The sequence below is a fragment of the Brevundimonas sp. Leaf168 genome (genome assembly GCF_001423685.1).
GTDB classification, from domain to species: domain Bacteria; phylum Pseudomonadota; class Alphaproteobacteria; order Caulobacterales; family Caulobacteraceae; genus Brevundimonas; species Brevundimonas vesicularis_C.
This window is the reverse complement of sequence record NZ_LMOY01000007.1, coordinates 166,130-275,407: the sequence shown is the minus strand read 5'-3', so window position 1 is coordinate 275,407 and position 109,278 is coordinate 166,130. Positions and strand designations below refer to the sequence as shown.

121 protein-coding genes, 1 riboswitch and 1 other annotated feature (2 of these 123 only partly in view) are annotated in these 109,278 nt (G+C 66.5%); of the genes, 57 read left to right on the top strand and 64 right to left on the bottom strand.

Going from position 1 to position 109,278, the window contains the following annotated elements; translation table 11 throughout:
- Both metB and ASF81_RS06220 read right to left on the bottom strand, forming a co-directional pair.
- Positions 1-775, bottom strand: partial view of a cystathionine gamma-synthase gene (metB, locus tag ASF81_RS06225; protein WP_055806356.1) — the 5' portion only. It extends 407 nt beyond the left edge of the window; the window shows 775 of its 1,182 coding nt (coding positions 1-775); it begins with the start codon at positions 773-775; its stop codon lies beyond the left edge, outside the window.
- Complete coding sequence (locus ASF81_RS06220) at positions 772-1,824, bottom strand: homoserine O-succinyltransferase (RefSeq protein WP_055806354.1); 1,053 nt, start codon at positions 1,822-1,824, stop codon at positions 772-774. The genes metB and ASF81_RS06220 overlap by 4 nt, the downstream gene beginning before the upstream one ends.
- A 75-nt stretch (positions 1,825-1,899) precedes the next feature.
- A riboswitch (SAM riboswitch) is annotated at positions 1,900-2,016 on the bottom strand.
- Between the two features lie 188 nt (positions 2,017-2,204).
- Here ASF81_RS06220 and ASF81_RS15245 point away from each other — a divergent pair.
- From ASF81_RS15245 to ASF81_RS06205, 4 genes are all read left to right on the top strand, one after another.
- Complete coding sequence (locus tag ASF81_RS15245) at positions 2,205-2,345, top strand: hypothetical protein (RefSeq protein ID WP_168189957.1); 141 nt, start codon at positions 2,205-2,207, stop codon at positions 2,343-2,345.
- A gap of 101 nt (positions 2,346-2,446) precedes the next feature.
- Positions 2,447-4,183, top strand: coding sequence for a homoserine dehydrogenase (locus ASF81_RS06215; protein WP_055806352.1), 1,737 nt, complete (start codon positions 2,447-2,449; stop codon positions 4,181-4,183).
- A gap of 4 nt (positions 4,184-4,187) precedes the next feature.
- A complete protein-coding gene (gene thrB / locus ASF81_RS06210; RefSeq protein ID WP_055806349.1) occupies positions 4,188-5,141 on the top strand; it encodes a homoserine kinase in 954 nt (317 codons plus the stop codon).
- Between the two features lie 93 nt (positions 5,142-5,234).
- Positions 5,235-5,549 carry a CsbD family protein gene (locus tag ASF81_RS06205; RefSeq protein ID WP_055806344.1) on the top strand — a complete coding sequence of 105 codons (315 nt, stop codon included), beginning with the start codon at positions 5,235-5,237 and terminating at the stop codon, positions 5,547-5,549.
- Positions 5,550-5,555: 6 nt separating this feature from the next.
- Here ASF81_RS06205 and thrC read toward each other — a convergent pair whose 3' ends face one another.
- On the bottom strand, positions 5,556-6,989 hold the full coding sequence (gene thrC / locus ASF81_RS06200; RefSeq protein ID WP_235559252.1) for a threonine synthase: 1,434 nt from the start codon (positions 6,987-6,989) through the stop codon (positions 5,556-5,558).
- 183 nt (positions 6,990-7,172) lie between these two features.
- Between thrC and ASF81_RS06195 the strand changes: the two genes are divergently transcribed.
- Entirely contained in the window at positions 7,173-8,117 is a 945-nt protein-coding gene (locus tag ASF81_RS06195) for a retropepsin-like aspartic protease (protein WP_055806342.1), read from the top strand.
- Between the two features lie 4 nt (positions 8,118-8,121).
- Here ASF81_RS06195 and pgm read toward each other — a convergent pair whose 3' ends face one another.
- The 3 genes from pgm to ASF81_RS06180 all read right to left on the bottom strand — a co-directional run bounded on the left by pgm (position 8,122) and on the right by ASF81_RS06180 (position 11,118).
- The gene (pgm, locus tag ASF81_RS06190) at positions 8,122-9,759 is read right to left on the bottom strand and encodes a phosphoglucomutase (alpha-D-glucose-1,6-bisphosphate-dependent) (RefSeq protein WP_055806339.1); all 1,638 of its coding nucleotides are present in this window, start codon (positions 9,757-9,759) and stop codon (positions 8,122-8,124) included.
- 36 nt (positions 9,760-9,795) lie between these two features.
- The gene (locus ASF81_RS06185; RefSeq protein WP_055806336.1) at positions 9,796-10,650 is read right to left on the bottom strand and encodes a neutral zinc metallopeptidase; all 855 of its coding nucleotides are present in this window, start codon (positions 10,648-10,650) and stop codon (positions 9,796-9,798) included.
- Between the two features lie 78 nt (positions 10,651-10,728).
- Complete coding sequence (locus ASF81_RS06180) at positions 10,729-11,118, bottom strand: hypothetical protein (protein ID WP_055806332.1); 390 nt, start codon at positions 11,116-11,118, stop codon at positions 10,729-10,731.
- Positions 11,119-11,224: 106 nt separating this feature from the next.
- On the opposite strand from ASF81_RS06180, the gene ASF81_RS06175 reads away from it, so the two are divergent.
- Positions 11,225-11,791, top strand: a complete 567-nt coding sequence (locus ASF81_RS06175) for a type 1 glutamine amidotransferase domain-containing protein (protein ID WP_055806328.1) — start codon at positions 11,225-11,227, stop codon at positions 11,789-11,791.
- Here ASF81_RS06175 and ASF81_RS06170 read toward each other — a convergent pair.
- Together ASF81_RS06170 and ASF81_RS06165 are read right to left on the bottom strand one after the other, a co-directional pair.
- Complete coding sequence (locus tag ASF81_RS06170) at positions 11,788-12,438, bottom strand: methyltransferase (RefSeq protein ID WP_055806324.1); 651 nt, start codon at positions 12,436-12,438, stop codon at positions 11,788-11,790. The genes ASF81_RS06175 and ASF81_RS06170 overlap by 4 nt on opposite strands.
- On the bottom strand, positions 12,435-13,409 hold the full coding sequence (locus tag ASF81_RS06165) for a fatty acid desaturase family protein (RefSeq protein ID WP_055806321.1): 975 nt from the start codon (positions 13,407-13,409) through the stop codon (positions 12,435-12,437). The genes ASF81_RS06170 and ASF81_RS06165 overlap by 4 nt, the downstream gene beginning before the upstream one ends.
- Before the next feature lie 127 nt (positions 13,410-13,536).
- Between ASF81_RS06165 and ASF81_RS06160 the strand changes: the two genes are divergently transcribed.
- From ASF81_RS06160 to ASF81_RS06150, 3 genes are read left to right on the top strand one after another with little or no spacing between them, the layout of a single operon-like run.
- The gene (locus tag ASF81_RS06160; protein ID WP_055806318.1) at positions 13,537-13,944 is read left to right on the top strand and encodes a hypothetical protein; all 408 of its coding nucleotides are present in this window, start codon (positions 13,537-13,539) and stop codon (positions 13,942-13,944) included.
- Positions 13,941-14,141: a helix-turn-helix transcriptional regulator gene (locus ASF81_RS06155; RefSeq protein WP_055806315.1), complete on the top strand. Its 201-nt coding sequence runs from the start codon at positions 13,941-13,943 to the stop codon at positions 14,139-14,141. Before ASF81_RS06160 ends, ASF81_RS06155 begins: the two co-directional genes overlap by 4 nt.
- 38 nt (positions 14,142-14,179) lie before the next feature.
- Positions 14,180-15,127, top strand: a complete 948-nt coding sequence (locus tag ASF81_RS06150; protein ID WP_055806311.1) for an alpha/beta fold hydrolase — start codon at positions 14,180-14,182, stop codon at positions 15,125-15,127.
- 39 nt (positions 15,128-15,166) lie between these two features.
- Here ASF81_RS06150 and ASF81_RS06145 read toward each other — a convergent pair whose 3' ends face one another.
- The 5 genes from ASF81_RS06145 to ASF81_RS06125 all read right to left on the bottom strand — a co-directional run bounded on the left by ASF81_RS06145 (position 15,167) and on the right by ASF81_RS06125 (position 18,898).
- Positions 15,167-16,003: a DUF3298 and DUF4163 domain-containing protein gene (locus ASF81_RS06145; RefSeq protein WP_055806970.1), complete on the bottom strand. Its 837-nt coding sequence runs from the start codon at positions 16,001-16,003 to the stop codon at positions 15,167-15,169.
- A 23-nt stretch (positions 16,004-16,026) separates the two neighbouring features.
- A complete protein-coding gene (locus tag ASF81_RS06140) occupies positions 16,027-17,058 on the bottom strand; it encodes a UbiA family prenyltransferase (RefSeq protein WP_055806308.1) in 1,032 nt (343 codons plus the stop codon).
- 120 nt (positions 17,059-17,178) lie between these two features.
- Entirely contained in the window at positions 17,179-17,961 is a 783-nt protein-coding gene (locus tag ASF81_RS06135; RefSeq protein WP_055806305.1) for a GIN domain-containing protein, read from the bottom strand.
- On the bottom strand, positions 17,958-18,557 hold the full coding sequence (locus ASF81_RS06130) for a DUF1700 domain-containing protein (RefSeq protein WP_055806302.1): 600 nt from the start codon (positions 18,555-18,557) through the stop codon (positions 17,958-17,960). The genes ASF81_RS06135 and ASF81_RS06130 overlap by 4 nt, the downstream gene beginning before the upstream one ends.
- Entirely contained in the window at positions 18,554-18,898 is a 345-nt protein-coding gene (locus ASF81_RS06125) for a PadR family transcriptional regulator (RefSeq protein WP_039244893.1), read from the bottom strand. The genes ASF81_RS06130 and ASF81_RS06125 overlap by 4 nt, the downstream gene beginning before the upstream one ends.
- Before the next feature lie 254 nt (positions 18,899-19,152).
- On the opposite strand from ASF81_RS06125, the gene coxB reads away from it, so the two are divergent.
- The 12 genes from coxB (at position 19,153) to ASF81_RS06070 (ending at position 28,805) form a co-directional block, all read left to right on the top strand.
- Positions 19,153-20,139, top strand: a complete 987-nt coding sequence (gene coxB, locus ASF81_RS06120) for a cytochrome c oxidase subunit II (RefSeq protein WP_369814903.1) — start codon at positions 19,153-19,155, stop codon at positions 20,137-20,139.
- Positions 20,140-20,156: 17 nt separating this feature from the next.
- Complete coding sequence (gene ctaD / locus ASF81_RS06115; protein ID WP_055753981.1) at positions 20,157-21,839, top strand: cytochrome c oxidase subunit I; 1,683 nt, start codon at positions 20,157-20,159, stop codon at positions 21,837-21,839.
- 88 nt (positions 21,840-21,927) lie between these two features.
- The gene (cyoE, locus tag ASF81_RS06110; RefSeq protein WP_055806296.1) at positions 21,928-22,893 is read left to right on the top strand and encodes a heme o synthase; all 966 of its coding nucleotides are present in this window, start codon (positions 21,928-21,930) and stop codon (positions 22,891-22,893) included.
- Between the two features lie 4 nt (positions 22,894-22,897).
- On the top strand, positions 22,898-23,068 hold the full coding sequence (locus ASF81_RS15240; RefSeq protein ID WP_017505721.1) for a hypothetical protein: 171 nt from the start codon (positions 22,898-22,900) through the stop codon (positions 23,066-23,068).
- Positions 23,065-23,601: a cytochrome c oxidase assembly protein gene (locus ASF81_RS06105; RefSeq protein WP_017505722.1), complete on the top strand. Its 537-nt coding sequence runs from the start codon at positions 23,065-23,067 to the stop codon at positions 23,599-23,601. Before ASF81_RS15240 ends, ASF81_RS06105 begins: the two co-directional genes overlap by 4 nt.
- On the top strand, positions 23,598-24,014 hold the full coding sequence (locus ASF81_RS06100; protein WP_055806293.1) for an NUDIX domain-containing protein: 417 nt from the start codon (positions 23,598-23,600) through the stop codon (positions 24,012-24,014). Before ASF81_RS06105 ends, ASF81_RS06100 begins: the two co-directional genes overlap by 4 nt.
- Positions 24,015-24,087: 73 nt before the next feature.
- Entirely contained in the window at positions 24,088-24,789 is a 702-nt protein-coding gene (locus tag ASF81_RS06095) for a hypothetical protein (protein ID WP_055806290.1), read from the top strand.
- A gap of 114 nt (positions 24,790-24,903) precedes the next feature.
- Positions 24,904-25,812: a cytochrome c oxidase subunit 3 gene (locus tag ASF81_RS06090; protein ID WP_055806286.1), complete on the top strand. Its 909-nt coding sequence runs from the start codon at positions 24,904-24,906 to the stop codon at positions 25,810-25,812.
- The gene (locus ASF81_RS06085; RefSeq protein ID WP_055806283.1) at positions 25,809-26,210 is read left to right on the top strand and encodes a DUF983 domain-containing protein; all 402 of its coding nucleotides are present in this window, start codon (positions 25,809-25,811) and stop codon (positions 26,208-26,210) included. The genes ASF81_RS06090 and ASF81_RS06085 overlap by 4 nt, the downstream gene beginning before the upstream one ends.
- Positions 26,207-26,920 carry an SURF1 family protein gene (locus ASF81_RS06080; RefSeq protein ID WP_055806280.1) on the top strand — a complete coding sequence of 238 codons (714 nt, stop codon included), beginning with the start codon at positions 26,207-26,209 and terminating at the stop codon, positions 26,918-26,920. Before ASF81_RS06085 ends, ASF81_RS06080 begins: the two co-directional genes overlap by 4 nt.
- Before the next feature lie 50 nt (positions 26,921-26,970).
- On the top strand, positions 26,971-28,185 hold the full coding sequence (locus tag ASF81_RS06075; protein ID WP_156363164.1) for a pitrilysin family protein: 1,215 nt from the start codon (positions 26,971-26,973) through the stop codon (positions 28,183-28,185).
- A 65-nt stretch (positions 28,186-28,250) separates the two neighbouring features.
- Entirely contained in the window at positions 28,251-28,805 is a 555-nt protein-coding gene (locus tag ASF81_RS06070; RefSeq protein WP_055806277.1) for an NADPH-dependent FMN reductase, read from the top strand.
- A 36-nt stretch (positions 28,806-28,841) separates the two neighbouring features.
- Here the strand turns inward: ASF81_RS06070 and ASF81_RS06065 are convergent, their stop codons facing one another.
- Entirely contained in the window at positions 28,842-29,846 is a 1,005-nt protein-coding gene (locus tag ASF81_RS06065) for an NADP-dependent oxidoreductase (RefSeq protein ID WP_055806274.1), read from the bottom strand.
- A complete protein-coding gene (locus ASF81_RS06060; protein WP_055806270.1) occupies positions 29,846-30,634 on the bottom strand; it encodes an SDR family oxidoreductase in 789 nt (262 codons plus the stop codon). The genes ASF81_RS06065 and ASF81_RS06060 overlap by 1 nt, the downstream gene beginning before the upstream one ends.
- 103 nt (positions 30,635-30,737) lie before the next feature.
- Between ASF81_RS06060 and ASF81_RS06055 the strand changes: the two genes are divergently transcribed.
- Positions 30,738-31,307, top strand: coding sequence for a TetR/AcrR family transcriptional regulator (locus ASF81_RS06055; RefSeq protein ID WP_055806268.1), 570 nt, complete (start codon positions 30,738-30,740; stop codon positions 31,305-31,307).
- A gap of 100 nt (positions 31,308-31,407) precedes the next feature.
- Here ASF81_RS06055 and ASF81_RS06050 read toward each other — a convergent pair whose 3' ends face one another.
- Positions 31,408-31,620 carry a cold-shock protein gene (locus tag ASF81_RS06050; RefSeq protein ID WP_008260410.1) on the bottom strand — a complete coding sequence of 71 codons (213 nt, stop codon included), beginning with the start codon at positions 31,618-31,620 and terminating at the stop codon, positions 31,408-31,410.
- Between the two features lie 239 nt (positions 31,621-31,859).
- Here ASF81_RS06050 and ASF81_RS06045 point away from each other — a divergent pair, with 239 nt between their 5' ends.
- Entirely contained in the window at positions 31,860-32,069 is a 210-nt protein-coding gene (locus ASF81_RS06045; protein WP_055806265.1) for a hypothetical protein, read from the top strand.
- A 4-nt stretch (positions 32,070-32,073) separates the two neighbouring features.
- On the opposite strand, the gene ASF81_RS06040 is transcribed toward ASF81_RS06045, so the two are convergent.
- From ASF81_RS06040 to ASF81_RS06025, 4 genes are all read right to left on the bottom strand, one after another.
- Positions 32,074-33,552 (bottom strand): SulP family inorganic anion transporter, encoded by a 1,479-nt coding sequence (locus ASF81_RS06040; protein ID WP_369814905.1) that lies wholly within the window; start codon positions 33,550-33,552, stop codon positions 32,074-32,076.
- A 58-nt stretch (positions 33,553-33,610) separates the two neighbouring features.
- Positions 33,611-33,674: a sequence feature (sul1 is cis-regulatory element that is thought to sense ions involved in sulfur or methionine metabolism; They are found in Alphaproteobacteria), on the bottom strand.
- A 49-nt stretch (positions 33,675-33,723) separates the two neighbouring features.
- The gene (locus ASF81_RS06035; RefSeq protein WP_055806263.1) at positions 33,724-34,917 is read right to left on the bottom strand and encodes a DUF1501 domain-containing protein; all 1,194 of its coding nucleotides are present in this window, start codon (positions 34,915-34,917) and stop codon (positions 33,724-33,726) included.
- Complete coding sequence (locus ASF81_RS06030) at positions 34,914-36,410, bottom strand: DUF1800 family protein (RefSeq protein WP_055806962.1); 1,497 nt, start codon at positions 36,408-36,410, stop codon at positions 34,914-34,916. Before ASF81_RS06030 ends, ASF81_RS06035 begins: the two co-directional genes overlap by 4 nt.
- Positions 36,411-36,486: 76 nt before the next feature.
- Complete coding sequence (locus ASF81_RS06025) at positions 36,487-37,323, bottom strand: metal-dependent hydrolase (RefSeq protein WP_055806258.1); 837 nt, start codon at positions 37,321-37,323, stop codon at positions 36,487-36,489.
- A gap of 86 nt (positions 37,324-37,409) precedes the next feature.
- Here ASF81_RS06025 and ASF81_RS06020 point away from each other — a divergent pair, with 86 nt between their 5' ends.
- The 3 genes from ASF81_RS06020 to ASF81_RS06010 are packed head-to-tail and all read left to right on the top strand — an operon-like array spanning position 37,410 to position 40,291.
- Complete coding sequence (locus ASF81_RS06020) at positions 37,410-37,976, top strand: TetR/AcrR family transcriptional regulator (RefSeq protein WP_055806255.1); 567 nt, start codon at positions 37,410-37,412, stop codon at positions 37,974-37,976.
- Positions 37,977-38,013: 37 nt separating this feature from the next.
- Complete coding sequence (locus ASF81_RS06015) at positions 38,014-38,592, top strand: GNAT family N-acetyltransferase (RefSeq protein WP_055806252.1); 579 nt, start codon at positions 38,014-38,016, stop codon at positions 38,590-38,592.
- A 31-nt stretch (positions 38,593-38,623) separates the two neighbouring features.
- Positions 38,624-40,291 carry a bifunctional diguanylate cyclase/phosphodiesterase gene (locus ASF81_RS06010; protein ID WP_045809768.1) on the top strand — a complete coding sequence of 556 codons (1,668 nt, stop codon included), beginning with the start codon at positions 38,624-38,626 and terminating at the stop codon, positions 40,289-40,291.
- A gap of 3 nt (positions 40,292-40,294) precedes the next feature.
- Here ASF81_RS06010 and ASF81_RS06005 read toward each other — a convergent pair whose 3' ends face one another.
- Positions 40,295-41,161, bottom strand: coding sequence for an MBL fold metallo-hydrolase (locus tag ASF81_RS06005; RefSeq protein WP_055806249.1), 867 nt, complete (start codon positions 41,159-41,161; stop codon positions 40,295-40,297).
- 71 nt (positions 41,162-41,232) lie between these two features.
- On the opposite strand from ASF81_RS06005, the gene ASF81_RS06000 reads away from it, so the two are divergent.
- The 5 genes from ASF81_RS06000 to ASF81_RS05980 all read left to right on the top strand — a co-directional run bounded on the left by ASF81_RS06000 (position 41,233) and on the right by ASF81_RS05980 (position 45,642).
- Positions 41,233-41,565 (top strand): helix-turn-helix transcriptional regulator, encoded by a 333-nt coding sequence (locus tag ASF81_RS06000; RefSeq protein ID WP_055806246.1) that lies wholly within the window; start codon positions 41,233-41,235, stop codon positions 41,563-41,565.
- A gap of 5 nt (positions 41,566-41,570) precedes the next feature.
- On the top strand, positions 41,571-42,119 hold the full coding sequence (locus tag ASF81_RS05995) for a rhodanese family protein (protein WP_200932892.1): 549 nt from the start codon (positions 41,571-41,573) through the stop codon (positions 42,117-42,119).
- Between the two features lie 4 nt (positions 42,120-42,123).
- Positions 42,124-42,906, top strand: a complete 783-nt coding sequence (locus tag ASF81_RS05990) for a sulfite exporter TauE/SafE family protein (RefSeq protein WP_055806240.1) — start codon at positions 42,124-42,126, stop codon at positions 42,904-42,906.
- Positions 42,907-42,948: 42 nt separating this feature from the next.
- A complete protein-coding gene (locus tag ASF81_RS05985; protein ID WP_055806237.1) occupies positions 42,949-44,649 on the top strand; it encodes a bifunctional protein-serine/threonine kinase/phosphatase in 1,701 nt (566 codons plus the stop codon).
- Between the two features lie 141 nt (positions 44,650-44,790).
- Entirely contained in the window at positions 44,791-45,642 is an 852-nt protein-coding gene (locus ASF81_RS05980) for an outer membrane protein (RefSeq protein WP_055806234.1), read from the top strand.
- Positions 45,643-45,665: 23 nt separating this feature from the next.
- Here the strand turns inward: ASF81_RS05980 and ASF81_RS05975 are convergent, their stop codons facing one another.
- Positions 45,666-46,235: a YqgE/AlgH family protein gene (locus tag ASF81_RS05975; protein ID WP_055806231.1), complete on the bottom strand. Its 570-nt coding sequence runs from the start codon at positions 46,233-46,235 to the stop codon at positions 45,666-45,668.
- A gap of 129 nt (positions 46,236-46,364) precedes the next feature.
- Here ASF81_RS05975 and ASF81_RS05970 point away from each other — a divergent pair, with 129 nt between their 5' ends.
- The gene (locus ASF81_RS05970; RefSeq protein WP_055806228.1) at positions 46,365-46,850 is read left to right on the top strand and encodes a peroxiredoxin; all 486 of its coding nucleotides are present in this window, start codon (positions 46,365-46,367) and stop codon (positions 46,848-46,850) included.
- A 65-nt stretch (positions 46,851-46,915) separates the two neighbouring features.
- Entirely contained in the window at positions 46,916-47,344 is a 429-nt protein-coding gene (locus ASF81_RS05965) for a very short patch repair endonuclease (protein WP_055806957.1), read from the top strand.
- Here the strand turns inward: ASF81_RS05965 and ASF81_RS05960 are convergent.
- The 5 genes from ASF81_RS05960 to ASF81_RS05940 form a co-directional block, all read right to left on the bottom strand.
- Positions 47,320-49,206: an ATP-binding protein gene (locus tag ASF81_RS05960; RefSeq protein WP_055806225.1), complete on the bottom strand. Its 1,887-nt coding sequence runs from the start codon at positions 49,204-49,206 to the stop codon at positions 47,320-47,322. The two genes, ASF81_RS05965 and ASF81_RS05960, sit on opposite strands and share 25 nt — an antisense overlap.
- 70 nt (positions 49,207-49,276) lie before the next feature.
- Positions 49,277-50,323, bottom strand: a complete 1,047-nt coding sequence (locus ASF81_RS05955) for a quinone-dependent dihydroorotate dehydrogenase (protein WP_055806222.1) — start codon at positions 50,321-50,323, stop codon at positions 49,277-49,279.
- Positions 50,320-50,664, bottom strand: coding sequence for a DUF952 domain-containing protein (locus ASF81_RS05950; RefSeq protein ID WP_055806217.1), 345 nt, complete (start codon positions 50,662-50,664; stop codon positions 50,320-50,322). Before ASF81_RS05950 ends, ASF81_RS05955 begins: the two co-directional genes overlap by 4 nt.
- Positions 50,661-51,170: a histidine phosphatase family protein gene (locus tag ASF81_RS05945; protein ID WP_055806953.1), complete on the bottom strand. Its 510-nt coding sequence runs from the start codon at positions 51,168-51,170 to the stop codon at positions 50,661-50,663. The genes ASF81_RS05950 and ASF81_RS05945 overlap by 4 nt, the downstream gene beginning before the upstream one ends.
- A 60-nt stretch (positions 51,171-51,230) precedes the next feature.
- Positions 51,231-51,974, bottom strand: a complete 744-nt coding sequence (locus tag ASF81_RS05940) for a class I SAM-dependent methyltransferase (RefSeq protein ID WP_055806214.1) — start codon at positions 51,972-51,974, stop codon at positions 51,231-51,233.
- 46 nt (positions 51,975-52,020) lie between these two features.
- On the opposite strand from ASF81_RS05940, the gene gloB reads away from it, so the two are divergent.
- Positions 52,021-52,749, top strand: a complete 729-nt coding sequence (gene gloB, locus ASF81_RS05935) for a hydroxyacylglutathione hydrolase (RefSeq protein ID WP_055806211.1) — start codon at positions 52,021-52,023, stop codon at positions 52,747-52,749.
- Here gloB and ASF81_RS05930 read toward each other — a convergent pair.
- From ASF81_RS05930 to ASF81_RS05900, 7 genes are all read right to left on the bottom strand, one after another.
- Entirely contained in the window at positions 52,746-53,462 is a 717-nt protein-coding gene (locus ASF81_RS05930; RefSeq protein ID WP_235559262.1) for a DUF4908 domain-containing protein, read from the bottom strand. The genes gloB and ASF81_RS05930 overlap by 4 nt on opposite strands.
- A 100-nt stretch (positions 53,463-53,562) precedes the next feature.
- Positions 53,563-54,288 (bottom strand): acetoacetyl-CoA reductase, encoded by a 726-nt coding sequence (gene phbB, locus ASF81_RS05925; protein WP_055806205.1) that lies wholly within the window; start codon positions 54,286-54,288, stop codon positions 53,563-53,565.
- Positions 54,289-54,432: 144 nt separating this feature from the next.
- The gene (locus ASF81_RS05920) at positions 54,433-55,494 is read right to left on the bottom strand and encodes an NAD(P)-dependent alcohol dehydrogenase (RefSeq protein WP_055806202.1); all 1,062 of its coding nucleotides are present in this window, start codon (positions 55,492-55,494) and stop codon (positions 54,433-54,435) included.
- Between the two features lie 77 nt (positions 55,495-55,571).
- Positions 55,572-56,321, bottom strand: coding sequence for a DUF72 domain-containing protein (locus tag ASF81_RS05915; protein WP_055806199.1), 750 nt, complete (start codon positions 56,319-56,321; stop codon positions 55,572-55,574).
- Positions 56,318-56,635, bottom strand: coding sequence for a type II toxin-antitoxin system RelE/ParE family toxin (locus ASF81_RS05910; protein WP_055806195.1), 318 nt, complete (start codon positions 56,633-56,635; stop codon positions 56,318-56,320). The genes ASF81_RS05915 and ASF81_RS05910 overlap by 4 nt, the downstream gene beginning before the upstream one ends.
- Entirely contained in the window at positions 56,632-56,886 is a 255-nt protein-coding gene (locus ASF81_RS05905; RefSeq protein WP_055806191.1) for a type II toxin-antitoxin system ParD family antitoxin, read from the bottom strand. The genes ASF81_RS05910 and ASF81_RS05905 overlap by 4 nt, the downstream gene beginning before the upstream one ends.
- A 54-nt stretch (positions 56,887-56,940) precedes the next feature.
- A complete protein-coding gene (locus ASF81_RS05900) occupies positions 56,941-58,512 on the bottom strand; it encodes an ATP-binding protein (RefSeq protein WP_055806188.1) in 1,572 nt (523 codons plus the stop codon).
- A 112-nt stretch (positions 58,513-58,624) separates the two neighbouring features.
- Here ASF81_RS05900 and ASF81_RS05895 point away from each other — a divergent pair, with 112 nt between their 5' ends.
- On the top strand, positions 58,625-59,362 hold the full coding sequence (locus ASF81_RS05895) for a hypothetical protein (protein WP_055806185.1): 738 nt from the start codon (positions 58,625-58,627) through the stop codon (positions 59,360-59,362).
- Here the strand turns inward: ASF81_RS05895 and ASF81_RS05890 are convergent.
- The 12 genes from ASF81_RS05890 to ASF81_RS05835 form a co-directional block, all read right to left on the bottom strand.
- Complete coding sequence (locus tag ASF81_RS05890) at positions 59,359-60,720, bottom strand: glutamate--cysteine ligase (protein WP_055806183.1); 1,362 nt, start codon at positions 60,718-60,720, stop codon at positions 59,359-59,361. The two genes, ASF81_RS05895 and ASF81_RS05890, sit on opposite strands and share 4 nt — an antisense overlap.
- A gap of 134 nt (positions 60,721-60,854) precedes the next feature.
- Positions 60,855-61,586 carry a 16S rRNA (uracil(1498)-N(3))-methyltransferase gene (locus tag ASF81_RS05885; protein WP_055806179.1) on the bottom strand — a complete coding sequence of 244 codons (732 nt, stop codon included), beginning with the start codon at positions 61,584-61,586 and terminating at the stop codon, positions 60,855-60,857.
- Positions 61,583-61,843, bottom strand: coding sequence for a Txe/YoeB family addiction module toxin (locus ASF81_RS05880; RefSeq protein WP_039244790.1), 261 nt, complete (start codon positions 61,841-61,843; stop codon positions 61,583-61,585). Before ASF81_RS05880 ends, ASF81_RS05885 begins: the two co-directional genes overlap by 4 nt.
- Positions 61,840-62,088: a type II toxin-antitoxin system Phd/YefM family antitoxin gene (locus ASF81_RS05875; RefSeq protein ID WP_235559251.1), complete on the bottom strand. Its 249-nt coding sequence runs from the start codon at positions 62,086-62,088 to the stop codon at positions 61,840-61,842. Before ASF81_RS05875 ends, ASF81_RS05880 begins: the two co-directional genes overlap by 4 nt.
- 52 nt (positions 62,089-62,140) lie before the next feature.
- On the bottom strand, positions 62,141-63,304 hold the full coding sequence (locus ASF81_RS05870; protein WP_055806174.1) for an acyl-CoA dehydrogenase family protein: 1,164 nt from the start codon (positions 63,302-63,304) through the stop codon (positions 62,141-62,143).
- Positions 63,305-63,400: 96 nt separating this feature from the next.
- The gene (locus tag ASF81_RS05865; RefSeq protein WP_055806171.1) at positions 63,401-65,185 is read right to left on the bottom strand and encodes an acyl-CoA dehydrogenase C-terminal domain-containing protein; all 1,785 of its coding nucleotides are present in this window, start codon (positions 65,183-65,185) and stop codon (positions 63,401-63,403) included.
- Positions 65,186-65,188: 3 nt separating this feature from the next.
- Positions 65,189-65,671 (bottom strand): MerR family DNA-binding transcriptional regulator, encoded by a 483-nt coding sequence (locus ASF81_RS05860; RefSeq protein ID WP_055806167.1) that lies wholly within the window; start codon positions 65,669-65,671, stop codon positions 65,189-65,191.
- 175 nt (positions 65,672-65,846) lie between these two features.
- Entirely contained in the window at positions 65,847-66,263 is a 417-nt protein-coding gene (locus tag ASF81_RS05855; RefSeq protein ID WP_055806164.1) for a DoxX family protein, read from the bottom strand.
- Between the two features lie 209 nt (positions 66,264-66,472).
- Positions 66,473-66,691 carry a helix-turn-helix transcriptional regulator gene (locus ASF81_RS05850; RefSeq protein ID WP_039244779.1) on the bottom strand — a complete coding sequence of 73 codons (219 nt, stop codon included), beginning with the start codon at positions 66,689-66,691 and terminating at the stop codon, positions 66,473-66,475.
- A gap of 12 nt (positions 66,692-66,703) precedes the next feature.
- Positions 66,704-67,231 carry a DUF2975 domain-containing protein gene (locus ASF81_RS05845; protein ID WP_055754022.1) on the bottom strand — a complete coding sequence of 176 codons (528 nt, stop codon included), beginning with the start codon at positions 67,229-67,231 and terminating at the stop codon, positions 66,704-66,706.
- 123 nt (positions 67,232-67,354) lie between these two features.
- Entirely contained in the window at positions 67,355-68,767 is a 1,413-nt protein-coding gene (locus ASF81_RS05840; protein ID WP_055806161.1) for a protein adenylyltransferase SelO, read from the bottom strand.
- 317 nt (positions 68,768-69,084) lie between these two features.
- The gene (locus ASF81_RS05835) at positions 69,085-69,918 is read right to left on the bottom strand and encodes a hypothetical protein (protein ID WP_082503469.1); all 834 of its coding nucleotides are present in this window, start codon (positions 69,916-69,918) and stop codon (positions 69,085-69,087) included.
- Between the two features lie 375 nt (positions 69,919-70,293).
- On the opposite strand from ASF81_RS05835, the gene ASF81_RS05830 reads away from it, so the two are divergent.
- A complete protein-coding gene (locus tag ASF81_RS05830; RefSeq protein ID WP_039244254.1) occupies positions 70,294-70,845 on the top strand; it encodes an OmpA family protein in 552 nt (183 codons plus the stop codon).
- A gap of 62 nt (positions 70,846-70,907) precedes the next feature.
- Here ASF81_RS05830 and ASF81_RS05825 read toward each other — a convergent pair whose 3' ends face one another.
- Positions 70,908-71,618, bottom strand: a complete 711-nt coding sequence (locus ASF81_RS05825) for an NAD-dependent deacylase (protein ID WP_055806158.1) — start codon at positions 71,616-71,618, stop codon at positions 70,908-70,910.
- Between the two features lie 63 nt (positions 71,619-71,681).
- On the opposite strand from ASF81_RS05825, the gene ASF81_RS05820 reads away from it, so the two are divergent.
- Positions 71,682-72,788 carry an S-(hydroxymethyl)glutathione dehydrogenase/class III alcohol dehydrogenase gene (locus ASF81_RS05820; RefSeq protein ID WP_055806155.1) on the top strand — a complete coding sequence of 369 codons (1,107 nt, stop codon included), beginning with the start codon at positions 71,682-71,684 and terminating at the stop codon, positions 72,786-72,788.
- Between the two features lie 61 nt (positions 72,789-72,849).
- Positions 72,850-73,233, top strand: a complete 384-nt coding sequence (locus ASF81_RS05815; protein ID WP_039244257.1) for a VOC family protein — start codon at positions 72,850-72,852, stop codon at positions 73,231-73,233.
- Positions 73,234-73,239: 6 nt separating this feature from the next.
- Here ASF81_RS05815 and ASF81_RS05810 read toward each other — a convergent pair whose 3' ends face one another.
- Entirely contained in the window at positions 73,240-73,926 is a 687-nt protein-coding gene (locus tag ASF81_RS05810; RefSeq protein ID WP_055806152.1) for a glutathione S-transferase family protein, read from the bottom strand.
- Positions 73,927-74,013: 87 nt separating this feature from the next.
- On the opposite strand from ASF81_RS05810, the gene fghA reads away from it, so the two are divergent.
- From fghA to ASF81_RS05790, 4 genes are all read left to right on the top strand, one after another.
- On the top strand, positions 74,014-74,853 hold the full coding sequence (gene fghA / locus ASF81_RS05805; protein WP_055806149.1) for an S-formylglutathione hydrolase: 840 nt from the start codon (positions 74,014-74,016) through the stop codon (positions 74,851-74,853).
- 41 nt (positions 74,854-74,894) lie between these two features.
- A complete protein-coding gene (locus ASF81_RS05800) occupies positions 74,895-75,119 on the top strand; it encodes a hypothetical protein (protein WP_039244260.1) in 225 nt (74 codons plus the stop codon).
- 107 nt (positions 75,120-75,226) lie between these two features.
- Positions 75,227-75,838 carry a superoxide dismutase gene (locus ASF81_RS05795; protein ID WP_017504687.1) on the top strand — a complete coding sequence of 204 codons (612 nt, stop codon included), beginning with the start codon at positions 75,227-75,229 and terminating at the stop codon, positions 75,836-75,838.
- Between the two features lie 106 nt (positions 75,839-75,944).
- Positions 75,945-76,871 (top strand): MBL fold metallo-hydrolase, encoded by a 927-nt coding sequence (locus tag ASF81_RS05790; protein WP_235559250.1) that lies wholly within the window; start codon positions 75,945-75,947, stop codon positions 76,869-76,871.
- Positions 76,872-76,882: 11 nt separating this feature from the next.
- On the opposite strand, the gene ASF81_RS05785 is transcribed toward ASF81_RS05790, so the two are convergent.
- Complete coding sequence (locus ASF81_RS05785) at positions 76,883-77,104, bottom strand: hypothetical protein (RefSeq protein WP_055806144.1); 222 nt, start codon at positions 77,102-77,104, stop codon at positions 76,883-76,885.
- 250 nt (positions 77,105-77,354) lie between these two features.
- Here ASF81_RS05785 and rpsD point away from each other — a divergent pair, with 250 nt between their 5' ends.
- From rpsD to ASF81_RS05770, 3 genes are all read left to right on the top strand, one after another.
- On the top strand, positions 77,355-77,972 hold the full coding sequence (rpsD, locus tag ASF81_RS05780) for a 30S ribosomal protein S4 (RefSeq protein ID WP_055806141.1): 618 nt from the start codon (positions 77,355-77,357) through the stop codon (positions 77,970-77,972).
- Positions 77,973-78,160: 188 nt separating this feature from the next.
- Complete coding sequence (locus ASF81_RS05775) at positions 78,161-78,526, top strand: hypothetical protein (protein ID WP_055753328.1); 366 nt, start codon at positions 78,161-78,163, stop codon at positions 78,524-78,526.
- Between the two features lie 95 nt (positions 78,527-78,621).
- A complete protein-coding gene (locus tag ASF81_RS05770; protein WP_055806139.1) occupies positions 78,622-80,973 on the top strand; it encodes an EAL domain-containing protein in 2,352 nt (783 codons plus the stop codon).
- On the opposite strand, the gene ASF81_RS05765 is transcribed toward ASF81_RS05770, so the two are convergent.
- On the bottom strand, positions 80,974-82,086 hold the full coding sequence (locus ASF81_RS05765; RefSeq protein ID WP_055806135.1) for an NADH:flavin oxidoreductase/NADH oxidase: 1,113 nt from the start codon (positions 82,084-82,086) through the stop codon (positions 80,974-80,976). It lies immediately after the preceding gene.
- A 282-nt stretch (positions 82,087-82,368) separates the two neighbouring features.
- On the opposite strand from ASF81_RS05765, the gene ASF81_RS05760 reads away from it, so the two are divergent.
- The gene (locus ASF81_RS05760) at positions 82,369-82,764 is read left to right on the top strand and encodes a hypothetical protein (protein ID WP_055806133.1); all 396 of its coding nucleotides are present in this window, start codon (positions 82,369-82,371) and stop codon (positions 82,762-82,764) included.
- Here ASF81_RS05760 and ASF81_RS05755 read toward each other — a convergent pair.
- The 7 genes from ASF81_RS05755 to map form a co-directional block, all read right to left on the bottom strand.
- Positions 82,748-83,188, bottom strand: coding sequence for a thioesterase family protein (locus ASF81_RS05755; RefSeq protein ID WP_017504695.1), 441 nt, complete (start codon positions 83,186-83,188; stop codon positions 82,748-82,750). The genes ASF81_RS05760 and ASF81_RS05755 overlap by 17 nt on opposite strands.
- On the bottom strand, positions 83,188-83,541 hold the full coding sequence (grxD, locus tag ASF81_RS05750; RefSeq protein ID WP_017504696.1) for a Grx4 family monothiol glutaredoxin: 354 nt from the start codon (positions 83,539-83,541) through the stop codon (positions 83,188-83,190). Before grxD ends, ASF81_RS05755 begins: the two co-directional genes overlap by 1 nt.
- Before the next feature lie 89 nt (positions 83,542-83,630).
- Complete coding sequence (locus ASF81_RS05745; RefSeq protein WP_055806130.1) at positions 83,631-84,533, bottom strand: aldo/keto reductase; 903 nt, start codon at positions 84,531-84,533, stop codon at positions 83,631-83,633.
- Positions 84,534-84,538: 5 nt separating this feature from the next.
- Complete coding sequence (locus ASF81_RS05740; RefSeq protein WP_055806947.1) at positions 84,539-84,781, bottom strand: BolA/IbaG family iron-sulfur metabolism protein; 243 nt, start codon at positions 84,779-84,781, stop codon at positions 84,539-84,541.
- A gap of 56 nt (positions 84,782-84,837) precedes the next feature.
- A complete protein-coding gene (locus ASF81_RS05735; RefSeq protein WP_055806127.1) occupies positions 84,838-85,362 on the bottom strand; it encodes a GNAT family N-acetyltransferase in 525 nt (174 codons plus the stop codon).
- Positions 85,359-86,090 (bottom strand): DNA repair protein RadC, encoded by a 732-nt coding sequence (gene radC, locus ASF81_RS05730; RefSeq protein WP_055806124.1) that lies wholly within the window; start codon positions 86,088-86,090, stop codon positions 85,359-85,361. The genes ASF81_RS05735 and radC overlap by 4 nt, the downstream gene beginning before the upstream one ends.
- A gap of 575 nt (positions 86,091-86,665) precedes the next feature.
- On the bottom strand, positions 86,666-87,484 hold the full coding sequence (gene map / locus ASF81_RS05725; RefSeq protein ID WP_017504701.1) for a type I methionyl aminopeptidase: 819 nt from the start codon (positions 87,482-87,484) through the stop codon (positions 86,666-86,668).
- A gap of 97 nt (positions 87,485-87,581) precedes the next feature.
- Here map and ASF81_RS05720 point away from each other — a divergent pair, with 97 nt between their 5' ends.
- Positions 87,582-88,349 carry a competence/damage-inducible protein A gene (locus ASF81_RS05720; RefSeq protein ID WP_055806119.1) on the top strand — a complete coding sequence of 256 codons (768 nt, stop codon included), beginning with the start codon at positions 87,582-87,584 and terminating at the stop codon, positions 88,347-88,349.
- A gap of 162 nt (positions 88,350-88,511) precedes the next feature.
- Entirely contained in the window at positions 88,512-89,861 is a 1,350-nt protein-coding gene (locus ASF81_RS05715) for an OmpP1/FadL family transporter (RefSeq protein WP_055806944.1), read from the top strand.
- Positions 89,862-89,973: 112 nt separating this feature from the next.
- On the opposite strand, the gene ASF81_RS05710 is transcribed toward ASF81_RS05715, so the two are convergent.
- The gene (locus ASF81_RS05710) at positions 89,974-91,470 is read right to left on the bottom strand and encodes a DEAD/DEAH box helicase (protein WP_369814902.1); all 1,497 of its coding nucleotides are present in this window, start codon (positions 91,468-91,470) and stop codon (positions 89,974-89,976) included.
- A 276-nt stretch (positions 91,471-91,746) separates the two neighbouring features.
- Complete coding sequence (locus ASF81_RS05705; protein ID WP_055806114.1) at positions 91,747-92,310, bottom strand: hypothetical protein; 564 nt, start codon at positions 92,308-92,310, stop codon at positions 91,747-91,749.
- A gap of 164 nt (positions 92,311-92,474) precedes the next feature.
- On the opposite strand from ASF81_RS05705, the gene ASF81_RS05700 reads away from it, so the two are divergent.
- Complete coding sequence (locus ASF81_RS05700) at positions 92,475-93,227, top strand: hypothetical protein (protein ID WP_055806112.1); 753 nt, start codon at positions 92,475-92,477, stop codon at positions 93,225-93,227.
- 260 nt (positions 93,228-93,487) lie between these two features.
- Here the strand turns inward: ASF81_RS05700 and ASF81_RS14785 are convergent, their stop codons facing one another.
- Together ASF81_RS14785 and uvrB are read right to left on the bottom strand one after the other, a co-directional pair.
- Positions 93,488-95,407, bottom strand: a complete 1,920-nt coding sequence (locus tag ASF81_RS14785; protein ID WP_082503468.1) for an ATP-dependent endonuclease — start codon at positions 95,405-95,407, stop codon at positions 93,488-93,490.
- A 121-nt stretch (positions 95,408-95,528) separates the two neighbouring features.
- Complete coding sequence (gene uvrB / locus ASF81_RS05690; RefSeq protein ID WP_235559261.1) at positions 95,529-97,757, bottom strand: excinuclease ABC subunit UvrB; 2,229 nt, start codon at positions 97,755-97,757, stop codon at positions 95,529-95,531.
- A 381-nt stretch (positions 97,758-98,138) separates the two neighbouring features.
- On the opposite strand from uvrB, the gene ASF81_RS05685 reads away from it, so the two are divergent.
- The 7 genes from ASF81_RS05685 (at position 98,139) to ASF81_RS05655 (ending at position 105,423) form a co-directional block, all read left to right on the top strand.
- Complete coding sequence (locus tag ASF81_RS05685; RefSeq protein ID WP_255353865.1) at positions 98,139-101,144, top strand: TonB-dependent receptor domain-containing protein; 3,006 nt, start codon at positions 98,139-98,141, stop codon at positions 101,142-101,144.
- Between the two features lie 161 nt (positions 101,145-101,305).
- Positions 101,306-101,641: a PadR family transcriptional regulator gene (locus ASF81_RS05680; RefSeq protein WP_091749647.1), complete on the top strand. Its 336-nt coding sequence runs from the start codon at positions 101,306-101,308 to the stop codon at positions 101,639-101,641.
- Positions 101,642-101,667: 26 nt separating this feature from the next.
- Positions 101,668-102,786: a hypothetical protein gene (locus ASF81_RS05675; RefSeq protein ID WP_055806937.1), complete on the top strand. Its 1,119-nt coding sequence runs from the start codon at positions 101,668-101,670 to the stop codon at positions 102,784-102,786.
- 72 nt (positions 102,787-102,858) lie between these two features.
- The gene (locus tag ASF81_RS05670) at positions 102,859-103,560 is read left to right on the top strand and encodes a hypothetical protein (protein ID WP_055806097.1); all 702 of its coding nucleotides are present in this window, start codon (positions 102,859-102,861) and stop codon (positions 103,558-103,560) included.
- Complete coding sequence (locus ASF81_RS05665; RefSeq protein ID WP_017504712.1) at positions 103,553-103,762, top strand: helix-turn-helix transcriptional regulator; 210 nt, start codon at positions 103,553-103,555, stop codon at positions 103,760-103,762. The genes ASF81_RS05670 and ASF81_RS05665 overlap by 8 nt, the downstream gene beginning before the upstream one ends.
- A 70-nt stretch (positions 103,763-103,832) precedes the next feature.
- Positions 103,833-104,912, top strand: a complete 1,080-nt coding sequence (locus tag ASF81_RS05660; RefSeq protein ID WP_235559248.1) for a bifunctional transcriptional activator/DNA repair enzyme AdaA — start codon at positions 103,833-103,835, stop codon at positions 104,910-104,912.
- Complete coding sequence (locus ASF81_RS05655) at positions 104,896-105,423, top strand: methylated-DNA--[protein]-cysteine S-methyltransferase (RefSeq protein WP_055806091.1); 528 nt, start codon at positions 104,896-104,898, stop codon at positions 105,421-105,423. The genes ASF81_RS05660 and ASF81_RS05655 overlap by 17 nt, the downstream gene beginning before the upstream one ends.
- On the opposite strand, the gene ASF81_RS05650 is transcribed toward ASF81_RS05655, so the two are convergent.
- Positions 105,420-106,130 (bottom strand): LamG-like jellyroll fold domain-containing protein, encoded by a 711-nt coding sequence (locus tag ASF81_RS05650; RefSeq protein ID WP_055806087.1) that lies wholly within the window; start codon positions 106,128-106,130, stop codon positions 105,420-105,422. The two genes, ASF81_RS05655 and ASF81_RS05650, sit on opposite strands and share 4 nt — an antisense overlap.
- 109 nt (positions 106,131-106,239) lie before the next feature.
- On the opposite strand from ASF81_RS05650, the gene ASF81_RS05645 reads away from it, so the two are divergent.
- A complete protein-coding gene (locus ASF81_RS05645) occupies positions 106,240-106,638 on the top strand; it encodes a host attachment protein (RefSeq protein ID WP_055806084.1) in 399 nt (132 codons plus the stop codon).
- Between the two features lie 37 nt (positions 106,639-106,675).
- On the opposite strand, the gene ASF81_RS05640 is transcribed toward ASF81_RS05645, so the two are convergent.
- Together ASF81_RS05640 and ilvA are read right to left on the bottom strand one after the other, a co-directional pair.
- Complete coding sequence (locus ASF81_RS05640) at positions 106,676-108,883, bottom strand: methyl-accepting chemotaxis protein (protein ID WP_055806082.1); 2,208 nt, start codon at positions 108,881-108,883, stop codon at positions 106,676-106,678.
- 69 nt (positions 108,884-108,952) lie between these two features.
- Positions 108,953-109,278 carry the final stretch of a threonine ammonia-lyase, biosynthetic gene (gene ilvA / locus ASF81_RS05635; protein ID WP_055806078.1) on the bottom strand. The gene runs 1,189 nt beyond the window's last position, so 326 of the gene's 1,515 nt are visible here — the last part of the coding sequence; the start codon falls outside the window, past its right edge; its stop codon occupies positions 108,953-108,955.

The following is a 109,278-nucleotide window of genomic DNA, read 5'->3' as shown; positions in this document are numbered from 1 at the left end:
CCTGCTGCCGCTCGATGCGCGCGAACAGGGTGCGCACGCCGCGCAGGGTCAGATAGGCGTCGAAGGGCGAGCCGGTCACGCCGGTGCAGTTGGCCCACCAGGCCAGGGTCTGGTGGTCCTCGGCGTCGGCCGAGATGACGGCGCCGCCGACCACGTCCGAATGGCCGTTGATGAACTTGGTCGTCGAGTGGACGACGAAGTCTGCGCCCAGCTTGATCGGGTTCTGCAAGGCCGGCGACAGGAAGGTGTTGTCGCACACGACCTTGGCGCCCGCCGCATGGGCGCGGGTGCAGATGTCGGCGACATCGACCAGACGCAGCAGCGGGTTGGACGGGGTCTCGACCAGCACCAGCTTGGGCTTCAGGGCCAGGGCGGCATCGAAGGCGACGGGATCGCCCTGATCGACCAGAAGCAGTTCGAAATGCCCCTTCTTCGCGCGGGCGTTCAGCAGGCGACAGGTGCCGCCGTAACAGTCGTGCGGCGCGATCAGCAGGTCGCCCGGCTCCAGCAGGGTCAGCGGCAGGTCAACCGCCGCCATGCCGGTGGCGGTGATGACGCAGCCGGCGCCGCCCTCCAGCTCGGTCAGGGTTTCGGCCAGCACGTCGCGGGTCGGATTGCCCGAACGGCTGTAGTCGTATTTCCGCTTCTGATCGAAGCCGGCGAAGGAATAGTTGGACGACAGATACAGCGGCGGCATGACCGCGCCATGGGCCGTGTCCGTATCCACGCCCGTGCGGGCGGCAATGGTGTGCGGATTGGCGGGACGGGCGGTCATGCTTTGATATCCTTCAAGGCGGCGCGGAGGATGTCGCCGACGAAGGCGTCCTCCTTCAGAAAAGCGTCGTGGCCATACAGGGAGGGCGCCTCGACGAAGCGCCACAGGGTCGGCAACCGCGCGGCCAGTTCGCGGATGTCGTCGATCGGCACCAAACGGTCGGAGGTGAAGCCGATCAGGGTGACGGGCGTGGTGATGGCTTCCGGGGTCACGCTATGGCGATCCAGAGAATCGGACATCGACAGCCAGCGGGCCGGGGTGGTGTGGGTGCGGTAGGCTTGGCCCCGCGCCGTCAGATAGTCGCAGACGGGATAGGCGCCGCCGACAGCCGCCGGCGCGGTGGTGTCGAAGCGGTCGTCGAACTCCTCGGCCGTGCGATAGGTGGTCATGGCCAGTTCGCGGGCCAGGGCGACGCCCTCCTCGGGACGGCCGGCGGCGACGGCGAACTGCAGGATGCGGCGCTGGATGCCGCGCCAGGCGGTGGCCTGGGGATGGGCGCGGTGGGCGGCCGACACGATGATCAGCTGCTCGGCCCAGTCGGGGAACAGTTCGGCGAAGGCCAGCCCGACCATGCCGCCGTACGAGCAGCCGACGAAGGCGGCGACGCGCTCGATCTTCAGATGGTTCAGCACCAGGGCCAGCAGGCGCGCCTGGTCTTGAGTGGTGATGGTGACGGGCTTGTCCAGGAACTCGGCGCCGGGGGCGAAATCGACGGCAAGAACTTGCAGGCGGCTCAGATCGATGGGCCCGCGCACCGAAACGGCGCCAGACCACCAGCCCAAGCCGTTGGTCTCCGTCCGGTGGACGAAGCGTCCGGCCGAGATGCCGCCGGCGACCACGACGACGGGGGCGCCGATCCGGCCGTGCAGGCGTCCGACGATATTGGGCTGGTTCAGCTTTTCGCCCGAGGCGAGGCGGAAGTCGGCGGGAATGGGAACGATGACGTCGCGGGCGCCGCCGCGCTCACGCGTCGGTTCGCGGACAGGGGTGATGGCTGTCGCGCGGCGACAGTCGGGGTCTTCGAGCAGGGTGGTTTCGGCCAGTGTCATCGTCGTTCCGCATCGTTCTCGCTCAGCAAGTCTCGATGCGGTGACAGAGCGTGGAGCGTCGTCTCGTCGATGCTCCACTCATCTCTCGCGACCCCGAAGGACCCCGCAGGAGTTGGCACCGTTTCGAGCTGTGAGACCCGATGGTTGCCCCAGCGTCAAAGGGCCTAATCCCTCGGCTGGTCTTGATGAGTGACTTTACGTTGATGATCCGGGCGGCACCGGTCAAGCGAAAAATTCAACCTCATTAGTGGCATCGGTCGACTCGATGGGGGTGAAAACGCACCGTAAGCGCCTTGTCGTGAAAAAATCATCCAATGCGACTTGACAAGGTCAGGGTCGTCCGATCACCCTAGGCCCAGATTTCAACCGGACCCTGCCCTGTGCAACAGCGCTCGCTCATCGCCGAAGTTTCGACCGTCGCCGGCCTCGCCGCGACGCGTTTCGGCATGATCCTCGGCGGCGCGATTATCGGCGGCACCACCGGCACCACCACCATGCCCGAACGGGCGGGACGAGTTTAGCGCGCCGAACCCCGGCAACCGCAGAACCCGAACCCCGCCCGGTCCGCCAGGCGGGGTTTTTCTTTTCACCCCACCCCATCCCGACCTTTCCCGAGAACCCGATGTCCGCCCAACTCGCCGTCGTAGAAAAATCCGAAAGCCTCGATCCCAGCAGTCAGCCTGCGCCAGAGGTCGTGGTGCTGAAGTTCGGCTCGTCCATCCTGCGCAGCCCGGCGGAGGCGCCGCTGGTCGCCTCGGCCGTCTATGGCCATGTGCGGGCTGGCCGAAAGGTGGTGGCGGTGGTCTCGGCCTTCGGCGGGGCGACGGACCGGTTGCTGGGCGAGGCGCGGGCGCTGGGCCTGGCCCATTCCAACGACCTGCTGCCGGGCTATGTGGCCCTGGGCGAGGAAAAGTCGGCGGCCCTGGTGGCCATCGCCTGCGACCGGATCGGCCTGGACGCCTGCGTCCTGTCGGTCCGCGAACTGGGCATCGTGGCGGAGGGCGAGCCGGAGCATTCGCGCCCCTGCGGTCTGCGACCCGACCATCTGAAACAGGCGCTGGCCCGGCACGAGGTGGTGGTTGTGCCCGGGTTCGGCGCGGTGCGGCCGGACGGCAAGGTGGCCCTGCTGGGACGGGGCGGATCGGATCTGACGGCGGTTTTCCTGGCCGCTGAGCTGGGGCTGAAGAAGGTGCGGCTAGTCAAGGATGTGGACGGCCTCTACGACCACGACCCCAACGACAAGACGGCCCCGGCCCTGCGCTATCGCCGCGCGTCGTGGGACGTGGCGCGCAAGCTGGGCGGGGCGCTGGTCCAGCATGACGCCATCGACCTCGGCGAAAGCCGCGGGGTCGAGATCGAGGTGGCGGCCCTGGACCGCGCCGACGGCACGGTCATCGGCGACAAGTCGGCGCCGCCCGGCCCGGCGCCCGCCCTGCCGCCGCTGAAGGTCGCGGTCGCCGGATGCGGCGTCGTCGGCGGCGGCGTGCTGGGCAAGCTGCTCGATGATCCCCGCTACGAAGTCGTGGGCGTGCTCGTGCGCAACCCGAAAAAGGCCCGCGACGTCGACTGTCCGGCTTCGTTGTTCACCTCCAACCCGGCGGACCTGTGGGCCAAGAAGCCCGACATCGTGCTGGAGGCCCTTTCGGAAGGCGAGGCGGGCCATGCGGTGATCCGCGCCGCGCTCGAGGTCGGCTGCGATGTCGCCAGCGCCAACAAGCAGGCGGTCAGCCGCGATCCGGGCGGCCTTCAGGCGCTGGCCGATGCGAAGGGCCGGCGCATCTTCTGGTCGGCTTCGGTCGGAGGCGGATCGCCGATGATCGAGACGGTGCGCGCCGCCCGCGCGGCAGGCGAGGTGGTCGGCTTCGAGGCGGTGCTGAACGGCACGGTCAACTTCATGCTGGAGCGGTTGGGCGACGGGGCGGCGTTCAACGAAGCCCTGGCGGACGCCCGCGCGGCGGGCTTTGCGGAGGAGGACCCGTCTTCGGATCTGGAAGGTCTGGATGCGGCGGCCAAGGTGCGGCTGCTGTGCCACGAGGCTTTCGGCCGTTCGCCCGACGGCGACGTGCCCCGCGACCACCTGACCGAGACGACCTCAGCCGCAGGCGGCGTGCGCCAGATCGGCGCCGCCCATCTGAAGGACGGGGTGATCCGCCCGTCGGTGTCGCTGAACGCCGACCATGGCGATCCGCTGTTCTTGACCCTGCGCGGCGAGGGCAATGCGCTGAAGGTCTACGGCGCCGACGGCCGCGTGTGGCGCTGCCGGGGGCGGGGCGCCGGGCGTTGGGCCACGACCGAGAGCATCATGGCGGACCTGGCCGAGATCGTGCGTGCACGGCGCGCCGATGCGGGCCTAAACTAAGCCCATGGCCGTTTTCACCCCCGTCTCTATCGCCGACGCCAAGGCGTTCCTGGCCGGCTACGACATCGGCGAGGTGGTCGAACTGACGGCCATCGCCGAGGGGGTGGAGAATACCAACTATCGGCTGGACACGACGCAGGGCCGGTTTGTGCTGACCCTGTTCGAGGGGCGGACGGACGAGGCCTCGTTGCCCTTCTGCCTGGGGCTGACGGCGCATCTGGCGGCGCGCGGTTTTCCTTGCCCGACGCCGATCGAGGACCGGACGGGCGGCTGGCTTGCACGGCTTAACGGCCGGGCGGCGGCGGTGATCGAATGGAAGACCGGGGCCTGGCTGCGCACGCCGTCATCGGCCGATCAGGCGGCGGCGGGCGCGGTGCTGGCGCGGCTTCACCTGACGGCGGCTGATTTTGATCTGAAACGGGTCAATCCGGTCGGGCCGGCCATGTGGCGTCGGCTGGCCGATCGTTGCGTCGAGGGAGAAGAGCGGGCGTCCGACGCGGATCGCGCGCTGCTGAGACAGGTCCAGGCGACGCTGGCGCGTTTGGGCGATCCCTTTGCGGACGACCTGCCGGGCGGGGCGATCCATGCGGACTATTTCCCCGACAATGTGCTGTTCGAGGACGACGCCGTTTCGGCGGTGATCGACTTCTATTTCGGCTGCGCCGGCGCCTTCGCCTATGACCTCGCCATCGCCCTGTCGGCCTGGGGTTTCGATGCCGAAGGGCGAGCCATGCCGGACGCGCTGGCGGCGTTCCAGCGCGGCTATGAGTCCGTGCGGACGCTTAACGCCGCCGAGCGGGAGGCCTTGCCGCGTCTGGGCGAAGCGGCGGCCCTGCGGTTCACCGTGACCCGGCTGCACGACCGCATTTTCCATGATCCCGCCAATTTGGTGACGCCCAAGGATCCGGCGGTCTTCCTGCGTCGGATGGACCACTGGCGCGCGACCGAACCGGCGTGAGGCGTCTGCGCGGCTTCGTCGCTGGAACCGAAAGCTTGGCCGGGATTTTGATGGTGCAACGGCGACGTGCGCCGCTCCCCGAGGACGAAGATCATGACTGACGAAACCATCAACGGCGCCGCCTCGCAGGCGCAAGGCAAGTTCCAAAAAGGCGTCGGCAAGCTGGTCGGAGACCAGAAGCTGCAGGTCGAAGGCGCCTATAACGACGCCAAGGGCCGCTCGCTGGAAACCTTCGGCAAGGCGATGGATTCGGTCGATCGCCTGGTCGAGAAGGTTCCCGTCGACTACCGCGACAAGGCCCGCACCGTCGCCGCCGAGGCGCGCAAGCGTCCGCTGGTCACGACCCTGTCGGTTGCCGGCGTCGGCCTGCTTCTGCTGCGCGCCCTCACCGGCGGCGGTCGTCGCTAAGACGTTTTAGTGGCGGCCTGAAAAGGCCGCCACGGCGTCACGCGTCGCGTCCATCGTCTGATCGACGATCGTCAACCGCTCGGGCTTGTAGCCCAGGGCGGCGATGACGTTTGCGAGTTCGGGTTCGAAGCCCAGGACGTTCGAGACGAAGTCGCCGAACTTGGACGGGTGGGCGGTGGACAGAGCGACGACGGGGCCTTTTGAGCGGTCTTGGCGACGCGCGGCGGCCAGCGCCACAGCCGTATGCGGACAGACGACACGGCCCCAGGCCTGATGGGCGTGGGCGATCTCGGCGCGCGTCTCGTCCTCGTCGATGGAGACCGCCGAGACCTGATCGCGCAGGGCGACGAGAAGGTCCGGATCGAAGGCGATGGCGCCGTCGCGGGCGAAGGTTTCGAACACGGTGCGCGTCGCCTCGGCGTCGCGGCCCGTCGCCTCGAACACCAGCCGCTCGAAGTTGGACGGCGCCTGCACATCCATGGACACGCTGCCGCTTTCGACCGCCGGACGGCGTGAATAGAGGCCGTCGTTGAGGGCGCGGGCCAAGGCGTCGTTCTGGTTCACGGCGGCGACGAAGCCGTTGGACGGCAGGCCCATTTTCGTAGCGGCGATGCCGGCGAAGGCGTCGCCGAAGTTGCCGGTCGGCACGACAAAGGTCGCGGCCCCGCCCAGCTGGGCCGTGGCGGAGACATAGTAGGGAATCTGGCCCGCGAGCCGCGCCCAGTTGATCGAATTGACCGAGGACAGGCGGCCGCGTTCGCGCAGAGCCTCGTCGGCCAGCAGGCCCTTCACCAGGCGCTGGCAGTCGTCGAAATCACCACGCACGGCCAGGTTCAGGACATTGTCCGCCTCGACCGTCGTCATCTGTTTGCGCTGAACCGGCGAGATGCGGTCCAGCGGGTGGAGCACCACCAGATCGACCGACGTGGCGCCGGCGAAGGCGCGCACGGCGGCGGCGCCGGTGTCGCCTGAGGTGGCGGTCAGAATGGTGAGACGCTCGCCTGAGGCGGCCAGCGCCTCGTCCGTCAGGCTGGCGACTAGCTGCATCGCCAGATCCTTGAAGGCGGCGGTCGGGCCGTGGAACAGCTCCAGCACGAACAGGCCCGGCTCTAGTTCGACCAGAGGCGTAACCAGCGGATGGTCGAACCCGGCGGTCAGTCGGTCCAGCGCGCGGTCCAGCGCGCCGGCGGGCAGGGCGTCACCGATGAAGGGGGCGATGGCTTGCAGCGCGATCGCTTTGTAATCGGCCGTTCCCGTCCAGGCTTCGGGCGACAGACCGGGCCAGGCGGTCGGCATATAGAGGCCGCCGTCGGGGGCGATGCCGCGCAGCAGGGCGTCGGAGAAATCGGTTTCGGGCGATTGGCCTCGGGTCGAGACGTAGCGGGCGCTGGAGGTGCTCATGACGCCGATGGTCGTAGCCAGACGGGGCGGCGGCGTCACCCGCTTTCTGGATGATTTTGTCGGGTTTTCGCGGACTGTGGCCCGACTATCAGCGTAGGGACGTTGCAGTGGCGGTTTAGGCGCACATTTTTGCCGTTTCAGGGGCAATGTCGTCGGTCCTGCAAAAGGGGTTGCGACATCGCCCCGCTGGCGCGGATCGCTGCGACGGTCCATGTCAGGAGCATGAGACGACGCGATCTTCTGATCCGGCTGGGGCTGGTCGCCGGCGGCGCAGGCGGGGCCTGGTGGCTGCGCGACCATGTGGTCTGGCGCGGGCCGACGGTCGCCTTCGCGGCGAACGGCTCCAGCGGCTGGCTGCCCTATGCCGAGCCGCGCGCGCCGACCCCAATAGTTGAGGTGACGGTGAACGGACAGCCGCTGCGGGCCCTGATCGATTCCGGGGCGCAGTATTCGGTCATCGACCGGTCGCTGGTCGAGCGGTTGGGGCTGACCAATGTCTTCAACATCCCGATGGTGGCTTACGGCGTCGGCGGCGACGCCCAGGTCGGACGCGGGACGACGCTGGATGTGGCGATCGGCGGCTTGCGGCTGACCGGATTGCGGGCGGCGATCCTCGGCCTGGGGCCGCTGGCCAGCGATCAGGGATTGGGTGCGGCGCTGATCCTGGGACAGGACGTGCTGCGCGAACTGGTGCTGGAGCTGGACACGGCGGAGCATAGGGTTCGGTTCCTGCCGCGCGAGGGCTGGACGCCGCCGTCGTCGCTGAAGTCCGTTCCGGTGACACGGGCCGGCAAGGCCTTGCAGGCGGACATCACCCTGGAAGGGGCGACGGTCAATGCGGTGATCGACACCGGCGCCTCGGCCGTGCTGGCCGTCACGCGCGAGACGGCCCAGGCCGCCGGCCTGCTGGACGGCCGCGAACGCACGCCGGGCCAGAGCATCGTTCTGGGCGGCACGGTGCGCGCCGAGACCGTCGTCGTGCGCACCCTGACCATCGGCGACGAACTGTATCGTCAGGCGACGGTCGCCATCTATGACGACGTCGCCGTGCCGGGCTTCCCCAAGGCCCTGGTCGGCATGGCCGCGTTCGAGAACCGGCGGCTTGCACTGGACCTGGGCGGCCCCGGCCTGTTCGTCGAACGGCCGATGGAGATCACGGTCGGCTAAGCCATCAGCCCGCCAGAGCCGCCGCCACCACGGCCCTGGCCTCGGCCTGAACGGTCGCCAGATGGTCGGGGCCGAGGAAGGATTCGGCGTAGATCTTGTAGACGTCCTCGGTGCCCGAGGGGCGGGCGGCGAACCAGGCGTCGGCGGTGACGACCTTCAGCCCGCCGATGGTCTCGCCGTTGCCGGGGGCCTTCGTCAGGATGTCGGTGATCGGCTGACCGGCCAGGGTGGTCGCGGTCACGTTCGCGGGGCTGAGCGCAGCAAGCCGGGCCTTTTCCGTGCGGTTGGCCGGAGCATCGACGCGGGCGTAGGCGGGAGCGCCGTACTGGTCGGTCAGGCTAGTGTAGAGTTGGCTGGCGCTCTGGCCAGTGCGGGCCTGGATCTCGGCGGCCAGCAGGCAAAGGAGGATGCCGTCCTTGTCCGTCGTCCACACCGTGCCGTCGTGGCGCAGGAAGGAGGCCCCGGCCGATTCCTCGCCGCCGAAGCCGACGGTTCCGTCCAAGAGGCCGGGCACGAAGTGTTTGAAGCCGACGGGAACTTCCAGCAGGCGGCGACCCAGGCCGGCGACGACCCGGTCGATCATGGACGATGAGACCAGGGTCTTGCCCACCGCGACGTCCGCGCCCCAGCCGGGCCGATGGGCGAACAGATAGGCGATGGCGGCGGCCAGGAAATGGTTGGGGTTCATCAGTCCGGCGTCGGGGGTGACGATGCCGTGGCGATCCGCGTCGGCGTCGTTGCCGAAGGCGACATCATAGGCCGAGCCGCCCTTCATCATGCCGATCAGACCGGCCATGGCGCTGGGCGATGAACAGTCCATGCGGATCTTGCCGTCGGCGTCCAGCGGCATGAAGGCCCAGCGCGGATCGACGGCGTCATTGACGACGGTCAGGTTCAGTCGGTGGCGCTCAGCGATCTCACCCCAATAGGCCACGGCCGCGCCGCCTAGCGGATCGGCGCCGATGCGGACGCCGGCGTTGCGGATGGTGTCCAGGTCGAGAACGCTGGGCAGGTCGTCGATATAGGCGGCGAGGTAGTCGAACCGGCCCGCCGCCGCATGCGCTTGGGCGAAGGGGACGCGACGGACCTCGGTCAGGCCGCCTTCGATCAGCTGGTTGGCGCGGGCGGCGATGGCGGACGTGGCCTCGCCCCCGGCCGGGCCGCCGGAGGGGGGATTGTATTTGATGCCGCCGTCGCGGGGCGGATTGTGCGAAGGCGTGATCAGGACGCCGTCCGCCTGTCGGCTATTCGTGCAGTTGTGGGTCAGGATGGCGTGCGAAACGGCTGGCGTAGGGGTGAAGCCGTCGCGGGCGTCGATCAGCACCTCGACCCCGTTGGCGATCAGCACCTCGAGCGTCGTGCGGAAGGCGGGCTCAGACAGGCCGTGTGTGTCGCGACCAAGAAACAGCGGGCCGTCGACGCCCTGGGCTGCGCGGTATTCGGCGATCGCCTGGGCGATGGCGAGGATGTGGGCCTGGTTGAAGGCGCCGTCCAGGCTGGAGCCGCGGTGGCCCGAGGTGCCGAACACAACCCGCTGCTGCGGATCGCCCATGTCGGGCCGGGTCGTCTCATAGGCGCCGAGCAGGGCGTCGAGATCGATCAGGTCTTCGGGGCGTGCGGTCGTGCCGGCGCGGTCGTGCATCGTCAGTCAATCAATCGTTCTGAGGGGGCGCGGCGATCAGGCGCCGCTGAAGGTGTCGCAGGAGGCCGGATCGCCCGACTGATAGCCGCGTTGCAGCCATTCCACCCGCTGCGCAGAAGAGCCATGGGTGAAGCTTTCGGGAGAGACGCGGCCGCCGCTGCGACGTTGCAAGGTGTCGTCGCCGATGGCCTGGGCGGTCTTCATGCCCTCTTCGATATCGCCGGGCTCAAGTGCGACCTGACCGTTGGAGACGGCCGAGGCGTTCCGGGCCCAGACGCCGGCGTAGCAGTCGGCCTGAAGCTCCAGCGCGACGGAATACTGGTTGGCTTCGGCCTGACCGGAGGCGCGCTGCTGGGCCTGGCGAACCTGATCTGAGGTGCCGGTCAGGGTCTGGACGTGATGGCCGAACTCGTGGGCGATGACATAGGCGCGGGCGAAGTCGGCGCCTGAGGCCCCGAGCTTGTTCTCCATCTCCTTCCAGAAGCCGAGGTCCAGATAGACGGTCTTGTCGGTCGGGCAGTAGAAGGGACCCATGGCCGACTGGCCCATGCCGCAGCCGGTCGATGTGCCCTGTTCATAGATCACGACGCGCGGCGGCTGATAGCCGTTTAGCTTCTGCGCCCAGACGTCGTTGATGTTGCCGCCGATAACATCGACGAACTGACCCGCCTGATCCTTGGGTGTGCCGGTCTGACCCTGCTGCTGTTCGGCGCCGACGCCGCCGAACTGGCTGGCGAGCTGGGTCGTGGTCGAAGGATCGATGCCGAATACAAGATAGCCAATAATGGCCAGCACCCCAACGCCCAGGCCGCCGCCAGCGATGGCGCCGCCGCCCAACCCGCGCCGATCCTCGATGCCGCCGCCGCCTGTCCGTCCACCTTGCCAGCGCATACCCTATCCTCCGCCCGATCCTGGTTAAGCTAGGCAGGAACGCGGGTGCAAGGGAAGGGATGCGTCAGTTTGGACGCTTCACTGCGAACGGGCCAGCCAGTTGTCGATCTGGCTCATGCCCTGGGCTGTCTGCTGGCGGCGTTCGGCGGCGGATTGGCGCAAGGTCCGCTCCTGCTCGGGGCTATAGAGCGGGCGGGGCGGCAAGAGCTGGGCAGCGGTCGGTTCGCGAGCGCCTTCGATGGCGCGCAGGCGAAGCTGGGTCTCGATCTGCTGTTGACGCGCTTGGTCCGCGTTCGACTGCGCTTGAGAACGCAGACGGTCGTTCTCATAACGGTGCTGGTCGGCGATGGCGGCGGGAACGCCGCCCGGATAGGCGCCGTAGGGTTGGCCGGCCTGCGGATAGGTCTGGGCCAACGCCGGCGTGGCGGCAGCGGCCAACAGGGCGGTCAGGGTCAGGAGCGATCGCATGGACACGATGTGGGGACGCGCGCCATCGCCGCCAAGCGGAGCCGCAACCCTTTGAGACGCCGTGGGTTCATCGCGCCGAACCCCCTTTACGAACGGAGCATTCCTCATGGCCCAATCCCTTTCCGGCAAGACCGTCGCCATCCTGGCGACCGACGGCGTCGAGCTGGTCGAACTGAATGAACCGATGAAGGCGCTGAAGGATGCGGGCGCGGTGGTCGAGATCGTGTCGCTGAAAGCCGGCGAGTTCCAGGGCTTCGACCATCTGACGCCGGGCGACAAGGTCACGGCCGACAAGGCCGTGGCGGCGGTCGACGCCTCGATCTATTCCGCCCTGCTGTTGCCGGGCGGGGTGGCGAACCCGGACCTGCTGCGGGCGGACGACGACGCGGTGAAGTTCGTTCGGGCTTTCTTCGACGCCGGCAAGCCGGTCGCCGCCATCTGTCACGCGCCCTGGCTGCTGATTGAGGCAGGCGTGGTCGAGGGGCGCACGATGACGTCGTTCGAAAGCATCCGCACCGACCTGAAGAACGCCGGGGCCAATGTGGTCAATGAGGCGGTGGTGGTGGATCAGGGCTTGGTGACCAGCCGCTGCCCCGACGACATTCCCGCCTTCAACGCCAAGATGATCGAGGAGTTCGCCGAAGGCCGCCACGAAGGTCAGGCTGCAGCTTAAGGCATCGCCCAGACGGAGGATCGCTTGATTTCCTGGTCCTCCAGTTCGCGCGAGGTCGGGACGCGGTATTCGGCCAGGAAATCCAGGCCCGTGCGCGGGAAATAGGTGCGTCCCGGATCGCCGATCAGGACCCGCGTGCCCCTGGCGCGGGCCTGGGCCAGCCAGGCCAGAACGGCGTCGGTCATCGGGCGCTCGTAGCAGATGTCGCCCGCGCAGATGACGTCCACATCCTGCGGGGCGGCGTCCAGCAGATTGGTCTGGGTGAAGTCCAGCGCCACGCCGTTCGCCGCGGCATTGGCGGCGACGGCGGCCCGGCAGAAGGGATCGATGTCGGCGCACAGGACATGGGTCGCCCCCGCCTTCATCGCCGCCACGCCGACCAGGCCCGAACCGGCGGCGAAGTCCAGCACGCGCTTGCCGACGACCTCATGCGGATGATCCAGCAGATACCGGCTCAGAGCCTGACCGCCGGCCCAGGCAAAGGCCCAGAAGGGCGGCGGCACGCCCATTTCGCCCAGCTCTTCTTCCGTCAGCCGCCAGATGGGCGTGATCTCGTCGGCCAGCCACAAAGAGATTTCCGGCGCATGCGGCACGGGCTGGAGCCGCGTGTTGTCACGGATGAAGGCGGCGGGATCGAGGAAGGTCATTCCGGCTGGCGCGTAACAGCCTTCAGCACGCTGGCATAGCCGGGTGCGACCTCCATCGCCTCGGCTTGCGGCTTCGCATGGATGGCGCGGTGGAGGCGCGGCAGCTTCCAGCAGGGCACATGCATGAACAGGTGGTGCTCGGCGTGGAAGTTGACCCAGTAGGGCGCGATGAAGGCGCGTTCCCACAGGCTGGCCTTGGTGGTGCGAGCGGCGCGAAAGGGGTCGGCCGACGAACCCTCGACGCAGGCGTGTTCGGCGATGTTTCGCAGGCGCGTAACCATCGGAAACCACGTCGCCATCGGCAGCAGCCACAACACGAAAAAGGCCCACCAGACGCCAGCGGCGATGAAGCCCGCCAGCAGGACCGTGTTGAAGGCGAGAAAGGGCAGTACGGATCGGCCCGTCACGATCGACTCGTAATCATGGGCGCTATCGCTCATTCCTTTTGTGCTATCGCCCCTTGGGCTGCTTGAGCGCGCGTGCGCTTGGGCTAGCGGCAGCAGGACCCGCTGCTTGAAGAAGGTCTGGCCCGTCAGGTCGCGGATCAGCTTGCGGCGCAGCGAGGCCGGACTGACGGGAAACGGCGCCGACAGCATCAGATCGGGATCCTCCGCCTGCTGGGCGAAGCGATGATGCGTCAGATGATAGGGGCGATAGGCCTTCAGGCTGGCGCCGATCGGCACGGCGCATAGCCAATGGCCGAGAAAATCGTTCAGGCGGTTCGACTTGGACAGGCCGCCATGCGCCGCTTCGTGCATCAGAATCGCCAGACCCAGCTGACGCGTGCCGACGATCATTATGCACAGCGGGATCAGCCAGGGGATCAGGACGCCGGCGAGAACAGCCAAGGCGATCACCGCCCAGCAGTGGATCACCAGCAGCGGGCCGACCCAGGCCGAGCGTATCTGATACGGCGCCCACTCCTGAGGCGTGAACAGGGCCGACGGGGCGATGCGCGGGGCGGCGGACATGGGGTAAGTCTAGCCTTTGACGCGCGTCTGGAAAAGCAACGCAAGAATGTTGGGCGCGCCTGACAAAAAGTCAGGTTGACATGACATCCGGTTGGTGTAAGGTTGTCCTTACACAAGGAGAGCCGACATGTTCACCGCCTGGAAGACCGGAACGCCTGCGCATCGACGTTACATCATCCGCACGATGGCCTTCTCCGTGCCCTATGTCGCGATCTGTATCGCGATGATGACGACGGACGCGTTCGACGATTTGATGGGGAAACCGGCGGCCTGGGTCCTGGCGGCTGTGGTGTCGGCCCCGGTGATCGGGCAGATTTGGGCGACCCTGGCGCTGATGCGCGAGAGCGACGAGTTCGTGCGCGGCGTGACGGCCAAACAGTTCATCATCGCGGCCGGACTGGCGTTGGCCGTCGCCACCTTCTGGGGCTTTGGCGAGAGTTTCGCCGGCGCGCCGCATATGCAGACCTGGCTGATCGTTCCGGTCTTTTGGGGGCTGTACGGCGTCGTTTCGCCCTTCATCCGGAGCAGCCGATGAAGAACCGTCTGAAGCTTCTACGTGTCGAGCGCGGCTGGACCCAGGAACAGATGGGGCAGGCGTTGGGGGTCTCGCGTCAGGCGGTGATCGCCCTGGAGACAGAGCGGCACGACCCCTCGCTGGATTTGGCCTACCGGATCGCCGCCGTGTTCAAGCGGCCGGTCGAAGAGATCTTTGAAAACCCGCACGCGGGCTGACCGAAAAAGTAAGAATAACCTCACAATTGGAGACTGTGATGTTGAACGTCATTCGCCCTTGCCGGGGCGTCTTCGCCCCGTCGCGCCTTGCCATCATCCTGGGCGTTGTGATCGGCTGCGCTATGGCCAGCGATCAGGCCCGAGCCCAAGCCGCGCCACCTCTGGCGTCCGCCGCCGCGCCCTTCACCTCCGACCGGCTGTCGGTTGAGGTGGTGGGTCAAGGCCCTGACGTGATCCTGATCCCCGGACTGGCGTCTTCGCGTGAAGTGTGGCGAACGACGGCCGATCGGCTGAAGGCGACGCACCGCGTTCATCTGGTGCAGTTGGCCGGGTTCGCCGGCGAACCCTGGACGCACGGCGACGGCGCCTTCGTCCAGCCCGAGGTGGATGAACTGGCGCGCTACATCCGCCAGGCGCGGCTGGATCGGCCGGCGGTGATCGGCCATTCGATGGGCGGTCTGAGCGGACTTCTGCTGGCGCAACAGCAGCCGGATCTGGTCGGGCGGGTCATGACGGTCGACTCGCTGCCCTTCTACAGCGCCATGTTCGCCCCGACCGCGACGGCAGAGAATGCAAAGCCTTTCGCGGATCAGGCGGCCAGCATGATCCTGTCGGCGGACACGGCGAGCTTCCGCACCCAGCAGGAGGCGACGGCGCAGGCCTTGTCTCGCAACCCGTCGGAACAAGCGCGGATTGTGGCCTGGTCGTTGGCGACCGACCGTCACGCGATGACGGCGGCGATCAAGGATGTCATGACCACCGATGCGCGGCCGGGGCTGGCGACCATGACGACGCCGGTGACGGCGCTTTACGCCGCCGATGCGGACGGCGGGGCGCCGGCGGCGGTGGCCGATGCGATGTGGACGCGAGAGTATGCGGCCTTACCCGGCGTGAGCCTGATCCGCGTCGATGGATCGCGCCACTTCATCATGGCCGATCAGCCGGCACGGTTCGCCCAACTGGTCGACGCGTTTCTGGCGAAGTGAACTCTGAAGATCCTCCCCCGCAGGCGGGGGAGGATTGGTTCAGCCGTTCTTCGGCGTCACGTCGCCGGCCTTGACCGGGGCGCCGTCGAACTGGTCGGCGTAGGCGGGATTGAGCAGGGCGCGCAACGCGCTCTGCGGCAGGGCGATCCAGTAGGGGCCGTCCGAATAGGGGCCGATCTGATAGGGCCCCATCAGGAAGGTCACGCCGCCCGCCTTGCCTGGCGTCGTGCCCGGCGTCAGGACGAACGGGGTCGAGACGGCCTTGGGGCAGGTCCACATCTTGCCGTCCAGGGTCGCGGTTTCCGACCCCGGCGAGCGGGCCTGTTTGGCGGCGTTGGCGGCCGCGCACAGGGCCTTGTCCAGCGCCGACAGATCCGCGCCCGGCCGGAACAGGTCGGCGAAGCCCAGCCGCTTGTTGGCCGTCTTGTCCCAGATGACGGCGTCGAAGCTGGTGTTGGGATGGGCGCCGCCGGTGAACTCGAAATCGGTGCGGGCCAGGCTGACCAGCTTCCCCGTCTCGGCGCTGGGCGCGAAGGAGATAGTCTTCTCATAGGGGTTGGGGCCGCCGCCGGCCTCGCTGAGATCGGCCTGGGCGCCTTCCTCGAACTGCTTCAGGTCGCGCACCGTGTCGGCATAGAGGGCGGCGTGCAGGGCGGGCGTGGTCTTGATCGCCTGCGGCAGGGTCAGTTTGACGGCGGCATAGGGGGTCTTGCTGTCATAGCCGACGGGAGTGTTCGACATGGCCGGCGCAGCGGCCGGGGCCTGTGCGGCCGGCGCCTGGGCCTTGTCTTCCTTGCGCTGGCAGGCGGCCAGAGATGCGGAAAGCGTGGCGGCGACGGCGGCGGACAACAGCAGGATGCGGGCGGTGCGCGACATGGGAAACTCCATCATCGGGGGGATCACAGGGAGATTGAGCCAAGGGCGATAGCGGCCAGCAGGATGACGCCGGCCTCGCGATTGGACTTGAACAGTTTCAGCGCCAGGGCGCCGTCGTTGCGGTCGAGCCGCATGACCTGACGCGCCAGATGGGCGGCGTAGGCGATCAGGCCGATCCAGAAGAGCGGCCCAAGCCCGGCGGCGAGGCCGGTCATGGCGGCCAGGATCACGGTCAGGCCATAGAAGATCGCCACGCCGGGCCGCACGGCCGAGGCCAGTCGGCGGGCCGAGGACTTCACGCCGATCATGGCGTCGTCCTCGATGTCTTGCAGAGCGTAGATGGTGTCGTAGCCCAGGGTCCAGAAGACGCCGCCAATCCACAGCAGGATGGCCGGAAGATAGGCCTGCCACGTCAGGGCGATCGCATGGCCGCTTTCGCTGGCCGGGGACCACAGAAAGGGCCGGAACTCGCCGGCGAGATCGGCGGGCAGCAGCAAGGCGGCCGCCGCCAAGGGCAGGGCGGCGGCGAACCCCATCAGGGCGCCCCAGTTGAAGGTCAGGCCCAGCCAGGCCTGGGGCCACCAGGTGATCCGCTTCATAAACGGATAGGCCGCGACCAGGCCCAGCGACCCGACGCCCAGCCCGATGGCGACGGTCGGCAGGGTCAGCAGGACCAAAAGGCTGATCAGGCTGCACGCGACGACGAAGGCCCAGGCCTGTTTGACCGAGATGCGGCCGGACGGAATGGGTCTCTGGGCGGTACGGGCGACCTGGGCGTCGAAATCCCGATCGACGATATCGTTGAAGGCGCACCCCGCCGCCCGCATCAGACAGGCGCCGATGGCAAAACCGACGAACAGCCACAGATCATAAAAGCCGGGGCTTTGCCGATACTGCGCCAAGGCCAGCGCGATCCCCTGCCAGCCGGGCAGCAGCAGCAGCCAGATTCCGATGGGCCGATCGAACCGCCCCAGCTTCAACCACGGCTTCAGCCCCTCCGGCGCATGCCGATCGACCCAGTTGGCGCCGGCGTCGGGGAGGGGAGCGAAAGTCATGCGGCTGACTTAGCGCGTAGGGCCCGAGGGGTGAAGGCGCCGCTCCCCGTTTCCAAGGCGGGCGCACAGAAAAAAGGGGCTGGTGAACCCAGCCCCTTTCCACGGTGATCGGTGCGACCGTCAGTCCTGATAGACGTCGCCGGAGCCGGAGACTGTGCTGTTCAGGTTGGCGGGGCGGGTGGCCAGGGCCACGTCGCCGGAGCCGGCGATGGCGACCTTGACGTCGCCGGTCGGGGCGATGCGGGCGTCGCCGGAGCCGGCGATGTCCACCCAGGCGTCGCGGGTCGCCAGGTCGCCGAGGGACGCATCGCCCGAGCCGGCGATGTCCAGCTTCAGCTCGTCGGTGCTACCCGAGGCGGTGACCTCGGCCGAACCGGCGATGTCGACCGTCAGCGACGGCTGGTCATAGCCGGTGATCTGCAGGTCGCCCGAGCCCTTGGCGTTGAAGCGGTTCACCTTGGGCGCGGTGATGACGACCTTCAGTTCGTCGCGTTCGGAGCGGGCGGAGAAGTTGCCGTTGCTCCAGCCGAACACGACCCGCTCGTCGCCGTCGCCCAGATCGAGGCGGCCGTCGACCAGACGGACCCGGTCGGTCAGACCCTTGGGCCCGGTGATGACGACGGTGTTGGCGTCACCTTGGACATAGTCGACGTCGATGCTGGAATCGACGGTCAGGGTCTCGCCGCCGGTCCAAGGCAGGGTGCGGGTGGTCAGGGGGCCGAGATCGTCCGTCCCGCCGCCCTTGACCCGCTCGAAGCGGATGGTCTCGCCGTCCTGGTCCTTGATGGTCCAGGCCCAGCCGTGGCGCTGGAGGTCATGGCCGCCGATCGCCAGCGCGCCGCCGACGGTGACCAGGCACAGCACCAGGGCGGCGCCGGCGATGATGAACAGGGTGCGGATCATGCCGAGGCTCCCGAGGTCGAGGTGGATTGAACGCTGGTCGGCTCAAGCGCCGGCTTCAGCAGGCGGTAGTGAAGGCGGGCGAACCAGACGACGCCGTTGACCAGCCAGATGGTGAAGATGGTCAGCAGGGCGCCGATGAAGACGGCGCCGGCCATCAGGCCCAGCCCCATCAGGATCGCCGCGAACGGCCCGCCGGGGAAGCCGGCGAAGGGACCCGCGACCATGATCACGCCGCCGCCGATGAACAGGCCGATGGCGGCGATGAAGAAGCCGAACACGGTCCCGATCACGCCCATCAACAGGGGCAGGAGGATCAGGATGTCCAACGCACCCAGGCCCAGGACCGCGAAGACGGCGCCGGCGGCGGCGGAGGGGTTCTTCTCCTGATGCCAGCGCTGGATGCCGGCCTCGGCCTTGAGCTCGCGAGCCAGGCGGACCGGATCGCCGAGCGCGGAGGCGACCTCGGCCTCGGTGCGGCCTGCGGCGATGCCGTCGTCGAAATGGGTCTGATAGTCGGCGATGATGTCGTTGGCGGTCGTGGTCGGCAGGCCGACGAGGCCTTCCTCCAGACGATCGATGAATTCGGCGCGCGTCATTGAGCGGCTCCCTGATCGGCGTCGTTCGCCACGATGGCGTCGACGGCCTTGGTGAAGGCGGACCATTCGGCAGTCTGGGCGGCGAGGGCCCCCCGGCCCGCTTCGGTCAGTCGGTAGTATTTGCGTGACGGCCCGGCGGAGGATTCGACCAGATAGGTCTCGACCTGTCCTTCGGACTGCATGCGGCGCATCAGGGGATAGATCGTGCCTTCCCCCATATCGATCGCGTCCGACAGGCGGCTGGCGATCTCGTAGGCGTAGCTGTCCGCCCGGTTCAGAAGGGCCAGGACGCAAAGCCCCAACACGCCTTTCTTCAGCTGTATCTCGATAGTTTCTGGCACCTCGGCTCTCCCGTTGATGGACATTGACTACGACAAGGTATCTTGTGACGCAAGGTAGCTATCGAAACATGACAGCGATTTAATCGAGGCCGGCTGAAGGCGGCTTTGCGGCCTGAGCGCCGTTGATCGCTTGGCAAGCCGAAAGCGATCCGATAGGTGACCGAGAACGCCGGGCGTGGGAATCGCGCCAGCGTGATCTCTTGCGAGCCATTCGCAAGTATCTGCTGCATAACGGTTTTATGGGGAAGTCTCATATGGGGATGGGCAAGCGAGCCCAAGGGACGTTGAAGAAGGCCGCGACTTGCGCGTCCTCCATCGTTCTGGGCGCCGGACTGGCGATGTTCGCTGCGGCGCCGACGTGGGCGCAGGACCTGATGGGTCAGCCGACCCCGGGCGGCATCACGCTGCAACCGGCGGCGTCGCCGCTGAAGCATGATGCGCACTTCTTCCACGACGTGATCCTGATGCCGATCATCACGGCCATCACCCTGCTGGTGCTGGGCCTGCTGGCGTGGATCGTGTTCCGCTACAACAAGAAGGCCAATCCGACGCCTGCGCGCTGGAGCCACAACACCACGATCGAGATCATCTGGACCGTGCTGCCGGTGCTGATCCTGGTCTTCATCTCCCTGTTCTCGTTCCGCCTGCTGTTCGCCTATCACGACATGCCGTCGCCGGATCTGACGGTGAAGGTGACCGGCAACCAGTGGAACTGGGCCTATGAGTATCCGGACCAGGGCGTCGCGGAATATATCTCCAACATGCTCCCGGAAGAGGAAGCCAAGGCCAAGGGCGTGCCCTATCGCCTGGCCGCGACCGAGCCGATGGTCGTGCCGGTCGGCAAGACGGTCCAGCTGGTCATCACCGCCTCGGACGTCATCCACGCCGTCGCCCTGCCGGCGTTCGGCCTGAAGACCGACGCCGTTCCCGGCCGCATCAACACCACCTGGTTCAAGGCCGAGCGCACCGGCGTCTTCTATGGTCAGTGCTCGGAACTGTGCGGCGTCGACCACGCCTTCATGCCGCTGGAGATCCGAGTCGTCACCCAGGCCCAGTTCGAACAGTGGATCGCCTCCAAGGGCGGTTCGATGACGCCCAAGGTCGCCGCCCCCGCCGCGGCTCCGGCTGCTGCCGCGCCCGCGCCCGCCGCCGATGCCGCGACCCCGGTCGCCGCCCCCGTCGGCGCCACCGCCGACCAACCCGTTCCCGCCGCGGCGTCCGCCGCGCCGGCCGCCCAGTAAGAGGCGAACAGAGACACATGGCTGACGCTACCGTAACCCGCGACGCGACCCACATCGGTCACGCTCACGACGACCACCATCACGACCACAAGCTGGGCTTCTTCACCCGCTGGTTCCTGTCGACCAATCACAAGGACATCGGCACCCTGTATCTGATGTTCGCCATCATGGCGGGCATCGTGGGCGGCGCCCTGTCGGGCCTGATCCGCTGGGAACTGGCCGAGCCGGGCATCCAGATCTTCAAGGAAGGCTCGTCGATCCAGCTGCTGGGTCTCGTTGAGCAGTCCAAGCACGGCTATAACGCCGTCGTCACGGCCCACGCCCTGATCATGATCTTCTTCATGGTCATGCCCGCCATGATCGGCGGTTTCGGCAACTGGTTCGTGCCGATCATGATCGGCGCGCCGGACATGGCCTTCCCGCGCATGAACAACATCTCGTTCTGGCTGCTGGTCGCCGCCTGGTGCCTGCTGATCCTGTCGATGTTCACCGACGGCGGACCGGGCAAGGGCTTCGGCGGGGGCTGGACGGCCTATCCGCCGCTGTCGACCACGGGCCACGTCGGCCCCGCCTTCGACCTGGCGATCTTCGCCCTGCACGTCGCGGGCGCCAGCTCGATCCTGGGCGCGATCAACTTCATCACCACCATCCTGAACATGCGCGCGCCCGGCATGACGATCCACCGGATGCCGCTGTTCGCCTGGTCGGTGCTGATCACCGCCTTCCTGCTGCTGCTGTCGCTGCCCGTGCTGGCCGGCGCCATCACCATGCTGCTGACAGACCGCAACTTCCACACCCACTTCTTCGATCCCGCCGGCGGCGGCGACCCGATCATGTACCAGCACCTGTTCTGGTTCTTCGGTCACCCGGAAGTGTACATCCTGATCCTGCCGGGCTTCGGCATCATCAGCCACATCGTCTCGACCTTCAGCCGCAAGCCGGTGTTCGGATATCTGGCCATGGCCTACGCCATGGTGGCCATCGGCTTCGTCGGCTTCATCGTGTGGGCCCACCACATGTACACGGTCGGCATGAGCATCAATCTGCGCGCCTATTTCATCGCCGCCACCATGATCATCGCGGTGCCGACGGGCGTGAAGATCTTCAGCTGGATCGCGACCATGTGGGGCGGCTCCATCAGCTTCAAGACGCCCATGCTGTGGGCGATCGGCTTCATCTTCCTGTTCACCGTCGGCGGCGTGACCGGCGTGGTCCTGTCGAACGCCGGCATCGATTACAGCCTGCACGACACCTATTATGTAGTGGCGCACTTCCACTACGTGCTGTCGCTGGGCGCCGTCTTCGCGATCTTCGCGGGCTTCTACTACTGGTTCGAGAAGATGTTCGGGGTGAAGTACAACGAGTTCCTGGGCGCGACCCACTTCTGGATCATGTTCGTGGGCGTGAACCTGGTGTTCTTCCCGCAGCACTTCCTGGGTCTGCAGGGCATGCCGCGTCGCTACATCGACTATCCGGAAGCCTTCACCCTGTGGAACCACGTCTCGTCGATCGGCTATGCGATCACGGCGGTCGGCGTGCTGGTCTTCCTGATCATGCTGGCCGAGGCGGCGATCCGTCGTCGTCCGGGCGTGGACAATCCGTGGGGCGAAGGCGCCACGACCCTGGAGTGGACCCTGTCCTCGCCGCCCCCGGCCCACCAGTTCAACGAACTGCCGGTCATCAAGGCGGAAGAGCACTAAGCCTTTCCAGCGATATGAAATCGAAGGCCGCTCTTTCCGTCGGAAGGGGCGGCCTTCTTCATTTGGGTATGCTATGCGGCCCTCACAGATGACCGAAGTTCAGACCCGACCCGTTCTCTCGACCGCCCAGCCGGAGGATTTCTTCCAGCTGCTGAAGCCGCGCGTGATGTCGCTGGTGGTCTTCACCGCCGCGACCGGGCTGATCGTCGCGCCGGGGTCGGTCAATCCGCTGGTCGCGGCCATCGCCATCCTGTGCATCGCCGTGGGGGCCGGGGCGGCCGGGGCGCTGAACATGGCGCTGGAAGGCGAGACCGACGCCCTGATGCGCCGCACGCGCGGCCGGCCGGTGGCGGCGGGACGTGTGCGCAAGAACGACGCCATGGCGTTCGGCGTCATCCTGAGCCTGTTCTCGGTCATGCTGTTGGGAATGAACACCAACTGGCTGGCGGCCGGTCTGCTGGCCATGACCATCGTCTATTACGCCGGCTTCTACACCCTGCTGCTGAAGCGGCGGACGCCCCAGAACATCGTCATCGGCGGCGCGGCAGGCGCCTTTCCCCCAGTGATCGGCTGGGCGGCGGCGACGGGCCATGCGCCGTGGCAGGCGTGGCTGCTGTTTCTCATCATCTTCCTGTGGACCCCGCCGCACAGTTGGGCGCTGGCGCTGTATTCGGCCGGCGATTACGCCAAGGCGGGCATTCCGATGATGCCGGTGGCCAAGGGCGCCAAGTCCACGCGGTTGCAGATCCTGCTCTACACCCTGGTCTTCGTGCCGGTCGCGATCGCCCCGGCCTTCGCGGGCCTGGGCGGGATCATCTATCTGGTCGTATCGGTCGCGGGCGGCCTAGGCTTCCTCGGCTTGGCGGTGCGCCTTTATCGCTCGCGCGCCGGCGACGAACCGGACAAGGCCGAGGCCGTGGGACGCGAGGCCGCATTGTATGACGTCAAGGTCCAGGCCAAACCGGCGCGGGACCTGTTCGCCTTTTCCATCCTCTATCTGATGGCGCTGTTTTCGGCGCTGCTGGTCGAGGCCCTGTCCGGTCTGGGAGCGTAAAACCATGCGTCTGACGCCTGAGGAACTTCGCGCGCGCAAGCGTCGCAATGTCTGGATCGCCTCGGCGCTGGTGGCCTTCATCGTGCTCGTGTTCGCCACCACGGTGCTGCGCCTGCAACAGAACCAGGCGGCCGAGCGCGCGCTGGCGACGGCGGTGGAGACCTCCCAGCCATGAAGGCGGGCCGCAAGAATCTGATCGCCATCATCTGCGTCTTCGGCGTGATGGGCATGACCGGGGCGGCGTTCGCGGCGGTGCCGCTCTATCGAATGTTCTGTCAGGTCACGGGCTTTGGCGGCACGACGATGAAGGCCGACAAGGCCTCCGACACCGTGCTGGACGAGACGGTCATGGTGCGGTTCGACACCAATGTGCGCGGCGTGCCGATGACCTTCCGCGCCGAACAGTCGACCCAGCGGGTGCGGATCGGCGAGACGGGCCTGGCCTATTTCGACGTGACCAACACCTCGGACAAGCCGATCCAGGTGCGCGCCAGCTACAATGTCTCACCCGAGCAGACGGGGCCGTATTTCCAGAAGCTGCAATGCTTCTGTTTCACCGACCAGACGCTGGCGGCGGGCGAGACGCGCCAGTTCCCGGTCCAATATTTCATCGCCCCCGAACTGGCCACGGACCGTGAGGCCAAGGGCGCGCGCGACATAACCCTGAGCTACACCTTCTACCCCTCCGTGGACGCGCCCAAGGCGTGACTTTGAAGCCGGGCGTGGACTTTCCCGGCGTCGGCTGCGGGCTGGTGATCCAGCGCGCCGACGGGCGGGTCTTGCTGTGCAAACGGCTGAAGGCGCCCGAGGCCGGGTTCTGGAACATCGTGGGCGGCAAGGTCGACCTGATGGAGCGCTCCATCGACGCCGCGCGGCGCGAGGCCGAGGAGGAGAGCGGGCTGAAGATCGGCGCCGTCGACTTTCTGTGCCTGGCCGAAGAGATCATTCCGGCCGACGGCCAGCATTGGGTGTCGCTGATCTATGTCACCCGGGACTTCACCGGCGAGCCGACGCTGACCGAACCGGACAAGCTGTCGGAGATCGGCTGGTTCGCGCTGGACGACCTTCCCCAGCCGCTGTCGGCTTTTTCGGCCAAGGCGTTCGCGGCGATGAACGGCTGATCACACGGCGCCGTTCGCGTCGGCGCGCGTTTCGTCTCAAGGTGCATGCTGCACGCCGAGACGGAGACGGGATTTGCGCGGTCTGGATTTCACCAACTGGCACAGTCTGTTGCTGACCCTGGTCGGGCTGGCGCTCGTGACGCTGATCGGCATGGGCATCCGGCTGGTGATGATGTTCACCATCCAGCAGCGGCGCGAGCGGATGAATCGCCAGATCAACGAACGGCTGAAGACCCTGATCGCCGCCTACAAGGTGCTGGGCGGGTCTTTCACCGGCGACCTGACCGTCGATCCGACGCACAAGCGCGACCTGAGCCGCCGCAACGTCCCGCAAGGCGAGGCGGGACTGGATCTCAGCGCCGAGGCGACGGCGGGGTCGGACCGGACCCGGCGTATCCGCGACGCGGTCGAGGCTAGTCTTGCGGATATCATCCTGCTGGGCACCGAGGACCAGGTGCGACTGGCGCAGCAGGCGGCGCGTGAACTGGTCGCCGGGCGGCCGGTGCGGACGCATGATCTGGTGGTTTCGCTGCGCGACTTCATCCGTCAGGCGCTGGACCTGGCGCCCGTGCCGACCGGACCGGACATTCCCTTGCAAGGCCCGACGCGCCCGTCCTCGACCGGAGGCCGCGGCTCAGGCGCCGGCGCAACGGGCGGCCGTGGCGAGGGCGGGGGCGGCATGGGCGCAGGGATGGGCGGCGGTGGAATGGGCATGGGCGGCGCATTGGGCCACAGCCCGGACGACCCCGCCGATTCAATGGCCCGCAAGGGCTGAGCCCCGTCCGCACGCCCGAACAAGGCGGAAAGACGGCGTGGCTCTGGCGTCGGGGAAAATCGAACGCTATAGCCGCTATAACAACCGACTCTGGCCGACGAAGAGACGCGATTCATGGCTGACGCCCACGCCACTCCGCAGCACGACTACCACCTGGTGGCGCCCAGCCCCTGGCCGCTGGTGTCCTCGGTCGCTGCGACCATCATGTTCATCGGCGCGGTGATCTGGATGAAGGGCCTGGCGCCGGCGGACGGCGGCCCGATCGCCGCCAACTTCCTGGCCGAAGGCAAGCCGGGCGTCTTCTTCGCCGGTCTGGCCGGCGTGCTGATCTCGGCCTTCTGCTGGTGGGCGGATGTCATCAAGGAATCCAAGGCGGGCGACCATACGCCCGTCGTGTCGCTGGGCCTGCGCTACGGCATGATCCTGTTCATCGCGTCGGAGGTGATGTTCTTCGTCGCCTTCTTCTGGATGTTCTTCGACATGGCCCTGTTCCATGAATCGCGGGCGCTTACGCCGGAAGTCGGCACCTGGGCCGACACCGCCAAGGCCTGGTCGACCTGGCCGCCGAAGGGCGTCGAGGTCCTGTCGCCGTGGCAGCTGCCGCTGCTGAACACCGTGACCCTGCTGCTCTCGGGCTGCACCGTCACCTGGGCTCACCACGCGATCCAGGTCGGCGACCGCAAGGGCGCCAAGATCGCCCTGATCATCACCGTGGCCCTGGGCGTGCTGTTCACCTGCGTCCAGGCCTATGAGTACAACCACATCCTGCACGAGAAGCTGTTCTTCAACGAAGAGGCCGTGAACTCGGGCCTGTACGGCTCGATCTTCTTCATGGCGACAGGCTTCCACGGCTTCCACGTCCTGATCGGCACCATCTTCCTGGCGGTTTGCCTGATCCGTCTGCTGAAGGGCGACTTCACCCCGCAGAAGCATTTCGGCTTCGAGGCGGCGGCCTGGTACTGGCACTTCGTGGACGTGGTCTGGCTGTTCCTGTTCGCCTTCGTCTATGTCGTCTTCGGTTGAACCAAGACGGCCCTGAAGACATCGCAGCGGCGCGGGACGAGGAATCGTCCCGCGCCGTCGTCGTTTCCGATACGCCGGTTCGCTGGGCGCTGCGGGGACGTTGTCCCCGGTGTGGCCAGGGCGCGCTGTTCGCGGGCTTTCTGAAGGTCGCACCCGGCTGCACGGCCTGCGGTCTGGACTATTCCACCATCCAGACGGGCGACGGCCCCGCCAGCTTTATCATGCAGATCGCCGGATTCATCGTCGGCTTCTCGGCGCTGTTCATGGAAGTCAAATACCATCCGCCCATGTGGGTGCATCTGATCGTCTGGCTGCCGCTGGTGGTCGCCCAGTCGCTGGCCCTGATGCGGCCGGGGCGGGGGCTGATGATCGGGCTGCAATATCGGAACCAGCGATGAAGCGTTTCCCCTGGATCCTGACCGTGCTGACGGTCCTGGCCCTGATCCTGCTGATCGGGTTGGGCGTGTGGCAGGTCGAGCGGCTGAAGTGGAAGGAAGGGCTGATCGCGGCGGCCGATGCGGCGGCGGCGAAACCGCCCGCGCCGCTGGATCAGGTGCTCGCCGAGACAAGGAATGGGGGCGATCTGGAGTTCAGGAAGGCGCTGATCGTCTGTCCCGGCTTGGCCAGCGCGCCCTTCGTCGAGCTTCAGAGCATCCATGACGGCGAGGCCGGGGTGCGGCTGATCTCGGCGTGCAAGCCGGCGGGGGCGGATTTCACCCTGCTGGTCGATCGCGGCTTTGTCGGCGACGGCGTGACGGCGCGTCCGCGCGTGGTCGAAACCACCCTGCCGCTCGTGATGGTCGGAGAGTTCCGCACCTTCGACAAGCCCGGCGCCATGAGCCCGGCGCCCCGCGACGGCCGCTTCTACGCCCGCGACACGGCGGCGATGGCCAAGGCGCTGAACGTCACTGGCCCGGTCCGGCCCGAGGCCGTGTTCGCCATCACCGCCGTCAATCCCGAGTTCCCGGCGCTGAGGCCGTCCGCGCCGCCTGCGGCCTTTTCCAACAACCATTTCGGATACGCCCTGACATGGTTCGGACTGGCGATCGCGCTTGCGGGTTTCTATGTGGCCCTGCTTCGCCGTCGCACCAAGAAAGACATCCCCTGACCGCTACGCTTCACACCCTGTCCAACGGCGTTCGCGTCATCTGCGATCCGATGCCGGGGCTGAAGACCCTGGCCGTCGTCGTCACCGTCAAGGGCGGGGCGCGGTGGGAGCCGCTGGATCGATCCGGCTGGTCGCACCTGCTGGAGCATCTGGTGTTCAAGGGCGCCGGCGACATGGCCGCGCGCGAGATCGTCGAGCGGATCGAGGCCGAGGGCGGCACCATCAACGCCTCCACCGGCTATGAGCGGACCAGTTTCGAGGTGCGGGGGCTGGACGGCTCGCTGCCGCTCGCCATGCAGGTGCTGTCGGACCTGGTGTTCCGCCCGACCCTCGATCCTGCCGAGATTGAGCGCGAGAAGGATGTGGTGGCCCAGGAGATCGCCGAGGCCTTCGACACGCCCGACGACCATGTGTTCGAGATGGTGCAGACGCGCGCCTTCGCCAAACAACCGCTGGGCCGTCCGATCCTGGGCTCTGTCGCCAGCCTGAAGTCGGCCGACAAGACGTCGGTCGAGGCGTGGCGCGCGCGGCTGTATTCGCCCGACCGGATGGTGGTGTCGGTCTCAGGCGCGGTGGACGAGACCGAGCTGCTGGCCTTGGCCGAGCGCTGGTTCGGCGATTCGGTCGCGACGCCGGCTGACGCGCCCGCGCCGGCCGCCTTCGTCGGCGGACACGCGAAGCTGACGCGCAAGATCGAACAGGCCAATCTGGTCTTCCAACTGCCGGCCCTGTCCGCGACCGATCCGGCGCTTTCGGCCATGCGGCTGTTCGGCGAGATCCTCGGCGGGGGTATGGCCTCGCGCCTGTTCCAGAGCGCGCGCGAGGAGCGGGGCCTGGCCTACGCCATCGACGCCTATCAGGAGCCGTACGAGGATACGGGCGTGCTGGGCATCTACGCCGGGGCGGCGGCGGATCGGGCGAAAGAACTGGCCGAGGTCTCGGCGGCCGAGGTGCGGGCCCTGGCCGAGAACGGGCCGACCGAAAAGGAGCTGTCGCGGGCCAAGGCTGTTATGAAGGCCGGCCTGTGGATGTCGGACGAAAACCCGATGAGCCGGGCCGGGCGCAACGCCGCCCAGACCCTGATCTTCGGGGCCCCACGCTCCAGCCTGTCGATGACCGAACAGCTGGAAGCCCAGACGATCGAGGACGTGCGCGCGGTCGGCGGTCGATTACTGGCGTCAGGCCAGGCGGCCAGCGCCGTCCTCGGCCCGAAGTCGGCCGCACCAGCAGGCGAAGCGTTCGCGGCGGCCCTGTTCGGGGGCTGAGGGAACGCGCCGGGGCGCGGATCGGTTATGCTGGCGCTTGAACCCGTCCAGCCCGGAGACCTTCCATGACCGTCCGCGCCGCCCTGATCGTCGGCAGCCTGCGCAAAGGCTCCTATTCGCGCGCCATCGGCATGGAGCTGAAGGCGCTGGCTGAGCCGGGGCTGGAGATCGAGCCGGTCGAGATCGGCGACCTGCCGCTCTATGACCCGGACCTGGAGACCGACAACCCGCCGCCGGCCTGGGAGCGGTTCCGCGAGGAGGTGGCGACGACCGAGGCGGTGCTGTTCGTCACGCCCGAATACAATCGCTCCATCCCCGGCGCGCTGAAGAACGCCCTGGACGTCGGCTCGCGCCCCTATGGCCACAGCATCTGGCAGGGCAAGCCCGCCGCCATCGTCAGCGTCTCGCCCGGCGCCGTCGCGGCCTTCGGCGCCAACCACCACCTGCGCCAGCCGCTGGTGTTCCTGAACATGCCGACGATGCAGCAGCCCGAGGCCTATATCGGCAATGTCGCCGACCTGCTTGACGAGAACGGCAAGCTGAAGAAGGACGACACCAAGACCTTCCTGAAAAGCTTCACCGACGCCTTCGCCGCCTGGATCGACAAGACGAAGGCGTAGGGCGATTGACGCCGCGGCCCTTCGATAACGATCAGTTCAGGGCCTCAGGCTGACGACGACCTTGCCCTTGGTGCGACCGGTCTCGATATAGGCCAGCGCTTCGTTCAGATCCTCGAACGGGAACACGCGATCCAGCACAGGGCGGATGTCGCCGGCCTCGATCAAGGTCGTGATCCGGCTCAACTGTTCGCCGTCCGCCCGCATGAAGACGAAACTGTAGTCCACCTGATGCGCCCTCGCGGCTGCCCGGATCTTGCGGCTGCCCAGGCCGATGACCTGGCGGATGATCCAGTTCAGACCCTGCGCCCTGGCGAAGGCCGGATCGGGCGGGCCGGAAATCGAGATCAGCTTGCCGCCCGGCTTCAGCACATCCAGCGACCGTTCCAGCGTCTCGCCGTCCAGGCTGTTTAGAACCAGGTCGTATCCCGACAGCAGCCTGGCGAAGTCCTCGGTCTTGTAATCGACCACCACGTCCGCCTCCAGGCTGCGAACCAGGTCCGCGCCCGCTGCGCTCGCGGTCGTCGCGACGCTGGCGCCCAGGTGTTTGGCCAACTGGATCGCGAGGATGCCGACCCCGCCGGAACCGGCGTGGATCAGAACCTTCTGCCCCGGCTTTAGATCGGCCCGGTCCACCAGCACCTGCCACGCCGTCAGCGCCGTCAGCGGCACGCCCGCCGCCTCTTCCATCGACAGATTGCGCGGCTTGGGCGCGACGTCGTCTTCCGCGATGGCGATATAGTCGGCGAAGGTCCCGATCCGCCCGTCGCGTGGGCGCGAATAGACCTCGTCGCCGACCTTGAACCGCTTCACAGCCCGGCCGACGCGCACGACCTTGCCGGCCACGTCATGACCCAGAACCAGCGGCGTCTTGTAGGGAAGGATCGGTTTGAACGCCCCGTCCCTGATCTTTGAATCCAGCAGGTTCAGCCCGGCGGCGTGCACCTCGACCAGCACATCCTTGTCGCCGACCTTGGGCTCCGACGCCTCGCCCAATCGAAGCGTCGCCTTCTTGGAGTAATGGTCGAGGAAGAAGGCCCTCATCACGCGTCCGCCTTGTAGCGGGGGGCGGCGGTGACCTGCCCAAAGCCGGGCAGCATGACGAGACGGGCGGCCTGGAAGGCGTCCCATTGGCCGGCGTCGTGCAGCGGCGGGATCGTCACCGGCTCGCGACGGTCGAAGCCGACCAGCGCGGCGTCCACCATCTCGCCGACCTCCATCATGGGCGGCAGTTGCGACGGATCGGCGCCGGCGCGGCTCCAGATTTCGGTGCCCGTGGCGGCCGGCAGCACCGCCTGGACATAGACGCCTTTGGGACCGAGTTCGAACGCCAGCCCTTGCGACAGGTAGAGGACAAAGGCTTTCGTGGCGCCATAGACCGTCTGGCCGAACTCGGGGACCAGGCTGACCGCCGAGCCGACATTGATGATCGCGCCCCGGCCGGCTTCGACGAAGCGGGGCGACACCGCATGGGCCAGTCGCAGGACGGCCGTGGTGTTCACCGCCACCAGCCGCGCGATGTCGGACGCGGCCTGGCGATCGAAGCGTCCCGCGACCGAAAGCCCGGCGTTGTTCACCAGCACGCCGATGCGGGCGTCGTCGCGCAGTCGGGCCTCGACCACTTCGAGATCGGCGTTGTTTGTCAGATCGGCCTGGATGACGTCGACCGCCACGCCGGCCTCCCCACGAAGCCGCTCGGCCAGAGCGTCCAGCCGCGCCTTGTCGCGCGCGACAATCACCAGATCGTGGCCGCGCCTGGCGAAGCGGTCGGCATAGGTCGCCCCGATGCCGCTGGAGGCGCCGGTGATGAGAACTGCGGGATGGTCGGACATGAGAGGCTCCATTGCGATCTGATTATTCATGATCGCTATCATATATGTTGCCAAATATGACCGCCATCATGTATGTGTCAATGGGTGAAAGGGAGATTGCGTCATGAAGGTCAGCCGCGAGCAGATGAAGGCGAACCGCCAACGCATTCTGACGGAGGCCGGCCGGCTGTTTCGCGCTAAGGGTTTCGACGCCGTCGGCGTGGCCGAGGTGATGCAGGCGGCGGGCCTCACTCACGGCGGATTTTACGGGCATTTTTCGTCCAAGGACGATCTGATCGCCCAGACGGTGGCCCATGTGTTCGAGCCTTCGGACAGCGCAAAATCCGAAACGGCCGATCTCTCTGCCTTCATGGACGCCTATCTCTCACCCCAGCACAGACAAGGCGTTGCGGCGGGATGCCCGACGGCGGCGCTCGTCTCGGATATCCGTCGCCAGGGGCCGGAAGCGCGCGAGGCTCTGACTTCGGGCGTTCGCGCTCAGATCGAAAGGATCGCAGCGACGATCACCGACACGCCTTCGGCTCAGGCGCGCCGTGACGCCACCGGTGCCTGGGCGACCATGGTCGGCGCAATGATCATGGCGCGTGCCCTGGATGATGACGCGCTTTCCGATCAGATCCTTCAAGACGCTCGTGACTGGATCGAAGTCCGTCTGCAGGGGCGCGGCGTCTGACCAAAGACTTGAAGATTGTCGGGGAGCAGTTTCGCCGCCCCAATTGAAAACGGCGGCTCCGTGAGGAGCCGCCGTCGCCAGATCAGCTGTGACGCTGAAATCAGCCGATGGTTTGCAGCTGGCCAGCCGATTCCTTGCCCGAACGCTTGTCGCGTTCCAGCTCGTAGGAAACCTTCTGGTTTTCATCCAGGCCGCGCAGGCCAGCGCCTTCGACGGCCGAGATGTGGACGAAGACGTCCTTGCCGCCGTCGTCGGGTTGGATGAAGCCGTAACCCTTGGTCGGGTTGAACCATTTGACAGTGCCGGTAGCCATTTTGAGACCTCCGTTAGAAATTGACCGAGGGAACGTCCCTGCGGCCTGTCGGGTCTGAATGGGAGCGGCCTTGACTCGTGCGTTCGCAGAGAGAGTGGGCGTTACGCAGAGAGATCGACGAGCTCTATGTGCGCAGATATTCATGACAGATGCAAGCGCGGGCCGGGCGGGCCGAAAATCCAATAATGGGAACGGTTTAGCTTGGCGCACGTTGTTGGGAGGCACGAAAGGCTTCCAACATGAACCGCACCCACGTCGTGGAGCGCGCCTACCAGCTCGCTCGGACCAACGATTGTCTGAACACCGGCGACGTCGTCAAGGCGTTGTCGGGCGAGGGCTATTCGGGCGCCGAAATCTCGCACTTCCAGGGCAGCTCGATCCGGGCCGACCTGAACCGCATCTGCAAGATGCCCAAGCCCGACCTCGAACCGAGCTCCAACGCCGCCTGACGGCTCAATGCGCGCCGGCGCCGTCCGGCAGATGCATCTTCTCGAACCGCCCCACCCGCGTGACCAGGGTGCGGGCGGCGTCGTTCATGCCCAAGACCTGCACGTCCGCGCCCTGACGGCGGTAGCGGAAGACGACCTTGTCCACGGCGGCGACGCCGGTGAGATCCCACAGATGGGCGTCGCTGAGATCGATCTCGACGCGCGTGGGTTGGCCGTGATGCTCGAAGCTGGCGGCGAACAGATCGGCCGAGGCGAAGAACAGCTGGCCTGAGACGCGGTAGCGCAGGACGCCCGGTTTCGGCGTCGAAACCTCGGTCACGGCGATGGTCTTGCCGACCTTGCGCATGAAGAAGATCGCCGACAGCAGCACGCCCAGGATGACGCCCTTGGACAGGTCGTGGGTGGCGACGACGGTCACGGTCGTGGCGATCATGACGATGGACGACTGAAGCGGAGTGGAGCGCAGCTTCATCACCGACGACCAGTCGAAGGTGCCGATCGAGACCATGATCATGACGGCGACCAGGGCCGCCATCGGGATCTGGGCGACCCAGGTCTGAAGCGCCAGCATTAAAAACAGCAGGAACAGGCCGGCCCACAACGTCGACAGACGCCCGCGCGCGCCCGAGGTGACGTTGATCATCGACTGGCCGATCATGGCGCAGCCCGCCATGCCGCCGAACAGGGGCGACAGGATGTTGGCGATCCCTTGGCCGCGCGTCTCGCGATCCTTGTCCGAAGGGGTGTCGGTGATGTCGTCGATCAGGTTCGCGGTCAGCAGGCTTTCCAGCAGGCCGACAAAGGCCAGGGTCGCCGAGATCGGAGCGATGATGACCAGCGTCTCCCACGTCAGGGGGACGGCGGGCAGATGGAACATTGGCAGGCTGGTCGGCATCTGGCCCATGTCGCCGACGGTGCGCACATCCAGCTTCAGCACGATCACCAGGGCGCTGATGGCGACGATGGCGACCAGGGGCGAGGGCACGGCCTTGGTGAGGCGCGGGAAGCCGTAGATGACGACCAGGGCCGCCGCGACAAGAGCGTAGGTAATCCAACCCCGGCCGATCAGCTCAGGCATTTGGGCCAGGAAGATCAGGATGGCCAGCGAATTGACGAAGCCGGTCATGACGCTGCGGCTGACGAACTTGATGTAGCGGCCCAGCTTCAGCAGGCCGATGACGATCTGAAACACGCCGCAGAGCAGCGAGGCGGTGAAGAGATATTCCAGCCCGTGGTCGCGCACGAGGGTGACCATCAGCAGGGCCATGGCGCCGGTCGCGGCCGAGATCATGGCCGGCCGGCCGCCCACGAAGGCGATGGTCACGGCGATGACCACGCTGGCGTAGAGGCCGACGGCGGGATCGACGCCGGCGATGATGGAAAAGGCGATGGCTTCGGGGATCAGGGCCAGGGCCACGACGGTCCCCGCCAGAAGATCGCGGCGAGGATTGGCGAGCCATTGCTGGCGCGCGGAGGCGATAATGGACATGTCAGGATTTCATCTGGATGAGCCTTACCGATGCTTCGGTTTCTGGCGGCTCGGTTTCCCAGCGGATCGGCGGCGGGGATAGCCACCCGTCGCCTGCGAACAGGGCCGGGTCCAAGGTGATGGCGTCCTGATGCGATGTTGCGCCGCGAAAAGCAAGCGTGACGGCTAGACCAATCCGTTCATCGTCGGCGCTTCGGCGGCGCTGCCGGGGAAGACGCGGGCGTCCAGGGCGGCGCGGTCGACGCCCATATGATCGCGCAACACGCCCTTGAACACCGAACGGATATCCAGGGTCGGGGCCAGGTCACGGTTCTCGAACAGGCGGTTGTCGGCAAGGGTCGGCCAGTCGCCGATGGGGCCGCCGCGCTTGACGGCGCCGCCCGCCAGCAGAAGCGACGAGCCGGTGCCGTGGTCGGTGCCTTGGGTGCCATTGGCACGGGCGGTGCGGCCGAACTCGGTGGCGACGACGACGGCGGTGCGCGACCAGGCCTCGCCCAGCCCGTCCTTCAGGCCTGTGACCAGTTGATCCAGACCCGTCAGGCGGGTCTGGAGTTGCGCCCTCTGACCCGCGTGTGTGTCCCAGCCGTCCAGCGAGACGGCGACGATGTCGGCGCCCTCCGGTCCGTTCATCAGCTTGGCGACGGCCTGGCCCAGGCCTTGGACGTCGTTGCGACGCAGGCGTTGGTCGCCGCCCTCCATGCTGACCAGCTGCTCGGTCGCGAGACCCCGCGCCAGGTTCTGGCCTAGCATCGGATCCTCGACATAGAGATCCTGAAGCAGGGAGGCGATGCGGTCGCCGTCGCGCACCAGACCACCGGGCGCCCAGCTGGACACGGGGGCGTCGCCGCGCAGGATCAGCGGCGTCTGGGCGCCAATCGACAGGCCTTTCAGCGACGTTCCGCCGGCCGCGACGATGGCGCGGTTCAGCCAGCCGTCGGATTGCTGGCGCAGACCTTCGCCGCCGTTCTCCAGCACGTCCTGGGCGTCGAAGTGCGAGCGGATGCGCACGGGCAGGGCGACGGCGGGGGCGAAGCGCAACTGGCCCTGACCATAGAGGGCGTGCAGGCCCGCAAGCGCCGGGTGCAGGCCGAAGCCTTCGCTCAGGGCCAGGGCGCCGTTCGCCTCGCCGGGCGCGGCGACGGCCAGACCGCCGCGCAAGGGGACGTAGTTCGGATCGGCGTAGGGGACGGTGACCGACAGGCCGTCCATGGCGCCGCGCGCGATGACGACGACCAGCTTGTTGGCCGGGCCGCCGGTCTGGGCGGCGACGCGGCCGGCGAAGGCCAGGCCGACCCCGGCCGAGGCGGCGGCCAGCAGATGGCGGCGGCTCATATTGAGGTTTGCTTTGAGGGCGGTCATCGGCGTTGGAACTCCGGCGACATGAACAGAAGGGTGAGGGCCTCGGGCCGGCTTTCGGCGCGGGCGACGGCGAGGCGGGTGCGCTCGCCGAGGCGCGGGCCGAGGGCGGAGGCGGCGACCGCATCGGGATCGCTCGCTTGCGCCAGATCGGCGGCGGTGCGCGACCAGTTCAGCCGCTTGACCAGGGCGTCGGGGCCGGCCCAGTCGGCGGCCGTGTCGGCCCAGCCCTCGGGCGATGGGGGCGCGAACGGCGGCTGGCCCATGTCGAGCAGAGCCTGGCGCAACGGCTGGATCCGCTGGGGCCGGGTACTCAGCGCGCGATGGGCCGAGACGATGAAGTCGTAGGGCGTCTTGATCTTGGCGGGCTGGGGCGTCCAGGTTTCGGGCGCGTCGATCAGGGCGCGGGCGACCTGGGCCAGATCGCCGCCGGAGCCGGTCCAGGCCGCTTCCAGTTGGGCGACCAGGGCGGGCGGCGGATCGTCGGCGACGAAATGGGCGGCGAGACGGCGCGACAGGCGTTTGGCCGTCGCCGGATGCCGGGCCAAGTCGCGCAGTATGGCCTGACCCGGGGCCAGGCCTGCCGCCGGATAGGTCTTGCCCATCACGGTGCGGGGCCCGGGTTCGTGGACATTGGCGCGGAAGACGAAGCCGTCGGGACCAGGCTCGGTCGGGGCGGCCATCCTGCGGGCTCGCTGAGGGCGAGCCGGCTGGCGCTGGTCGCGGGCGGCGGGGATCGACCAGCCGGTCAGGGCGCGCGCCAGTTCGGTGACGTCGGCCTGGGTGTAGCCGCCGTCGGCGCCGACGGTGTGCAGCTCCATCATCTCGCGGGCCAGGTTCTCGTTCAGCCCGGCGTTGCGGCGCGCGCCGGCCATGCTGTCGGGACCGATCGAGCGGGCCTGATCCAGATACAGAAGCATGGCGGGATGCTGCTCGGCGGCCAGGATCAGATCCTCGAACCGGCCGAAGACGCGGGGACGGATGGCCTCGCGCTCATACTGGCCGACGAAGGCGCCGCTGGCGAACTTGGCGGCCGACACGGTCAGGGCGTTCGACCAGAACAGGGCCCAGCGCTCGGCGAAACCGTCGTCGGTGGTCGCGCCGAGCTGGGCGCGGGCCAGGAACTCCTGCGCCGTGTCCTGGGTGATGTCGCGGCGGGCGGCCTGACGGGCTTCGCGCCGGGCGACGGCCTGCGGATCGGCGGCGTTCTGCATACCGGAAGCGGGGGCAGGGGAGGGGGCGGCCTCGGTCGTCGCCGGAGCGGCGGCGCGTCGGTCGCGGCGGACCAGGCCGGCGTCGCTCTCATAGTCGATATATTGGACGACGCGTTCGGCGGTGTCGGCGAACTGGCCAGACGGCTGGGGCGCGCCCTGGGACTTGATCTGGCCCATGGCCCAGCCGCGCGGATCGGCGGCGACGCGGTCGATCTCGCCAGGCCGGGCGCCCAGACCCAGGCGCGTCAGGGCGACGGCGGCGTCGGTCGGTGATGAAGCCATGGCCTTCTCCTCGTCCGTCCCCCGCACATTGTAACGCCTTCGGGCGAAAACTCCGTCGCGGGGTCGGATTTGAGAGTCAGGCCGGTTGGGCTAGGCCGGCCTCCGCGTCCGCGATCAGGTCGCGGTCGTCGATCTGCCAAGGATGGAAGTCGGGTTTGTAGAAGGCCAGGTAGTCGCCGATCATCCGGCGATACAGGCCCGGCTTCAGCCACAGCCAGCGGAACAGGCCCAGACGCGCGCGCCAGCCGACGATGCCGTCCTGCTTCAGCAGCATGAAGGTTGTCTCGCGCACCGTGCGGGTGAACAGCAGCGTCGTCAGGAACATGGCCCAGCGCCGGATGCGCCAGCGCTTCAGCGGACTGAGGTCCCGGGTCGCGTGCAGGAAGACGTCATAGGCCACGCCCTTGTGTTCGATCTCCTCGATGGAGTGCCAGCGCCACAGGCGGGCCAGGTCGTGGGGAGAGCCCTCCAGCAGCTGCGGATCGGCCAGCAGCCGATGGGCGAAGGCGGCGGTGAAATGCTCCAGCGCCATGGTCGCCGCCAAATGAGCCAGGGCCGGACGGGCGCGGGCGATGTCGAGACGGGCGGTGACATAGGCCTCGATCTCGCCGGTGTCATAACCGGCGCGTTCGGTGATGGCGTTGAACGCCATGTGTTCGCGGGTGTGGGCGCCCTCCTGGACCGTGAAGGCGCGGATGTCGGCGGCCAAGGCCGGGGGCGCGTCCTTGGCGAACCGCTTGACCGACTGGATGAAGAACCGCTCGCCGTCGGGGAAGGTCAGGCTGAGGGCGTTCATTACGGCGGTGCCGAACGGGTCGCCATTCAGCCACCAGCGTGGCGTCGGAGCCTCGCGGTCGATATGCAGGTCGCGCGGCTTGATCTGGAGGTCGGCGGGGGTGGCGGATTTCGCCATGGTTCTGCTCCTCGATTTCGAGCGGAGGATGGAGTTAACTGACATCAATGTCAACTAATGGTGCGGTAAAGCGACGGCGCGGGGCGGTGGCGCGGGAAGAGGCGCTGGAGGCGGCGCGCGACCTGCTGCTGACGGGCGGGCCGGCGGCGGTGACGCTGAAGGCGGTGGGCGAGCGGATGGGCGTGGGTCACGCCAATCTGATCCATCATTTCGGCTCGGCGGCCGGGCTTCAGGGCGCGCTGATGGATGCGATGGTGCGCGATCTGGCGCAGCGGATCGAGGCGGGCCTGAACGAGGGAATGGGAGAGGGGCGCGATGGTGTCGAGCCGGGGCGGCTGATGGGCGTCGTGTTCGACGCCTTCGGGCGGGGTGGAGCCTCGCAGATGGCGGCCTGGCTGGCGCTGGCGCGCGAGCAGGGGCGGGCGGAGAGCTTCGCCGAGGTGGTGCGCGATCTGGCCGAACGGCTGGCGGCCATGGCGCCCGATGATCCCAAGGCGGCCGAGCGGGCCAAGGCCCTGGTGGTGACGGCGGCCTATATGGCCTTCGCCGAGGGGCTGATCGGGGACATCCTGACGCCGATGCTGGGCGCGCCCGAGGGGCTGGGCCGCGACCTGGCGCTGAAGCTGACCGCGACACTTTTGGCCGAACCGTAAGGTTCAGAGCCGAATCTTGATGCTATAGTCCTCATCGATGGCGCTTCTGGACTGGATGAGCGATGTGGCCGGCCCCGTAATCCGGGGGGACGGCGTGATGCTGCGCCCGCCGCGCGCCGCCGATTACGCCGCCTGGTCCACGCTGCGCGACAGCTCGCGCGACTATCTGCAACCCTGGGAGCCGGCCTGGCCCGAGGACGACCTGACCAAGGCGGCCTTCCGGCGCCGGTTGTCGATCTATGCGCGCGAGATGGAGCTGGGCAACGCCTGGCCCTTCTTCGTCTTCGTGCAGGACGGCAAGACCCTGGCGGGGGCGGTGACCCTGTCGAACGTGCGGCGCGGCGTCGCCGAGACGGGGACGCTGGGCTACTGGATCGGCCAGCCGTTTTCCGGTCAGGGCGTGGCGACGGCGGGCGTTCGGGCCGTCGTCGGATACGCGTTCGACAAGCTGAAGCTGCACCGGCTGGAGGCGGCCTGTCTGCCCACCAATCACGGGTCGCGACGGGTGCTGGAGAAATCCGGTTTTCGCAACGAAGGTCGGGCTCGCGCTTATTTGAAAATTAACGGCGAGTGGGCAGACCATTTGTTGTTCGGCCTGGTCGAGGACGAGCGTTGACGGCCGGGGGCCGTCTGGAAGGGCGAGACGCGTGACACCACGATCCCGATCGCTGGCCTGGGACGCCACGACCGCCATCGAGGCGCTGGCCGCCGCCGAGACGGCCCTGTGGGTCTGGACGCCCGCGGCGGACGAACTGCGGTTCACCGGCGCGACACGGTCGCTGGGGCTGGGACCGCTGGCGCCGGAATGCACGGCCGCCGGTTTCGTCGCCCTGGCCATGCCGCAGGATCGCAGCCTGGCCGAACGGATGCTCAAACCCCAGGACGAGGGCGCCGAGATCGCCGTGCGTCTGCGCATGCGCGGGTCCGAGACCTGTCTGTGGCGCGGCGTCTGGCTCGAAGACGGCCTGCGCGCCGCCGGCGTCGTGGCGCTGGAGACCAAGTTCGCCGGATCGGACCGCGATACTCTGACGGGCCTTCTGGATCGTCGCGCCTTTCTGGCCCGCGTCAGCGAGGTGCTGACCCAGCCTGGCGAATACGAGATCGTCGTCGGCGACGTGGACCGGCTGCGGCGTCTGAACGAGGCGCTAGGGCACGAGCGGACCGACCTGGTGCTGTCGGCCCTAGGCTCACGTCTGGCCGCCGCCTTCAACAAGGACGCCTCAGCCGCACGGATCGGCGAGGACGAGTTCGCCATCATCGTCCCCAAGACCGCCTCGCACACCAGCTACCGCGTGCGCGACGCGCTGGAACAGCCTCTGCGGGTCGCGGGCTTCGACATCTATCCGACCGTCTCCATCGGGGCGGTGATGGTGGAGGGCGGGCCGGATGCGCCCGACGCCGCCGAACTGTTGCGCCGGGTCGAGCTGGCGGTGGAATCGGCCAAGGGCGCCGGGCGCGGCGGATCGGCCGCCTATGGCCGGGCGCTGGAAAGCGACAGCTTGAGCCGTCTGGCGCTGGAGGCGGATCTGAGGAACGCCTTCGTGCGCGGCGAGATCGTGCCCTTCTTCCAGCCGATCGTGAACCTGAACACGGGGGCCGTCGCCGGTTTCGAGGCCCTGGCGCGCTGGCGTCACCCGCGCCGGGGTCTGGTGCCGCCGGACGAGTTCCTTGGCCTGACCGCCGACCTGGGCATGATGAACGACCTGGGCCTGCTGATGATGACCCAGTCGGCGAGGCAGCTGGCCGAATGGATCGAACGCCATCCGCTGGCCGGCAAGCTGTTCTGCAGCGTCAACCTTTCGGTTGGCGAGATCGAGCGCCCGCACCTGTGCGAGGACGTGGCGCGCATCATTAAGGAGACCGGCCTGCCCAAGGGCGCGCTGAAGCTGGAAGTCACCGAGGGCGACATCATGCGCGACACCGCGCGCGCCGCCGAGGTGCTGCAATCGCTGAAGGACGTCGGGGCCTCGCTGGCGCTGGACGATTTCGGCACCGGCTTCTCGTCCCTGTCCTATCTGGCGCGCCTGCCGTTCGATACGCTGAAGATCGACCGCTATTTCGTGCTGACGATGAACAAGGACGAGGGCTCGGCCAAGATCGTCAAGTCGGTGGTCAATCTGGGCCGCGACCTGTCGCTGGAAGTCGTCGCCGAGGGCGTGGAGAACGCCGAACTGGCCCGCCTGCTGCTGGACGCCCAATGCCACTACGGCCAGGGCTTCGGCTATGCCCCCGCCCTGCCGGCGCAGGAGGCCGAGGTCTATCTGGCCGAAAGCCTGGCGGACGGCACCGCGCCGCTGAAGCAGCGCTCGGCGTAAGGCTCAGATCGCGTTTAGCGGCAGGCGCAGGTAGCGCTGGCCGTTGGCGTCCGGGGGCGGCAGGTCGCCTGCGCGGATGTTGACCTGAAGCGAGGGCAGGATCAGTTGTGGCGCGCCTAGCGTTGCGTCGCGGGCCTCCCGCATGGCGACGAAGGCGTCTTCCGATATGCCGCCGCCAATGTGGATATTGTGCGCGCGCTGTTCGGCTACGGTGGTCTCGAACCGGTAGTCGGCGCGGCCCTGCGTCAGATAGTCATGGCCGACGAAGACGCGGGTCTCGTCCGGCAGGGTCAGAAGGCGCTGGATCGAGCGATACAGGGTCCGGGCGTCGCCGCCGGGAAAGTCCGTTCGCGCCGTGCCATAGTCGGGCATGAACAGGGTGTCGCCGGTGAAGACCGCATCGCCGATCCGGTAGCTGACGCAGGCGGGGGTGTGGCCGGGCGTGTGGATCACCTCCACCGTCAGATCGCCCAGGGCGAAGGCGTCACCGTCCGCATAGAGATGATCGAAAATCGCGCCGTCCGGCCGCACGTCGTCGGCGCCGAACAGGGGGCCGAAGGCGGACTGAACCTGGGTGATCCGCCCGCCGATGCCGATCGACACGCCCGTCGTCGCACGCAGGTGCGCCGCCGCCGTCAGGTGGTCGGCGTGGGCGTGGGTTTCGAGCACCAGGGCCAAGGTCAGCGCTTCCGACCGCAGCGCCGCCATGACGGCGTCGATCGACCGCGTCGAGGTGCGGGCCGAGGGCGCGTCGAAGTCCAGGACAGGGTCGATGATCGCCGCCTGACCCGTCGCGGGGTCGCTGACCAGATAGGTGACGGTGTGGGTCGCGGGATCGAAAAAGCCGCGGACGTCGGGGGATTGGGACATGCGTGAATGCTCCTTCGCCACCCGGGATATTAGATATTGCTTATTTAGCAACTGCGCATATATTGCTTACCATGATCGACCTTCAGACCATCGGACTTGAGCGGTTCCAGGCCAGCGCGGGCGAGGCGGCGGCGTTGCTGCGCGCCCTGTCCAACGAGAAGCGGCTGATGATCCTGTGTCAGTTGGGCGAGGGTGAGATGTCCGTCGGCCAGCTGCTGCCCCAGGTCGGCCTGTCGCAATCGGCCCTGTCCCAGCACCTGGCCAAGCTACGCGATGAGGCGCTGGTGAGCACGCGTCGGGACGGCACGACCATCTTCTACCGCATCGCCGATCCGGCCGTCCTGAAGGTCATCGCCGTGCTGGCCGAAATCTATTGTCCCCCCGCTTCCTCCGAAAAGGCATGATCCCCATGAGCGTCCTGACCCCCTTGTCCCCCGCCGAGGTTTCGCGCCGGCTGAAGCAGAACACGGCCGTCCTGGTCGACATTCGCGAGCCCGACGAGTTCGCCAGAGAGCATGTCGTCGGCGCCGTCCATGCGCCGCTGTCGGCCTTCGACGCCTACACGCCGGCGGGCGCCGACGGCCGCGACGTCATCTTCACCTGCCGAACCGGCAATCGGACGGGCGTCAACTGCGAACGTCTGGCGGCGAAGACGACGGGCCAAGCCTTTGTCCTTGAAGGCGGGCTGGACGCATGGAAGGCGCAGGGCCTGGCCATCCACGCCGACCGCTCAAAGCCGATCGAACTGATGCGTCAGGTGCAGATGGTCGCGGGCGGCCTGATCCTGATCGGTGCGGCGTTGGGGACGTTGGTGCATCCAGCCTTCTGGGGTCTTTCGGCCTTCGTCGGCGCGGGCCTGTTCGTCGCGGGCGCGACGGGCTTTTGCGGCATGGCGCGGCTGCTGGCCGTGATGCCCTGGAACAGAGCCGCGAGCCGGCCCGTGACGAGAGCGGCGTGATCCGGTGACGACCGAACTGACCCCGCTGGTTCTGACCGCCTTCAGCGGCGGCGTCGTTGCCCTGCTGCTGACCTTGTTCGGCGGCGGCGGGTCGGTTCTGGCCGTGCCGCTGCTGCTCTATGTCGTCGGCGTCGCCGATCCCCATGTCGCCATCGGCGTGTCGGCGGCGGGCGTGGCGCTGAACGCCCTGACGGCTTTGGCGGGTCACGCCAGGGCAGGGCGGGTGCGCTGGCCCTGCGCGACCCTGTTCGCCATCACCGGCGCGGCCGGGGCCTGGTTTGGATCGTCCCTGGCCAAGATGATCGACGGCCATCAGCTGCTGCTGATCTTCGCCGTCGCCATGGTGGCGGTGGGCGTGTCGATGCTGCGTCCCAAGGCGACGGTCGCGCGGGTCGAGCCCCGGCTGAACTGGGCCATGTCGCCGCGCGTCGGCATGGCGGGCGCCGGCGTCGGCTCGGCCGCAGGCTTCTTCGGCATCGGCGGCGGCTTTCTGATCGTGCCCGGCCTGATGGCGTCGACGGGCATGAGCCTGGCGACCGCCCAGGCGACGTCTTTACTCAGCGTCGCCGCGTTCGGGGCGACCACGGCGGGCAACTATGCACTGTCCGGATGGGTCGATCCGGGCCTGGTCACAGCCATGGCGGTCGGCGGCGTCGCCGGGACGGCGGCGGGTCTGCCGCTGGCGCGACGGCTGGGGTCGAACGCCCGGCTTGGGCGCATCCTGTTCGCGGGCCTGATCCTGGTGGTCGCCGCCTATGTAGCGGTGCGCGCCCTTCTCGCGCTCTGACACCTCTGTTCAGCAGGCCGTCTTTCGACGACAGTTGCGCCCATGACCGACGCCAGACTGGAGATCGCCGCAGGCTTTGCGACCTTGCGGGGGCCCAAGGCGGATAATCAGGATTTTGGCGGCGTCCATATCGGCACGGCGGCCGAGCAGCGCGAGCATGGGGTCGTGGCGGTGATCGCCGACGGGGTGTCGGGGTCCAAGGCCGGGCGGATGGCGGCGGAGCTGACGACGCGCAGCTTCATCGACGGTTATCTGGACCAGAACCCGCTGAACGGCATCGCCGCCAACGGCATCAAGGCGCTGCGGGGCTTCAACCGCTGGCTCCATTCGCGCGGGCGGATCGATCCGGCCATGGAGGGGGCGGCGACCACCTTCACGGCCCTGATCCTGCGCGGGCGCGAGGCGACGGCGCTTCATGTGGGCGACAGCCGGGCCTGGCATTTCCGCGATGGCGTTCTGACGCGGCTGACGGAAGATCACACGCGGGCCCAGCAGGGGCTGAGCCATGTGCTGTACCGCGCCGTCGGCATCGAGGCGGACGTGAAGCTGGATGTCCGGCAAGTGCGGCTGGAGCCGCACGACCGGCTGCTGCTGACCACCGACGGGGTGCATGGGGTGCTGGCCGATGCGGCGATCGCGGGCCTGTTGGGACGGCGCAGTTCGCCCGATGCGGACGCCAGGGCGATCCTGGCCGAGGTCGAGGCGGCGGGGCCGCGCGACAACGCCACCGCCATCGTCATCGACGTGGTCCGCACCGGCGCGCCCGACTGGGAGGCGATCACGGCCGAGGCGGAAGGGCTGACCATCCTGCCGCCGCCGGCCGTCGGCGATAATATCGACGGGTTCGCGCTTCAGCGGGTCGTGGCGGACGGGCGCTACACGACCCTGTTCCTGGCCAAGGATACGCTGGGCGACGGCGGGCTGGTGGTGCTGAAGTTCCCCAAGCCCGCCGTGGTGTCCGAGCATGGCGCGCGCACCGCCTTCCTGCGCGAGGCCTTCATCGGGCGGCGCATCGACAGCCCCTTCGTCGGCAAGGTGCTGAGCCCGGATGCAGGTCGCCAGAGCCGCCTCTATATCACCCAGCCCTTTCATGCCGGTCAGACCCTGCACGCGCGGTTGGCGGAGGAGGGTCCGTTCGAGATCGGCGAGGGCATCGGGGTGGCGTTGCGGCTGTCGCGGGCGGTTTCGGCCCTGCACCGGGCCGGCGTGACCCACCGCGACATCAAGCCGGACAATGTGATCCTGGAGACGAACGGCGGGCTGAAGCTGGTGGATCTGGGCGTGGCGCGTCTGCGGCTGGCCGAGGAGTTCGCCGAGGCCGAGGCGCCGGGCACCGCCGGCTACAAGGCGCCGGAAATGTATGCGGGCGAGAGCGGGAACGCCGCGACGGATCAGTTCGCCCTGGGGGTGACCCTGTATCGCCTGTTCACCCGCACCTATCCGTGGGGCGAGGTAGATCCGGCCGATGCGCCGCGCTTTGACCGGGTGCCCGCGCCGCCGACGCGACATCGGTCGGATATGCCCGCCTGGCTGGAGGCGGCCATCATGCGCGCCGTCGCCGTCGATCCGAACGAGCGGTTCGAGGATGTCGAGGAGCTAATCCATGTGCTGGAAACCGGCAGCGCCGTCGCCGCCCCGCCGCCGCGTCAGCTGTCCCTGATCGAGCGCGATCCGGTGCGGTTCTGGCAGGGGGTCAGCCTGGTCCTGCTGATCGCTTTTCTGGTGTCGATGGCGACGCGCTAGCGCGGCCTACGTTCAACCTAAGCCTTTGGATGTGCGACATTTGGCGATGATAACTCGAGGGAACCTGTGGCCGCTCTCGGCTTTTGTGACGGCGAGCGGGGATGTCGCGCCCGCACTTTCGGCACGAAAGCCTCCCCCCAAATGATCAAGACCCTCGCCTGCAGCGCCCTGGCCCTGGCCATGGTTTCCACCCCCGCCCTGGCCCAGTCCGTCGCCCCCGACTGGTCCGGCCCCTACATCGGCATCTTCGGCGGCTACAACCAGTCGAACGACGACGGTGATGAGACCCTGCGCTTCGACCGCAACCTCGATGGCATCTATGGGGATCAGGTCACTACTGTGCCCGTCGCCCCCGCTACCGTCGGCGCCAACGCCTTCAGCCCCGGCTTCTGCGGCGGCATGGCCACAAGCACCGCGCCGGGAACGGGCTGCCGTGACGACAACGACGGCGTCGAAGCGGGCGTGCGCGCCGGCTACGACATGCAGTTCGGCAACTTCGTCGTCGGCGCCTTGGCCGAATACAGCGTCAACAATGTCCAGGATTCGGTGACCGGCTTCTCGACCACCCCGGCCTTCTACACCTTCACGCGCGAGCTGCAGAGCACGGCGGCCGCGCGCCTGAAGCTGGGCTACGCCTACGGACCGGCGCTGATCTACGGCACCGGCGGTTACGCCTATGGCAAGTTTGAAAACCGTTTCCGCACGTCGAACCTGGCCAACAGCTTCACCGAAACCAGCGAAGGCGATGACGGCGACGGCTGGCAGGCCGGCGGCGGTGTGGAATACGCCTTGGGTCGCGGCCTGACGGTCAGCGGCGAATACCTCTACACCTCGCTGGACGTCGACAGCCCAGTCATCCGCGTCGGCCGCGGCACGGCGCCCGCCACCAACCCGTTCGTCCTGGCCCCGAACACGACGGGCACGGACATGGTGCGCAGCAACGGCAAGTTCGGAACGCACATGTTCCGCATCGGCATGAACTACCGCTTCTAATCGTCAAGCGGGGCGGTCTGGCCTCAGGCCCGGCCGCCCTGGCTCGACAGCATGGCCGCGTCCACGCCCAGCTGGGCCAGGGCGCGTGTCCATTTCGACGTGTGTTCGCCGTCGAAAATCAGGTCCAGATCGGCGTCGGCGGTCAGCCAGACGTTGTCGGCCAGCTCTTCCTCCAACTGCCCCTCGCTCCAGCCGGCATAGCCCAGCAGCAAGGCCGAACGGCGCGGGCCGGCGATTTCGTCGGTCATGGCGGCCAGCGCCTCGCGCGTGCCGGTCATCGCCAGACCGTCGCCGAAGGCCAGGGTGTCGTCGCCCACCGTCCAGTCGTCGGTGTGCAGCACGAAGCCGCGTTCGCGCTCAACCGGTCCGCCCATCAGGACCGCGCGACCGATGGATTGATCGGGCGCCGGCGCGTCCAGCTTGTCCAGAACCGTCTTCAGATCCACGCCCGGCGCCGGTCGATCCAGCCGCAGGCCCATGGCGTGATCCGGCCCGTGGGCGCAGATCAGGATGACGGCGTGTTCGAACCGGGCGTCGTCGATCCCGGGCATGGCGACCAGCAGTCGGCCGGTCAGGGTGGAGGCTTGGCTCATGATCTTCGCATCATCCGTCCGGAAAGCGGCGCAAGCAAGCCGAACCGGCGCTTGCGGTGTCGCCCGTGGTGTCTATGTGTCGCACACGGCCGTTCAAACGCGCCGGCCTCAAACCTCAGCGAGACAGACATGACCATTCAGATCGGCGATCGCATCCCCAACGCGACCCTCGCCCAAGCGACCGCCGAGGGCCCCAAGCCCGTCAGCACCGACGACATCTTCGCCGGCAAGACCGTGGCTCTGTTCGCCGTGCCCGGCGCCTTCACTCCCACCTGCTCGGCGCGCCACCTGCCGGGCTTCAAGGATCACCTGGCCGACATTCACGGCAAGGGCGTTGACACAGTCGCATGCATCTCGGTCAACGACGCCTTCGTCATGAAGGCCTGGGGCGAGAGCCAGGGCATCACCGACGACAGCATCGTCATGCTGGCCGACGGCAACGGCGAACTGACCCGCGCCTTGGGTCTGGTGCTGGATGGTACGGGCTTCGGCCTTGGCGAGCGCTCGCAACGCTATTCCATGCTGGTCAAGGACGGCGTGGTCGAGCAGCTGAACATCGAGCAGGGCGGCGAGTTCAAGGTGTCCTCCGCCGAGCACCTGCTGGCGCAGCTTTAATCTGGTTTCAAGTCCGTCGATCCAGGCTCAAGTAGCGAAGCGATAGCCTGGATCGACAAATCATGATGACGGATGTGTTCAGCCCGGAGAAGCGCAGCGCCGTGATGCGTCGCGTGAAGGGGCGGGATACGTCGCCCGAACTGGCCGTGCGCAGGATCCTGCGTGCGGCCGGGATCGGCTATCGGCTGGGCGGCATGGCTCTGCCGGGCCGCCCGGATGTGGTGATGAAGGGCCGCAAGGTCGCCCTGTTCGTCCACGGCTGCTTTTGGCACGGCCATGATTGCCCGCGCGGCGCGCGTCAGCCCAAGACCAACGCTGATTACTGGATCGCCAAGATCAGCCGAAACCGCATGCGCGACGCCGCCGCCGTGACGGCGCTGGAGGCGTCTGGTTGGCGCGTGGTCGTCGTCTGGGAATGCGAGATGCGACAGGCCGATTTCCCTGCGCGCCTGATCGCGACCGTTCGGGGTCAGGCGGCCTCGGTCGCGGCCTGAGCGGCGGTGTCGTTCAGGACGTGCTGCAAGGCGCCGATCAGGGCGGGCGGCGTCAGGGGCTTGGAGACGAAATAGGCCATGCCGGCCGCCTGACAGGCCGCGACGTCCTCGGGCGCGGTGTCGGCGGTGACGGCGACGACCGGGGTGGCGGCGTTGGGTCCGCCGCCGGCGCGCAGGCGACGCGTCGTCTCTCTCCCGTCCAGCTCGGGCATCCGGACATCCATGAAGATGACGTCGAACACCGCCTCCTGACAGCGCTCCAGCGCGATCATGCCGTCGGCAGCGGTCGTGATCTCGCAGCCCAGCGGCTGAAGGATCAGCTGCACCGCGCGGCGGTTGATGTCGTGATCGTCAACGACCAGCAGGCGCAGCGGCTGATCTTCGGCCTCGTCGGCGGTCGCAGGTGTCGCAGCGACCGGCTCGGGCTCAGGCGCGGGCGAAGGGGCGACGGACGCGGGCTGGGCCGCGAGCGCGACCGAGGGCGTCAGCGAGCGGGCGATGTCCAGACGGCTTTCATCGACAACCTCGACGATCTGCGTCGCCTCGTCGCCGCGCGGCAGGATCAGGGAGACGGTGAAGCGCGAGCCCTGACCCGGCGCGCTGCGGACCGTCAGTCGGCCGCCCATCAGGTCGATCAGATTGCGGCTGATCGCCAGCCCCAGGCCCGAGCCGCCATAGCGGGCGGAGACGCCGTCGGCGGTCTGATCGAACGGGGTGAACAGGCGGGCCAGCTGATCGGTCGTCATGCCCGGACCCGTGTCTACGATCTCGAACAGCAGGGCGTAGCCAGACGGCTCCTCGGGCCAGGCCTGGACGCGCAGGGTGATCTGGCCCTGCTCGGTGAACTTCATGGCGTTGGACATCAGGTTGTTCAGCACCTGACGGATGCGCATGACGTCGCCCTTGACGTGGCGCGGCATGGCCGAGGCGCCCTCGATGCGCAGCTTCAGCCCTTTGGCGTCGGCGACGCCGCGCCACAGCATCAGGGTCTGGGCCAGCATTTGCCGCAGGTCGAAATCCTTGGCCTCGACCGTCATCCGCCCGGCGCCGATCCGGGTGTGGTCGAGTAAGTCGTCCAGCAGGGCCTTCATCATGAGGCCGGCGTCGGTGATCAGATTGGCGCTGTTGCGCGACTGGGCGTCGGGCGTACGCAGCTCTGCGGCGCCCGCCAGGATCGCGCCGATCGGGGTGCGCAGGTCATGACCGATGGCGGCCAGGAAGGTGGTGTGGTCGGCCAGGCTGCGCTCGGCCCTGAGGCGGGATTCCTCAGCCAGGGCATGGGCGCGAATGACGGTGACGCTGGCCTCGACCATGCGCTGACCGGTGATGGCGACATAGAAGGTGAACAGCACCACGGCCGCTGCGGCCGACATGACCAGCGGGCCGGGGGCGTGCAGCGCATAGACAAAGAAGGGGGTCGCCAGCAGGAAGCCGACTTGGGGCGTGAGGCCGGCGATCATCACAGCCTGGCATCGGGTGGCGTTCACGATCGCCGTCAGCATGACCGCGGTCAGCATCAGGACCGCACAGACGCCGCCAAACGCGCCGCCGATCCACCAGAGAACCAGGGAAAGCGAGGAGAAGACCGTCGAATTGGCGAAGACGACGGCCAGGATCGCCAGCTTGCGGCCCGTGGAAAGCTCGTCGGGACTTTTCAGGATCGGTCGATAGACGACTACCTCCATGGCCTGGACCGCCATATACAGCACGACCCAGCCGAGGGTGAAACGCACCCCGACCATCGGGGTCACGACCAGGGCGACAGCCGCCGCCGCCACGACCCGTTGCACCGCGGCGCCCGAGCGTTGGCGAACGGCGGCGGTCCAGCTGCTTTCGGCGATATCGACGGCGGTCGATTTCATTCAGGCTCTCGAATGACGAACGCAGATCGCTCGCATCGATCACCCTAGACCGATCGACACTAACGCTCCGTCAACGGGGCGCGCCCACCGCCTCGGCTGCTGTGGAAAAGCCGTCGGCGCGCAGGCGGGCGGCCAAGTCACGCTTGATGCGGGCGACCAGGCCGGGACCCTCGTAGATCAGCGCGGAATAGATCTGGACAGCCGAAGCGCCCAGGCGGATGCGGGCATAGGCCTCGGCGCCGCTGTCGATGCCGCCGACGGCGATCAGAGGCAGCCGGCCGCTCGCCGCCTCGGCCGCCGCGCGCAGGGCCTTTTCCGCAAAGGGACGGATGGGCGTGCCGGACAGGCCGCCGGTCTCGTGGGCGTCCGGTGAGTGCAGGGTCTCGGGCCGCTCCAGCGTGGTATTGGACACGATCAGGCCGTCGATCCGGTGGGCCAGCGACGCCTCGACGATCATGCCGATCTCGTCGGCGATCAGGTCGGGCGCGATCTTCAGAAAGACCGGCACGCGGTCGGGGCCGATTGTGGGTCGGGCGGCGTCGATGCGGGCCAACAGGTCGTCCAACTGTTCGCGACCCTGAAGCGCGCGCAGGCCCGGCGTATTGGGCGAGGAGATGTTGACGGTGAAGTAGGCGGAGCGGCCGGCGAGGCGTTGCAGACCGGCGACATAGTCAGCCGCCTTGTCCTCGGTGTCCTTGTTGGCCCCCAGATTTGCGCCGACGACGACGCCCGTCGGGCGCTGGTCCAGCCGCTCGGCGAAGGCGTCGAGCCCGGCGTTGTTGAACCCCATCCGGTTGATGATCGCCCGGTCCTCGCTGAGGCGGAACAGGCGCGGCTTGGGATTGCCGGGCTGGGGCCGGGGCGTGACCGAGCCGCACTCGACGAAGCCGAAGCCGAGGCGCGACAGGCCGCGCAGGGCCTCGCCGTTCTTGTCCAGACCCGCCGCCAGACCGACCGGATTGGGCAGGTCCAGCCCCGCCAGCCGTGTTCTCAGGATTGGATCGTCGGCGGGCGGAGCGGGCAGGGGGGCGAGCGCCAGCCCCTTGATCGCCATTTGGTGCGCCTGTTCCGGGTCCAGCCGACGCAGCAGGGCTGCGCCGAGATCAGTCAGGCTCATGCGTCGTCCTCGAACGCCATCTCGCCGTCGGCCGTGACCGAGAAGGCGCGCGAGGCCGTGACGGCTCCGACGGGCAGGGGGGCGTAGAGATGCGGGAACAGATCGCCGCCGCGCGACGGCTCCCAGATCAGGTCGTCGCCGAACCCGCTGAGATCGACGGTCAGCAGCAGCAGGTCGCCGCGCCCGGCGAAATGCCGCCGTGCAGTTTCGGCCAGTTGCGCCGCTGTCGACATGTGGATGTAGCCGTCGGCCAGATCGACCGGCGCGCCGTCGTATCGGCCCTCGGCGACGGCGGCGCGCCATTCGGCGGCGTCGATGATCTTGTAGGCGACGTCTGTCATGCGGATGGCGCGCCTAGCGACCGCGGCGTCAGGAAGCCTTCGTAGGTGCAGCGCCCCGCGACATCGACGCTGAACAGGGCGGCGGCGCCGGTCGGGAAGCCGGCCGACAGCTTATCCACCACGGCCGGCGAGGCGGCGCTTTCGATCAGATATTCGGCGGCCAGGACATGGACGCCCGGATTGTGGGCCAGGATCAGCAGGCAGCCGGCCTCGTCCTCGCTGGCCTCGACGAAGCGGCGGATTACGTCGGAGGGGGCGTTGTGAAGGGCGTCCTCGTCGCGGACTTCCACATCGCCGAACGCGTCGTACATCTGCTCCCAGGTCTGGCGGGTGCGCGCGGCGGTGGAAACCAGCGCCAGGTCCGGCTTCAGGCCCCGCTCGGCCAGGGCGCGCCCCATCAGCAGAGCCTCGGCGCGACCGGCGACGGACAGGGGGCGGGCCTCGTCGCCGCCGGAGGGGGCGGAAGCTTCGGCCTGGGCGTGCCGCATCAGGATCAGTCGGTGCATGGCCTTCGCCATAAGGCGGTTTCGCCCGCCCCGCCAGATGGGGCGGCGGTCAACTCCCCGTCAGTCGCGATGTTCGCCCCGCGAAGAGACGGAGGCGGCCGGCTGGGGCGCCAAGACCGGGGCGGCGACGCGCTGGGCATGGCCGCTGGGCCGGATGCGGGCGTAGCTGTGGCGCGAGGCCTCCAGCAGGATCAGCCCGGCGGTTCCGGGAAACACCCGACGCCCGACCTGTTCAAACCCTTCGGCCAGCGGCAGCATCGGTCCCCAAGGCGGTACATAAAGCGTCTGGGACCAGGCCATCGGCTCCAGCCCGACATCGCGCACCAGCCGTTCCAACTGGCGCCGGGTGAAGGGTCGGCCATGACCAAAGGGGGTGTTGTCCGCCCGCGCCCACAGGCCGCCGCGCGCCGCCGCCGCCAGGATGATGCGTCCGGTCGGCGACAGCGCGCGCACCGCTTCCATCAGCAAGGCGGCGGGATCGTCGGCCTCTTCCAGGGCGTGGACCAGCAGGATGCGGTCGAACGATCCGGCGGGGAAGGGCAGGCGGCGATCATCCACCAGCAGGGTGCGGTTGCGCCCCACCGTCGGCCAGTGCTCGACCCCCTGGCCGCCCGGCATGGCCGCGACCACGCGCCGGGCGCCGACGAAGGCGTCCAGCCACGGCGTCGCATATCCGACGCCCAGCACGTCGCAGTCGGCCGCCTCGCCCCAGGCGTCGTCCAGCCGCCGCGCCACCAGCCGTCGCGCCAGCGCCCCGGTCGGCTCGCCGTAGAAGGTTCGAAGCTCGTCGATGCTGCGCCGCATGGCCCCACTATAGGCCTGTCGGCGGCCCTGCTGCTAGGATGGGCGCATGACCCTGGATGTGCATCTGTTTCCCTGCCGCGCCGACAACTACGGCTTCCTGATCCGCGACGCCGCGACGGGTGTGGTCGCGGCGGTCGATACGCCGGATGCAGCGCGCATTCTTGAGGAGCTGGAAGGCCTGGGCTGGGGGCGGCTGGACCTGATCCTGAACACCCACTGGCACCCCGATCACACCGAGGGCAATGCGCGGCTGAAGGCCGACTGGGCTTGCGAAATCGTCGGGCCGGAAGAGGTGCGCAAGGTCGCCCCACTGGACCGCGTGGTCGCTGACGGCGATCTGGTGATGGTGGGCGAGACGCGGTTCGAGGTGACGGAAACGCCCGGCCACACCCTCGGCCATGTGGTGTTTCATGCGCCGGCGGACGATCTGGCCTTTACTGGCGACACCCTGTTCGCCCTGGGCTGCGGCCGGTTGTTCGAGGGCACGCCCGAGCAGATGTTCGAGAGCCTGCAGCGGCTGAAGGCCTGGCCCGACCAGACCGTGATCTGGTGCGCGCACGAATATACGGCGTCGAACGCCCGCTTCACCCTGAGCTTGGATGACCGGCCAGAGACCGCCGCCCATGCCGAGGCGATCTTCGCGGCGCGCGCGCGGGGCGAACCGACCGTGCCGACGACGCTGGGGCTGGAGAAGCGGTTCAATCCGTTCCTGACCGCGACGGATGCGGATCAGTTCGCCGCGCGCCGGGCGGCCAAGGACAGCTTCCAGGGCTAGCGGTTCAGGGCGTCCCCGCCCACGACCCGCACGATCCGGGCCGAAGACGGGCGGCCGGCGATGCCGGCGTCGGCGTCGATGACGATCCGCAGCGTGCCCTGGACCAGGCTGACCCCGGGACGTCCCTGATCCGACACGACGACGCGGCGCACCCGCTCGACCTGGGCGCGCAGGTTGGAGGACCGCGCCATGCGCACGATGGCGTCGCTGGCGGCCGAGACGGTGTCGGCGGCGACCTGTTCCGAGCCGGGCTGAATGTCCACGTCGATGACGATCAGCCGGCCCATCGCCTGGCTGGCGCGGTAGCTCTGGCGCATGAAATAGTCGACCAGCTGGGCGCCGGTCATGGCCGCGCTGGCCAAGCCCTGCGCCTCGCCGACGCGCGAGGCGGGCGAGCCTTGCGGAGCGGTGGTCGTGTAAAGGGTGATCGCGCCGTCGGGCGTGACGCGCAGCACCTGATCGCCATTGTCGTTGCGATAGATGATGTCGCCGCGCGGCGCGGGCGTGGGCCGCAAGACCCAGACCTCGGTCGAGCGTTCCAGCCGCATCAGAGGCCGCGATCCGGAGGTGTCCAGAATGAACCCTTGGCCGCTGCTGCTGACGTAGCGGGCGGTCGGCGGCACGGTCCGACGCGACTGGGCCTGGCTTTCGGACGGGACGACCACAGGCGCGACGACGCCCACGCCAATGACCGCGATGGCGGCGACCGCCATCACGGTCACGCGTGGCGATTTTTTCGCCCTGACCGATCCCAACAACTTCATGACAGACTTGATGAAACCCGCGCGCGGCGGATTTTGGGCGAAGCCCGCCTCAACCCACCAGGTACTGACCGCCGTTCAGCGACAGTGTGCAGCCTGTGACATATCCGGCACGCTCGCCCACCAGCCAGGACACCATGTCGGCGATCTCTTCGCCCTTGCCCAGGCGGCCGACGGGGATGTGGCTGATGATGCCTTCCAGCACCTTGGGGTCCATGGCGCCGACCATTTCGGTGTCGATATAGCCGGGCGCGATGCAGTTCACGGTCACGCCCTTGCGCGCATTCTCCAGAGCCAGCGCCTTGGTGAAGCCGATCATCCCGGCCTTGGCGGCGGAATAATTGGTCTGGCCGATCTGACCCTTCTGACCGTTGATCGAGGAAATGTTGACGATGCGCCCGTGGCCTCGGTCGCGCATGCCGTTGATGACCTGGCGCGTCATGTTGAAGACGCTGTCCATGTTGACGCGGATGACGTCGGACCACTGGTCGTGGCTCATCTTGTGGAAGAAGCCGTCGCGGGTGATGCCGGCGTTGTTGACCAGGATGTCGATGGGGCCGAGTTGGTCCTCGACCTCCTTCACCGCGCGGGCGCAGTCGTCGAAGCTGCCGACGTTGCCCTTGACCACCATGACGTCCAGCGAATCCGCAATGGCCTTGGCCGCCTCGTCGTTGCCGGAATAGCCGGCGGCGACCTTGAAGCCGTCCTCATGCAGGCGCTGAACGATCGCCTTGCCGATGCCCCGGGTCCCGCCCGTCACGAAAGCTACGCGCGCCATATCGTCTCCTGTCCCTGTGCAGACCCTTCAGAAGGCCTTGTCGCGGTTCAGGATTAACGTGCGAGCGCTAGCGCGCAAGGCGAGAATCTGACGCGACGGAAGTTTCATGCCTCCGTCGCGTTTCGTTGATCTTCGTCCCGGCGATCAGGCGGCCAGCTTTTCCATATCGATGACGAAGCGATAGCGGACGTCGGATTTCAGCATCCGCTCATAGGCGTCGTTGATCTGGTCCGGGGCGATGGTCTCGATGTCGCAGGCGATGCCGTGCTCGGCGCAGAAGTCCAGCATCTCCTGCGTTTCGCGAATGCCGCCGATCAGCGAGCCGGCGATGCGGCGACGACGCCACAGCAGCGGCAGGGCGAAGACCGGCAGGCCCTCGGTCGTCAGGCCCAGCATGATCATGGTGCCGTCGCGGGCCAGAAGCTGGACGTGGCTGGCGATCTCGTGCGTGGCCGAGACGGTGTTGATGATCAGGTCGAACTTCTCGGCCGCCGCCTTCATCGCATCCTTGTCGGAGTTGATCAGGAAGTGTTTGGCGCCCATCCGCTCGGCGTCGGCCTTCTTGCGGTCCGAGGTGGACAGCACGGTGACTTCCGCCCCCATGGCCGCCGCCAGCTTGACGGCCATATGGCCCAGACCGCCCAGGCCGATGACCGCGACCTTGGAGCCAGGCCCCACGCCCCACTCCTTCAGCGGCGAATAGGTGGTGATGCCGGCGCACAGCAGGGGGGCGGCGACGTCCAGCGCCAGGCTGTCGGGGATGGACAGGACGAAATGCTGATCGACGGTGATGTGGTCGGAATAGCCGCCCTGGGTGATGGCTTCCGACGTGCCGCCCTTCTTGTCCTTGCCGCCGTAGGTGCCGGTGAAGCCGGGGATGCAATATTGTTCGACGCCTTCCTGGCAGGAGGCGCATTCACGGCAGCTGTCGACCATGCAGCCGACGCCGACGCGGTCGCCTTCCTTGAAGCGGGTGACGTTCGTTCCGACCGCCTTGACCACGCCCGCGATCTCGTGACCCGGCACCAAGGGGAAGGCCGTGCCGCCCGTCTCGCCGCGCGCGGCGTGAAGGTCAGAGTGGCAGACGCCGCAGTATTTGATATCGATCAGCACATCGTCCGGGCCCGGATCACGACGCTCGAAGCTGTAGGGCGTCAGCGGCTTGTCGGCGGCGGTCGCGGCGAAGGCGCGTGTGGCGATCGGCATGGGAATAGTCCTTCAGGCTTTGCATTGAGCCGGCCTCAGATGTGGGGACGGCTGCGGGTCCGCAAGCGTACGGACCGCTATTTCAGCTTGGCGATCAGCGCCTGAGCCGCCGCAGGGTTCCGCACCTTCGCGCCCGAGATGAAATAGGCGAAGACCTCGCCGCGCTTAGCCCAGGCTTTCGCCTGATCCGCCACCGCCTCCAGCTCGGCCGCCGTCATGCCGGTCGGCTCGTCCTCGCGGCTGGACATAAGCCGCGCGTAGCTGAAATCGGCGGTCGCCTCGTCGATCTGGGGCCAGGTCGGCTCCTCATCATCTACCGCATAGACGATGGCCGCGCCGAATTTGCGGGCCAGTTCATAGAATTGTTCGGTGGCGAAGGTCGGGTTGCGAACCTCCAGCGCGTGCCGCAGCCGCACTCCGTCCTTCTCCTTGGGTAACAGCTTCAGGAACCCCTCGAAGTCTTCGGCATCGAACTTCTTGGTCCCCATAAACTGCCAATTGATCGGGCCCAGCTTTTCGCCCAGCTCGGTCAGGCCCTGGCTCAGGAACTTGTCGAAGCTGTCGGCGCCTTCGGACAGCACCTTGCGATTGGTGCAATAGCGGCTGGCCTTGACCGAAAAGACGAAGCCGTCCGGCGTCTCGTCGCGCCATTTGCGCCAGCTGTCGGGCTTAAAGGTCGAATAATAGGTGCCGTTGATCTCGATCGAGGTTAGTTTCGACGCCGCATATTCCAACTCGCGCTTCTGAACCAACCCTTCGGGGTAAAAGACCCCGCGCCACGGCTCAAACGTCCAGCCGCCGATGCCAACATGGATGGAATGGGTCATGGTTCGCTCCGTTCGTCGCTGCCGTGAGGATCGCCTTTCCAATCCTCGTGTCCATGACGAACCCGCAAGATGAGGACGCCGTCCGGTTCCTGATCATAGATTATCACATGGGCCTTGAAGGCGAACGCTCGCACGGGCGGATCGTATTCCAAACGCAGTCGAGCTATGCCGGGAGAAGCCGCCAACCGCTGAAACAAGGCGTTCAGTTCGTCCTGATAGCGATCGGCCTGTCCCGGACCGAACTGGTCGTGACCCTGGATGTAGATGGCGACGAGATCCTCGCTCGCCTCCTTCGACAACCGATAGCCGCTCATCCTGCTTTGCGTCGCGCGGCGATGCGTAACAGGGCCTCGGCGCGAATATCCGCCATGGTCATCTCGCTGATCCCGCTGGCCCGGCCTTCATCGATCAGGCGCTGCATGTTGGCGATCTTCTCGGCCTTGACCTGCTCGCGGCGGATCAGGTCGCGCACCACGTCCGACGTGTTGGCGTAGCGCCCGGATTTCGCCTGTTCCTCGACCCAGGCCTTCATGGGATCGGGCAGGGAAATGTTCATCGTCGCCATGGTCGGCCTCCTCTCAAGGAGAATGGGCGCATGGCAAACTTTGTCAACATCGGATCAGGGCGCAGTCGCCGCCTGGATGCCGGCCAGCAGGCTGGCGGCGGTGATGGGTTTGGGGACGTGCAGGTCGGCGCCGGCGTCGCGCGCCTGGTCGCGGTGCTCGCTCATGGCGTTGGCGCTCAGCATGATGATCGGCGTACGGTCCTGATCGGGACGGGCGGCCTCGACCTGACGAATGACGCGGGTGGCGGTCAGGCCGTCCATGCCCGGCATCTGCATGTCCATCAGGATCAGGTCGAAGGTCTCGGACTGGAAGGCGGCCAGGGCCTGTTCGCCATCCGCGACGGTGACGACCTGCATGGCGTGCGCCGCCAGGATCAACTGCACGACCCGCTGGTTGACAGGGTGATCCTCGGCCAGCAGCACGCGCAGCGGCGACAGAGCGCGGTCGGCCTCGGCCGCACGCGCGCGTCGTTGCGCATCGTGTTCGGTCGGTGAGGCGGCGCGCGTCAGCGGGATCTCGACGGTGAACCAGCTGCCGACGCCCGGCGTGGAGGCGGCGGCAATCCGCCCGCCCATCAGTTCGACCAGCGAACGACAGATCGACAGGCCCAGTCCCGTGCCGCCGAACCGACGCGTGATGGTACTGTCGGCCTGGCTGAACCGATCGAACAGACGGGCCGCGTGGTCGGAAGAGAAGCCGACGCCCGTATCCTCAACCCGCAGCGTCAACTGGGTCAGGCCGTCGGAGTCCTCGTCCACCGCAATGGCGACGCCGACCGAGCCCTGATGGGTGAACTTGATGGCGTTGGACAGCAGATTGTCGAGCACCTGACGGATGCGGGTGCTGTCGCCGACGAACATGCCGCGCGCATCGGCGTCGCGGCGGATGTCGAAAGTCAGTCCCTTGGCTTCGGCCTTCAAACGCATGACGTCCAGCGGGGCGGCGACGGCCTCGTCCAGATCGAAGAGCCGGCTTTCCAGGTCCAGATGCCCGGCCTCGATCTTGGACACATCCAGAATGTCGGACACCAGCCGTTCCAGCGTTACGCCGGAGCTTGCGATAAGGGCCACCATCTCAGCCTGCTCGGGCGTCAACTCGGTGCGCGACAGGGCGTCGACGATCCCGATCACGCCGTTCAAGGGCGTGCGGATCTCGTGGCTCATATTGGCCAAGAACTCGGACTTCGCGGCATTGGCGGCCTCGGCGGCGGCGGTCGCTTCGCGCAGGGCCAGCTCTGCCGCGACCTTTTCGGTCACGTCGCGGGCGATGCCATAGATGCGGTCGCCCTGACGATGGGCGCGCCATTCGACGGTGACGTAATGACCAGCCTTGTGGCGATAGCGGTTGACCTGACCCAGGACTGGATCGCCCGGCCGCCGGTTTTCGACCTCGACGATGCTCCGGCGGGTGGCGGCGTGGTCGTCCGGGTGGATCAGGCGCAGCAGGCCCTGACCCTCGATCTCGTCGGGGCGATAGCCCAGCATGGTGAACCAGGAGGCGCTGGCCTTGACCACGCGCCCATCCAGCTCGCGCACCACCAGCAGATCCAGCGACACATCGAAGAAGGTGTCCAGATCCACATCGGCTGTGGGGAAGGCCAGGGCCGCAACGGGCGAACAGGTCATTGCGCACTCTCTCGAACTGAGACCCATGTTACGGCGCATCGGTTAAGCTCGCCTTTGCAAAGGATCGAAAAGAGCCCATGGCGTCGTGCGCCGTGTCGGTTAGTAACAACTCATGATCTTGCTTCTCGCCGCGATCGCCATGCTCCAATCCCCGCTATCAGGGGACGGAATTGAACCCCTGACCCTGGCCGAGGATCGAGCCTGCACGGACGACGGGGCTCAGTGCGTCGGTCTGACGCAGCAGACGCGAGACGGCGAGCCGGTCTTCACCCCGGTCGTCCGAGCGCCTGACGCCTTGCCGGCCGCGCCGCGAGAGGCGTCGGGCGAGGTGGAAAATTACAAGCCTTGGGCTGGCCTGATCCGGCTGGCGGACGGCGGGTTTCTGGCCGGGGTCGAGATGGAGAGCCGCAGCATCTATTCCGGCGGCGGCGGGCAGGCGACGGAGTTGCGGCTCTATCGGCTGGATGCGGACGGCGAGGCCGGCGCCGCGCCTGTGCTGACCGTGCCGATCCAGGGTTCGCTGATGATCCGCGCCTGTTTCAGCGAGGAGGACATGACCCAGCGCGCCGGCGCCTGTCACGACGAATACAGTTTCGCTGCAACCCTGACCGCGAGCGACGCGGCGGATGCAATGCCGGTCCTGACCTATGAGACGACGGCGACGGCCTATCCGCGCGGCGCCTCGCGATCCGAAGATTCGCTGGAGAAGCCGCCGCTGAAGCCTGCCGACCTGATCGCCGCGCGCGATCCAGAATGTAGCTTTATCCGTCGGTTCACCTTCGACGCCAAGGCCGGCGAATACAAACCGGACAGCCCGCTGCCCGACTGCTCGGACTACACCGTCCCCTAATAGGCGAAGTCGGCGTAGATGCGCTTCACGTCGCCCTGCCAGGCGCCGTGATACAGGTCCAACAGGCGCTCAGCCGGCGTGATCCCGCTGTCGGCGATGTCTTCCAGTTCCGACAGATAGCCGCGCTCGTCCACCATGCCGCCCGAAAATTTGGCGCGGTTCTTCAGCCCCTGTTTGGCGATGTTCACCAGATCGACGGCGATGTCGCGCACCGATCGGCCCGCCACCTCGGCCTTCAGACCCAGGCGCGTCACGTCGCGGCGCAGGCGCTCGTGGTCGGCGATGTCCCAATCCTTGACCAAGTCCCAGGCGGCGGCCAGCGACGGCGCGTCGTACAGAACCCCGGCCCACAGGGCGGGCAGGGCGCAGATTCGGCTCCACGGCCCGCCGTCGGCTCCGCGCATCTCCAGATAGGCCTTCAGCCGCACCTCGGGGAAGAGGGTGGTCAGGTGGTCGTTCCAGTCCTTGAGGGTCGGATACTCGCCAGGCAGGGCGGGCAGTTTGCCGGCCTGGAAATCGCGGAACGACTGGCCCGAGGCGTCGACATAATGGCCGTCGCGCTTGGCGAAATACATCGGCGTGTCTAGCGCATAGTCGGCGTAGCGCTCGAAGCCGAACCCCTCCTCGAACACGAAGCCCAGCATGCCGGTGCGGTCGGCGTCGGTGTCGGTCCAGACGTTGGCGCGGGCCGACAGGAACCCGTTAGGCCGTCCCTCGGTGAAGGGTGAGCAGGCGAACAGGGCGGTGGCGATGGGTTGCAGCGCCAAGGAGGTGCGGAACTTCATCACCATGTCGGCTTCGGAATCGAAGTCTAGGTTCGCCTGGATGGTGCAGGTGCGCAGCATCATGTCCAGGCCCAGGGTGCCGACCTTGGGCATATAGGCGCGCATGATGTCGTAGCGGCCCTTGGGCATGACCGGCACCTGTTCGCGCGTCCACAGCGGGTCGAAGCCGGCGCCCAGGAAGCCGACGCCGATCTGGTCGGCGACCTGCTTGACCTCCATCAGGTGCTGGCCTGTCTCGTTGCAGATGTCGTGGATGGTCAGAAGCGGCGCGCCCGACAGTTCGAACTGACCGCCCGGCTCCAGGCTGACGGAGGCGACGAAGCCTTCGCTGTTCCTGCGCTCCAGTCCGATCAGAAAGCCGTTTTCCTCGACGGGCGACCAGCCGAAGCGTTGCAGCCCCTCCAGCATGGCCTTGATGCCGTTCGGGCCGTCATAGGCGGGGCGGGCCAGGGTAGTCTTGTCGAAGCCGAACTTCTCGTGCTCGGCGCCGATGCGCCACTGGTCCTTGGGCTTGATCCCCTTGGACATGGCCTCAATGAGGTCGGTCCGGGTCAGCGGCGCGTTGTCGGTCATGCGTCAGTCCCCTGCGGGCGCATCGTAAGCGACCGTGTGTCGCGGCTAGATGGGCAAGATTGCGGCAAGGCTCAAGAGGGCTTTCGTCTTTCCCTGACGCTCGTCGCGCGTCGGCTCGTGCCTGAGGGGCGGACTTATCGTTCCCAATCACCGACGGCCGCCTGCCACAGGGTCATGGCGGCGATGGCGGCGGTGTCGGCGCGCAGGATGCGCGGGCCCAGCGACACGGCGGTGGTGAAGGGCAGGGACCGCAGCCGCTCGCCCTCTTCCGGCGAGAACCCGCCCTCCGGACCGATCAGGATGGACCATTTTTGCTCTTGGGCACCCGCGCCTGCCGCCGCCAGCGCCGATATCGCCGGCGCGCCGCCGGTCTCGTCGCAGAACATCAGCCGGCGTCCGGTCTCCCAGCCATCCAGTAGGGCGTCCAGCTTGATCGGATCATCGACGGCGGGCACGTCCATCCGCCCGGTCTGTTCGGCGGCTTCCTCGGCGATGGCGTCCAGCCGGTCCAGGCGGATGCGGTCGGCGTTGGTGCGTTTTGTCAGAACCAGCCGCACCCGGCGCGCGCCCAGCTCGGCGGCCTTCTCCACAATGGTCTCGACGCGCGCCTTCTTCACCACCGCCACGATCAGTTCCAGGTCGGGACCGAAGGTCTGGGGTCGCACCTGTTCCTCGGCGCGCAGGATCACGCCCTTCTTCAGCACTTCCGCGACCGTACAGCGCCACTCCCCGTCGCGCCCGTTGAACACCAGCAGATCGTCCCCGGCCTTCAGCCGCATGACCTGGGTCAAATAGCGGGACTGGTCCAGCGTGGGCGCGACGGGGGCGGCGGCGGCAAGCGGCGATGTGACGTAAAGGCGGATCATCGGTCGTAGTGATAGCGGCATTGGGCGATCAAAAGCGCATCGTCCGTCACGCGATAGACGAGCCGATGTTCCTGGTCGATGCGTCGCGACCACCATCCCGCAAAATCGCCCTTCAACGGTTCTGGCTTTCCAGTCCCGGAAAAAGGCGTCCGCTGGCATTCCATGATCAGCCGATTGAGCTTTCGCAGCATCTTTCGATCATGGTCTTGCCAGTGAAGGTAATCCTCCCACCCGTAGGTCTGGAAGGTCAGCTTCATTCTTCGATAAGTTCGCGAACCTGACCGCCGCCCGCATCGAGTTCGGCGATCGCCTCACGCAGCCGCGCGGCGTTCGCCGGGCTGCGCAGTAGATACTCCGTCTCCTGCCAGGAGGCGAAGTCCTCCAACGACATCAGCACCGCCGCCGGCTTACCGCCCTCGCGCGTGATGATCGTGTAGTCATGATCCGCCGTCACCCGGTCGATGGCCGCGGCGAGGTTCTTGCGGAGTTCGGTGACGGACATCGCATTCATGGCCCAAATGTACAGAATCCTGTACATTTGGGCAAGCGGGCTGTCAGAGCGTCCGCGCGATCAGCAGTTTCATGATCTCGTTCGTGCCGCCGTAGATGCGCTGGACGCGGGCGTCCTTGTAAAGCTGGGCGATCGGATATTCGTTCATATAGCCATAGCCGCCGTGGAGCTGGAGCATCTCGTCGATGGTCTCGCCCTGGATGTCTGTGACCCAGTATTTGGCCATGGAGGCGGTGGCGGCGTCGAGTTTACCCTGCAGATGCAGGCCGATGCAGTGGTCGGTGAAGACCTTGGCGACGGTCAGCTTGGTCTTGACCTCGGCCAGTTTGAACTGGGTATTCTGGAAGTCGATGACGCGTTTGCCGAACGCCTTGCGCTCCTTGACGTAGGCCAGCGTCGCCTCAAGGCCGCGCTCGGCTGCGGCGACGCCCTGGACGGCGATGTTCAGGCGCTCCTGGGGCAGTTGCTGCATCAGCTGAACGAAGCCCTGGCCTTCCGTCCCGCCGATGATGTTGTCGCCGGGGACCTTCACGTCGTTGAAGAACAGCTCGGAGGTGTCGTTGGCCTCCATGCCGATCTTGTGCAGATTGCGACCACGCTCGAACCCTTCCGCGCCATCGGTCTCGACCACGATCAGCGAGGTGCCCTTGGCGCCCTCGGCCGGATCGGTCTTGGCGACCACGATCAGGAAGTTGGCCAGCTGGCCGTTGGTGATGAAGGTCTTGGATCCGTTGACGACATAGCCGTTGCCCGACTTGACCGCCGTGGTCTTGACGCCTTGCAGGTCCGAGCCGGCGCCGGGCTCGGTCATGGCGATGGCGCCGACCAGTTCGCCCGATTGCAGGCGCGGCAGCCAGCGCTGCTTCTGCTCCTCGGTGCCGTAATGCCAGATGTAGGGCATGACGATCGCATTGTGCAGCGAAATGCCGAAGTGGTCCGCGCCCTTCCAGCCTAGCTGACGCATCAAGACGACCTCGTGCCGATAGTCGCCGCCGAAGCCGCCGTCCTCTTCCGGCAGCGACAGGCCCAGCAGACCCGCCTCGCCGGCGTCGTTCCACAGCTGACGCGGCACCGAGGAGTCGGCGATCCATTGCTGGACCTTCTCGAGCGGCGCGTGTTCGTCGATCCATTTGCCGACGCTGTCGGAGAAGAGGGTGATCTCTTCTTCACGCATGAAATCGGGATCGGGGCTGCCCAGCACGTTCATCGGTTTCGTCCCTGAGGTTCGCGGGCTTTTGCCCGTCTGGTCGGTAAGAAAAACGGGCCGGCGAGATCGCCGACCCGTTTCGTCGTCAGTCTGAGATCAGAACGCCTCGGCCGGCATGGCCATCAGCACGTCGGCGCCGGTCTTCATCTTCTTCAGATGGGCTTCGGCGTCGGGCAGGATGCGCTCGACGAAGTAGCGGCCGGTCTGAAGCTTGGCGGCGTAGTAGGGGTCGGTCGAACCGGCCTCGACCTGGGCTTGAGCCACCTTGGCCATCTGCGCCCACATATAGGCCAGAGCCGTCAGGCCGAAGACGTTCAGATAGTCGGTCGATGCGGCGCCGGCGTTGTCCGGATTGGCCATGCCGTTTTGCATCAGCCACATGGTGCCGTCCTGCAGCTTGGCCTTGGCGTCGGCCAGGCCTTCGACGAAGGGCTTGATCGCTTCATTGCCGCTGGTCTCGGCGACAAAGGCGTCGATCTCGCCGAACCAGGTCATGATGGCGCGACCGCCGTTGGCGGGCAGTTTGCGGCCGACCAGGTCCAGCGCCTGGATGCCGTTGGTGCCCTCGTAGATCATAGTGATGCGGGCGTCGCGCAGGTACTGCGAGGCGGTGAAGTGTTCGGTGTAGCCCGAACCGCCATGCACCTGCATGCCCAGCGAGGCGACGTGGAAGCCCTTGTCGGTCAGATAGGCTTTCAGCACTGGTGTTAGCAGGCCCATGTAATCCTTGGCCTTCTGGGCCACGGCCGCATCCTCGGACTTCTCCAGGTCGGCGTGAAGCGCGGTCCACAGGATGAAGGCCTGGCCGCCTTCGACGAAGGCCTTGGACTCCAGCAGCATGCGGCGCACGTCGGGGTGGACCATGATGCTGTCGGCGGGGCCGTCCGGGTTCTTCGGTCCGGTCAGCGAACGGCCTTGCAGGCGGTCCTTGGCGAACTCGACGGCGGCCTGATAGGCGGCGGTGCCGATGGCCAGACCTTGCAGGCCGGTGCCGAGGCGGGCCTCGTTCATCACGACGAACATATTGTTCATGCCGCGGCCTTCTTCGCCGATCAGCCAGCCCTTGGCGCCGTCGTACTGCATGACGGCGGTGGCGTTGCCGTGGATGCCCATCTTGTGCTCGAGGCCGGCGCATTCCAGGCTGTTGCGCTCGCCCAGCGAACCGTCCTCATTGACCAGGAACTTGGGCACGACGAACAGCGACAGGCCCTTGATGCCCGGAACCGCGCCTTCGACGCGGGCCAGCACCGTGTGGATGATGTTGTCGGCGAAATCGTGCTCGCCCGCCGAGATCCAGATCTTCTGGCCGGTGATCGAATAGGAGCCGTCGCCGTTCGGCACGGCCTTGGTGCGGACCATGCCCAGGTCCGTGCCGCACTGCGGCTCGGTCAGGTTCATCGTGCCCGACCATTCGCCGGTCGCCATCTTGGGCAGGTATTTCTGCTTCAGCTCTTCGGACGCATTGGCGTGGATGCCGGCATAGGCGCCGGCCGTCAGGCCCGGATACATCGAAAAGGCGGCCGAGGCGCCGGCCGTCATCTGACCGAAAGCCGAGGCCACCACGCTGGGCATGCCCTGACCGCCGTAAGCCGGGTCGGCGGCCAGCGCCATCCAGCCGGCTTCCGACATGGCCTTGTAGGCCTCCTTCCAGCCCTTGGGTCCCGTCACCACGCCGCCCTCGGCCCAGTGACAGCCTTCCTTGTCGCCCGGATTGTTGATCGGGGCGATGACCTCGTCGGCGAACTTGGCGCCTTCTTCCAGGATCTGGCTGACCAGATCCGAAGAGACGTCCTGGAAGCCCGGCTGGTTGGTGTAGCGGTCGATCTCCAGCACTTCATTCAGGATGAAGGTGAAGTCGCGGACAGGCGCCTTGTAGGCCATGGATTACGCTCTTGCTTTGAAGGGGTGGTGGTGGTCGTGGTTGAGACGCGCGCGCAGCAGCTTCTCGTAGTCTTCGGCGCCCGGCAGCAGGTCGGGGCGGTGTTCGGACAGTTTGGATTCCATCCAGGCGCAGGCCTGTTCGGCCGTCTCGATGGCGCCTTCGATGTCTTCCAGCTGCTGTTTCAGCGCCGCGATCTGGGCGCGGTGCCGCACCAGGGCCACGGCCATCTGGTGGACGTTGTGATCCTTCTGATCATAGAGGTCCATCATGTCCTGGATCTCCTGAAGGGTGAAGCCGATGCGGCGGCCCCTCAGGATCAGTTTCAGCCGGGCGCGGTCGCGCGCGTCATAGACGCGGGTCTGGCCCTTGCGCGCGGGCGTCAGCAGGCCCTTGTCTTCATAGAATCGAAGGGCGCGCGCCGTGGCGCCGAACTCGCGGCACAGCTGGCGAATGGAATAGGTGCGGTGGTCGTCGGCGGTGCCCATACGCCTTCATAACTTGACGTGCGCGTAAAGGGAAGAGGCTTACGCGCACGTAAGGGTAAGCTTTTATCTCTTGCTGACGATCAGGCATGAAAAAGCCCGGAGCCTGGGGGGAGGCTCCGGGCGCAAACGCCGGACTGCAGGGGGGGAGAGGGGTCCGGCGTTCGATCTCTTTCAATCAGGCCCTGCGGCGACCCAGCAGCACCGGGACGGTGATGGCCAGCAGGACGGCGTTGACCGCCGCCAGTCCGAAGTCCTGGCTCAGCGCGTGGATCGTCATCATGGTCGCTTCCATGACGATCAGGCCGACCGCCGCCGTCAGCAGCAGGGGGCGACCCACTCGCCACGAGATCAGCGGGCTCAGCACGCCCATGGCCAGAACGATCTCGACCACGCCAAGGCCGCGCACCATGTTCTCGGGCGCGACGGCGGGCCAGCCCATCAGATTTATCAGGTTGGTCATCGGCTCGGTCAGCTTGGCGTAGCCGGCGGCGATGAAGAACATCGCGATCCAGCCCTGCAGCGTCCAAAGGGCGATGTTGGCGTAGGCGGCGCGGTTGCGCGACGGCGCGGTGGTGAAGGTCGAGGTGGTCATCGGGGAGGACGCCTGAAGGTCATGAACGGCTGCGATCCGGCCCGGGGCGTTCCCCGAGAAGCCGTTCGCTGACGCCTATATAGCGGCGCTTCAGAGCGTTGTCATCATGCGATGACATCAACTGATGACATCAGCTGATGACTTTCTGTTACGGGCCGGGGGCATTGGGCCGATTCCCAATGCCCCACAAGCATTTGCGACGCGCGATTTCAGTCTTCCGGCTGCGGTCCCGGCGTCTGGACGATCAGGTCGCCGGGTTGGCAATCCAGTTCGCGACACAGGGCGTCCAGGGTCGAGAAGCGCACCGCGCGGGCCTTGCCGGTCTTCAGGATCGACAGATTGGCCAGGGTGACGCCGACGCGGTCGGACAGTTCGGTCAGGGACATCCGGCGTTCGAGCAGCAGCCGGTCCAGTTGGATCATGATCATGGCGCGCGCTCCTCAGACCGTGGTCAGCTGTTCGTCGCGCATGGCCGACCCCTGCCGGAACACCTCGGCCAGGATGAAGACCACCAGAATGCCCAGCCAGGATCCAAGGTCGAAGTCGTAGTCGGACGGTGACTGGCCGATGCTCTGTGGGGCGACGAAGACCAGCAGCAGCGCCGTCAGCTGAATGCCGATCAGGCCAAGACCCACGCCCTGCAGCCGTTTGACGTTGGCGAACTCGAAGGCGTCGCCCTGATTGACCGACAGCAGGATGCGTCGCAACCGGTTGATGATCCACCAGGTGAAACCGCAGGCCATCGCCGCGCCGAGGAAGGTCAGGCGACCTGTCCATTGCAGGGTGTTGCTCGGATCCGCGCTCGCGCCCTTCAGCCCGTCGATCAGGCCTGCGCCGAAGCTGGGTACGATCAGGGTGAACAGGAAGACCAGGATCGTCGCGACAGCGCCGATCATCACGAACACATTGACGAAGCCCAGCAGCCAGCGCAGGGCGCTGGCGACGGAATATTTGCCGATCATCTTCATCTCGAAAGCCCTACCGTTCGGGTCGCCCTCCGCGACCGCCTTGGTGACTATCGATATGGATTTATCGATAAACGGGCAAGAAGATTATCGATAAACGAGATGAAGCTTTCGTAAGGTTCGGCTTCAGGCGGTGAAGCCCCAGGCCAGACGCGCCGCCTCCAGCCGATCCAGCTTGGCCTGGAAGGGCGTCCAGTCGTCGGCGTCGGCGACGGCGGCCCAGATCGCCTCGACCTCGTCGATCAGCATCTCTTCCGGTTCGCGCGCGGCGAACATCGGATGCTCCAGCCGTTCGATCCGGTCCGGTTCGTGGTCCATCAACGCAAAGCGGAATGCGTCGAAGGCCTCGCCCTGATACCGTTTCGCGCGCGGTCCCGACAGGGCGCGGGCCGAGGAGGCGAAGCCGCCGAACCAGTCGAAGAACAGCGGCTCCCAACGCAGGGCCGCGCCGCCCTCACGCAACAGGGCCAGCGTCGTATCGACCAGCCGCTGATCCGCCGCCTCGCCCAGGCTGTGGACGCCCAGCCGCATCAGGAAGGCGGCGCGCAGTTCGCGGATATAGGCGGGACCGAAGCCGTTCAGCGCATCGGTCAACGGCTCGACCTCGGCGACCAGTTTCAGGCACCCGGCAAGCTGCGTCAGGTTCCAGAACACGGCCTCGGGCTGACGCGCGAAGGCGTACAGGCCCGTCTGGTCGAAATAGGCGGCGATGAAGGCCGGGTCGTATTCGGGCAGGAACCGCCAGGGGCCGTAGTCGAAGCTCTCGCCGGTGACGTTCAGATTGTCGGTGTTCAGAACCCCGTGCACGAAGCCCGCCGCGATCCACCGCGCCGTCAGTTTCGCCGAGGCCTCGACGACCGCCTGCAGCAGGCCGGGCGCATCGCCGGCGGCGACGTCCGGATGATACAGGCTGCGCACATGTTCGATCAGCGCCTCGATCTGGTCCTTGCGCCCCAGATAGGCCGCGCGCTGGAAGGTCCCGAACCGCACATGGCTATGCGACAGCCGCACCAGAACGGCGGACCGCGTCGGCGACGGCTCGTCTCCGCGCTCCAGCGCCTCGCCGGTCTCGATCAGCGAAAAGGCGCGGCTGGTCGGGACGCCTTGCGCCTCCAGCATCGTCGCCGCCAGAACCTCGCGCACCCCGCCCTTCAGCGTCAGCCGCCCATCCCCGCCGCGCGACCAGGGCGTCTGGCCGGTGCCCTTCGTTCCCAAATCCATCAGCCGACCCGAGGCGTCGCGCATCTGCGCCGCCAGGAACCCCCGCCCATCGCCCAAATCCGGATTGTAGTGCCGGAATTGATGCCCGTGATAGCGCATGGCGATCGAACCGGGCTGCCCCGGCAGGGGCTCGAACCGCCCGAACGCCGCGATCCATTCCGCCTCGCTCAGCCCCTCCAGCCCGACCTCGGCGGCCGCGCGGTCGTTGCGAAACCGCAGGATCGTCTTCGGAAAGTCCGCGGCCTGAACCGCATCGGCATAGTCCGCGCCCAAATCGAAGAAGCGCGGTTCGGGGCGATAGTCGGGAGAGACGGGCATGGCAGGCTAGGTGCGTGTCCAAGGAGAGGAGCGCAACCGCGCGCACGTCTTTCTTTCGTGATCCCCCAGTTTCGCTCTGCTCGCCGCACGATCACTAAGGGGTGGGGCCAGCCATCCTATTCGCCTGAGGTCAGTCTAATGTTTTCAATCTTCTCTCGCTCGCCGGCATCTTCTTCCTGCCCACGCTTCCAAGCCGTGCGATCCTGTCTCGGTTCGTTCGCACGAAACGCACCGCATAGTCGGGGAGAAAGAAATCAGACGAATTAGACAAATTAGACGGTGTTTTGCCGACGACTGTCTGAATGGTCGTCGGCGCGTCAGCCCGCGCCCAGCAGGTCCGACCAGCGCCAGCTGCCCTTGCCCAGGGCCAGTTGCGCGCCGCCGGGGCGGTCTTCCAGCTTCAGGACCGCCAGGCCTGTCATGCGCTGGCTTTTGCACTCGGCCGGGGCGAAGGCGACTTCCAGGGCGATGGCCTGGCGCACGCCCGCCAGACCCTTGCCCGCCTGGTTGCGGCTTTGCAGCCAGTCGCCGTTCCAGACCAGGATGGCGCGGCCGTTCGCATCCATGTCCTGGGACGCGGCGATGACGGCGCGGCGCACCGCCTGGTCGTCGCGCACCGCGTCCTGAACCCAGCGCACCATGTCGCAAGATCCTCCGCCCGAGCCTGAACCCGCGCCGGTCCCTCCCGAACCGCCCGATCCGCCGACGCCCGTTCCGCCGCCGCCGCCCGAACCTGCGCCGACCGTCATGGCGCCGGCGATCTGGGCCGCGCCCAGCAGGGGCAGGGGCGGACCCGACGGGGCGGGCGCGGCGGGCAGGGGTTCGACGTCGGGCGGGCGTTTGCTGACCACCAGTCGCGGTCGCGCCGCCGCCACGGCCGGCGGTCGCCGCTGGGGCGCAGGTTTGGGCGGCGCGGCCGCCTGGGCGGCGGCGGCCGGCGCGTCGGGCTTGGGCGATGGATCGGGCGCGATCACGCGCGCGGGCGGGGGAGGCGGCGGGGGCGGCTCGACCAGTTCGACCATCATCGGCGGCGACTGCGGCGCCTCGACGATCGGCTCCGCACCGCCGCGCATCAGCAGCGCCAGCCCCAGATGCGCGGCCAGGACCGGCGTCGCCGCCAGCGCCCAGCGCCGTGTGCGCGCCGCGCTCAATCGCCTATCCGTGATGGGAGTTGAACACGCCGCCGCATGGTCATCGGGACAAAACGCCTGTAAAAACCGCCATGCCCCGTTGAAAACATTCGGTCGCGTCAGGAAAGTGGCGTCGTCGTGAATACAACCGCGCGACGGCGCAGGGCGGCGATAGATGAGTGTGTCCGCCCTCCGGCATCAGCCGTCGGCGGCGCAACGTCTTCATTGAGCCGATGGTTCCATCCTCGTGCAAGAATAACGCGAATATTCGATCTGCTTATGGTCAAGCTGACACGATGCCGCCCAAAGCGCGTCATTACTCCGCCTTGTCTCATACGCCATTTTCATCTTGCGCATGAACTGGGTGTGGCGCTCCCGGCAAGAAGGAGACAGAACTTGAGCAGATCGAAACTCAGGACGGCGGTCGTCGGCGGCGCCCTCATCGCCCTCGGCTTTGCGGCCAGCGGCTGCGCCAGCCATCGTTTCGTGCGTGATCAGGTCGAAGTCGTCGACAACCGCGTGACCACCGTCGAAGGCACCGCAGGCCAGGCGCTGCAACGCGCCAACGACGCGCACAAACTGGCCGAGGGCAAGTTCCTCTACCAGGTCGTGCTGTCGGACGATTCCGTGAAATTCCCCACCGACGCGGCGGCCCTGTCGCCCGAGGCCGAACAGCGCCTGGCCCAGTTCGCCCAGCGTCTGCAGGGCGAGAACAAGAACGTCTATCTGGAAATCCAGGGCTACACCGACTCGACCGGCACGCCCGAGCATAACGACCAGCTGGGCGAGCAACGCGCCGAGGCCGTGCGTCGCTTCCTGAACCGCCAGGGCGTCGCCCTGAACCGCATGGCCACCATCTCCTATGGTCAGGAACAGCCGGTGGCCTCGAACGACACGCCGGAAGGCCGTTCGCAGAACCGCCGCGTGACCATCGTCGTCCTGGCCTAAGCCGCGTCGACCTCGAACGCCGGAACGGCGGCCGCCTTTCGCAGCGGCCGCCGTTTTCGTCTCTATAGTGTGTCGAAGAAGGCCGGCACGGCCTGCGTCGCCGGCCCGTAAACGCCTTCGTCGAACAGGCGCGCCCCCGACGTCGGCTCCAGGTTGATCTCGACCGTCCGTGCTCCGGCATACCGCGCCGCCTGCACGAAGCCCGCCGCCGGATAGACCGCGCCCGACGTGCCGATGGACACGAACAGGTCGCAGGCCTCCAGCGCCCGCTCGATCCGCTCCATCTGAAGCGGCATCTCCCCGAACCAGACGATGTGCGGCCGCATGACCCCCTCGGGGTGATGCGGCGAGGCCTGATGCGCCGCCATGTCCCCGGCCCAGCCCATCACCACGCCCGACCGGGTGCAGCGGCCTTTCAGCAGTTCGCCGTGCATATGGATCAGCTCGAACCCGGCGGCCGGCGTCGTCTCTGCATGCGCCCGGTCGTGCAGATCATCGACGTTCTGCGTCACCAGCAGGAAGTCGCCTTCCCAACGCTCCGCCAGGTCCGCCAGCGCCCGGTGCGCTGCATTGGGCCGCACCTCGGCCAACTGCCGCCGCCGCTGATTGTAGAAGTCCTGCACCAGCGCCGGATCGGCCGCATACCCTTCCGGCGTCGCCACATCCTCCACCCGATGCCCGCACCACAGCCCGTCCGACGCCCGAAAGGTCGGCACGCCGCTCTCGGCCGATATGCCGGCTCCGGTCAGGACGACGAGGTTTGTGTATGACATGACGGCTTCATACCATCCTGCGCCTGCCCTAGAAGAGAAGGGAATCGTTCAGGAGCCCCCGCCATGAAAACCCGCGCCGCCGTCGCCTTCGAGGCCAAACGTCCGTTGGAGATCGTCGAGGTCGATCTGGAGGGGCCGCGCGCCGGCGAGGTGCTGATCGAGATCAAGGCCACCGGCATCTGCCACACCGACGCCTATACGCTGGACGGGCTGGACTCCGAGGGCGTCTTCCCCTCGATCCTGGGCCACGAGGGCGCGGGCGTGGTGGTCGAGGTGGGGCCGGGCGTGACCTCGGTCGCGGTCGGCGATCACGTCATCCCGCTGTACACGCCGGAATGCCGCCAATGTAAGTCGTGCCTGTCGCGCAAGACCAACCTGTGCACCGCCATTCGCGGCACTCAGGGCAAGGGCGTCATGCCTGACGGCACCAGCCGCTTCAGCTACAAGGGTCAGGCCATCGCCCACTATATGGGCTGCTCCACCTTCTCGAACTACACCGTGCTGCCCGAGATCGCGGTGGCCAAGATCCGCAAGGACGCGCCCTTCGACAAGGCCTGCTACGTCGGCTGCGGCGTGACGACGGGCGTCGGCGCCGTGGTCAACACGGCCAAGGTCGAGCCCGGCGCCAACTGCGTCGTCTTCGGCCTGGGCGGCATCGGCCTGAACGTCATCCAGGGGCTGAAGATGGTCGGGGCCGACATGATCGTCGGCGTGGATATCAACGGCGACAAGGAAGAATGGGGCCGTCGCTTCGGCATGACCCATTTCGTCAATCCGAAGGAGGTTTCCGACGTCGTGGCCCATCTGGTCCAGCTGACCGACGGCGGCGCGGACTACACCTTTGACTGCACCGGCAACACCGTCGTCATGCGCCAGGCGCTTGAGGCCTGCCACCGCGGCTGGGGCGAGAGCGTCGTCATCGGCGTCGCCGAATCCGGCAAGGAGATCGCCACCCGCCCGTTCCAGCTGGTGACCGGCCGCGTCTGGCGCGGTTCGGCCTTCGGCGGCGCGCGCGGCCGCACCGACACGCCCGAGATCGTCGACTGGTACATGGACGGCAAGATCGAGATCGACCCCATGATCACCCACACCTTCGCCCTGGACGACATCAACAAGGCCTTCGACCTGATGCACGAGGGCAAGAGCATCCGCTCGGTCGTGGTGTTCTGACGCCTTGCGCGTCGTCGGGTTCGTTGTTTAAGAAAACGGACTGAAAGAGGGAAATCTGACCATGTTCACCCACGTCACCGTCGGCGCCAACGACATCGAGGCGTCGCGCCGGTTCTATGACGCCGCGCTCGGCGCCCTTGGCGTCGAGCCGGGCCAGGGGCCGGATCCCAAGGGCCGCTACTGGTGGCGCACCCGCATGGGCGCCTTTGCGATCGGCGCGCCGATCGACGGCGAGCCGGCCTGCCATGCCAACGGCGGAACCATCGGTTTTCACGCCAAGACGGCCGAGATGGTCCAGGCCTTCCATGACGCCGGCGTCGCCGCGGGCGGTCGCGCCATCGAGGACCCGCCCGGCGAACGCAAGGGCCCCTTCGGCCCCATGATCCTGGCCTATCTGCGCGATCCCTCGGGCAACAAGATCTGCGCCATGCACCGGGTGGGGTGAAGGGCGTCAGCCGGCGGCTTGGGCCTCACGGTATCGCATGTCGCGGGGGCCATGTGCGGCGATGGTCGCACACTGGTCCGCGACGGCCTTTCGATAGGCCGGGCGATCCAGGCAGCGGTCGAAATAGGCCTGCAGCGCGGGATAGGCCTTTAACATGTCCAGCGATGCGGCGATCTTCAGGACTGAACTCATCATCAGGTCGGCGACCGTGAAGGTTTCTCCGACCAGCCACAGACGGTCGCCCAGCGCGAGCTGGAGCTCGGATAATCGCTTTTCGGCGAAGGGCAGAACCTGCGGCCGCCGCGCCGCCTTGGCCGCTTCGTCGGGCAGGAAGAACTCGGCCTCGCTGACGTTGATCAGCGCGCCTTCGACGCTGTTCAAGGCAGCGAAATACCAGGTCAGAACCTGCGCTCGCATCACCGGATCGGACGGGATCAACACGCCCGCTCGTTCGGCGATGTCCCAGACGATGGCGCCGCTCTCGAACATCGGAGCGCGGCCGTCCTCCTCCAGCGTCGGCACCTGACCGAACGGCTGAAGCGCACGGTATTCCGCCGACTTCTGGTCCACTGCATCCAGCAACCGGATTTCATAGGCCCAGCCCGCCTCGTTCAGGATCCATCGCACGCGGTGATCCCGAACTTGTCCGGCGGCGAAGGGCGGAACCCATTTGAAAGCGGTGACGGTGATCATCTTTTGATCCTCATGGTCGGTCGCTCGCCGACTCTATCACGAGCTTCGCGCGTTGCGGACATCGGCCGGTTGCACTAGCCAGAAGTCATGACCTTGCAGACCACCAAGACCCACGCCGTCCACGGCGGAACCCTGCGCTATCTGAAGCACGACAGCACGGCGACCGGCACGCCGATGACGCTGTCGGTCTTCACGCCGGCGGGCGAGGGGCCTTTCCCGGTGCTGATCTGGCTGTCGGGCCTGACCTGCACCGAGGATAATTTCACCACCAAGGCGGGGGCCTACCAGGCCGCCGCCGAACACGGCGTCATCATCGTGGCGCCCGACACCAGCCCGCGCGGAGAGGGCGTCGCCGACGATCCCGCCTATGACCTGGGCCAGGGCGCGGGCTTCTATGTGGATGCGACACAGGCGCCCTGGGCGCCGCATTTCCGCATGGAGACCTATGTCACCGAGGAACTGATCGCCCTGATCGACGCCGAGTTTGCGACCACGGGCGTCCGCTCGATCAGCGGCCATTCGATGGGCGGCCATGGCGCCCTGACGCTGGCGCTGAACCACCCCGACCTGTTCCGTTCGGTCTCCGCCTTCGCGCCGATCTGCTCGCCGACCCGGTGCGCCTGGGGCGAAAAGGCCTTCACCGCCTATCTGGGCGACGACCGTGCGACGTGGGACCGCCACGACGCTGCAAAGCTGATCGCCGCCGGCGCGGCGCGCGGCGTCTATGACGACATCCTGATCGACCAAGGCGACGCCGACAGCTTCCTGACCGACCAGCTGAAGCCGGAACTCCTCGAAACCGCCGCCGACGCCGCCGGCCAGAAGGTCACGATCCGTATGCAGCCCGGCTATGATCACTCCTACTTCTTCATGGCCAGCTTCATCGCCGACCACATTGCCTTCCACGCCAAGCAGTTGAACGCGTGACCGACTGTCTCTGATCGCCTGGCGGTGATAGAGGGGGCACCATGAGCGCTTCTGATCCCTACGAACCCATGTTTTCCGCCCTGTGCCGCGAGGTGGGCTATTGCCTGCACGCCAAGGGGCAGAAGCGGGTGATCGAGGCCCTGCCCAAGGGTCTGGACGCCGCGGTGCGCGCCGTCTTCGCGGCCGAGGGCGTGGATGAACCCAATGCGCCGGGCGATGTGAAGCGGGCCGTTCGCGATTGCCTGAAGGCGAACTTGCCAGCTTGACCGTTACGGGTCGATAAGTCGGAACAATTCCAGGCGCTGTCGCTTGGGTTTCATGAACGGGCGCCTAGATGAGGCGCATCGGAAACTTGTCGCGAGAGGAACCTCCCATGGCCTTCACCCTGCCCCCGCTGCCCTACGCCTATGACGCGCTGGAGCCGGCCATCGACAAGGAGACGATGACCTTCCACCACGACAAGCACCACCAGACCTATGTCGACAACCTGAACAAGGCCGTCGACGCCGACGAAAACCTGAAGGGCAAGTCGCTGGAGGAAATCTTCACCAGCATCTCCACCGCGCCCAAGGCCGTGCGCAACAACGGCGGCGGTCACTGGAACCACAGCCTGTTCTGGGAACTGCTGGCCCCGGCCGATCAGGCGGGTGAGCCCTCGGCCGAGCTGAAGGCCGCCATCGACGCCGATCTGGGCGGCATGGACAAGTTCAAGGAAGACTTCAACGCCGCCGGCGCCGCGCAGTTCGGTTCGGGCTGGGCCTGGCTGATCGTGCAGAACGGCAAGCTGAAGATCACCTCGACCCCGAACCAGGACAATCCGCTGATGGACGTCGTGGACGAGCGCGGCGAGGTCATCCTGGGCGCCGACGTCTGGGAGCACGCCTATTATCTGAAATACCAGAACCGCCGCGCTGACTATCTGAAGTCGTTCTGGACGGTGGTGAACTGGAACAAGGTCAACGAACTCTACGCCGCCGCCAAATAAGGCCGGCTCAGACCAGAGACCGAGAGATGACGACGCCCGCCGGAACCTCCGGCGGGCGTTTTCGATTGCGTCATCGCAAACGGAGATCAAAGCGATGCGGATGATGATGACGGGGGCTGCTTTCGCGGCCCTGATGTTGGCGGCCTGTAACCCCAACGCAAACGCGCAGAAGCCCGGCGATCCCGCGCCGCCCAATCCCACCCAGACCGTCGCCGCGCCAGCCGAGAAGCCGGTCTATCGCTTCAAGATCGGCGCGCTCGACGCCATCGCCCTGTTCGACGGCGAGAACCCGGTCAAGAACGACAATCAGACCTTCGGCGTCGGCCTGACGCCGCAGGCGGTCGCCGCGCCCCTGACTGCCGCCGGACAGCCGGCCGATCCGATCATGCTGGAAATCCATCCGCTTCTGGTCAGGAACGGCGCACGCACGATGCTGTTCGACACGGGCCTGGGCGAGGGCAAGGGCCAGTTGATGGACAGCTTGCAAAAGGCGGGCGTCGATCCGGCCTCGATCACCGACGTGCTGATCTCGCACGGCCACCCGGACCATGTCGGCGGCCTGATCCGCAACGGCGGCCTGGCCTTCCCCAATGCGGCGATCCGGATGTCGCAGGCGGAATGGGCGTCCATCCGCGCCAATCCCGAACTGGCCGATCTAGTGCGAATCATCACGCCCAAGGTTCAGGCTTTCGAACCGGGCGGCGAGGTCGCGCCGGGCGTCCAGTCCCAGGATACGGCCGGCCATACGCCGGGCCACGTCGCCTATCTGATCGCCGACGGCCAGAACCAGCTGCTCTACACCGGCGACCTGATGCATCACTGGATACTGTCGGTCGAGCATCCGGACTGGAAGGTCGGCTATGACGACGATCAGGCGGCAGGCCTGAAGGCGCGGCTGGACGAGGTGACGGCGCTGCGCAACTCCGGCGCCCACATCTACGCCTATCACTTCCCGTTCCCGGGCCTGGGCAAGGTCGCGACCCGCGAAGGCCGGGCCATGTTCATCTCCGAAGCCCAGTCTGCAAAGGACTAGGCCGCGAAGGACTAGATGCGAAGATCCACGCCGTGCCGGGTGCGCGCGTTCATGCGCTCGGCATGGTGCTGGCGAACCATGCGGCGCTGGCGCAGCATCTCATGGATGCCGTCGGCGAGATCGAGCAGTTGATGATCGCTCAAAGGCTCGACCAGATCGACCAGCTGCGTCTTCAGCGTCTGCATGGCCTTGTCGGACAGGCCGGTCTGAAAGCTGTTGGGTTCGGGCTGCATTCCACTCCTCCTTGTCCTCATGCGTGGTTTGGTTGCGTCAAGGGAAGGGTGGGGCGACGGGATCGTTCCATTCCATCGTGCTTAACGGCCCGCCGTGCTTGACTCCGCCGCCCTTGCTGGCCATAAGCGCCGCCTTCCACGGGTCCGCTTCGGCGGGGCCGGGATGAATGACGGAAGATGCGTGGACCGCCGTTGAGATCGCATTCCCAATCCAGGGGATGCCGGGCCGTATCGTCGAAAAGAGAATAGAATGTCCAAGCGCCACAGCGCCAAGTACAAGATCGACCGGGCCATGGGTGAGAACCTGTGGGGCCGCGCCAAGTCGCCGGTCAACAAGCGTTCTTACGGTCCCGGCCAGCACGGCCAGCGTCGCAAGTCCAAGGTTTCGGACTTCGGTCTGCAACTGAAGGCCAAGCAGAAGCTGAAGGGCTACTACGGCAACATCACCGAGAAGCAGTTCGCCAAGACCTATGACGAGGCCGCGCGTCGCAAGGGCAACACCTCGGAAAACCTGATCGGTCTGCTGGAATCGCGCCTGGACGCCGTCGTCTACCGCGCCAAATTCGTCCCGACCGTCTGGGCCGCCCGCCAGTTCGTCAGCCACGGCCACGTCCTGGTCAACGGCAAGAAGGTCGACATCGCCTCCTACCGCGTGAAGCCGGAAGACGTCGTCACCGTGAAGGAAAAGTCGCGCAACATGGCTCTGGTGCTTGAAGCCCAGCAGTCGTCGGAACGCGACGTGCCGGATTACCTGGAACTGTCGGACCGCTCGTTCTCGGTTCGCTACGTCCGCGTGCCGGAACTGTCGGACGTGCCGTACGCCGTGAAGATGGAACCGAACCTGGTCGTCGAATACTACGCTTCGTAAGCGGAGTTTTCTTCAGAGCGGCTATCGGCCTTCGGCCTACTTGAGCCGCTTCTGGATTTGAGTTTGGAGGGCCTCGGATTCGTCCGGGGCCTTTCGTTTTTATCCTGTTCCCTCCAAGGGCGAACAGGCGCATTCTCGGCCGGTTCAGGCTTTGAGGCAGGGGAGGTCGTCAGTTGCGCGACTCCATCATGAAACGCTTGGCTTTGATCGCCGCCGCATCGGCGGGCCTGGCCGCCTGCGCCAGCCGTGGGGAACCCACCGTCTCCACCGCGGGAATGCCCGGCGCGCTGGAGCCGATCCATGCCGCCGCCTTCACCAAGGACCAGGCCGTCTTCTGGGTCAGTTCGAACGGCTGCACGGCCAAGGAAGACCTGATCCCGATCGTCAGCCTGCAGGGCGGCAGCGCCGTCATCACTCTGCGCCGCATCGACGAGGACAAGTGCAAGCAGGACCTGGTCCAGGGCGTCGAGCTGAAGTGGTCGTTCGAGGAGCTGGGCCTGACGCCCGGCTCGCCCGTCAGCGTCAACAACCCCTATCAGATGCCCCGCTCCTGAAAACGGCCGTAGCGTTTCGTTAAGCCTGTTCGAGCGCGTCTGATTAAGCAACGTCCGTTACGACGACAGACCGTCCCCCCAAGGTCTGTAGCTTCATGCGCTTCTTCACCTGCCTGACCGACGACCATAATCTCTGGCTCGTCGCGTTGGCCGCCGGCCTGTGCCTGATCGGTTCGATCATCACCTTCCGCTTGTATCGCCGCCTGCGCGCCGCCGAAAAGGGCACGCGTCTGGCCTGGGCCTTCATGGGCGCGGTAGCGACCGGGGCGACGATCTGGTGCACCCACTTCGTGGCGATGATCGCCTATGAGCCCGGCGTCACCATCAGCTACGGCCCGGTTCTGACCGGCCTGTCCCTGGGCGTCGCCATCGCCGGCAGCGCGCTGGCGCTCTGGGTGGCCTCGCGCCGGATGCCGGCCTCGGCCGAGATCGGCGGCGTGCTGTTCGGCCTGACCGTGGTGGCCATGCACTATACCGGCATGGCGGCCTTTGCGACCGACGCCGTCATCCACTGGTCGGCCCCCTATGTCGCCGCCTCCGTGGCGGGGGCGGTCGTCCTCGGCGCCCTGGCGTTCAATCGCGCCCGGCAGTCCGGCAAGGTCGTCCCGGTCGTGCTGATGGTCCTGGGCATCGTGGCCCTGCACTTCACCGGCATGGCCGCCATGACGATCGTGCCGGTCGGCGCGCTGGTCGATATGGGCGCTGTCGGATCGACCAATCTGGTCCTGGCCTTCGCCGTTTCCGCCGTCGGATTGATGATGCTGGGCACCGGCGTCGCCAGCCACGCCCTGGACGTCCAGTCCCGGCTTCAAGCCAAGGCGCGCCTGGATCACCTGATCGAGGGCAGCGTCGATGGCATGGTGGTCGAACAGGACGGCGTGATCCTGGCCGCCAACGCCGCCTTCGCCGATCTGACGGGCGTCCCTCACCACGCCCTGATCGGCGAACCGCTGTCGCGCTGGATCGCCGGCGTCGCCGATCTGGCGGTCAACGGCCTGAGCCAGTCCAAACTGGTCGCCGAAGGCGGGGCGGACATCCCCGTCGAGATCGCCGTGCGCCGCGACTGCGGCCGCGACCATATCCTGATCTACGCCGTGCGCGATCTGCGCATGCGTCAGGCGCAGGAGCGTCGCATCGCCCATCTGGCGCGTAACGACGGCCTGACCGGCCTGCCCAACCGTTCGTCCTTCTTGGAATGGCTGACGCGCCAGACCGCCGACCTGACCGTTCCGAACAAGGTGGCCCTCTTGGCCATGGACCTGGACCGGTTCAAGGAGGTCAACGACGTTCACGGCCATGCCGCCGGCGACCAGCTTCTGATCCAGATCGCCGAACGGATGCGCGCCTGCCTGCGCCACGACGAGTTCATCGCCCGCCTGGGCGGGGACGAGTTCGTCGCCGTCGTGCCGATCCGGCAAAAGGACGACGCCCTGGATCTGGTCGCGCGCCTGCGCGATGCCGTCACCGCCCCGGTCGTGCTGGATCATGCCGAGGTCGCCTGCGGCCTCAGCACCGGCATCGCGATCTGGCCCGACGACGCCCACGACCCGTCCGCCCTGATCAATGACGCGGACCTGGCCATGTACCGCGCCAAGGCCTCGCTGGGGACCGACGTCTGCTTCTACGAGGAGGAGATGGACGAGGCGGTGCGCAATCGCCGTCGCATGGCCCAGCAGATGCGCGAGGCTCTGGATCAGGGCCAGTTCAGCCTGAACTGGCAGCTGCAGGCCGCCGTCGATACCGGCGACATCACGGGTTACGAGGTGCTGCTGCGCTGGATCCAGCCGGACGGGACCTTCATTTCGCCGGCCGACTTCATTCCTCTGGCCGAAGAGAACGGTCTGATCCTGCCGATCGGCGAATGGGTGCTGCGCACCGCCTGCGCCGAGGCCGCCAGCTGGACCGAACCGCACAAGATCGCCGTCAACCTGTCGCCGGTCCAGCTGGGCCACGTCGACCTGCCGCGCCTGGTGCATCAGGTGTTGGTGGAGACCGGCCTGTCGCCGTCGCGGCTGGAGCTGGAGATCACCGAGACAGCCATGATCACCGACATGGAGCGCACGACCCACGTCCTGCGTCAGTTGAAGCTGCTGGGCGTCTCCATCGCCATGGACGACTTCGGCACCGGCTATTCGTCGCTATCGACCCTGCGCGCTTTCCCGTTCGACAAGATCAAGCTGGATCGCTCCTTCATGTCCGAACTCGACGGCGGACCTCAGTCGGCCGCCATCATTCGCGCCGTCCTGGCCCTGGGCGAGAGCCTGCATATCCCCGTCCTGGCCGAGGGCGTCGAGACGCTGGAGCAGCTGGCCTTCCTGCGCGACCAGGGCTGCGACGAGGTCCAGGGCTATCTGCTCGGCCGCCCCCAGAAGACCGCCGAGGCGGAAATCCAGGCGGCCGCACGGGTCTTGTGGGCCGTCGATCCTTCGATGGAAAAGGCCGCCTGATCAGGCGGGAGTGTTGGCGCGATCATAGGCGGGCCAAACGCCCTTGGCGGCGCCGCGATACTGGACCGGCAGGCCTTCATCCTCACCCAGGGCGACGGCCGCATGGTGCGCCCAGTGCGGGTCGTCCAGCGCCGCGCGTGCGATGGCGATGAAGTCCGCCTGACCCGAACGGACGATCTCTTCGGCCTGCTCAGGATCGAAGATCATGCCCACGGCCATGACATTGGCCTGCGGCGTCGCCGCCTTCACGGCCTGGGCGAACCGCAGTTGATAGCCCGGCTCGCCGCCCGGAATCTTCGCCTGCGCGACGTTGCCGCCCGACGTCAGGTGCAGATAGTCATAGCCCATGTCGTGCAGCGCCTGACCAAGGGCCGTCACCTCGTCCAGGGCGATGCCGCCCTCGACCCAGTCCGAGCCGTTGAAGCGCACGCCCAGCGCCTTGGTGCGGGGCCAGGCGTCGCGCAAGGCCTGGGCGACCCGCAGCGGGAAGCGCGCCCGGTTCTCATACGATCCGCCGAAATCGTCGGTGCGGTTGTTGGACAGGGGCGACAGGAACTGGGTCAGCAGATAGCCGTGGGCGGCGTGCAGTTCGACCAGATCGAACCCGGCGCGGTCCGCCCGCCGCGCCGCGTCCTCGAAGACGGCGACGACGCGATCCATGTCGGCCGCGGTCATGGCGGTTGGCGTGTGCCAGTCATCCTTGAACGGTTCGGCCGAGGCGCTGAAGGTTTCCCACGCGCCGTCTTCAGCCTTCAGGGCGCCGCCGCCCTTCCACGGCGCGCTGGTCGAGGCCTTGCGTCCGGCGTGGGCCAGTTGGATGCCGATCGGGGTGTCGCTGTAGGTGCGGATGTCGCGGATGATCCGGGCGAAGGCCTCTTCCTGGGCGTCGTTCCACAGGCCGGTGTCGTCGGGCGTGATCCGTCCGGCAGCTTCCACCCCCGTCGCCTCGACAATGACCAGTCCTGCGCCGGAGATCGCCAGTCGTCCCAGATGCTGCACGTGCCAAGGCTGAGGCACGCCGTCGATGGCCGAATACTGGCACATCGGCGCGATGGCGACGCGGTTCTTCAGCGTCAGGGGGCCGACGGCGCGGGGCGAGAACAGCTGGCTCATGAAGGACGATCCGTGGGGCAGGAGAGGGGGGACTGTAGCTATGGCGGTTGCGGTCACGTTCAACCCCGATCCTTTCCGATTGTTCACCCAGCTTTCCGATTATTCACGTGTGCACGCCCGGCCCACGCGGCACAAAAGGGTCAAGCTTCAACTGGGGAACACACCAATGCTTCGTCTCGCTCTCGCCATCGCCATCGCCGCCCCGCTGCTGTCGGGCTGCATCATCGTCTCGACCGAAAAGCCGACCACGCGCGTCATCACCGCGCCGGCCTCGGGTCAGTGATGCGCAGCCTGATTAAGGGCCAGATGATCAAGGGTCTGGCGATCGCGGCCCTGGTCGCGCCGCTGCTGTCGGCCTGCGTCATCTATGACAGCGATGCGGGCGAAAACGTCTCGGTGAACCTGCGCCGCGACGACGCCCCGCCGGCCGAGGCCATCCGCGAAGCCCGGTTCGCCGACGGCGCCCTGGTCGCGCGCGTCGATTCGAATGGCTGCACCCAGGCGTCGGATTTCGAAGTGTCGGTGTCGGACGGCTCGCCGGCCGAGATCACGCTTCGCCGCACCAAACAGGACCTGTGCAAGGCCCTGGTCCCGGACGGCGTCGAGCTGCGCTGGACCTATGCCGACCTGGGCCTGGAGCCCGGCACGCCCGCCCGCATCCTCAATGCGCTGAAGTAGGCGTCTCGAACACGACCAGCATGTCTGGCGGAATGCGCTGCGGTCTCAGGGTCGCAGCGTCCACCAGCACCCATTCGGTGACGCCCTGGGCGCAGACGCGGCCTTGGGCGTCCTCGATGCGGACATAGCGGGTGAAGCGCGGTCCCTGCGGATCGCCGACCCAGGTGCGGGCGACCACGCCCTCTGCGCCCGGCTCGATGCCGCGCAGATAGTCGATCTCATGCCGGGTCGCGACCCACGACCATTTCGCCCGCGTCGCCTCGTCGAAGCGCGCATTCCAGTGGGCCGTGCCCGCGTCCTGCAGCCAGCCGACATAGACGACGTTGTTGACGTGGCCGTTGGCGTCGATGTGCTCGGGCCGCACGTCCAGCGGCACGACGAAGACCTCGCGGTCCTCGCGCGGCGTGAGGGTCTTCCTGGCCATCAGGCCTCGCCGAGCGGCACGCCCTTCTCGACCATCAGGGCCTGAAGTTCGCCGGCCTGGAACATCTCGCGGATAATGTCCGATCCGCCCACGAACTCGCCCTTCACATAGAGCTGCGGAATGGTGGGCCAGTCGGTGAAGCTCTTGATGCCTTCGCGCAGGGCTTCGTCCTGCAGCACGTCCACGCCCACGAAGCCGGCGCCGACATGATCCAGGATCTGCACCGCCAGAGACGAGAAGCCGCAGCGCGGCTGGTCCGGCGTGCCCTTCATGAACAGAACCACGTCGTTCTGGGCGACGGTTTCGCCGATGAAGGCGTGGACGGGATCGGCGGCTTGGGCGGTGTCGGTCACGGATGCGGGCCTTTCGTGAAGCCCGTCAGCTAGGGAGCCGAACGGGCGCGGTCAAGGCGTCCGCGACGTTCTGCAGCCGCTGGGGCCGGTCAGGCCGCCTGATTGGCCACGACGCGCGCCATCTCGATCTGCGCGGCCAGGCCGGGCGGCATGTCCCGCTCGGGCGCGGCGGCCAATGTCGCCAACCGATCGGTGTCGGTCGGATTGACGATCACGCTGGATACCGACGGGTCGGTCAGCACGTAGGACAGGCAGATCGCCTCGGCCGTCCAGTTTTGGGTGCGGTACAAGAAGCCGAAGGCGTCCTTCTTGGGCGTATCGACGGGACGCTTGTCCTTGCCGAAGCCGAACAGACCCTTTTTGAAGATCGGCGCATCGGGCGCCCGCGCGCGCCGGTCGGCATAGAAGTCATAGGCGAAGACCGCCATGTCCTGCTCGCGCGCCGAGCGGATGCGGTTTCGGATCTTCCAGTCGGCGTTGATGTCGAACGGCGTCAGCAGGGCGTCGAACGCCCCTGTCGACACATAGGCGTCCATCACGTCGCCGCCGCCGGCGATGCCCAAAAGCTTGATCCGTCCGGTGGCGCGCATGGCCTTCAGCGCGCTGAGAGACGATTGCGCCAGTTCGGTCTCGCCCGGCTCGTGCAGCACTGCCACGTCGATCCAGCCCAGCCCCGAGAAGTGCAGCACCCGGTCGATGGCCGCCGTCATGCCTTGTGCCGAGAAGTCGCGCTGCTGGTCGCGGCCGTCGCCGGCGCCCAGGGTCAGGCTGACATAGACCAGCTTGCGGTCGACGTGCGACAAGGCCTCGCCCAGCACCTCGGCCGCCACCGGGTCGGCGGTCTCCAGCCGATAGCTGTTCACCCCGGCTTCGAGCGCCGAATACAGCAGGTCCAGCCCGGCCTCGCGCCCGCGCTTCAGCACGTCGGCGCCGAAGCTGAGCGTCAGGTTGGAGATGGCGGCGCCGGAGACGCCGAAAGGGCGATAGCGCATGGCCGTCAGCCCTCCTTGACCGGCGCGGAGGTCTCAAGCGCCAGGGCGTGCAGTTCGCCGCCCATCTGACCCTTCAGCGCGGCATAGACCATCTGGTGCTGGCGCACGCGCGGCAGGCCGGCGAAGGCGCTCGACACGATCCGCGCGCGATAGTGGTCGCCGTCGCCCGCCAGATCCTCGATCTCGATCTCGGCGTCGGCGAAGGCTTCGACCAGATGCTGGCGCAGCGTTTCCACGGACATGGGCATGGCGGGCACTCACACTTCGTTGGACGCCAGTTTGCCCGATAATCCTTAATGCCGACCTACGCTCCGTAGCGCTGCCGTTCGAACAACTGCACCGCGTGATCCTTGTAGGTCGCGCGCGCATAGGGACGATAACCGACCCGCGCCGCCAGCTTCAGCGAGGCCAGGTTCTCTGGCGAGATTATGCAGACGGTTCGTCCCTCCAGCGTCCGGTCGGTCCAGCCCAGCGCCGCCGTCAAGGCCTCGGCCGCATAGCCCTTGCCCTGGAACGCCGGCCCAATACCCCAGCCCAGCTCGGGCGCCTCGAACGGCGGCTCCAGCTCGCGGCGATAGTCGAACACCCCCACGCTGCCCAGATAGACGTCGCCCTCGCGCAGCCGGATCGTCCAGTTGCCGTGGCCCATCGCGGCCCAATGGCCGATGTCGCGCAACAGCCGGAACCAGACCTCCTCGCGTCCCAGCGCGCGGCCCATGATGTGGCGCGTGAAGTCCTCGTTGGACCACAGCGTCAGCAGGTCGTCGAAATCGTCGGTCGAGACGGGCTTAAGGACCAGCCGCTCGGTCGTCAGAATCCTGTCGGTCACATCAGGCCCAGTTGCTTGAAGCTGGCCACCCCGTCGCGGCCGACGACCAGATGGTCGTGAACCTCGACGTTAAGGGCGCGGCCGGCCTTCACAACCTGTTTCGTGATCTCGATGTCGGCGCGGCTGGGGGTGGGATCGCCCGACGGATGATTGTGCACCAGGATCAGGGCGCTGGCCGACAGCTCCAGCGCGCGCCGCACGACCTCGCGCGGATAGACCGGCGCATGATCGACCGTGCCGCGGTTCTGCACCTCGTCCAGGATCAGCTGGTTCTTCTTGTCCAGATACAACACCCGGAACTGCTCGCGCGGCTCGTGCTGCAGGGCGACGCGGACATAGGCCAGGAGCGCCGTCCACGACGAGATCACCGGCCGTTTCGCCGTCGGCTCCTTCGCGATCCGCCGCGTCACGTCGAAGATAAGCTGAAGGTCCAGCGCCACCGCCCGCGTCGCCTTGCCGACGGCGTATCCCATTGACCGCGCCACCTGATCCTCGATCGCCTCATGACTGGCCGCCCCGATTCTCTCGAGCCCCCCGAAGCGCGCCAGCAGATCCTTGGCCAGCGGCTTGGTGTCCTTGTAGGGCACGCTGCGAAACAACAGCAGCTCCAGAAGCTCATAGTCGGGCAGGGCGCCCAGACCCCCCTTCGCCGCCCGCTCACGCAGCCGGTCGCGATGACCGCTATGCCGAGGTTTCTGTGCTGGCGCACCGCTTACAGCATACGTCATCGGCGCAACTGCTCCGGACCAAACTCCAACCCTGGTGGCCAACGAGGCCAGTTTGGGGAGGCGACAGCTCCATTCGGCGGCGGAGATTGGTCATGGTGGTACAGAAACCGAGTGCCGTCAGTTTTGGTAGCCGCCATGCCGATCCGGCCTTCGGTGTCGGCGAAAATAGACACCAGAAGCCATCCTCCACTGGTGTCGTTATCTCGCATAATGCCTGGCGCACCTCGACTTAGATACGCGCCGGCTTCTTGTTTCAATCCGCAACGAGGCTTGTCTTCCGAGTAGGCGACGCAGTGCGTCATCGGAGCGGACGTCCCTGGAGACCAGCAGCTGAACGTGACCTTGGTTTCTAGAGGGATGCACCGCTCAACTTCGGCGTCACTATCCGCAACTATCCCGATGACGCTTGGTTTGGAAGGCGCACGATCAGCGGCGCAGCCCAGCAGCAGCACCGCTAGGCCAATCATGGCGCAGGCATTCCTCATCGGCGAATCCATCAGGTTGCGTTTCAGCAACCTAGCGTCGCGCTCTCGATCGAGAAAGTCCCTGTCTCTAGGGCACGCCGCCGCCGTCCGTCAGTTCGGTCGGAACAACCCCGCCGGCGACGCCGTGAAGATTTCCAGTCCGTCTTCCGTCACCCCGATGGTGTGCTCGCACTGGGCCGACAGGGACTTATCGCGGGTCACGGCGGTCCAGCCGTCGGACAGCACCTTCACGTGCGGCTTGCCAAGGTTCACCATCGGCTCGACGGTGAAGAACATGCCGGGTTTCAGCACCGCGCCCTCGCCGCGACGGCCGTAGTGCAGGACGTTGGGGCTGTCGTGGAAGACGCGGCCGATGCCGTGGCCGCAGAAGTCGCGCACTACGCTCATGCGCTGGGCCTCGACGAACTTCTGGATCGCATAGCCGATGTCGCCGAACGTATTGCCCGGCTTGACCTGCTCCAGGCCCAGGTCCAGCGACTGATAGGTCACATCGATCAGCTTCTTGGCCCGCGCATTGATCTCGCCCACCGCATACATGCGGCTGGAATCGCCGTGCCATCCGTCCACGATCACGGTGTGGTCGATGTTGACGATATCGCCGTCCTTCAGCACCCGGTCGCCGGGAATGCCGTGGCAAACGACGTGGTTGATCGAGGTGCAGACGGTCTTCTCGTAACCCTTGTAGCCCAGGCAGGCGGGCAGGCCGCCGTTGTCCAAGGTGAACTCGCGCACGAGATCGTCGATCGTGCTGGTCAGGACGCCCGGCTTCACATGCGCCGCGATCATGTCCAGCGCCTCGGCGACCAGACGGCCGGCCTTGCGCATGCCCTCGAAGTCTTCCGCCTCATGGATGCGGATGGCGCTGGAGCGGACCAGGACGTCGGTTTCGAGTTCGGGCGTTTCGTACATGGGGCGATCGGTCTGCAAAAGGCGGGATACGGCGCAATCCGTTCGCCGCAGATGGGCGTTATAGCATGAAACCTCAAGCCTGCCCCCGGATTCCCGCATGACCGACGCTGACACCGACCGTTCCGGCCCGACTGCCGCCGTGCTGGTCATTGGCGACGAAATCCTGTCGGGCCGGACCCAGGACACCAACACCAACACCATCGCCCGGTTTCTGGCGGCGTTGGGGATCGATCTGATGGAGGCGCGGGTCGTCAGCGACGATCACGGCCGGATCGTCGAGGCGTTGGACGCCCTCCGCTCACGCTGGGACTATGTCTTCACCACCGGCGGCATCGGTCCGACCCATGACGACATCACCGCCGACGCCGTGGCGGCCGCCTTCGGCGTGGCCCTGCCTGAACATCCCGACGCGCTGGCGATCCTGTCGCGCCGCTACGGCGACGACTTCAACGCCGCGCGCCGTCGCATGGCGCGCATCCCCGAAGGCGGCGTTCTGATCGCCAATCCGGTCACCGATGCGCCCGGCTTCCAGATCGGCAATGTCTTCGTCATGGCCGGCGTGCCCAAGATCATGCAGGCGATGTTGGAGGATGTGGCGCCGCGCCTGCGCACCGGCGCGATCGTTCATGCCCAGACCCTGAAGGTCACCGGCGTGGGCGAGGGGGCTGTGGCGGATGTGTTACGCGCAGCAGCCAACCAGCGCCGCGACCTGTCCTTCGGCAGCTACCCCTTCGGCCATGGCAGCGTCGGCGGGATCGGAACACAGTTGCTCATTCGTGGCCGCAACGCCGATCAGGTCGATGCGGCGGCGCATGATTTGATCGCAGAACTGCGTAATCTGGGCATCGATGTTGCCGCTGCGTAACCTCGCAAAGCCGTGATCGTGTGCGGCTCAGGCGCCACGGTTTCGCCTGTTTCCGGTCCGATGGGGGCCTTCCCCGCAACGCTTTCGCGCCGCGAACGCTGAGAGGGCTCCTCCCCTGATCGACCGCGCGTAATGCGGCCGGCGCTTACTTAGGTGTATGAAATGACCTCCAGGAACTTCGCCCGCGTGGGCGGGATCGCCCTGACGACCGCCCTGCTGGCCGGCGTCGCCGCCCCGGCCATGGCCGGCTCCTTCTATGTCCAAGAACAATCGACCCGCGGCCAAGGTCGCGCCAACGCCGGCGTCGGCGCCGACAAGGGCGTCCAGTCGCTTTGGTGGAACCCCGCCGCCATCGCTGGAACCCAGCGCGAAGTCTACCTCGGCGCCCACGGCCTGATCCTGGACTCTGACGTCGACAACACCGGTTCGAGCCTGACCTACAACGTTCCGGTTCCGGGCGTCGGCGTGGTCAGCCGCTCGGCTCCCGTCAACGGCGACCCGCACGTCCATGACGTGGTCGAAAGCGGCATCGTGCCGAACTTCGCCGTCTCCATGCCGATCGGCGACCGCTTCAACGTCGGCCTGGCCGTCCAGGCGCCCTACAACTTCACCACCAAATATGAGCCGACCGACTTCGCGCGTTACGACGCTCTGACGTCGGAACTGCGCTCGGCCAACGTCAGCCTGGTCGCCGCCATGACGGTCACCGACTGGCTGGACATCGGCGCCGGTTTCGACGCCCAATACGCCAAGGCGACCCTGTCGTCGGCCCTGCCGAACGTGCCGATCCCGGCCGTCCTGTCGCCCGCCTATGTCGTCTCGCCGTCGACCGATGGCCGCAACCAACTGGAAGGCGACGGCTGGGATTACGGATGGAACGCCGGTGCCCAGATGCACTTCGGCAAGCTGGACCTGGGTCTGTCTTACCGCTCCAAGATCGAACACGAGCTGGAAGGTTCGGTAAACATCTCGGGCCTGACCGGCGTCCTGGCCGGCGCCAACGTCTCGACCGATGGCGGCGCCTCCTTCACCACGCCTTGGTACGCCACCGTCTCGGCCCGCTACGCCGTCAACGATCGCCTCACCCTGAACGCCCAGGTCAACCAGATCGGCTGGAGCGAGTTCGACGCCATCCGCGTCGCCTACACCGGCGGCGGCTCGACCATCGTTCAGGACTATGACGACGTCACCACCGGCGCCATCGGCTTCGACTACAAGATCGATCCGTCGATGACCTTCCGCGCCGGCCTGGGTTACGACCCGACCCCGACGCCGGACGATCACCGCACCGCCCGTATTCCGGACGGCGACCGCTGGCTCTACGCCGCCGGCCTGTCCAAGACGATCGGTTCGATGACCTTCGACGGCGCCGTGACGTACATCGACATCGACACCGCGACGATCAACGACACGCGCGATGTCTATGGCAACGGGCTTGTCGTCTCGAACCTGCGCGGCGAAGCGCAAGGCTCGGGCGTCGGCTTCTCGCTGGGCGCGACCTGGAACTTCTAAGTTCCGCTCAGCCCAGGCTGACATGAGAACGGCGGCTCCTTGGCAGGAGCCGCCGTTTTTTATTGTCTCAATATGAAGGTGTCGGGGAGCAAACGCTCCCCGATCCTCAGACTCAGCCCTTGGCGGCGCCGCCGTAGCCCTTGCCGCCGTTCGACGGGCGGCGACGGGGGCGGCGCTTCATTTCGCCTTCGGCCGGTTTGACGTTGTCGTTGATCGAGGGGACGCGCTCGCCGGCCAAGGGGTTGTAGGCGCGCTCGGGGCGCGGGGCCGCCGGGGTTTCGCCCGGGCGGTTGCGACGCTGGCGGTGCGGCTGGCCGCCGCCTTCCGGACGCACGCCCTCGCGATGCGGCGCGCGACGGCCGCGACCGCCCCGTCCCTGGCCGCCCTCGTTGCGCTCGCCGCCCTCGCGTTCCGGCATCGTCGCCTTCTTGCCGACGCCGGTGGCCATGATGGTGGCGTCCAGCTGGCCCAGGGCCTTGTCGTTACGGCGGTCGATGGCGGGGATCTTCTGGCGCGTGACCTTCTCGATGTCGCGCAGCAGCTTCATCTCGTCGCCGGCGACGAAGCTGACGGCGGTGCCGTCCTTGCCCGCCCGCGCGGTGCGGCCGATGCGGTGGACATAGGATTCCGGCACGTGCGGCAGTTCGAAGTTCACGACGTGCGAGACGCCGTCCACGTCGATGCCGCGCGCGGCGATGTCGGTGGCGACCAGCACGCGCAGCTTGCCCTTCTTGAAGGCCTCCAGGGTGCGTTCACGCTGGGGCTGGCTCTTGTTGCCGTGGATGGCCCCGGCCTCGACGCCGCCGGCTTCCAGATAGGCCGCGACCTTGTCGGCGCCGTGCTTGGTCTTGGTGAAGACCAGGCAGCGCGTGTATTCGGGATCGCTGAACATCTCGGTCAGCAGGGCGCGCTTCCTGCCCTGTTCGATATAGACGACCGACTGGCTGATGCGCTGCACCGTGGTCGACTGCGGCGTGACCTGGACCTTGACCGGGTCCTTCAGCAGTTCGCCCGCCAGCTTGCCGATCTCGGACGGCATGGTCGCCGAGAAGAACAGGTTCTGACGCTTGGCCGGGATCTTGGAGACGATCTGGCGGATCGGCTTGATGAAGCCCAGGTCCAGCATCTGGTCGGCCTCGTCCAGCACGAAGATCTCGGTCGAGGACAGGTCCAGGTTCTTCTGCTGGATGTGGTCCAGCAGGCGGCCGGGCGCGGCGACCAGGATGTCCAGACCCTGTTGCAGGGCCCGCTCCTGACCGCCGTATTTCACGCCGCCGAAGATCACCGCGACCCGGAAGCCCAGGTGGGCGCCGTAGGCCTTGAAGCTGTCGCCGATCTGGGTCGCCAGCTCACGCGTGGGGCTCAGGACCAGCACGCGCGTGGTGCGGGGCTTGGGGGCGATGCGGTTTTCGGCCAGGCGATGCAGGATCGGCAGGGCGAAGGCGGCGGTCTTGCCGGTGCCGGTCTGGGCGATGCCCAGCAGGTCCTTGCCGGCCATGACGTCGGGGATGGCCTTTTCCTGGATCGGGGTCGGCTTGGTGTAGCCGGTCGAGGCCAGGGCCTGCAGCAGGGCCTTGTTCAGGCCCATGGATTCGAATGTGGTGCTCACAGCAGTCTGTCTTTCGCGTAGCGGCAGGGCGCTATCAGCCATGGCATGACGCCGTCGGGCCGCGCACCGCCAGTCCCGACGGGGCCTCGGGGAGGAGGCCTGCGGGGTGGATCGGGCGCCGCCCCGCGTGTCCGGGCAGCGAATGGATATGAGGGGCCGGCGGCTTCTACAGACAGGTCCGAAGGGGACCCACACGCGCTGGAGACGCCGGAGATCGCGATTGTGCGACGCCGCGCAAATGGGCGCTTATCGCCGATAAGTCAACTGCGGCGCCCCTCAGGGCGCGTATCGCGTCGCCGCCTCGGGCAGGCCGTCGGGCAGGCCGATGGCCGCGCGCCAGTCCTCGGGATGCAGCCGCGCCATCTCCAGATCCAGCCACGCCAGCGGCTTCAGCGCCCCGTCCGCGTCCCAGAACCGCTCGGCCCACGGCTGGCCCGTCTCGATCGCCCGCGCCCGATCCCGCGCCGTCGCCTCTGGCCCCAGATGCATCGCGCGCCAGTGATACAGCCACGGAATATGCCAGTGCGGCGCCCGGCTCAGCCGCTCGTCCGTCATCGCCGCCGCCAGACATTCCGCCAGCGCCCGCGCGTCCTCCAGCTGGGCGTTGAAGGCGTCGCGCCGCGCCTGGATATGCCGGTCCCAGCCTTCGGCCGGCTCGATCGGCGCCAGCGTCGGCTCGGGCCGTTTCCAGCCTTCCGCCTCGCGCCGCTTCCACAGGGCGTGCACCCCGACGTCATAGCGTGCGGCGACCGACCGCGCGGTCTCGCCGTCCTCCCACGCCTTCCTGATTTCGGCCCAGACGGCGTCCGGCCGGATCTTGCGATGTATGCCCTGGCTCATGGGGCGGGGGTGTCGCACGCCCCTGCGTCATCATCGGTCGCACCCGCGCCTCATGCACAGCTGGCGCGTGACCCCTGACATGTCGCGATGTGGAAAATCAAATCTCTAGCCTCGAGAATCGGCCTTCTCCCGGCCTGGGGTAGCGCCGGCCTCATAATGTCCGCATGGAAAAACGCCGCTACAAGATCAAGCCGCCCGAGGTCTGGACCCAGGTCCGAAAGGACTATCTGTCCGGCCTCGACGCCAAGACCGTCGCCGCCCGCCACGACGTGACCGAGGCCTCCATCCGCGCCCGCGCGACGAAGGAGGGCTGGTCCCGCCATGCGCGCAGCGAGGCCGCGACCCCCGCGCCCCAGCCCCTGTCGTCTCAAGACGCGGCCGATCTTTCTCCGGACGATCCCAACGATCCCGCAGCCCTGGCCCGCGCCGCCGCCCAGGCCTCGGGCCGCGCCCTGCACGCCCAGGACTTCGCCCAGGCCCGCGCCCTGGCGGCCTTGGCCGAGACCTATCTCAAACTGGCCGACCGCGACGGCCCCGGCCGCGCCGCCCGGCTGACGGTGAAAAACGCGCCCCTGCAACTGGTCTTCGACATCCTGACCAATGAGGCCGAGGCCGAGCGCCGCTTCGCCATGAACACCAGCGACAAGAGCGACTGGGAACTGCGCGGCCAATACTGGCAGGCGAAGCAGAAGCTGACCCGCGCCAACGATGAATGGAGCGAGGCCCAACTGGCCCGCCGCGTCCAGCTGGACCGCCGCATCGCCGCGCTCGAGGACCAACTCCGCGAAGTTGGCCTCGACCCCGTCATCGAACGCGAACAGGACCGCCGCATCTCCCAGGGCATCGACCTCTACCTGGGCACCTCGCGGGGAACCGTGACGATGGAGGAATGGGACAAGACGCTGGATGAGTTGTGAGAGCGGATCACTCCGACTCTTTGGGAGAAGGTACTTCTCTGCCGCGAGCGCCAAATACGTATTGGCGCAAATCTATAGAATCAACACTCAGTCTTTAGAGGACGAAAATTCTCCCTATCTAGTCGGGATTGCCTAGCGCCTGGCCAAAAATCACGCAGGCTGAAAACAGCACTTTCAGCTCAATTCATCATGAAGCAGCACAGGTCTAGATATCTGTGAGTAAGATATCCAGAACTGATGCCACTTTCAGAGATTCGGCTTTACTTATCGACTGATAAAGAGGCTAGAATTTCCTCCCCCACTTTTTTCAAACGATCTTTCTTTGCGGCCGACAGAATCTGTGCTCCTGGATCCCGCGCCAAGAGATCCAGAATTTCATATGCGATCTCAACCTTACGACTGGCGACTAATGCCGGTAAGGCTGCCACGCGTCCTTTTTCAGGGAAGTGAGCCGCAGACAATTGGTCGATGAGGCCAGGATTGAATTTTCGAAGAAGGGAGATAATGGCCTCTTTCCATACTTTCTTCTCAATAATATCCTCGACAGTAACGCAACCTGTTGTTTTCAGATTAAATATATATTCACTCGATACGCCCGCTGCCTTGAGATTGTCAGCGATTGCTTTCCCGCCAGCATCACCATCGACGATATAGGCAACTCCATTGAATCCCTCGTCAATCATGGGAAGACCTTTGGGGCTTATATTAGCAAGTCCATGGATTATCTGAAATCCTAGCGCATTGCGGCCCAATGCATCTCGAAGTAGTTTAGGTAATAGCAGCATCTCGGTCACGCCTTCGGCGATGAGTGCCTTCCGAGTAGGGAAGAAAGCGAGAGTGGCTGCGCCCATGCCAAAAAGCAAAGGCCTGAAACCTTCGTGTTCAGCACGTACCCAAAATTTATTATTGACGCGGCTATACTTCTTTTCATTTTCATTCCACAAAACTAGTCTCACTCCCGTGCCCAAGTCTTCTGGTAGTGCGCCTGCTGAGTGGGTTGTGTATATGACTTTTTGTATAGAGCTTTCTTTTTGAAGAAGTTGAATTAGGTCAGCCTGGGCGTCGTAATGTAAATGCTGGTCGATTTCATCGATCAGAAGAATTGCACCGGCCGTTGATTGGAGAAATGCGAAAATCTGCAATGCCACAAACTGACGGTATCCATCGCTCCTATCTCTCAGATTATTATATCTATCTCGAGCTTCAAAACCGTCTTTATGCTCCACCAGAATATCGAGAGAGCCATTGCTGACTGTAAGAAATAGGCATGCGTCAGACTGGCTCCATAGGCCTTCTGAAAGTTTCCTCAATTCCTCATTTGCAGCGGCCAGGAGGCCGGTTTTTACGGCTTCGTTTCCGCTTTGGTCGGCTTCGACGAGCGCGTCCATGTCGAGCTTGGATAGGCTGATTACCTGAGAAAGTGGCTTGGAAGGTGCATTGCTCACGTCTCCGCCTTTGTACAGAGCAAGCGAGTATGGCAGCCCTATATCCCTATCGGTTGCCCCAAAATACAATATTGGAGGAAGTCGCTTGGATAGTATGTTTATGGCATATTGATGCGGATCATGACCTTTTTCAAATTTCACGAGATCGTTGAGCTGTTCTCTCAAATTTGTTGCGTATAATGGAAGATCGGCATTCTCAAGCTTTTGGAGTTGCTCTATTGCAGCTTCAAGGGATTGCAGATGGTCATCATCATAAGGTCCGCCCCTAAACTGCAACGCTGGTAGAGCCGATTCAATAATGTTAAAATCTAGGTCAATGCCTTGCTTGATAATGTCAATTCTCACCTTTCCGCTAGCCAAAAACCGCACAAACGACTTTTCACATATGTCTCTGCTAGAAAAATCCCGATCAGGTCTTGGGTGGACCCCAAAAGTGCGGTTTCCTGCTTGTAACTTGTGGACATGAAGCCACGATGGCTGGTTAAGTTTAGCTGCCTCCAAATCGGATGCTTCTAGGAAGTAGTGGTAGATTAGTTTTGCTGGATAAGTGCCTAGGTAGGTGCGATCCGAATAGCTAATTTCGCTATTAGAAAGAGGTAGCCTCAATGCGTTGAGGAGCGAGGTTTTTCCCGCTTCATTGGAGCCGACAATTGCCACCATCTTGCCTGACAGATTGACTTCTGTTGGTTCGTGAAAGCGTCGAAAGCCCTGTAGTGTCAGTTTTTCTAAAAGCATCAGGTCCCCGCCCGGTATGTGGGGGCATGATTATAGGTTGTGGCTTGCTAGGCAAGCTAGAGCTGCGATTCTGTCGCGCAGCGCCGTCGCTGCGCATGTGGCAGAAGCGAAGTTGCGGCCGTTACAGCCGCCCCTTCCGAAACGCTTCCGCCTTCTCCGCCGCCGCCTCGGCGCGCCAGCGTTTCGGCGCGGACTTGTCGACGGCTTCGCCGGCGCCGGTCAGGGCTTCGTTGGCGAACTCCAGGTCCATCAGCTTCATGCGCTTGATCTCGTCGCGCAGGCGGCCGGCTTCCTCGAACTCCAGGTTGGAGGCGGCCTCGCGCATGCGGCCTTCCAGGTCGCGCAGGGCGGCCTGGAAGTTGGAGCCGACGAAGGGTTTGGAGGCTTCGGCCACACCCGGCTTGGTCAGGCGATCCATCTCGCGCGACTCATAGGGGCTGTCCATGATCTCCTTGATGTCGCGCTTGACCGTTTCGGGCGTGATGCCGTGTTCGGTGTTGTAGGCGACCTGGCGTTCGCGGCGGCGGTCGGTCTCGGCGATGGCGCGCTCCATACTGCCGGTCATGCGGTCGGCGTACAGGATGACGCGGCCGTCCACATTGCGCGCGGCGCGGCCGATGGTCTGGATCAATGAGGTCTCCGAGCGCAGGAAGCCCTCCTTGTCCGCATCCAGGATGGCGACCAGGCCGCACTCGGGGATGTCCAGACCCTCGCGCAGCAGGTTGATGCCGATCAGACAGTCGAACGTCCCCAGCCGCAGGTCGCGCAGGATCTCGATCCGCTCCAGCGTGTCGACGTCGGAGTGCATGTAGCGGACGCGGATGCCCTGCTCATGCATATATTCGGTCAGGTCCTCGGCCATCTTCTTGGTCAGGGTGGTGACCAGGCTGCGATAGCCCTTGGCCGTCGTCGTCTTGACCTCGTCGATGACGTCGTCGACCTGGTTGCGGGTCTTGCCCGAGACGGGGCGGATCTCGACCGGCGGGTCGATCAGGCCGGTGGGGCGGATGACCTGCTCCACGAACACGCCGCCCGCCTGTTCCATCTCCCACGGGCCGGGGGTGGCTGACACGTGTACCGTCTGGGGGCGCATGGCCTCCCATTCCTCGAACTTCAGCGGGCGGTTGTCGATGCAGGAGGGCAGGCGGAAGCCGTATTCCGCCAGCGTCGACTTGCGGCGGTAGTCGCCCCGGAACATGCCGTTGATCTGGCCGATGGTGACGTGGCTCTCGTCCACGAACAGCAGGGCGTTGTCGGGGATGTATTCGAAGAAGGTCGGCGGCGGCTCGCCGGGGGCGCGGCCGGTCAGCCAGCGGGAGTAGTTCTCGATGCCGGCGCAGCTGCCGGTGGCCTCCATCATCTCCAGGTCGAACCGGGTGCGCTGTTCGAGGCGTTGCGCCTCCAGCAGCTTGCCGTTCTCGACCATCCAGTCCAGCGTCTCCTTCAGCTCCGCCTTGATGCCGGCGGCGGTCTGATTCAGCGTCGGTCGCGGGGTTACATAGTGGCTGGCGGCATAGACGGTGATCTCGTTCAGATCGGCCGTCTTCTTGCCCGTCAGCGGATCGAACTCCTGGATCGCCTCCAGCTCGTCCCCGAACAGGCTGATCCGCCAGGCCCGGTCTTCCAGGTGGACCGGGAAGATCTCGATCACATCGCCGCGCTTCCTGAACATCCCCCGGTCGAAGTTCAGATCGTTGCGCTTGTACTGCAGCGCGATCAGATCCGCCCGCAGCTTCGCCTCGTCGATCTGGTCCCCCACCTTCAGCGTGAACGTCATCGCCGTATAGGTCTCAACCGACCCGATGCCGTAGATGCAGGACACCGACGCCACAACAATGACGTCTTCTCGTTCTAGTATAGCTCGCGTCGCAGAGTGCCGCATACGGTCAATCTGCTCATTGATGCTTGAGTCCTTTTCAATGTACGTATCCGTACGCGGGACATAAGCCTCTGGCTGATAGTAGTCGTAGTAGCTGACGAAGTATTCTACCGCGTTATCGGGGAAAAACGACTTGAACTCGGAATAGAGCTGGGCCGCCAGCGTCTTGTTCGGCGCCAGAATCAGGGCGGGGCGCTGGGTTTCCTCGATCACCTTGGCCATGGTGAAGGTCTTGCCCGAGCCGGTGACGCCCAGCAGCACTTGGTCGCGGTCCCCGGCCTGGGCTTGAGCCACCAGTTCGGCGATGGCGGCGGGCTGGTCGCCGGCGGGCGTGTATTTGGTTTCCAGCCGGAAGCGGCCGCCCTTCTTCTTGCCCTCGTGCGAGGGACGGTGCGGCACCCAGTCGGCGGGCGCGGCGACCGGGTGCTCCGGCGTCAGGCGCGGCCCGACGACCGGGGCGAACATCGGCATCTTGCCGGTGTCGCGGATGAAGGCGGCCGAGGCCTCCTGCACCCCTGGATTTGGGACGTGAACGGGCTTGGCCGGCTTGGCGGCGGCGGGCTTCGGCGTCGAAGAACGGTTCATGAACAGAACTTAGTGAGCGCCGACGCCTGATGCCATAGCGCGAAGGCCAGAAGCGGCCGATTGGCACATGTCGGGATAAATCAATCCAAAAACCGACGTGATGCAAGAAACTATTGCTCAGTATTGGGATAAACTGCGACGTTCTGCGCGCAATTTAACCGCCTTCCGAACGATTGTGTGACTTTTTTAGTTGTGATTGCTTTAGCTTGCGCCTAGGGCTGTCACACAATCGATATATCACGTATATCGGTGATACATACCTGCGATATGCGGGTTGCGATCAGTATCGTACCAACTGGGGTTGTGAATAGACGTATGCGAAGCCGTAAAAATCACCTACTTGCGTCGACCGTGGTCGGCGGAATTGTTACAGCATCGCTTGCGATGTTTGCACCTGCGATGGCTGTAGCGCAGGATGCTGCCGTTACTCAAAGCGGTGAGGCTGCTACTGTTGACGAGATCGTCGTCATCGGTTCGCGCATTCGCCGCGACAATTATAACGCCCCGTCGCCGACCCAGGTCGTGACCCGCGAAGAAGCAACGCTTCAGGGCTTCGCCTCGACGACCGAGGCGCTGCAAAGCACGGCGGTCACCGGCGGCACGTCGCAGATCAACAACTCCTTCGGCGGCTATGTCACTGACGGTGGTCCCGGCGCCAACACCATCGGCCTGCGGGGCATGTCGCCGAGCCGCACCCTGGTTCTGCTGAACGGTCGCCGCGTTTCGCCGGCCGGCTCGCGTGGATCGGTCGGCGCGGCTGACCTGAACGTCCTCCCGACCGCGATGATCGACCGCGTCGAAATCCTGCGCGATGGCGCCTCTTCGGTTTACGGTTCCGACGCTGTCGCCGGCGTGGTCAACATCCAGACCCGCAAGAACATCGACGGCGTGACCGTCGAGGCCCAGCGCAATGAGCCGTTGGAGGCAAACGGCGCCGGCGGTTCGACCCGCCTGTCGTTGACGGCCGGAACCAGCGGCGACCGCTGGCGCGCCGCCGGCTCCATCGAACGTTACGAGCGTGACGAGCTCACCCTCCGTGATCGTGAGTTTACGCGCTGCCAGACAGACGGCTTCCGCAATGGCCAGGACTTCATCGACCCGCTGACTGGCCAGTCGAAATGCTACCCTATCACCACGACCGGGTCGAATGGCGTTTCGATCAACACCATCGGCACCAACCTGACCGCAGGCGTCGGCGCCGCCGGTTCGGTCGGATCGACCTTCAACCGCTGGCGTCCGAACTCGGCCGTCACCACGGGTCTGGTCGGCTTCGAGGGCGTGGGCGGCGGCGCCAATGACGTCAACGTGCGCGACACCTTCGAAGATCGCATGCTGAACGAGTCGCTGATCTCGCCGGTCGAGATCACGACGCTATACGGCGAAGCCGGCTATCAGTTGCAGGCGCTCGGCGATGCCGAAATCTACGGCGAAGCCCTGTTCAACCGCCGCAAGTCGTCGCAGACGGGCTATCGTCAGCTCGCGCTCGACTATGCGGTTGGCAGCCCGCTCATTCCCGCCAATCTTCGAGGCAGCGTCGCGTTCGCCGATCAGGGCTTGAACAAGGGCCAAAACGTCGGCGTCCGCGCCTTCATCGGCTTCGGCAACGACTATTCCGAGCAGGAGGTCGATTTCGGTCGCTACGTCGCTGGCATCAAGGGCAACTTCTTCATCCCCGAATGGCGTTATGATGCGGCGTTCAGCTACTCGCGGTCCAAGTCGACCTACACCAGCGAGCAGTTTCTGACGGACCGCCTGATCGAAACTCTGGACGTCGTCCAGACGGCGCCGGGCCAGTTCCAGTGCGCACAACTGGGCGCCAACCCTGGCTGCGTCGCCGCTCCGGTGCTGAACACCCAGACCATCGGCGGCGTCCTGCCGCAGAACTGGGTCGACTACGTCTTCCGCCCGGTGACGGGCACGACCGAGTTCACCGAGAAGGTCGTCAGCTTCGGCATCGACGGTCCGCTGTTCAGCCTGCCGGCCGGCCGCGTCATGGGCTTCTTCGGCGCGGAATGGCGTGAGTCGGAAATCGACGACACGCCGGGTATCGATAGCCAGGCGGGCAACACCTACAACTTCTCGACCTCAGCCATCACGCGCGGCTCCGACTCGGTCAAAGAAGTGTTCGGCGAGATCGAAGCGCCCGTCCTGGCGGACATGCCGTTAGCCAAGGAACTGACCCTGAACGGTTCGTTCCGTTACACCGACTACGACTCCTACGGCGACGACACGACCTATAAGATCGGTCTGGTCTATCGTCCGATCGACTGGGTCACGGTTCGCGGCACCTATGGCACGTCGTATCGCGCACCCGCCCTGTTCGAACAGTTCGTCGGCGCAACGACCGGCTTCCAGTCCAACACGCTCGATCGCTGCAACAACTACGGCGCGCCGAACGTGAACCCAAACCGGGTCGCCAACTGCACCGCCGAAGGACTGCCGGGCGACTTCCAGTCAGTTACCAGCGTTCGTGTCGTCACTTCGGGCGGAGCCGACGCCGGCCTCGCGGCTGAAACCTCGACCAACATGACAGTCGGCCTGGTGCTTCAGCCGCCGTTGCCGTCGTCGTGGGGCGACCTGTCCTTCGCCGTCGACTATTACGAGATCGAAGTGGAAAACGGCGTGTCGCGCACAGGTGCAGGCGAAATCCTGACCCGCTGCTACGACTCCAACCCTGCAGACTTTGCGGCCAATAACGGCTTCTGCCGCCTGGTTACGCGCAGCACGGTCGACAACAGCCTGACGGTCCAGGACAGCTACATCAATCTGGCCACCGACAATGTGAAGGGCCTCGACTACACCGTGCGGTATCGCAAGGACGTCGGACCCGGCACGGCGTTGTTCAACCTGGCTGTGACGCAATACACGGAAGTGTCGAGCAAGCTGTTCGCCGAAGATCCGTTGGAAGATTTCACGGGCATGATCAACAATCCGGAGTTCACCGGAACCGCGGACATTTCGTATGCGTGGGACAAGTGGCGCGTGCGTTATGGCGTCGAGTGGATCCAGGGCACCGACAGCTATGAGTACTACGGCGAAGATCCGGCGACGTCGGACTACGACCTGGAAGTCGGCGACTACTGGTTGCATAACGCCTCGGTGCAATATTCGGCCAACGGCTGGACCGCGACCGCTGGTGTGCGCAACCTGTTCAACGAAGATCCGCCCGTGATCTCGTCAGGCGTTTACAATCGGGTCGGCAACGCCCCGCTGTACTCGGGCTACGACTACCTGGGCCGCACGGCCTTTGTGAACTTGACCAAGTCGTTCTAAGCCTTAGCGTCTGAAAGACGTGATTTGGGCGGCGGATTTCGGTCCGCCGCCCTTTTCTGTGAGTGATCTCCCAGAGCGCCGATCGCGAGTCGCTTGACCCCCTCGCACAGTATGTCCCATACACTGTGTGTCACACACTATGTGGCGTACGGAGGTGGTGGGTGAGCGAGAACGACGAGGCGCTGCTGTTCGAGAGCCTGCGGCTGGAGCTTCGGCGGGGGTCATTGATCCTCGCCGTGTTGGCCAGTCTCAGGCGCGAGCAATACGGCTATTCGCTGCGGGTCGCCCTGGGCGAGGTCGGCGTCGAGATGGAGGAGAGCACCCTCTATCCGCTGCTGCGCCGGCTGGAGAGCCAGGGGCTGCTGGATAGCGAATGGCGCGAGGAGGAGCGGCGCAAGAAGCGGTTTTACCGCTTGTCGCCGCGCGGGGAGGCGATGCTGGAACGGCTCGCTGTGGAATGGCGCGGCCTGTCGGCTTCGCTGGAGAAGATGCTGTGAACACCGGGAAAGAGGGAGAGACCGGCATGGACCTGGTCGAACGTTATCTGAAGGCCGTGGCGGCCCAGCTGCCGAAGGACAACCGCGACGACATCGTCGCCGAGCTGCGCGACGAGATCATGGGGCGTCTGGAGGCGCTGGAGGCCCGACTGGGACGGGCGCCCACAGACGACGAGGTCGAAGCCCTGCTGCGCGAGGTCGGTCATCCGCTAAGCGTGGCGGCGCGTTATCGCCCAGGACCGCAGGCCCTGATCGGGCCTGAGCTCTATCCGTGGTGGATGTTCGGGCTGAAGGTCGGGTTGACGGTGATGGCGGCCGTTACCCTGATCGGCCTGGCGGTGCGGGTTCTGGTCGGCGACGTCTATGTGGGCCAGGCGATTGGGCAGGGGATCTCCAGCCTGATCAGCGGCGCGATCACGGTTGTCGGCCTGCTCACCGCTGTCGGTTTCGTATTGGAGCGTCAGTCGAAGAAGCCGGACTTCATCGCCAAATGGCGCGTCAAGGATCTGGGCCTGTTCGAGTTGGGCGGCGATTTCGACGCCGAGCAGTGGACGACCCAACGGATCGCCAAGGGCGAATGGTTCACCAGGGGCGGCGAAGGGGCCTCAAAGTCGGGCCAAGCCGTGCGCAAGAGCGCCGAAATGTCGCCCGTGGCGCGTGCGGTGGCCAGCGCCATCGGCTGGACCGTGGTGCTGTTGTGGTGGACGGGCCTGTTGCAGGTCGCGCCGATCCGGCCGGAGGAACTGGCCGGAGTCGTCGACGGCGTCGACTACGGGCTTATCCTGGCTGACATGGTGCGGGTCGCCTTTTGGCCGGTCGCCCTGTTCGCCGCCTGCCGTATCGGCTTCGATCTGATGCGGGCGGCGTCGGGCGGAAATGTGCGGGTGACGGCGCTGGGCGACATGGCTTTCGGGATCGCCGCCGCCTGGGGCCTGCTGTGGGTCTGGTTCTGGTCGGCGCTGTCGCCGCTGATCTGGGTCGGCAGCGTCACCGATTTCGTGGATCGGATTCGGGTTCTGATCGGCCGCTCTGGCGACGATGCAGGCGGGGTGGCGACGATCCTGATGGTCGTGGTCGTCTGGGCCTTCGCCGCAGAGGTGGTGCGGGTCATCCGAGCGGCAGCGCGACTGGTCGTCGGTCGATAAGGCGATATCCCCTCTTGACGGCGTGTAACCTATAGGTGATATGTCACCTCAAGGTTACTTCAGGAGGAAGTCGTGAACAAGGACGAAAACGCTGCGGTTCTGCGAGTGCAATCGAGCCGGCGTCGATACTGGTGGGGCGGCGTCGCCATGCTCATCATCGGCGCCGCCGCCTTGGCCGGCGGAGCGGGTTTCGCCCTCATGCATGGAACAGAGGGCGATCAGGCGACGACCGCGGGCGTGGCGGCCGGCTTCGGTTTCGGGCTGATGCTCATCGGCGCCATGATGGCCTGGTGCGGCCGCCCCGGACAGCCGATCGATGTGACGGAGAGCCGTGACGGCGCACGCCGCGAAAAGCTGCAGCGGGGGCGCACGCAACAGCTGGTCCTCTATCCGTTGGTGCTGCTGCTGTTCATGGCTCAGGCGCATCTCGCCATGCAGAGGGTCCTGGGCGGCGAACACAACCTGGGCGCCTATGTGCAGATCTTGCTGCCGGTTCTGTACGGCTGGCTGATCCCTGTGCTCGTCATGGGCTGGGATTGGAACGCGCAGAAGAACCGCCGCTTGATGGAAGACGAGCTGACGCAGGTTCTGCGGGCGCGATCAATGATCCTGGCCTTCGTCGTGCTGATGGGCGGGGTCACCGTGGCGCTGGGTCTGGGCCTGTGGCGCGCGGAATATGGCGTGCTGGCTCTGCCCTATGTCCTGGCGCTGGGCGGGGCGTCGGCGGGCCTGCGGTTCGCCTGGCTGGATCGCGAGGCCGGTCGCGATGGGTGATCCCAGGCTCGGCTCGCGGTTGAAAGAGGCGCGCACCGCCGCAGGCCTGACGCAGCAGGGGCTGGCCGACAAGGCCAGCGTCTCGCGCAAGACCATCAATACGGTCGAGAACGGCGTCTTCGTGCCCTCGACCGTTCTTGCCCTGGAACTCGCCCGGGCCTTGGACACGACGGTCGAGGCCTTGTTCTTTCTGAGAGACTGATCCGATTCATGTCCGAAAACCGCGAGACATCGTCGGGCGGGCGGCGCATCCTCCGGGCATGGATCGGTTGTTGGATCAGGAGACCTGCTGGCGCGCCGTCGTGGCGCGGGACGCCCGTTTCGATGGGCGTTTCTTCACCGGCGTGACCTCGACCGGCATCTATTGTCGGCCCGTCTGCCCGGCGCGAACGCCGAAGCGCGAGAATGTGGTCTTTCACCCCAGCGCCGCAGCGGCCGAGGCGGCGGGTCTGCGGGCCTGTCTGCGGTGCCGGCCCGAGACGGCGCCGGAAATGGGCGCCTGGCGCGGCACGTCCAACACCGTCAGTCGCGCCCTGGCCCTGATCGAGGCGGGCGCGCTGGATACTGGCAAGGCGGACGCTATGGCGGCGAGGCTTGGCATGGGTGAGCGGCAACTGCGCCGCCTGTTCCGCCAGCATCTGGGCACCGCCCCGGTCAGCGTGGCCCAGACGCGGCGCGTCCTCCTGGCCAAACAGTTGATCCACGAGACCGACCTGTCGATGGCCGAGGTGGCGATGGCGTCGGGCTTCGGCAGTGTGAGACGATTCAACGAGACGTTTCAGGCCCTTTACGGTCGCGCGCCATCGGACCTGCGGCGCCGCAAGGTCGATGCCGAAGCGGGCGGAGTGATCAAGATCGGTCTGTCCTACCGTGCGCCCTATGACTGGCCCGCCATGATGTCGGCGCTGGCGATGCGCGATGTCGCGGACGAGATCGTGGTGGACGGCGCCTGGACGCGGCGGCTTCGGTTGGACGTGGACGAAACCGATGGCGCAGTGACGGTTCGGCCGGCCGGTGAAGGGAGGGCGGCGGTCGAGGCGCGGATCGAGAATCTGAAAGCCTTGCCGGGCGTGCTGGCGCGGGTGCGGCGGGTATTCGACCTCGCCGCAGATCCCGAGGCGATCACGCGCGACCTGTCGGCCGATCCCGTTCTGCACGCCGGAATCACGGCCATGCCGGGGTTGAGACTTGCGGGCGAGTGGATCGACGCCGGCGAGGATGCGCCCAGCAACCGGTTGACGACGAAGGACGCCGCGCTGCTGGCGCGCGCCGAGCGATGGCGGCCGTGGCGGGCCTATGGCGCACTCTATTGGGCCCTGAGCGAGGAACGGCGAAATGACCGATCAGCCTGACATGCATCTGACCCTGGATCGCATCCCGTCCCCCGTCGGCGAGGTGCTGGTCGTCACCGACGCCGACGGCGCGGTGCGGGCATTGGACTTCCACGACTACGAAGCCCGTCTGCGCTTGCTGCTGCGCCGCCACTACGGTGAGGTCGTACTGACCGAAGGCCGCGCGCCGGAGACGATCCGCCGGGCGGTCGAGGCCTGGTTTGACGGCGACCTGACCGCCTTCGACGCCATCACGGTCCGCACCGGCGGCACGGAGTTCCAACGCGCGGTTTGGACGGCGTTGCGCGACATCCCGACCGGCGAGACCCGCACCTATGGTCAGCTCGCTGCGGCCGTCGGCGCGCCCAAGGCCGTCCGCGCCGTGGGCCTGGCCAACGGCGCCAATCCGGTCGGCGTCATCGTGCCCTGCCACCGCGTGATCGGAGCGAATGGAACGTTGACCGGCTATGCTGGCGGGCTTGAGCGCAAACGCTGGCTGTTGGCGCATGAGGCGGGCGGCCGGCTGCTTTAGCCCCGCGTGAACCGTTCGGGCGGCAGGGCGGCGTGGGTGAAGCGGGCCTGACGCACCGCGCCCTTGAAGTAGTTCACGCGGTTGATGCGGCAACCGACCGAGGCGCGGCCTGGCCCTTGCGGCTTGAACGGCACCGGGTGCTCGCCCTGCAGGACCCCGTCGACATAGGCCCGGTACAGGACGCCGTCGAAGGTTTGCGCGACGTGGAACCACTGTCCGCACGGATGGAGCCGCTCAGGGAAGATCAGGGTGTGGTTGTAGCCAGGCCCGCGCGTGAAAGCGTCCAGGTACCAGCGGTCCCGAACCACGCGGATCTCGAACAGGAAGCGCGTCTGCGACGGCGGCTGACCGGCCGGCGCCTCTTCGGCGAGATGAAACCAGCGTTGCTCGAAGGCGCCGCCGTCGGGTCGGAACAGGGCCTCGAAAGTGAAGGTTTCGGCCCCGGCCAGCGGATGCTGATCGATGAACAGGGCGTCGTCCACGCCGTCGAAGTGAACCGCTCGGCCAAAGGGGCTGTCGATCAGGCTCGGCGCGCCCTCGACGCGGGTCTCGATCCCCCCGATGTCGGCCAGGCGATCGAAGGTCCATACCGTCTGGCGCGGCGATGTAGCCGTCATGGTCGCGCACGCCGGCAGGATCGCAGCCGCAGCGCCGGATGCGCCCAGGACCATCAGGCGGCGGCGGTCCAGCGGCAGGACGTCAGGCATGGTTCATCTCCCGGCGGTTTTGTCGCGCGACACTATGGGATCGGCGGCGTGGGGCAACGGCCTGCGTTCCGGTTCGTTGTCCAAGTCCCTACACACTGGAGTATCGACGATGAAACTTTCCAATGGCGCGCTGGTGGCGGTGGTCGATGGCGAGAAGCTGGCCCTGTTCAAGAATACGAACGCTTCGGACATCAAGCTGACGCCGCTGGAAACCCCGGCCATCGCGGATCGGGTGTCGGGTTCGGCCGGCCGCCGATCCAATGAGGCGAACCCCGACAATGACACCCAGGCCGAGGACGGTTTCGCCATGGGCGTCGCCGAGGTGCTGAACAAATGGTCGGTCACCAACAAGATCGACGAACTGCTGGTGATCGCAGCGCCCAAGACGCTGGGCGAGCTGCGCAAGCATTGGCACAAGGACCTTCAAGCCAAGCTGGTCGCCGAGATCGCGAAGGACCTGACGGGCCATTCCAGCGATCAGATCGCCGCCGCCATCGATAAGGCGTGAAGACAGACGGGCGCTGTGGGCGGCGCCCGTTCCCTGATCAGGCGGCGCGTCTCGACTGCGCCGTCTGACCTAGGTCGAAGCGGCTGATCAGCCCCTCCAGTTCGCCGGCCTCGTTCGTCAGGGCGTGGCTGGCGGCTGTGGATTCCTCGACCATGGCGGCGTTCTGCTGCGTGAACTGGTCCATCTGATTGATCGCCATATTGATCTCGCCGATGCCGACCGACTGTTCGCGCGTCGCGGCGGCGATGGAGCGAACCAGGGCGTTAGCCTCCGCCACTTGGACAGCGATGGCGCTGAGGCTATCGCGCGTCAGCGACACCTGGTCGGATCCGCGCTGCACATTGCTTTGCGACAGGGCGATCAGCGCCTTGATCTCTTTTGCGGCGCTGGCTGACCGTTCGGCCAGGCCCCGCACCTCGGATGCGACGACGGCGAAACCGCGTCCGGCTTCCCCGGCCCGGGCGGCCTCGACGCCGGCGTTCAGGGCCAGCAGGCTGGTCTGGAAGGCGATCTCGTCGATGACGCCGACGATCTGGTTGATTTGGGTCGAGGACTGCTCGATCTCTGACATGGCGCCGATTGCGTCTTGCACGACGGCCTCGCCCTTGTCCGCCGCCGCCTGAGCGGCCTGAGTGATGTCTCGGGCGCGCTCGGCGTTTTCGGCGCTACTGCGCACTGTCTGAGTCAGCTCGTCCAGCGCGGCGGCGGTCTGCTCCAGACCGGCGGCCTGCTGCTCGGTGCGGCGCGACAGGCTGTCGGCGGCGGCTGCGATGTCCTGACATCCGCCGCGCATCGACTGGGCCGTGGTCCAGATGCCAGTCATCGTCGTGTGCAGTTGATGCAGGGCGGCGTTGTAATCTTCCGGGATGCGACGCGTGTCGGCGGTGAAGCCCGCCTCCGGCATCCGCCAAGCCAGTTCGCCGGCGGCGAGGCGCGACAGACCTTCGCCCAAAGTCTCGACGGCGCGGGTTTGCGAGGCGGCGAAAAGCTCGGTCTCCTCGGCGTGGCGGCGACGATCGGTCTCGGCGGCCGCACGTTCGCGCTGTTGCTGGTCGCGACGGGTCAGACCGTCCGCAAGCTCGAGCCGGAATCCTTCGAGCGCCCGCGCAATCTGGCCCAATTCGTCGGCCTTGTCCGCGCCAGCCACGGGGATGTCATAGCGTCCGTCGCTCATGGTCCGCACATCGGCGGTCAGACGCGCCAGTGGGCGTCGGATCAGACGGTCGCTGGTGATCAAAAGGGCGACGATGATGGCGGCGATGATCAGAACGCCGCCGACCAGAAGCATCAAGGCCAACTGCCGCGCCGGGCCCTCGATCGTCTTGACGGGGATGTCCAGCACGACGGCCCAGGTCGCCTTTTGGCCGGGCAGGATCACGGGCTGAACCAGACGTCGAACCGGCTCGCCGTTCACGCTGACGCCCTCAACCGCCTGGGCTTGGCGTTTGGCGATGACGTTGCGCACGATGTCCGCGCCAGCATCCGCATAGGCTTGGCCTCGCACGGCGGCGTCCGGATGGGCGACCCAGACGCCCTTGTTCGACACCAAGGTCACGCGGCCGGTGCCCAGCGGCTTCATCGCCGCCAGACGCTGCGACAGGTTGGCCAGGGTGATATCCAGGCCCGCGACGCCGATGATACGGCCGTTGGCGCGCACTGGATAGGCGACCGAGGTCATCGCGACCTTGCCGCCGCCAATGTTCTCTTCGTACGGTTCGACCACGACCGGCGCGCCGCTGGCCATCGGCTCGGTGTAATAGGCCTGTTCGAAGTCCGAGCCGTCTGCCTCAGGTTCCAGGGAAATCTGGCCGTCGCGGCGCACCCAATAGACTGAAAGTCGTCCGTTGACGTTCGAACTGGTCGCCGCATCACCAATGTAGGCGGCGTCGGCGCCGACGGCGTCAGGGGCGGCCATGAACCAGGCGCCCATGACCTGATCGGTCGCTTCGGCGTTCGGCTTGACCAGGGCCATATAAGCGGCGCGGTCGGTCAGGCCCGTCTGTCGTGCGGCGCCCAGGGTTGCCGCCAGGGTTTTGGCGCCCGTGCCCGCCGAGACGATCTCGTTGCGGATTTCTTGCGAGGCCTCTTGCGCAGCGCTTTCGGCGTACCGGCCCGCCATGTCGCGGACGATCGCGCCGGAATAGGCCGTCACGCCGATGGCCGCGACGATCATCAAGGCGCCGATGGCGAGCCCCGCCACGACGGCGAGCTTCAGGGCGATGGACAGGCGATTGAACGCAGACATGACGGGCTCCGTAGGCCCGCGCTTATGCGCCCCGTTCCCCAAACACCCCGTTAAGGCGGCGCTACGTAGTCATGCGCCGTCCAGAAACAGCCGGCACGCCGGATTGGCGGTCTCATCGACGTAAGGGTAGCCCAGATCGGCCAGGGCGGCGGTCAGTTGGCCCTGTTCCCGGGGCGGTACGCTGATGCCCGCCAGCACCCGGCCGACGTCGTCGCCGTGGTTGCGATAGTGAAACAGCGTCAGGGCCCAGGCGGGCTGGAGGCTGTTCAGGAACCGCAGGAAGGCGCCGGTGCGTTCGGGGAACTGGAAGCGCAGGATGCGTTCGTGGAGCAGGCCGACAGTGCGGCCGCCGACCATGTAGCGGACATGCAGCTTGGCGGTCTCATTGTCGCTCA

Bases quoted from the DNA above. Each gene is read 5' to 3' on its own strand.
- ASF81_RS06220 (WP_055806354.1), bottom strand. From the start codon at position 1,824: ATGACACTGGCCGAAACCACCCTGCTCGAAGACCCCGACTGTCGCCGC.
- ASF81_RS06215 (WP_055806352.1), top strand. From the start codon at position 2,447: ATGTCCGCCCAACTCGCCGTCGTAGAAAAATCCGAAAGCCTCGATCCC.
- thrB (WP_055806349.1), top strand. From the start codon at position 4,188: ATGGCCGTTTTCACCCCCGTCTCTATCGCCGACGCCAAGGCGTTCCTG.
- ASF81_RS06205 (WP_055806344.1), top strand. From the start codon at position 5,235: ATGACTGACGAAACCATCAACGGCGCCGCCTCGCAGGCGCAAGGCAAG.
- ASF81_RS06195 (WP_055806342.1), top strand. From the start codon at position 7,173: ATGAGACGACGCGATCTTCTGATCCGGCTGGGGCTGGTCGCCGGCGGC.
- pgm (WP_055806339.1), bottom strand. From the start codon at position 9,759: ATGCACGACCGCGCCGGCACGACCGCACGCCCCGAAGACCTGATCGAT.
- ASF81_RS06185 (WP_055806336.1), bottom strand. From the start codon at position 10,650: ATGCGCTGGCAAGGTGGACGGACAGGCGGCGGCGGCATCGAGGATCGG.
- ASF81_RS06180 (WP_055806332.1), bottom strand. From the start codon at position 11,118: ATGCGATCGCTCCTGACCCTGACCGCCCTGTTGGCCGCTGCCGCCACG.
- ASF81_RS06175 (WP_055806328.1), top strand. From the start codon at position 11,225: ATGGCCCAATCCCTTTCCGGCAAGACCGTCGCCATCCTGGCGACCGAC.
- ASF81_RS06170 (WP_055806324.1), bottom strand. From the start codon at position 12,438: ATGACCTTCCTCGATCCCGCCGCCTTCATCCGTGACAACACGCGGCTC.
- ASF81_RS06165 (WP_055806321.1), bottom strand. From the start codon at position 13,409: ATGTCCGCCGCCCCGCGCATCGCCCCGTCGGCCCTGTTCACGCCTCAG.
- ASF81_RS06160 (WP_055806318.1), top strand. From the start codon at position 13,537: ATGTTCACCGCCTGGAAGACCGGAACGCCTGCGCATCGACGTTACATC.
- ASF81_RS06155 (WP_055806315.1), top strand. From the start codon at position 13,941: ATGAAGAACCGTCTGAAGCTTCTACGTGTCGAGCGCGGCTGGACCCAG.
- ASF81_RS06150 (WP_055806311.1), top strand. From the start codon at position 14,180: ATGTTGAACGTCATTCGCCCTTGCCGGGGCGTCTTCGCCCCGTCGCGC.
- ASF81_RS06145 (WP_055806970.1), bottom strand. From the start codon at position 16,003: ATGTCGCGCACCGCCCGCATCCTGCTGTTGTCCGCCGCCGTCGCCGCC.
- ASF81_RS06140 (WP_055806308.1), bottom strand. From the start codon at position 17,058: ATGACTTTCGCTCCCCTCCCCGACGCCGGCGCCAACTGGGTCGATCGG.
- ASF81_RS06135 (WP_055806305.1), bottom strand. From the start codon at position 17,961: ATGATCCGCACCCTGTTCATCATCGCCGGCGCCGCCCTGGTGCTGTGC.
- ASF81_RS06130 (WP_055806302.1), bottom strand. From the start codon at position 18,557: ATGACGCGCGCCGAATTCATCGATCGTCTGGAGGAAGGCCTCGTCGGC.
- coxB (WP_369814903.1), top strand. From the start codon at position 19,153: ATGGGGATGGGCAAGCGAGCCCAAGGGACGTTGAAGAAGGCCGCGACT.
- ctaD (WP_055753981.1), top strand. From the start codon at position 20,157: ATGGCTGACGCTACCGTAACCCGCGACGCGACCCACATCGGTCACGCT.
- cyoE (WP_055806296.1), top strand. From the start codon at position 21,928: ATGACCGAAGTTCAGACCCGACCCGTTCTCTCGACCGCCCAGCCGGAG.
- ASF81_RS15240 (WP_017505721.1), top strand. From the start codon at position 22,898: ATGCGTCTGACGCCTGAGGAACTTCGCGCGCGCAAGCGTCGCAATGTC.
- ASF81_RS06105 (WP_017505722.1), top strand. From the start codon at position 23,065: ATGAAGGCGGGCCGCAAGAATCTGATCGCCATCATCTGCGTCTTCGGC.
- ASF81_RS06090 (WP_055806286.1), top strand. From the start codon at position 24,904: ATGGCTGACGCCCACGCCACTCCGCAGCACGACTACCACCTGGTGGCG.
- ASF81_RS06080 (WP_055806280.1), top strand. From the start codon at position 26,207: ATGAAGCGTTTCCCCTGGATCCTGACCGTGCTGACGGTCCTGGCCCTG.
- ASF81_RS06075 (WP_156363164.1), top strand. From the start codon at position 26,971: ATGCCGGGGCTGAAGACCCTGGCCGTCGTCGTCACCGTCAAGGGCGGG.
- ASF81_RS06070 (WP_055806277.1), top strand. From the start codon at position 28,251: ATGACCGTCCGCGCCGCCCTGATCGTCGGCAGCCTGCGCAAAGGCTCC.
- ASF81_RS06065 (WP_055806274.1), bottom strand. From the start codon at position 29,846: ATGAGGGCCTTCTTCCTCGACCATTACTCCAAGAAGGCGACGCTTCGA.
- ASF81_RS06060 (WP_055806270.1), bottom strand. From the start codon at position 30,634: ATGTCCGACCATCCCGCAGTTCTCATCACCGGCGCCTCCAGCGGCATC.
- ASF81_RS06055 (WP_055806268.1), top strand. From the start codon at position 30,738: ATGAAGGTCAGCCGCGAGCAGATGAAGGCGAACCGCCAACGCATTCTG.
- ASF81_RS06050 (WP_008260410.1), bottom strand. From the start codon at position 31,620: ATGGCTACCGGCACTGTCAAATGGTTCAACCCGACCAAGGGTTACGGC.
- ASF81_RS06045 (WP_055806265.1), top strand. From the start codon at position 31,860: ATGAACCGCACCCACGTCGTGGAGCGCGCCTACCAGCTCGCTCGGACC.
- ASF81_RS06035 (WP_055806263.1), bottom strand. From the start codon at position 34,917: ATGACCGCCCTCAAAGCAAACCTCAATATGAGCCGCCGCCATCTGCTG.
- ASF81_RS06030 (WP_055806962.1), bottom strand. From the start codon at position 36,410: ATGGCTTCATCACCGACCGACGCCGCCGTCGCCCTGACGCGCCTGGGT.
- ASF81_RS06025 (WP_055806258.1), bottom strand. From the start codon at position 37,323: ATGGCGAAATCCGCCACCCCCGCCGACCTCCAGATCAAGCCGCGCGAC.
- ASF81_RS06015 (WP_055806252.1), top strand. From the start codon at position 38,014: ATGGCGCTTCTGGACTGGATGAGCGATGTGGCCGGCCCCGTAATCCGG.
- ASF81_RS06005 (WP_055806249.1), bottom strand. From the start codon at position 41,161: ATGTCCCAATCCCCCGACGTCCGCGGCTTTTTCGATCCCGCGACCCAC.
- ASF81_RS06000 (WP_055806246.1), top strand. From the start codon at position 41,233: ATGATCGACCTTCAGACCATCGGACTTGAGCGGTTCCAGGCCAGCGCG.
- ASF81_RS05995 (WP_200932892.1), top strand. From the start codon at position 41,571: ATGAGCGTCCTGACCCCCTTGTCCCCCGCCGAGGTTTCGCGCCGGCTG.
- ASF81_RS05985 (WP_055806237.1), top strand. From the start codon at position 42,949: ATGACCGACGCCAGACTGGAGATCGCCGCAGGCTTTGCGACCTTGCGG.
- ASF81_RS05980 (WP_055806234.1), top strand. From the start codon at position 44,791: ATGATCAAGACCCTCGCCTGCAGCGCCCTGGCCCTGGCCATGGTTTCC.
- ASF81_RS05975 (WP_055806231.1), bottom strand. From the start codon at position 46,235: ATGAGCCAAGCCTCCACCCTGACCGGCCGACTGCTGGTCGCCATGCCC.
- ASF81_RS05970 (WP_055806228.1), top strand. From the start codon at position 46,365: ATGACCATTCAGATCGGCGATCGCATCCCCAACGCGACCCTCGCCCAA.
- ASF81_RS05965 (WP_055806957.1), top strand. From the start codon at position 46,916: ATGACGGATGTGTTCAGCCCGGAGAAGCGCAGCGCCGTGATGCGTCGC.
- ASF81_RS05960 (WP_055806225.1), bottom strand. From the start codon at position 49,206: ATGAAATCGACCGCCGTCGATATCGCCGAAAGCAGCTGGACCGCCGCC.
- ASF81_RS05955 (WP_055806222.1), bottom strand. From the start codon at position 50,323: ATGAGCCTGACTGATCTCGGCGCAGCCCTGCTGCGTCGGCTGGACCCG.
- ASF81_RS05950 (WP_055806217.1), bottom strand. From the start codon at position 50,664: ATGACAGACGTCGCCTACAAGATCATCGACGCCGCCGAATGGCGCGCC.
- ASF81_RS05945 (WP_055806953.1), bottom strand. From the start codon at position 51,170: ATGCACCGACTGATCCTGATGCGGCACGCCCAGGCCGAAGCTTCCGCC.
- ASF81_RS05940 (WP_055806214.1), bottom strand. From the start codon at position 51,974: ATGCGGCGCAGCATCGACGAGCTTCGAACCTTCTACGGCGAGCCGACC.
- gloB (WP_055806211.1), top strand. From the start codon at position 52,021: ATGACCCTGGATGTGCATCTGTTTCCCTGCCGCGCCGACAACTACGGC.
- ASF81_RS05930 (WP_235559262.1), bottom strand. From the start codon at position 53,462: ATGGCGGTCGCCGCCATCGCGGTCATTGGCGTGGGCGTCGTCGCGCCT.
- phbB (WP_055806205.1), bottom strand. From the start codon at position 54,288: ATGGCGCGCGTAGCTTTCGTGACGGGCGGGACCCGGGGCATCGGCAAG.
- ASF81_RS05920 (WP_055806202.1), bottom strand. From the start codon at position 55,494: ATGCCGATCGCCACACGCGCCTTCGCCGCGACCGCCGCCGACAAGCCG.
- ASF81_RS05915 (WP_055806199.1), bottom strand. From the start codon at position 56,321: ATGACCCATTCCATCCATGTTGGCATCGGCGGCTGGACGTTTGAGCCG.
- ASF81_RS05910 (WP_055806195.1), bottom strand. From the start codon at position 56,635: ATGAGCGGCTATCGGTTGTCGAAGGAGGCGAGCGAGGATCTCGTCGCC.
- ASF81_RS05905 (WP_055806191.1), bottom strand. From the start codon at position 56,886: ATGGCGACGATGAACATTTCCCTGCCCGATCCCATGAAGGCCTGGGTC.
- ASF81_RS05900 (WP_055806188.1), bottom strand. From the start codon at position 58,512: ATGACCTGTTCGCCCGTTGCGGCCCTGGCCTTCCCCACAGCCGATGTG.
- ASF81_RS05895 (WP_055806185.1), top strand. From the start codon at position 58,625: ATGATCTTGCTTCTCGCCGCGATCGCCATGCTCCAATCCCCGCTATCA.
- ASF81_RS05890 (WP_055806183.1), bottom strand. From the start codon at position 60,720: ATGACCGACAACGCGCCGCTGACCCGGACCGACCTCATTGAGGCCATG.
- ASF81_RS05885 (WP_055806179.1), bottom strand. From the start codon at position 61,586: ATGATCCGCCTTTACGTCACATCGCCGCTTGCCGCCGCCGCCCCCGTC.
- ASF81_RS05880 (WP_039244790.1), bottom strand. From the start codon at position 61,843: ATGAAGCTGACCTTCCAGACCTACGGGTGGGAGGATTACCTTCACTGG.
- ASF81_RS05875 (WP_235559251.1), bottom strand. From the start codon at position 62,088: ATGTCCGTCACCGAACTCCGCAAGAACCTCGCCGCGGCCATCGACCGG.
- ASF81_RS05870 (WP_055806174.1), bottom strand. From the start codon at position 63,304: ATGAACGTGCTGGGCAGCCCCGATCCCGATTTCATGCGTGAAGAAGAG.
- ASF81_RS05865 (WP_055806171.1), bottom strand. From the start codon at position 65,185: ATGGCCTACAAGGCGCCTGTCCGCGACTTCACCTTCATCCTGAATGAA.
- ASF81_RS05860 (WP_055806167.1), bottom strand. From the start codon at position 65,671: ATGGGCACCGCCGACGACCACCGCACCTATTCCATTCGCCAGCTGTGC.
- ASF81_RS05855 (WP_055806164.1), bottom strand. From the start codon at position 66,263: ATGACCACCTCGACCTTCACCACCGCGCCGTCGCGCAACCGCGCCGCC.
- ASF81_RS05850 (WP_039244779.1), bottom strand. From the start codon at position 66,691: ATGATCATGATCCAACTGGACCGGCTGCTGCTCGAACGCCGGATGTCC.
- ASF81_RS05845 (WP_055754022.1), bottom strand. From the start codon at position 67,231: ATGAAGATGATCGGCAAATATTCCGTCGCCAGCGCCCTGCGCTGGCTG.
- ASF81_RS05840 (WP_055806161.1), bottom strand. From the start codon at position 68,767: ATGCCCGTCTCTCCCGACTATCGCCCCGAACCGCGCTTCTTCGATTTG.
- ASF81_RS05825 (WP_055806158.1), bottom strand. From the start codon at position 71,618: ATGTCATACACAAACCTCGTCGTCCTGACCGGAGCCGGCATATCGGCC.
- ASF81_RS05820 (WP_055806155.1), top strand. From the start codon at position 71,682: ATGAAAACCCGCGCCGCCGTCGCCTTCGAGGCCAAACGTCCGTTGGAG.
- ASF81_RS05815 (WP_039244257.1), top strand. From the start codon at position 72,850: ATGTTCACCCACGTCACCGTCGGCGCCAACGACATCGAGGCGTCGCGC.
- ASF81_RS05810 (WP_055806152.1), bottom strand. From the start codon at position 73,926: ATGATCACCGTCACCGCTTTCAAATGGGTTCCGCCCTTCGCCGCCGGA.
- fghA (WP_055806149.1), top strand. From the start codon at position 74,014: ATGACCTTGCAGACCACCAAGACCCACGCCGTCCACGGCGGAACCCTG.
- ASF81_RS05800 (WP_039244260.1), top strand. From the start codon at position 74,895: ATGAGCGCTTCTGATCCCTACGAACCCATGTTTTCCGCCCTGTGCCGC.
- ASF81_RS05795 (WP_017504687.1), top strand. From the start codon at position 75,227: ATGGCCTTCACCCTGCCCCCGCTGCCCTACGCCTATGACGCGCTGGAG.
- ASF81_RS05790 (WP_235559250.1), top strand. From the start codon at position 75,945: ATGACGGGGGCTGCTTTCGCGGCCCTGATGTTGGCGGCCTGTAACCCC.
- ASF81_RS05785 (WP_055806144.1), bottom strand. From the start codon at position 77,104: ATGCAGCCCGAACCCAACAGCTTTCAGACCGGCCTGTCCGACAAGGCC.
- rpsD (WP_055806141.1), top strand. From the start codon at position 77,355: ATGTCCAAGCGCCACAGCGCCAAGTACAAGATCGACCGGGCCATGGGT.
- ASF81_RS05775 (WP_055753328.1), top strand. From the start codon at position 78,161: ATGAAACGCTTGGCTTTGATCGCCGCCGCATCGGCGGGCCTGGCCGCC.
- ASF81_RS05770 (WP_055806139.1), top strand. From the start codon at position 78,622: ATGCGCTTCTTCACCTGCCTGACCGACGACCATAATCTCTGGCTCGTC.
- ASF81_RS05765 (WP_055806135.1), bottom strand. From the start codon at position 82,086: ATGAGCCAGCTGTTCTCGCCCCGCGCCGTCGGCCCCCTGACGCTGAAG.
- ASF81_RS05760 (WP_055806133.1), top strand. From the start codon at position 82,369: ATGCGCAGCCTGATTAAGGGCCAGATGATCAAGGGTCTGGCGATCGCG.
- ASF81_RS05755 (WP_017504695.1), bottom strand. From the start codon at position 83,188: ATGGCCAGGAAGACCCTCACGCCGCGCGAGGACCGCGAGGTCTTCGTC.
- ASF81_RS05745 (WP_055806130.1), bottom strand. From the start codon at position 84,533: ATGCGCTATCGCCCTTTCGGCGTCTCCGGCGCCGCCATCTCCAACCTG.
- ASF81_RS05740 (WP_055806947.1), bottom strand. From the start codon at position 84,781: ATGCCCATGTCCGTGGAAACGCTGCGCCAGCATCTGGTCGAAGCCTTC.
- radC (WP_055806124.1), bottom strand. From the start codon at position 86,090: ATGACGTATGCTGTAAGCGGTGCGCCAGCACAGAAACCTCGGCATAGC.
- map (WP_017504701.1), bottom strand. From the start codon at position 87,484: ATGTACGAAACGCCCGAACTCGAAACCGACGTCCTGGTCCGCTCCAGC.
- ASF81_RS05720 (WP_055806119.1), top strand. From the start codon at position 87,582: ATGACCGACGCTGACACCGACCGTTCCGGCCCGACTGCCGCCGTGCTG.
- ASF81_RS05715 (WP_055806944.1), top strand. From the start codon at position 88,512: ATGACCTCCAGGAACTTCGCCCGCGTGGGCGGGATCGCCCTGACGACC.
- ASF81_RS05705 (WP_055806114.1), bottom strand. From the start codon at position 92,310: ATGAGCCAGGGCATACATCGCAAGATCCGGCCGGACGCCGTCTGGGCC.
- ASF81_RS05700 (WP_055806112.1), top strand. From the start codon at position 92,475: ATGGAAAAACGCCGCTACAAGATCAAGCCGCCCGAGGTCTGGACCCAG.
- ASF81_RS14785 (WP_082503468.1), bottom strand. From the start codon at position 95,407: ATGCTTTTAGAAAAACTGACACTACAGGGCTTTCGACGCTTTCACGAA.
- uvrB (WP_235559261.1), bottom strand. From the start codon at position 97,757: ATGCCGATGTTCGCCCCGGTCGTCGGGCCGCGCCTGACGCCGGAGCAC.
- ASF81_RS05685 (WP_255353865.1), top strand. From the start codon at position 98,139: ATGCGGGTTGCGATCAGTATCGTACCAACTGGGGTTGTGAATAGACGT.
- ASF81_RS05675 (WP_055806937.1), top strand. From the start codon at position 101,668: ATGGACCTGGTCGAACGTTATCTGAAGGCCGTGGCGGCCCAGCTGCCG.
- ASF81_RS05665 (WP_017504712.1), top strand. From the start codon at position 103,553: ATGGGTGATCCCAGGCTCGGCTCGCGGTTGAAAGAGGCGCGCACCGCC.
- ASF81_RS05655 (WP_055806091.1), top strand. From the start codon at position 104,896: ATGACCGATCAGCCTGACATGCATCTGACCCTGGATCGCATCCCGTCC.
- ASF81_RS05650 (WP_055806087.1), bottom strand. From the start codon at position 106,130: ATGCCTGACGTCCTGCCGCTGGACCGCCGCCGCCTGATGGTCCTGGGC.
- ASF81_RS05645 (WP_055806084.1), top strand. From the start codon at position 106,240: ATGAAACTTTCCAATGGCGCGCTGGTGGCGGTGGTCGATGGCGAGAAG.
- ASF81_RS05640 (WP_055806082.1), bottom strand. From the start codon at position 108,883: ATGTCTGCGTTCAATCGCCTGTCCATCGCCCTGAAGCTCGCCGTCGTG.